The sequence below is a fragment of the Flavobacterium agrisoli genome (assembly GCF_016522065.1).
Lineage (GTDB): Bacteria > Bacteroidota > Bacteroidia > Flavobacteriales > Flavobacteriaceae > Flavobacterium > Flavobacterium agrisoli.
The window spans coordinates 1-115,343 of record NZ_JAEHFV010000005.1; the positions used below are offsets into that span (position 1 = coordinate 1).

At 35.9% G+C, this 115,343-nt stretch carries 87 protein-coding genes and 3 tRNA genes (1 of these 90 running past the window's edge); 41 read left to right on the plus strand and 49 right to left on the minus strand.

Annotation, left to right across the window (positions count from 1 at the left end; all coding sequences use genetic code 11):
- From I5M07_RS11790 to I5M07_RS11845, 12 genes are all read right to left on the minus strand, one after another.
- The coding region (locus tag I5M07_RS11790) for an Ig-like domain-containing protein (RefSeq protein WP_200106648.1) at window positions 1–3,497 on the minus strand (3,497 nt) is incomplete at its 3' end.
- A 373-nt stretch (window positions 3,498–3,870) separates the two neighbouring features.
- The gene (locus tag I5M07_RS11795) at window positions 3,871–20,889 is read right to left on the minus strand and encodes a gliding motility-associated C-terminal domain-containing protein (RefSeq protein WP_200106649.1); all 17,019 of its coding nucleotides are present in this window, start codon (window positions 20,887–20,889) and stop codon (window positions 3,871–3,873) included.
- Between the two features lie 217 nt (window positions 20,890–21,106).
- Window positions 21,107–22,036, minus strand: a complete 930-nt coding sequence (queG, locus tag I5M07_RS11800; protein ID WP_200106650.1) for a tRNA epoxyqueuosine(34) reductase QueG — start codon at window positions 22,034–22,036, stop codon at window positions 21,107–21,109.
- Between the two features lie 9 nt (window positions 22,037–22,045).
- Window positions 22,046–23,074 (minus strand): Holliday junction branch migration DNA helicase RuvB, encoded by a 1,029-nt coding sequence (gene ruvB / locus I5M07_RS11805; protein WP_200106651.1) that lies wholly within the window; start codon window positions 23,072–23,074, stop codon window positions 22,046–22,048.
- A gap of 74 nt (window positions 23,075–23,148) precedes the next feature.
- On the minus strand, window positions 23,149–24,945 hold the full coding sequence (locus tag I5M07_RS11810; protein ID WP_200106652.1) for a cytochrome c oxidase subunit I: 1,797 nt from the start codon (window positions 24,943–24,945) through the stop codon (window positions 23,149–23,151).
- A 28-nt stretch (window positions 24,946–24,973) separates the two neighbouring features.
- Window positions 24,974–26,146 (minus strand): cytochrome c oxidase subunit II, encoded by a 1,173-nt coding sequence (locus I5M07_RS11815; RefSeq protein ID WP_200106653.1) that lies wholly within the window; start codon window positions 26,144–26,146, stop codon window positions 24,974–24,976.
- Window positions 26,147–26,165: 19 nt separating this feature from the next.
- Window positions 26,166–27,524, minus strand: coding sequence for a quinol:cytochrome C oxidoreductase (locus tag I5M07_RS11820; RefSeq protein WP_200106654.1), 1,359 nt, complete (start codon window positions 27,522–27,524; stop codon window positions 26,166–26,168).
- Between the two features lie 27 nt (window positions 27,525–27,551).
- Window positions 27,552–28,097 carry a c-type cytochrome gene (locus I5M07_RS11825; RefSeq protein WP_200106655.1) on the minus strand — a complete coding sequence of 182 codons (546 nt, stop codon included), beginning with the start codon at window positions 28,095–28,097 and terminating at the stop codon, window positions 27,552–27,554.
- 8 nt (window positions 28,098–28,105) lie between these two features.
- Window positions 28,106–28,630 (minus strand): DUF3341 domain-containing protein, encoded by a 525-nt coding sequence (locus tag I5M07_RS11830; RefSeq protein ID WP_200106656.1) that lies wholly within the window; start codon window positions 28,628–28,630, stop codon window positions 28,106–28,108.
- Window positions 28,623–30,026 (minus strand): NrfD/PsrC family molybdoenzyme membrane anchor subunit, encoded by a 1,404-nt coding sequence (gene nrfD, locus I5M07_RS11835; RefSeq protein WP_200106657.1) that lies wholly within the window; start codon window positions 30,024–30,026, stop codon window positions 28,623–28,625. The genes I5M07_RS11830 and nrfD overlap by 8 nt, the downstream gene beginning before the upstream one ends.
- Before the next feature lie 32 nt (window positions 30,027–30,058).
- Window positions 30,059–33,109, minus strand: coding sequence for a TAT-variant-translocated molybdopterin oxidoreductase (locus tag I5M07_RS11840; RefSeq protein WP_200106658.1), 3,051 nt, complete (start codon window positions 33,107–33,109; stop codon window positions 30,059–30,061).
- A gap of 32 nt (window positions 33,110–33,141) precedes the next feature.
- A complete protein-coding gene (locus I5M07_RS11845; protein ID WP_200106659.1) occupies window positions 33,142–34,464 on the minus strand; it encodes a c-type cytochrome in 1,323 nt (440 codons plus the stop codon).
- Window positions 34,465–34,690: 226 nt separating this feature from the next.
- Here I5M07_RS11845 and I5M07_RS11850 point away from each other — a divergent pair, with 226 nt between their 5' ends.
- Window positions 34,691–35,083 carry an SPOR domain-containing protein gene (locus I5M07_RS11850; RefSeq protein WP_200106660.1) on the plus strand — a complete coding sequence of 131 codons (393 nt, stop codon included), beginning with the start codon at window positions 34,691–34,693 and terminating at the stop codon, window positions 35,081–35,083.
- Window positions 35,084–35,181: 98 nt separating this feature from the next.
- Here I5M07_RS11850 and infB read toward each other — a convergent pair whose 3' ends face one another.
- The 4 genes from infB to I5M07_RS11870 form a co-directional block, all read right to left on the minus strand.
- Window positions 35,182–38,025 carry a translation initiation factor IF-2 gene (infB, locus tag I5M07_RS11855; RefSeq protein ID WP_200106661.1) on the minus strand — a complete coding sequence of 948 codons (2,844 nt, stop codon included), beginning with the start codon at window positions 38,023–38,025 and terminating at the stop codon, window positions 35,182–35,184.
- A gap of 51 nt (window positions 38,026–38,076) precedes the next feature.
- Window positions 38,077–39,330, minus strand: coding sequence for a transcription termination factor NusA (nusA, locus tag I5M07_RS11860; protein ID WP_200106662.1), 1,254 nt, complete (start codon window positions 39,328–39,330; stop codon window positions 38,077–38,079).
- 14 nt (window positions 39,331–39,344) lie between these two features.
- Entirely contained in the window at window positions 39,345–39,809 is a 465-nt protein-coding gene (rimP, locus tag I5M07_RS11865) for a ribosome assembly cofactor RimP (RefSeq protein ID WP_200106663.1), read from the minus strand.
- A 220-nt stretch (window positions 39,810–40,029) separates the two neighbouring features.
- Window positions 40,030–40,100 (minus strand) — tRNA-Gln (locus tag I5M07_RS11870).
- 247 nt (window positions 40,101–40,347) lie between these two features.
- Here I5M07_RS11870 and I5M07_RS11875 point away from each other — a divergent pair.
- Both I5M07_RS11875 and I5M07_RS11880 read left to right on the plus strand, forming a co-directional pair.
- On the plus strand, window positions 40,348–43,623 hold the full coding sequence (locus tag I5M07_RS11875; protein WP_200106664.1) for a glycosyltransferase family 117 protein: 3,276 nt from the start codon (window positions 40,348–40,350) through the stop codon (window positions 43,621–43,623).
- A gap of 85 nt (window positions 43,624–43,708) precedes the next feature.
- A complete protein-coding gene (locus I5M07_RS11880) occupies window positions 43,709–44,344 on the plus strand; it encodes a polysaccharide deacetylase family protein (RefSeq protein ID WP_200106665.1) in 636 nt (211 codons plus the stop codon).
- Between the two features lie 13 nt (window positions 44,345–44,357).
- Here I5M07_RS11880 and I5M07_RS11885 read toward each other — a convergent pair whose 3' ends face one another.
- Complete coding sequence (locus I5M07_RS11885; protein ID WP_200106666.1) at window positions 44,358–44,654, minus strand: thioredoxin family protein; 297 nt, start codon at window positions 44,652–44,654, stop codon at window positions 44,358–44,360.
- A gap of 75 nt (window positions 44,655–44,729) precedes the next feature.
- Window positions 44,730–45,965 carry a metallophosphoesterase gene (locus I5M07_RS11890; protein WP_200106667.1) on the minus strand — a complete coding sequence of 412 codons (1,236 nt, stop codon included), beginning with the start codon at window positions 45,963–45,965 and terminating at the stop codon, window positions 44,730–44,732.
- A 195-nt stretch (window positions 45,966–46,160) separates the two neighbouring features.
- Between I5M07_RS11890 and polA the strand changes: the two genes are divergently transcribed.
- Window positions 46,161–48,992: a DNA polymerase I gene (gene polA, locus I5M07_RS11895; RefSeq protein WP_200106668.1), complete on the plus strand. Its 2,832-nt coding sequence runs from the start codon at window positions 46,161–46,163 to the stop codon at window positions 48,990–48,992.
- Window positions 48,993–49,010: 18 nt separating this feature from the next.
- Here polA and I5M07_RS11900 read toward each other — a convergent pair whose 3' ends face one another.
- Window positions 49,011–50,060: a LacI family DNA-binding transcriptional regulator gene (locus I5M07_RS11900; RefSeq protein WP_200106669.1), complete on the minus strand. Its 1,050-nt coding sequence runs from the start codon at window positions 50,058–50,060 to the stop codon at window positions 49,011–49,013.
- Window positions 50,061–50,407: 347 nt separating this feature from the next.
- On the opposite strand from I5M07_RS11900, the gene rplM reads away from it, so the two are divergent.
- The 6 genes from rplM (at window position 50,408) to I5M07_RS11930 (ending at window position 54,718) form a co-directional block, all read left to right on the plus strand.
- Entirely contained in the window at window positions 50,408–50,863 is a 456-nt protein-coding gene (gene rplM, locus I5M07_RS11905) for a 50S ribosomal protein L13 (RefSeq protein WP_200106670.1), read from the plus strand.
- On the plus strand, window positions 50,863–51,249 hold the full coding sequence (gene rpsI, locus I5M07_RS11910) for a 30S ribosomal protein S9 (RefSeq protein ID WP_200106671.1): 387 nt from the start codon (window positions 50,863–50,865) through the stop codon (window positions 51,247–51,249). Before rplM ends, rpsI begins: the two co-directional genes overlap by 1 nt.
- A gap of 253 nt (window positions 51,250–51,502) precedes the next feature.
- The gene (rpsB, locus tag I5M07_RS11915) at window positions 51,503–52,270 is read left to right on the plus strand and encodes a 30S ribosomal protein S2 (protein WP_200106672.1); all 768 of its coding nucleotides are present in this window, start codon (window positions 51,503–51,505) and stop codon (window positions 52,268–52,270) included.
- Window positions 52,271–52,390: 120 nt separating this feature from the next.
- Entirely contained in the window at window positions 52,391–53,215 is an 825-nt protein-coding gene (tsf, locus tag I5M07_RS11920) for a translation elongation factor Ts (protein ID WP_200106673.1), read from the plus strand.
- 147 nt (window positions 53,216–53,362) lie between these two features.
- A complete protein-coding gene (locus I5M07_RS11925) occupies window positions 53,363–54,022 on the plus strand; it encodes a queuosine precursor transporter (protein ID WP_200106674.1) in 660 nt (219 codons plus the stop codon).
- A gap of 6 nt (window positions 54,023–54,028) precedes the next feature.
- Complete coding sequence (locus tag I5M07_RS11930; protein WP_200106675.1) at window positions 54,029–54,718, plus strand: hypothetical protein; 690 nt, start codon at window positions 54,029–54,031, stop codon at window positions 54,716–54,718.
- On the opposite strand, the gene I5M07_RS11935 is transcribed toward I5M07_RS11930, so the two are convergent.
- The 4 genes from I5M07_RS11935 to I5M07_RS11950 form a co-directional block, all read right to left on the minus strand.
- A complete protein-coding gene (locus tag I5M07_RS11935) occupies window positions 54,719–55,318 on the minus strand; it encodes a SprT-like domain-containing protein (RefSeq protein ID WP_200106676.1) in 600 nt (199 codons plus the stop codon).
- A 14-nt stretch (window positions 55,319–55,332) separates the two neighbouring features.
- Window positions 55,333–56,010, minus strand: a complete 678-nt coding sequence (locus I5M07_RS11940; protein WP_200106677.1) for an SDR family NAD(P)-dependent oxidoreductase — start codon at window positions 56,008–56,010, stop codon at window positions 55,333–55,335.
- A 33-nt stretch (window positions 56,011–56,043) separates the two neighbouring features.
- On the minus strand, window positions 56,044–57,033 hold the full coding sequence (locus I5M07_RS11945) for a M20/M25/M40 family metallo-hydrolase (RefSeq protein WP_200106678.1): 990 nt from the start codon (window positions 57,031–57,033) through the stop codon (window positions 56,044–56,046).
- Window positions 57,034–57,196: 163 nt separating this feature from the next.
- Window positions 57,197–58,339 carry an acyl-CoA dehydrogenase family protein gene (locus tag I5M07_RS11950; protein WP_200106679.1) on the minus strand — a complete coding sequence of 381 codons (1,143 nt, stop codon included), beginning with the start codon at window positions 58,337–58,339 and terminating at the stop codon, window positions 57,197–57,199.
- Between the two features lie 178 nt (window positions 58,340–58,517).
- Between I5M07_RS11950 and I5M07_RS11955 the strand changes: the two genes are divergently transcribed.
- From I5M07_RS11955 to I5M07_RS12000, 10 genes are all read left to right on the plus strand, one after another.
- The gene (locus tag I5M07_RS11955; protein WP_200106680.1) at window positions 58,518–59,594 is read left to right on the plus strand and encodes an anhydro-N-acetylmuramic acid kinase; all 1,077 of its coding nucleotides are present in this window, start codon (window positions 58,518–58,520) and stop codon (window positions 59,592–59,594) included.
- Between the two features lie 76 nt (window positions 59,595–59,670).
- A complete protein-coding gene (locus I5M07_RS11960) occupies window positions 59,671–60,264 on the plus strand; it encodes a chalcone isomerase family protein (protein ID WP_200106681.1) in 594 nt (197 codons plus the stop codon).
- Between the two features lie 141 nt (window positions 60,265–60,405).
- Window positions 60,406–61,632: a Glu/Leu/Phe/Val dehydrogenase dimerization domain-containing protein gene (locus tag I5M07_RS11965; RefSeq protein WP_200106682.1), complete on the plus strand. Its 1,227-nt coding sequence runs from the start codon at window positions 60,406–60,408 to the stop codon at window positions 61,630–61,632.
- A 121-nt stretch (window positions 61,633–61,753) separates the two neighbouring features.
- On the plus strand, window positions 61,754–62,458 hold the full coding sequence (locus I5M07_RS11970) for a MotA/TolQ/ExbB proton channel family protein (RefSeq protein ID WP_200106683.1): 705 nt from the start codon (window positions 61,754–61,756) through the stop codon (window positions 62,456–62,458).
- Window positions 62,459–62,460: 2 nt separating this feature from the next.
- Entirely contained in the window at window positions 62,461–62,853 is a 393-nt protein-coding gene (locus tag I5M07_RS11975; protein ID WP_200106684.1) for an ExbD/TolR family protein, read from the plus strand.
- A 29-nt stretch (window positions 62,854–62,882) separates the two neighbouring features.
- The gene (locus I5M07_RS11980; protein ID WP_200106685.1) at window positions 62,883–63,680 is read left to right on the plus strand and encodes an energy transducer TonB; all 798 of its coding nucleotides are present in this window, start codon (window positions 62,883–62,885) and stop codon (window positions 63,678–63,680) included.
- A gap of 56 nt (window positions 63,681–63,736) precedes the next feature.
- A complete protein-coding gene (locus tag I5M07_RS11985; protein WP_200106686.1) occupies window positions 63,737–64,963 on the plus strand; it encodes a bifunctional folylpolyglutamate synthase/dihydrofolate synthase in 1,227 nt (408 codons plus the stop codon).
- Between the two features lie 100 nt (window positions 64,964–65,063).
- Window positions 65,064–65,867 carry a hypothetical protein gene (locus I5M07_RS11990; protein ID WP_200106687.1) on the plus strand — a complete coding sequence of 268 codons (804 nt, stop codon included), beginning with the start codon at window positions 65,064–65,066 and terminating at the stop codon, window positions 65,865–65,867.
- Between the two features lie 129 nt (window positions 65,868–65,996).
- A tRNA-Val gene (locus I5M07_RS11995) sits at window positions 65,997–66,074 on the plus strand.
- Between the two features lie 473 nt (window positions 66,075–66,547).
- Window positions 66,548–66,621: transfer RNA gene (locus I5M07_RS12000), tRNA-Asp, on the plus strand.
- 57 nt (window positions 66,622–66,678) lie between these two features.
- On the opposite strand, the gene I5M07_RS12005 is transcribed toward I5M07_RS12000, so the two are convergent.
- Entirely contained in the window at window positions 66,679–67,167 is a 489-nt protein-coding gene (locus I5M07_RS12005; protein WP_200106688.1) for a DUF456 domain-containing protein, read from the minus strand.
- Window positions 67,168–67,211: 44 nt separating this feature from the next.
- Here I5M07_RS12005 and I5M07_RS12010 point away from each other — a divergent pair, with 44 nt between their 5' ends.
- Window positions 67,212–67,595, plus strand: a complete 384-nt coding sequence (locus I5M07_RS12010; RefSeq protein WP_200106689.1) for a hypothetical protein — start codon at window positions 67,212–67,214, stop codon at window positions 67,593–67,595.
- A 37-nt stretch (window positions 67,596–67,632) separates the two neighbouring features.
- Window positions 67,633–68,109: a hypothetical protein gene (locus I5M07_RS12015; RefSeq protein WP_200106690.1), complete on the plus strand. Its 477-nt coding sequence runs from the start codon at window positions 67,633–67,635 to the stop codon at window positions 68,107–68,109.
- Window position 68,110: 1 nt separating this feature from the next.
- Here I5M07_RS12015 and I5M07_RS12020 read toward each other — a convergent pair whose 3' ends face one another.
- Window positions 68,111–69,223: a glycosyltransferase family 2 protein gene (locus tag I5M07_RS12020; RefSeq protein ID WP_200106691.1), complete on the minus strand. Its 1,113-nt coding sequence runs from the start codon at window positions 69,221–69,223 to the stop codon at window positions 68,111–68,113.
- On the minus strand, window positions 69,220–70,161 hold the full coding sequence (locus tag I5M07_RS12025) for a lysylphosphatidylglycerol synthase domain-containing protein (protein ID WP_200106692.1): 942 nt from the start codon (window positions 70,159–70,161) through the stop codon (window positions 69,220–69,222). Before I5M07_RS12025 ends, I5M07_RS12020 begins: the two co-directional genes overlap by 4 nt.
- Before the next feature lie 54 nt (window positions 70,162–70,215).
- On the opposite strand from I5M07_RS12025, the gene ruvC reads away from it, so the two are divergent.
- The 11 genes from ruvC (at window position 70,216) to I5M07_RS12080 (ending at window position 77,766) form a co-directional block, all read left to right on the plus strand.
- Window positions 70,216–70,767 (plus strand): crossover junction endodeoxyribonuclease RuvC, encoded by a 552-nt coding sequence (gene ruvC, locus I5M07_RS12030; protein WP_200106693.1) that lies wholly within the window; start codon window positions 70,216–70,218, stop codon window positions 70,765–70,767.
- An 85-nt stretch (window positions 70,768–70,852) separates the two neighbouring features.
- Window positions 70,853–71,980 carry a radical SAM family heme chaperone HemW gene (gene hemW, locus I5M07_RS12035; RefSeq protein ID WP_200106694.1) on the plus strand — a complete coding sequence of 376 codons (1,128 nt, stop codon included), beginning with the start codon at window positions 70,853–70,855 and terminating at the stop codon, window positions 71,978–71,980.
- Between the two features lie 51 nt (window positions 71,981–72,031).
- Window positions 72,032–72,268, plus strand: a complete 237-nt coding sequence (locus I5M07_RS12040) for a GIY-YIG nuclease family protein (protein ID WP_200106695.1) — start codon at window positions 72,032–72,034, stop codon at window positions 72,266–72,268.
- Window positions 72,269–72,394: 126 nt separating this feature from the next.
- Window positions 72,395–73,159 carry a cyclase family protein gene (locus I5M07_RS12045; protein ID WP_200106696.1) on the plus strand — a complete coding sequence of 255 codons (765 nt, stop codon included), beginning with the start codon at window positions 72,395–72,397 and terminating at the stop codon, window positions 73,157–73,159.
- A complete protein-coding gene (locus I5M07_RS12050) occupies window positions 73,150–74,226 on the plus strand; it encodes a DUF4421 family protein (protein ID WP_200106697.1) in 1,077 nt (358 codons plus the stop codon). Before I5M07_RS12045 ends, I5M07_RS12050 begins: the two co-directional genes overlap by 10 nt.
- 11 nt (window positions 74,227–74,237) lie before the next feature.
- On the plus strand, window positions 74,238–74,825 hold the full coding sequence (locus I5M07_RS12055; protein ID WP_200106698.1) for a hypothetical protein: 588 nt from the start codon (window positions 74,238–74,240) through the stop codon (window positions 74,823–74,825).
- 6 nt (window positions 74,826–74,831) lie between these two features.
- Window positions 74,832–75,197: an MmcQ/YjbR family DNA-binding protein gene (locus I5M07_RS12060; RefSeq protein ID WP_200106699.1), complete on the plus strand. Its 366-nt coding sequence runs from the start codon at window positions 74,832–74,834 to the stop codon at window positions 75,195–75,197.
- 75 nt (window positions 75,198–75,272) lie between these two features.
- Window positions 75,273–75,953: a PH domain-containing protein gene (locus tag I5M07_RS12065; RefSeq protein WP_200106700.1), complete on the plus strand. Its 681-nt coding sequence runs from the start codon at window positions 75,273–75,275 to the stop codon at window positions 75,951–75,953.
- Window positions 75,954–76,131: 178 nt separating this feature from the next.
- Window positions 76,132–76,836: a TIGR04255 family protein gene (locus I5M07_RS12070; RefSeq protein WP_200106701.1), complete on the plus strand. Its 705-nt coding sequence runs from the start codon at window positions 76,132–76,134 to the stop codon at window positions 76,834–76,836.
- A 1-nt stretch (window position 76,837) separates the two neighbouring features.
- The gene (locus I5M07_RS12075) at window positions 76,838–77,152 is read left to right on the plus strand and encodes a hypothetical protein (RefSeq protein ID WP_200106702.1); all 315 of its coding nucleotides are present in this window, start codon (window positions 76,838–76,840) and stop codon (window positions 77,150–77,152) included.
- Window positions 77,149–77,766 carry a hypothetical protein gene (locus I5M07_RS12080; protein ID WP_200106703.1) on the plus strand — a complete coding sequence of 206 codons (618 nt, stop codon included), beginning with the start codon at window positions 77,149–77,151 and terminating at the stop codon, window positions 77,764–77,766. Before I5M07_RS12075 ends, I5M07_RS12080 begins: the two co-directional genes overlap by 4 nt.
- Window positions 77,767–77,838: 72 nt before the next feature.
- Here I5M07_RS12080 and I5M07_RS12085 read toward each other — a convergent pair whose 3' ends face one another.
- Window positions 77,839–78,939, minus strand: coding sequence for a DUF4407 domain-containing protein (locus I5M07_RS12085; RefSeq protein WP_200106704.1), 1,101 nt, complete (start codon window positions 78,937–78,939; stop codon window positions 77,839–77,841).
- 257 nt (window positions 78,940–79,196) lie between these two features.
- Between I5M07_RS12085 and I5M07_RS12090 the strand changes: the two genes are divergently transcribed.
- Complete coding sequence (locus tag I5M07_RS12090; RefSeq protein WP_200106705.1) at window positions 79,197–82,007, plus strand: TonB-dependent receptor; 2,811 nt, start codon at window positions 79,197–79,199, stop codon at window positions 82,005–82,007.
- A gap of 71 nt (window positions 82,008–82,078) precedes the next feature.
- A complete protein-coding gene (locus tag I5M07_RS12095) occupies window positions 82,079–83,134 on the plus strand; it encodes a phytase (RefSeq protein ID WP_200106706.1) in 1,056 nt (351 codons plus the stop codon).
- Window positions 83,135–83,230: 96 nt separating this feature from the next.
- Here I5M07_RS12095 and pckA read toward each other — a convergent pair whose 3' ends face one another.
- Both pckA and I5M07_RS12105 read right to left on the minus strand, forming a co-directional pair.
- Window positions 83,231–84,832, minus strand: coding sequence for a phosphoenolpyruvate carboxykinase (ATP) (pckA, locus tag I5M07_RS12100; RefSeq protein WP_200106707.1), 1,602 nt, complete (start codon window positions 84,830–84,832; stop codon window positions 83,231–83,233).
- A gap of 81 nt (window positions 84,833–84,913) precedes the next feature.
- On the minus strand, window positions 84,914–85,300 hold the full coding sequence (locus I5M07_RS12105) for a DUF423 domain-containing protein (protein ID WP_200106708.1): 387 nt from the start codon (window positions 85,298–85,300) through the stop codon (window positions 84,914–84,916).
- A 127-nt stretch (window positions 85,301–85,427) separates the two neighbouring features.
- On the opposite strand from I5M07_RS12105, the gene I5M07_RS12110 reads away from it, so the two are divergent.
- Complete coding sequence (locus tag I5M07_RS12110; protein WP_200106709.1) at window positions 85,428–86,765, plus strand: saccharopine dehydrogenase family protein; 1,338 nt, start codon at window positions 85,428–85,430, stop codon at window positions 86,763–86,765.
- Window positions 86,766–86,905: 140 nt separating this feature from the next.
- On the opposite strand, the gene I5M07_RS12115 is transcribed toward I5M07_RS12110, so the two are convergent.
- The 7 genes from I5M07_RS12115 to I5M07_RS12145 all read right to left on the minus strand — a co-directional run bounded on the left by I5M07_RS12115 (window position 86,906) and on the right by I5M07_RS12145 (window position 94,397).
- A complete protein-coding gene (locus I5M07_RS12115) occupies window positions 86,906–89,212 on the minus strand; it encodes an FdhF/YdeP family oxidoreductase (protein ID WP_200106710.1) in 2,307 nt (768 codons plus the stop codon).
- 10 nt (window positions 89,213–89,222) lie between these two features.
- A complete protein-coding gene (gene fdhD, locus I5M07_RS12120; protein ID WP_200106711.1) occupies window positions 89,223–90,026 on the minus strand; it encodes a formate dehydrogenase accessory sulfurtransferase FdhD in 804 nt (267 codons plus the stop codon).
- A 134-nt stretch (window positions 90,027–90,160) separates the two neighbouring features.
- On the minus strand, window positions 90,161–91,117 hold the full coding sequence (locus I5M07_RS12125; protein ID WP_233622055.1) for a geranylgeranylglycerol-phosphate geranylgeranyltransferase: 957 nt from the start codon (window positions 91,115–91,117) through the stop codon (window positions 90,161–90,163).
- Window positions 91,118–91,168: 51 nt separating this feature from the next.
- Complete coding sequence (locus I5M07_RS12130) at window positions 91,169–91,762, minus strand: DUF502 domain-containing protein (protein ID WP_200106712.1); 594 nt, start codon at window positions 91,760–91,762, stop codon at window positions 91,169–91,171.
- A gap of 36 nt (window positions 91,763–91,798) precedes the next feature.
- Entirely contained in the window at window positions 91,799–92,737 is a 939-nt protein-coding gene (locus tag I5M07_RS12135; RefSeq protein ID WP_200106713.1) for a mevalonate kinase family protein, read from the minus strand.
- Window positions 92,738–93,041: 304 nt separating this feature from the next.
- A complete protein-coding gene (locus tag I5M07_RS12140) occupies window positions 93,042–93,266 on the minus strand; it encodes a hypothetical protein (protein ID WP_200106714.1) in 225 nt (74 codons plus the stop codon).
- Between the two features lie 30 nt (window positions 93,267–93,296).
- Entirely contained in the window at window positions 93,297–94,397 is a 1,101-nt protein-coding gene (locus I5M07_RS12145; protein WP_200106715.1) for a diphosphomevalonate/mevalonate 3,5-bisphosphate decarboxylase family protein, read from the minus strand.
- A gap of 108 nt (window positions 94,398–94,505) precedes the next feature.
- On the opposite strand from I5M07_RS12145, the gene I5M07_RS12150 reads away from it, so the two are divergent.
- Complete coding sequence (locus I5M07_RS12150) at window positions 94,506–94,979, plus strand: TspO/MBR family protein (RefSeq protein WP_200106716.1); 474 nt, start codon at window positions 94,506–94,508, stop codon at window positions 94,977–94,979.
- Between the two features lie 50 nt (window positions 94,980–95,029).
- Here I5M07_RS12150 and I5M07_RS12155 read toward each other — a convergent pair whose 3' ends face one another.
- Entirely contained in the window at window positions 95,030–95,575 is a 546-nt protein-coding gene (locus tag I5M07_RS12155; RefSeq protein ID WP_200106717.1) for a hypothetical protein, read from the minus strand.
- A 101-nt stretch (window positions 95,576–95,676) separates the two neighbouring features.
- Window positions 95,677–96,324, minus strand: a complete 648-nt coding sequence (locus tag I5M07_RS12160) for an HAD family hydrolase (RefSeq protein WP_200106718.1) — start codon at window positions 96,322–96,324, stop codon at window positions 95,677–95,679.
- A gap of 245 nt (window positions 96,325–96,569) precedes the next feature.
- Between I5M07_RS12160 and I5M07_RS12165 the strand changes: the two genes are divergently transcribed.
- The gene (locus tag I5M07_RS12165; protein WP_200106719.1) at window positions 96,570–98,603 is read left to right on the plus strand and encodes a M13 family metallopeptidase; all 2,034 of its coding nucleotides are present in this window, start codon (window positions 96,570–96,572) and stop codon (window positions 98,601–98,603) included.
- 94 nt (window positions 98,604–98,697) lie between these two features.
- Here I5M07_RS12165 and I5M07_RS12170 read toward each other — a convergent pair whose 3' ends face one another.
- The 5 genes from I5M07_RS12170 to I5M07_RS12190 form a co-directional block, all read right to left on the minus strand.
- The gene (locus tag I5M07_RS12170) at window positions 98,698–99,933 is read right to left on the minus strand and encodes a BaiN/RdsA family NAD(P)/FAD-dependent oxidoreductase (RefSeq protein WP_200106720.1); all 1,236 of its coding nucleotides are present in this window, start codon (window positions 99,931–99,933) and stop codon (window positions 98,698–98,700) included.
- On the minus strand, window positions 99,930–100,607 hold the full coding sequence (locus tag I5M07_RS12175) for a glycerophosphodiester phosphodiesterase (RefSeq protein WP_200106721.1): 678 nt from the start codon (window positions 100,605–100,607) through the stop codon (window positions 99,930–99,932). Before I5M07_RS12175 ends, I5M07_RS12170 begins: the two co-directional genes overlap by 4 nt.
- Before the next feature lie 105 nt (window positions 100,608–100,712).
- On the minus strand, window positions 100,713–102,515 hold the full coding sequence (locus I5M07_RS12180; RefSeq protein ID WP_200106722.1) for a glycoside hydrolase family 13 protein: 1,803 nt from the start codon (window positions 102,513–102,515) through the stop codon (window positions 100,713–100,715).
- Window positions 102,516–102,675: 160 nt separating this feature from the next.
- A complete protein-coding gene (locus I5M07_RS12185) occupies window positions 102,676–102,903 on the minus strand; it encodes a DUF6814 family protein (RefSeq protein WP_200106723.1) in 228 nt (75 codons plus the stop codon).
- An 11-nt stretch (window positions 102,904–102,914) separates the two neighbouring features.
- Complete coding sequence (locus tag I5M07_RS12190) at window positions 102,915–104,411, minus strand: MFS transporter (RefSeq protein ID WP_200106724.1); 1,497 nt, start codon at window positions 104,409–104,411, stop codon at window positions 102,915–102,917.
- A gap of 272 nt (window positions 104,412–104,683) precedes the next feature.
- Between I5M07_RS12190 and I5M07_RS12195 the strand changes: the two genes are divergently transcribed.
- The gene (locus tag I5M07_RS12195) at window positions 104,684–104,959 is read left to right on the plus strand and encodes a putative quinol monooxygenase (protein ID WP_200106725.1); all 276 of its coding nucleotides are present in this window, start codon (window positions 104,684–104,686) and stop codon (window positions 104,957–104,959) included.
- 35 nt (window positions 104,960–104,994) lie between these two features.
- Here the strand turns inward: I5M07_RS12195 and rpoN are convergent, their stop codons facing one another.
- The 4 genes from rpoN to I5M07_RS12215 all read right to left on the minus strand — a co-directional run bounded on the left by rpoN (window position 104,995) and on the right by I5M07_RS12215 (window position 111,562).
- Window positions 104,995–106,449, minus strand: a complete 1,455-nt coding sequence (gene rpoN / locus I5M07_RS12200; protein ID WP_200106726.1) for an RNA polymerase factor sigma-54 — start codon at window positions 106,447–106,449, stop codon at window positions 104,995–104,997.
- Window positions 106,450–106,535: 86 nt separating this feature from the next.
- The gene (gene asnS / locus I5M07_RS12205) at window positions 106,536–107,969 is read right to left on the minus strand and encodes an asparagine--tRNA ligase (RefSeq protein WP_200106727.1); all 1,434 of its coding nucleotides are present in this window, start codon (window positions 107,967–107,969) and stop codon (window positions 106,536–106,538) included.
- Between the two features lie 202 nt (window positions 107,970–108,171).
- Window positions 108,172–108,999 (minus strand): mechanosensitive ion channel family protein, encoded by an 828-nt coding sequence (locus I5M07_RS12210; RefSeq protein ID WP_200106728.1) that lies wholly within the window; start codon window positions 108,997–108,999, stop codon window positions 108,172–108,174.
- A 139-nt stretch (window positions 109,000–109,138) separates the two neighbouring features.
- Complete coding sequence (locus I5M07_RS12215; protein ID WP_200106729.1) at window positions 109,139–111,562, minus strand: efflux RND transporter permease subunit; 2,424 nt, start codon at window positions 111,560–111,562, stop codon at window positions 109,139–109,141.
- Between the two features lie 196 nt (window positions 111,563–111,758).
- Between I5M07_RS12215 and I5M07_RS12220 the strand changes: the two genes are divergently transcribed.
- On the plus strand, window positions 111,759–114,026 hold the full coding sequence (locus I5M07_RS12220) for a cation:proton antiporter (RefSeq protein WP_200106730.1): 2,268 nt from the start codon (window positions 111,759–111,761) through the stop codon (window positions 114,024–114,026).
- A 3-nt stretch (window positions 114,027–114,029) separates the two neighbouring features.
- Entirely contained in the window at window positions 114,030–114,359 is a 330-nt protein-coding gene (locus I5M07_RS12225) for a DMT family transporter (RefSeq protein ID WP_200106731.1), read from the plus strand.
- A gap of 79 nt (window positions 114,360–114,438) precedes the next feature.
- On the opposite strand, the gene frr is transcribed toward I5M07_RS12225, so the two are convergent.
- Window positions 114,439–115,002 carry a ribosome recycling factor gene (frr, locus tag I5M07_RS12230; protein ID WP_200106732.1) on the minus strand — a complete coding sequence of 188 codons (564 nt, stop codon included), beginning with the start codon at window positions 115,000–115,002 and terminating at the stop codon, window positions 114,439–114,441.
- Window positions 115,003–115,052: 50 nt separating this feature from the next.
- Window positions 115,053–115,343 carry the 3' end of a UMP kinase gene (gene pyrH, locus I5M07_RS12235; RefSeq protein WP_200106733.1) on the minus strand. The gene runs 417 nt beyond the window's last position, so only the last 291 of its 708 coding nucleotides appear in the window; the start codon falls outside the window, past its right edge; its stop codon occupies window positions 115,053–115,055.

Consider the following 115,343-nt stretch of genomic DNA (forward strand, 5'->3'; position numbering starts at 1 on the left):
GTTCCGATTGTCATCCCTGAGATAAGACCTGAAGAAGCAATGGTAATTCCTGAGGTAGCTGGAGCAAATGTATACGTTAAAGCTGCATCGTAATTTGAGATTGTACTACTTCCAGCAGCCGAACAAGTTGGAGCCACTGTTGCAAGAGTCGGTACAGCAGGTGTTATCAACATCGCAGCATTACCAAACGAAGCTGATGCCCCCGAAGTACAATTGCTGTTTGCAGAGGTAACCGCATAAGAAGTTCCGATTGTCATCCCTGAGATAAGACCTGAAGATGCTATGGTAATTCCTGAGGTAGCTGGAGCAAATGTATACGTTAAAGTTGCAACGTAATTTGAGATTGTACTACTTCCAGCAGCCGAACAAGTTGGAGCCACTGTTGCAATAGTAGGTACAGCAGGCGTTATCAACATCGCAGCATTACTAAATGAAGCTGATGCCCCCGAAGTACAATTGCTGTTTGCAGCGGTAACCGTATAAGAAGTTCCGATTGTCATCCCTGAGATAAGACCTGAAGAAGCAATGGTAATTCCTGAGGTAGCAGGATTGAATGTATACGTTAAAGTTGCATCGTAATTTGATATCGTAGCAGTTCCAGCAGCCGAACAAGTTGGTGCTGTTGTGACAATTGTTGGCACTAACGGACTAGTAGTTAAAACAACCTCGGATGAAGTAACATTCAAACATTCATAGTTACTTTGACTAATTCTCACTCGATATTTATATCCTGAAAAAGAAAGAGGTACATTAGACACTGTCAAAACAGCAGTCATTACTCCGCTATAATTATCTCCATTTGATAATGAATTCCAATTCGTACCTGAATCTGTACTTACATCCCATTGATAAATTTTGCCTGTGGCCTCAATATTGGTATTAACAGTAAAAACAGCATTACCATTTATAACGGCACATTGGTCCGCGGGTTGAGTAGTAATTATTACTGGAATTGCTAATGTAGTAACATTGCTATTCGTAGCTTGCCCTGAAGAACCGGCTTTAATAGGAACTCCATATGCATCAACACCTCCGGTAAGTTGATTTAAATTATTCAGATCGGTCGCTGTAAAATTTCCTGATCCTTCTATCGCATCTGGGCAACCATCATTATCCGAATCAGTGTCTATAATATCCGGAATTCCATCATTATCACTATCACATGCCAACTCGCTTCGTAGCAAAAGTACTTGTTTTCTATCAAAAGGAGAGGCTGAAGTTCCTGTAACTCCAAATGTAAACTCACCACTCTGAAACTGATTGAAATACAACTTTACCGAATAAGAAACATCTGTTTCTGTTGCATTAATTTCATTGAGTGATCTAGGTTGATAATTTGTAAATCCCGAAGGACCTCCATTTATAAATCCCGAATTAATAATATTTGAACCTATAATTATTCGATTAGGATTTAACGAAGTTTGAAATCCAGCAACATCTCCCAATCCTTTCCCATTTCCATTTCCATCAATATCAGACATACTGAACCAAGCATTGGTAACCGTTGCTGGATTACCTTCTGGGTTGCTAGTAGTGGAAGAATTATGATTAACTACACTGAGTTTATAAGTAAAATACGGATTTTCATTTGGAATCACTCTATTTAACTCCAAATCTCCTCCGGATGTTAAATGTAATTTTGCCGATGCAGAATTACTTGTCTTAGCATGTAAACCTGTTATTTTAACCACTACATCATAAACCACTCCTTTAAAAACAAAAGCATTTTGTTTTAATAAATAATCCCCGACTTTAATATCTGTTCCAGTTCCTTTTAACAATGTCAAGGAAGATAGCGAAACATTCACATTACATTCTACCTCATCTAAAATCCCATCATTATCGTCATCTAAATCAATATCGTCTGGAACTCCATCTTTATCCGTGTCGATACTAACTGGCGGTGTCGAATTTGATACATTAGAAACGGTAACTAACATTGAAGCTTGGCAACCTCCACTATTTGTATAGGTTATCGTGACTGTTCCAGCAGAAATACCAGTTACAACTCCTGAATTGGTCACACTCGCAACAGACGAATTGCTAGAACTCCATGGATTAGAACTTGCTGCCGTACCACTACCCGTTAAGGTTATTGAAGCGCCTCGTAAAACAGAAGTAGTTCCAGAAATCGTAGCGCCATTACTAATTGTTACTGCCGAGGCTGAAGGTGAATAAATATTAGTTCCTGAAACCGATTTTGCCCAAAGATAAACTGTCCCTACACTTGTATAATTTGTTATTGACGGACTAGTTGAAGTGGTTACTTGAGTGTTTCTTGTAGTAGGTGTTCCTGTCCACCATTCGTAACTTACACCTCCTAAAGATGGATTTAATGTTGTTAAATTGACACCCGAACAAGTTGTAGAAGCTGTAGGATTGGGTATAAGTGGACTTCCATCAAGATTAAAACAAGCTACTGCCGGTAGAGTCGTGGGCTCAGTATTATACTCATACGTAAGTCCTGATTGCCAAGTATAAGAACCATTGGGGTTATTAAACATTCCGTTCCAACTACTTGTAGCCATCGTTGCAGTATTACTAAAATTCAAATTAGGTCCAATTGTACCACCATTCATTCCATTTTGCCCACTTCCAGCCCATTTAAAATAACCTTTCTTATTATTATCCGTTGGCCCGATAAGTTTACCGTCAGATTGAATTTTCCCAGAAGTTTTTAAATCAAAAATACCCTCATTATAAATAGTTCCATTTGATAAATTCACACTCCCAATTGCGTCAACTCTACCGAAATTTTCAAAACGAGAATTCGCCCCACCAAAATCAAGTTGACTTGTCGTAAACGAACCTGTATTAATTACCTTACCTCCTGAATTTAAATTAAATTTACCTTCAAAAACACCACAGTTTACATATACCGATGTTGAAGAACTGTTGTAATTATTACTCACTTTTAACGTTCCAAAATTTTGAAATTGTGCCGCACCCGCAGAAACATTTAATTGCCTCTGAACAGTCATTAAATTATTATTTGTAAAAGTTACTGTTGCAGCAGAATTACCAAACTCTAATGATTGTTTTACAGTAAATGTCCCATCATTTACAAAATCAATTTGACTTCCATTAAGTTTTAGAGATTCAACCGTTAAACTTCCACCTGAGTGAATATTAATTTTCATTTTACCTTCCCACTTTACACTTCCAGTTGTAATATTTAAAGCTCCATAAATATCTATGGTAAAATTATCCGTAGATCCTGTTGTAAAATTATTTGAAGCAAAATTAAGCGTGGCTCCTGGTGACACACATAATGATCCATTGTTTCCTAAAGTTACATCATGACTAATGTTATTGGTACCAGTAAAACAAACTTTTTGATTTGCAAGAAAAGTGTAATTTCCGGAACTAGTATAATTATTTTGTGTAAAATTACAACTAGAACATTGTGCTTGTATATTTAAAACAAACACAAAAAAAAATACAATAATAAAAAAGCACTTCAAATTTTCAAGCACTTTAAAAGTAAAGTTTAACATAGGCAAAATGAATTTGGGACAACTAGTACGCTAGCAGAAAACACCACTAGCAGCGAAGCAAAAATGACTTTGGTGATTTTGAAAACCATTGAAGTGAATTAGTAGGTTTATATAAACTATATTTTTGTTTAGCAATCAGTATTTTGGGTACGCGAAAATAGATTTATTATCATTTCTTTAACAACAATGTCGACAAAATGCAGGTAAAGACGTTGAATAGCATTTTTAACATAAAAATCTCATTTATCGGCTTTAAAAGTGTTAAAAACACATTTTAAAAAACGAATTAGTTGAGCGTAGTACCAACTTTAGAGTATAAAAAAGGGCTGTCTCTACTAGTAGAAACAGCCCTCTTATAAAAGAATATTGTTTTTTAATTATTTCCCGAAATATACAAATATCCGGTTTCGTTTATAATTTGATTTTGATAGGTTTTATAACTGATAACGTAGAAATAAGTACCGTCTGGTAGTTTAGCATCTCGTTTCACTGTTGCGCGTCCATCCGAATAACCTTTAAATGAAACAGCACCATTATCATAGCCTACGCTATCGTAAACCAATACACCCCAACGATCGTAAATTTCGACCGTAGCATTCGGATAACATTCAATTCCTTCTATGAAGAAGAAGTCATTTTTACCATCCCCATTTGGAGAAATCGCATTATGAATCGTCACCTGACAAGAATTTAAAGGCACCACGGTTGGATCATTTCCTGCAAATTCGTCATCATCTGAAAGATCAGAAACCGTTACGCCATCTGGACTTAAAGCATTTACTATAGCTTGATTGGTTACACTTCCCGCTTCGATATCAGCTTGAGTAAGAGTATAGGTTGCTTTGAATGTCGTAGCATCAGTTTGTCCTGCTCGTAATGCAATTGGCCCACCGCTTATGGTAATGCCTGGTTTAGGATCGGTAACCACGATATTAACCAAGGCTATATTTCCGGTATTGGCTACAGTGAAAGTATACGAAATGGTTTCACCCACTTCGGCATAGCCATTGCCATTGTTATCGTCAAATGAACCATATTTAATTACCGCTATAGAAGGTTTTAAACTTAAATCAATTACGGTTGGATCATCATCCCCTGGTAAAGTTGGATCGGTACTATCAGATACGTCAAATACCGTTGTACCATCTGGTGCATCACCCACAGCAAGAGCCGAATTGATGACTTCGCCATTGGCTACATCACCTACTGTAATAGCATAACTAGCACTAGCGGTACCCGATTCTCCCGGAGCTAAAGCAGAAGGTGTTACCACTAAATTGCGACCTAACATAGGATCGTCGATTGCTACATTTTGAAGCACTACATTACCGGTATTAGTTACTACAAAAGAATAATTTATAATATCCCCAACACTTCCATCTCCCATTAAGACACCACCTTTTATTAAGGTCAATTCTTTTTGCTGCGGAATTGGCGTAACCGTAGGGTCGTCTTTACCTAATAATGTTGGATCATTACTATCGGATAAATCGGAAATTGGCGTACCAAATATCGGATTAGCGGTTACAGTTGCTTGATTTTCAACATAACCGGCATTGATATCGGCTTGCGTTAAGACGTAAGTAGCTGTAAACTGAGTGCTATTAGAAGCGCCTACAACCAAACTTGCTAAAGCAGCTCCTGATACGGTAACCTTTGGATCGCTAATCATAACATTGGTTAAATCGATAGCACCCGTATTTTGAACAACGAAGTTATATTGAATCAATTCACCAGCTTGTGCAAAACCATCTCCATTGGTATCAACAAAAGTACCTCGTTTGATCAACGTAATGTCGGGCTGAGTAACCGTAATTTTAACAACCGCTTCATCACAATTAGTTGGATTCAATCCTTCACAAATTTGATACGAAATGGTATAAATACCAGATGAAGTACCCGCTGGAACATGTACCAATCCACTAGTCACATCTAAAGTTGGCACGGCACCTCCACCAATTGGATCAGCTGATGACGTTACGCGAATAACAACCTCAGATAAAGTAGTTGGCGTTCCATCTAATGTGTCATTGGCTAATACATCCACAACAGCAGTTGCACCATCGTTACCGTTAATGTTCGTTGCCGAATCATCATTGGCTACCAATACTCCCGAACCAACCGTTATGACAGCAACTGATGTATCGCAATTCGTTGGATTTAATACTTCGCAAATTTGATAATTAATGCGATAAGTACCCGCTGGAGTACCCGCTGGTACGCTTACAATTCCGGTTGCAGTATCCAGAACCGGTTCAAACGCATTTACCGTAGCTGGTCGAGCAGTTAAAGATATCGTTACTTGTGATAATTGAACCGGACTTCCGTTTAAGGTATCGTTATCCAAAACCTGTAAAACATTCGGATTGCCTACAAATCCATCCACACCCAATGCCAAATCTGGATTAGCAACGATGCTCGTACTAATAACTTCTATCGTAATAGTCGCTGTATCGGTATTAGTTGGATTTAATTTTTCAGAAAGACTATAAGTAATAGTATAACTGCCTGCTGGCGTACCTGCTGGAACTGCAACCAATCCCGTTGCTTCATCCAATACCGGAACAAGCCCTCCGTTGATTGGAGTCGCTGGCGTTGTGATAGCAATAGTGACTTCAGCTAATTTAGCTACAGATCCGTTTAACGTATCGTTAGTCAATGCATTCACTACATTCGAAGCACCATCATATCCATTGATACCAGAAGCGGTGTCATCATTGGCGACAATAACAGGCGCCTCTACTTCTATCGTTATGGTAGCCGAATCGGTATTACTTGGATTCAAATTCTCAGTAATACTATATATTATAGTATAAGTGCCGGCCGAAGTGCCCGCTGGAACACTTACTATTCCATTGCTAATGTTCAATACTGGGATAGCTCCTCCATTGATACCTGTGGCCAGTGTAGTTACCGCAATAGTAATTTGAGAAGGCACCACTTGAACACCATTTAACGTATCGTTATTCAACGCATTCAACGCATTTGATGAGCCAATGTAACCATTTATACCCGTTACAGCATCGTCTTCGGCATTTATAGTAGCACTGTTAACTTCTACCGTAATGATAGCCGTATCGGTATTACTTGGATTTAATTTCTCAAAAATACGGTATTCAATTTCATAAGATCCCGCTGGCGTACCTGCTGGCACACTTACAATTCCGGTTGCAGCATCCAAGACAGGAACTAACGTTCCGCTTATTGGACTAGCCGGAACCACATCCGTAATAGTCACCAAAGATTTATCCAAAACAAACCCATTTAAGGTATCGTTATCCAAAGCATTGATCGCATTAGAAGAACCTAATAAACCATTGATTCCCGACACAGCGTCGTTTACTGCGTCGATAGCTGGAGTAGTAACATTAATCGTTACGATAGCGGTATCGGTATTCGTTAAATTCAAGTTTTCGGATAGCCTATAGGTTATTGTATATACGCCCTGTGTCGTTCCTGCCGGTACACTAACCATTCCGGTAAGTGGATCCAAAGTAGGTACTTTACCATTATTAATAGCAGTAGCCAAAGTAATAACCTCAATTTTAACTTCTGCCGGAATGACCGTAGCTCCATTTAACGTATCGTTTGTTAACACATTGAGCACAGCGGCCTCGCCCACAAAGCCATTAACCGCTGGGGTTACGACATCATCAACGGCATCTATACCACCTGAGATCACCTCTATAGTAATGGTAGCCTGGTCACAATGGGCTGGATTTAATCGCTCGCATATTTGATAGGTTATGGTATACGTACCTGCTGGTGTACCCGCCGGTACCGCTACATTCCCCGTCAACAAATTAAGCGTTGGCACCGGACCTCCATTAATTGGACTTGCTCCTGTAATTTGGGTCGGCACAATATCGGCTCTAGAAACTGAAGATCCATTTAACTCATCGTTATCAAAAGCATTCAGTACTGAGCTAACACCTTCGTAACCATTAATATTCAGAGCATTATCATCGTTTGCTACTATTGGTTGCAATACCACTTCGATTACAACCACAGCATCATCGCAAACTCCTGCATTTAAATTATCGCAAATTTCATATGTAATGGTGTAACTACCTTCCGGTGTACCAGCTGGAATACTAACCAATCCAGTTGTAGTATCCAATATAGGCACATTACCTCCATTAATTGGTGTTGCTTGATTTAGAACCGTTATGCTTACCTCAGACAAACTTGCTCCTTGACCATTATATTGATCGTTATCTAGAACATTTAGTACACCATCATTATCAACACTACCATCAATACCCGTAATGGAATCGTCGGTAGCTAATAGTACCGGTGCAACAACGGTCACCGTGATGGTACTGGTATCACAATTAGCTGGATTCAATGCCTCACAAATTTGATATGCTATTGTGTAAGTTCCTGCAGAAGTACCCGCTGGCACACTTACAATTCCGGTTACAGTATCCAATGTTGGAACTGCACCGCTACCAATTGCTGTGGCAGGAGTAACAACTGTTATCACAATTTCGCCATTATTTACCAAAGCTCCATTTAAAAGGTCGTTGTCTAATGCATTTACTACATTATCAGCTCCAACATATCCATTAATTCCCAATGCCAAATCTGGATTAGCAACGATGTTCGCACTAATAACTTCTATCGTAATAGTCGCTGTATCGGTATTAGTTGGATTTAATTTTTCAGAAAGACTATAAGTAATAGTATAACTGCCTGCTGGAGTACCCGCTGGAACGGCAACCAATCCCGTTGCTTCATCCAATACCGGAACAAGCCCTCCGTTGATAGGAGTCGCTGGCGTTGTGATGGCAATAGTGACTTCTGCTAATTTGGCTGCAGATCCGTTTAACGTATCGTTAGTCAAAGCATTCACTACATTCGCAGCACCATCATATCCGTTGATGCTAGAAGCGGTGTCATCATTGGCGACAATAACAGGCGCCTCTACTTCTATCGTTATGGTAGCCAAATCGGTATTACCTGGATTCAGATTCTCTGTAATACGATATTCGATTGTATAAGTACCTGCAGCAGTGCCCGCTGGAACACTTACTATTCCATTGCTAATGTTCAATACTGGGATAGCTCCTCCATTGATACCTGTGGCCGGTGTAGTTACCGCAATAGTAATTTGAGAAGGCAGCACTTGAACACCATTTAACATATCGTTAGTCAAGGCATTCAAGGCATTTGATGAGCCGGTGTAACCATTTATACCCGTTACTGCATCGTCTTCGGCATTGATCGTAGCACTGTTAACTTCTACCGTAATGATAGCCGTATCGGTATTACTTGGATTTAATTTCTCAAAAATACGGTATTCAATTTCATAAGATCCCGCTGGCGTACCTGCTGGCACACTTACAATTCCGGTTGCAGCATCCAAGACCGGAACTAATGTTCCGCTTATTGGCGTAGCTGGTACCACATCGGTAATAGTCACCAAAGATTTATCCAAAACAACCCCGTTTAAGGTATCGTTATCCAAAGCATTGATCGCATTAGAAGAACCTAATAAACCATTGATTCCCGACACAGCGTCGTCTACTGCCTCGATAGCCGGAGAAACTACCGTGATGGTAATGACGGCCGTATCTCGATTCAAAGGATTCAGATTCTCATAAATACGGTAGCCAATAGTATAGATACCTGCTGTTGTTCCAGGCGGAACATCGACTTGACCTGTAGTAGGATTTAATAATGGCACTTGACCGTTGTTAATCGGACTTGCCAAAGAAGTGACCTCTAGGGTTACCTCGGACGGTACTACCGTGACACCATTTAACAAATCATTATCCAATGCATTTAATACATCGGTTTGACCTGCAAAACCATTAATACCTGTTACAGAATCATCAATAGCATCAATTGTTGCTGGAATTACAGTAATAGTAATAACTGCTTGATCACAATGAGTTGGATTTAGGCGATCACATATTTGGTATACTATTTTATATTCACCAACTGCAGTACCGGCTGGCACATCAACATTACCCGTTAACAAACTTAGGACAGGAACTGGCGCTCCATTAATCGAACTTGCTCCTGAAACTAATGTCGGTACAATATCAGCTCTATTGACAGCAACTCCATTCAATAAATCATTGTCAAATGCATTCACCACATTAGTAGCACCTACATATCCTACAATATCCAAAGCTTCATCATCATTAGCGACAATCGTTGGCGTGATAACAGTAATAGAAATTACAGCACGGTCACAACTTGACGGATTTAAAGCATCACAAATTTGATAGGTAATTTGATAGGCGCCTGCCGGCGTTCCTACGGGTACACTTACTAATCCCGTTGCGGTATCTAATGTTGGCACTGGACCTCCGTTTATTGCAGTGGCTGGTGTAACAACCGCAGGAATGATTAAATTCACATCGGTAAGCACATTACCATTATAGGTATCATTAGATGTGAAAGCATTTACAATATTTGAAGCTCCTTCAAATCCATTTATATTGGTAATCAAATCATCATTGGCAACAAGAGTTGGTTTATCAACCGTAATCAAAATCTCTGCATCATCACAATTAGTTGGATTCAATTTATCACAAATTTGATATTGAATAATATAAGTTCCTGCCGAAGTTCCCAATGGAACATCAACTAAACCGGTTAAATTATGTAAAATTGGAACTATTCCATTGGTTGACGATGAAGGTACTATGGTAGACAAAGTACTGATAGTTACATCCACTAATCGAGCTGCCGCATTATTCAATCTGTCATTTTGCAAGGCATTCACGACATTGTTTGCACCTTCAAATCCGTTGATTGGATTTCGAGAAAAATCGTCATTAGCAATAATACTTGGAGCACTTACATTCACCACTATATCCGCTTCATCACAATTGGTTGGATTTAAATTTTCGCAAATGCTATAATGAATCATGTACACTCCTGCCGAAGTTCCAACTGGTACGGTTACTATTCCCGTAGTTTCATCTATTACAGGAATTGGATTACCAGAAATATAATCGGTTGGAGTAGTTGTATTTATAGAGGTCAATGTAATTTGACTTATTACAATATCCAATCCATTCAATCGATCGTTGGTTAACGCACTCATCACATTGGCTTGGCCGGTGTATCCATTGATGGTTGGCGTAGTATCATCTACCGCTAAAATAGTTGGGGCAATAACATCAACACTAATAGTAGCCTCATCCACATTGGTTGGATTCAAGTTTTCTGAAATACTATAAACAATAGTATAGGTACCAGCAGCTGTACCGGCTGGAACAGTTACTATACCTGTGGTAGTATTCAATACTGGGATAGCTCCTCCATTTATACCTGTGGCCGGTGTAGTTACCGCAATAGTAATTTGAGAAGGTACCACCTGAACACCATTTAACGTATCGTTAGTCAAGGCATTCAACGCATTTGCCAAGCCAATGTAACCATTCACGCCCGTTACAGCATCGTTTTCGGCATTGATCGTAGCACTGTTAACTTCTACCGTAATGATAGCCGTATCGGTATTACTTGGATTTAATTTCTCAAAAATACGGTATTCAATTTCATAAGTTCCCGCTGGCGTACCTGCTGGCACACTTACAATTCCGGTTGCAGCATCCAAGACCGGAACTAATGTTCCGCTTATTGGCGTAGCTGGTACCACATCGGTAATAGTCACCAAAGATTTATCCAAAACAACCCCGTTTAAGGTATCGTTATCCAAAGCATTGATCGCATTAGAAGAACCTAATAAACCATTGATTCCCGACACAGCGTCGTTTACTGCGTCGATAGCTGGAGAAACTACCGTGATGGTAATGACGGCCGTATCTCGATTCAAAGGATTCAGATTCTCGTAAATACGGTAGCCAATAGTATAGGTGCCTGCTGTTGTTCCAGCCGGAACATCGACTTGACCTGTAATAGGATTTAATAATGGCACTTGACCGTTGTTAATCGGACTTGCCAAGGAAGTGACCTCTAGCGTTACCTCGGACGGTAGTACCGTGACACCATTTAACAAATCATTATCCAATGCATTTAATACATCGGTTTGACCTGCAAAACCATTAATACCTGTTACGGAATCATCAATAGCATCAATTGAAGGTGCTAAAACACGAACTTCAATGGTAGCTTGATCACAATTATTTGGATTTAACGCATCACATATTTCATATACAATTTTATAAATTCCAGCTGGGGTTCCAGCTGGTACATTTACTAAGCCAGTAGTAATATCCAATGTTGGTATTCTATTAACACCATTAATAGGAGCTGCTCCTGTTATAACGCTGGCAGTAATGGTACTCAACGTTATATTGGTCCCTCCCAAACTGTCGTTGGTAGCCGCATTGATTACACCGTTGGCGCCTGTATAACCATTAACATTGGTAACCAAATCATCAACTGCATCGATAATTGGTGCCATTACATTGATGGTAATAATTGCATCATCACAGTTTGATGGATGTTTATCATCGCCCGGATTTAGGTTATCACACAATTGATATTTTATGGTATACGTTCCTGCTGGTGTTCCCGATGGTACCGTTACAAATCCATTATTCACATTTAATACCGGAACGGGCTTGCCCACAACTATTTCTGTCGCCGGAGTTATAACAGATGGTGTTACCAACCCCGTTAAATTCACATTTATTATGGCACCGTTAAAATAATCGGCTCCCGAAGTATTTGTGTACGCATTAATAACATTAGTTTGCCCCACAAATCCATCAATGTTGTTTACAGCATCATCATTCGCTTCAATTGGTGGTGCATCTACAACAATCGCAATACTAGCATCAGAGCAATTTGTAGGATTTAAAGCCTCACAAATATGATAGGTAATATAATAAGTATCCGCAGGGGTGCCAGCTGGTACGCTAACATTTCCTGTACTCGGACTAAAAATAGGCACTTTAGCGCCATTATATAATGGAGTAGCACCATTTTCTTGTGTTACAATAATAGTACGCAATAGCAAATCGTTTGCCGTTATCAACCTTCCGTTAATACTATCATTTGATACAATAGCGTTGCCTGCCAAAGTTGCACCATTAAAACCGTTAATATTTTCGATTCGATCATCATCGGCATCAATAACAGTTGTTCCTACCTGCACTAAGATATCAGCACTATCACAGTTTGTAGTTGATCCCGTTTCACATATTTTATAATTTATAGTATAAAGTCCTTTTACAGTACCAGCTGGCACACTAACATTACCTGTTGCGATGTCTAATACGGGTACTATACCATTTGTACTTTCTGGTTTAGGTTGTGCCGGATTATTTACCGATATCACCACGTTAGAAGTTGTTGCCTGAATTGTAGTGGCTAATCTATCGTTTGTAAGTGCATTAATCACGGATGGATTATCAATAAAACCATTCACCACATAGGGTACTATATCAATTCTAGCATCAATTCCTGCTGTAGTAACGGAAATGGTTTCAGTAGTGGTGGAACAATTCGTCAAGTTTCCATTTTCACAAATAGTGTAGGTGAGCGTATAATCCCCTGGAGGTGTCCCTGCTGCAACGGTTATAGTATTATCAGAATTAAGTATTAAATAACTCGATTGAGAATCGACAGTAAGTTGTACATTTGAAGAAGTAACAATTACATCATTTAAGGTATCACTGTCCAATATTGCATTAGGAGTGGTACTCTCAACATCACCCGATAGGGCAGCAAAATTCTCTGGCACAGCACAAATTCTGTTGTTTATTTCAAATGGAACAGCTACAGACTCACAGTTGGTGGCATTTTGTCTTCTTACGTAAACTTCATGCGAGGAACCAGGATCCAAATTAGTGAAGATATTACTTACTTGATAACTGCCATTATCTAATTTATATTCATATCCAGTTCCCAAATCGGGTTCGGTGATCGCAATAGTCCCTGTAAGAATAGAACAAGACGGCTGTGTAATAACCCAATTGGAGACAACAGGGGTGTCGTTCACAGTTAAAGTAACAGTATTAGATTCCGTATCACAACCAGCTGTACTTTGCGAAACCAACACTCTAAAATAACGATTACCAGTGGTATCGTAAGCTGGTGTTGTATAAGTGGCTGTTGTACCTCCTGTACCCTCCGTAACGTTGGCATAAGGACCACTTAATGCTGATGCGGTTTGCCATTGATAGGAAACAGATCCTAATACGCTACTCGTTGCAGCAGCAGTAAAGGTGTGTCCAGTGTTTAGGCAAGTTTCGGCATCTTCTGGTTGTGTCGTAAAGACCGGTTTTGGAACCACCTCTACTAGAACATCGGGTGAATAGACTTCGTCACAACCTGTATTAAAACCGGAAGAAGAAACACGCACTCGAAAATGGGTATCTGCATACAATACCGCTGTTGTATAATTTGGCGAATTGGCTCCGACACCTCCAACTACACCTGCCCAAGTACCTTCATTTCCAGTTGCAGACTGCTCCCACTGATAATTTAATGCAGCAGCAGTATTTATCGCCGTTACACTCAAATCAAAAGTACCTCCTTCACAAATAACTCCTCCATTTGGATTATCTAACACAACTGAAGTATCAGGTACCACAACTGCTTTTACAACATTGGAAGGTGTTCCGCAAGTAGGATTGGTAGAATTCATTAAACAACGGAAAAAAGTTGTCTCAATTAATCCATCAGATATATATAATTTAGAAGTAGCACCTTGACCCGAAGTAACGTTAGTCCATGTACCTGTTTCATTAGGAGAGCTTTGCCATTGGTACGTAATTGTACCTGTTCCGCCTCCTCCTGAAGTTGCATCTACCGACATTTGAACGCGACCTCCAGCACAAACTGGATTTGGATCGGTTGGTTGTTTGAGTACTCGTGTAACAAATACAGTTACTGCATTTGACGTAATCACATTACAACCCGTAGCAGCATTAGTAACTTGCACACGGTAATAGGCATTGTCCGACAATACAGGTGTAGTATAAGTAGCGCTAGTTGCACCAACAATATTGGCATAAGTATCTCCTAAACTAGGTGCCGATTGCCATTGGTATTGGTAGTCTCCAACACCCTCCGCAGCAGTTACCGATAGTGTAGCCGTTTGCGTGATACAAATACTTTGATCTGCTGGTTGAACACTAATTGTAGGGTCACCATTAACCGTAATTTGTGCTACAGCAGATGTAGCATTGGTACAACCAGCACCAGTTGCGCTAGCAATAACCCTATACAAAGTAGTACTCGTTAAACTCGGAGTAGTGTAACTACTTGAAGTGGCGCCTACAATATCATTAAAACCAGCACCCGTATTTACTTGCCACTGGTAACTAAAAGTTCCTGTACCGATTGAAGCATTCGCAGTTAAGGTAACAGAACCACCAGCACAGATAGTTTGACTTTGTGGATCAAGAGTAAAACTTGGATCAGCAACAACCGTAGCGGTTACAGCATTTGATGTAATAGAACAGTTAGTGGCGCTAGAAGTAATAACACAGCGGAACTGCGTATTTTGCGTTAAAGGCAAAGAGGTGAAATCAGCAGTAAGCGCGCTCGGATTTAAAGTAGAATTCACATCAACCCAAGAATTTCCATCAGGACTACTTTGCCATTGATAAGAAAAAGTAGTGGTTCCTCCATTAGCAGAAGCTGTAACACTAATAGCAACTGTTCCTCCTACACAAACAACTGCCGGAGCAGTTGGTTGAGCTGTAATCGTTACTACATTTACAATAGCTGGATCAGAAAACACTTCACATCCCTCTTCCGACTGACGAATTCGTACTCGATATTGAGCATTTGCACTTAATGGATCTGTGGTGTAAGTTGCTGAATTGGCTCCGCTGATATTGTCATAGCTACTACCGTTATAAATTTGCCATTGATACAAATACGGACTTCCTGAAATACCTCCAGAGGCAGTTACACTCATAGTATGGGTATCTCCAGTACAAATAGTAACTCCTTCAGGATTTGTAACGGTTGGATCGGGTAACACTACAACTTGCGCAATGTCCGATATCACATCTTGACATCCGCCTGAAGGATTGGATAAAATAACTCTAAAAAAACTATCAGAAGACAATCCCGGAGTTGTGTAAGAGGCCGAATTGGCTCCTGTGATATCAGTAAAATCACTTTCATTTCCTGTTGAACTAGATTGCCATTGATAATTAGCATAAGAATTTGCCTCAACAGATAAAGTAAATTCACCACCATTACATACAGTTCCACCTTGAGGTTGTGTTGTAAAATTCAAATCCGGTGCCACAATTCCTTCTACAGTATTAGAGATGATTTCACAAGTATTTCCACCTCCATAATCAACTGTAACTACTACTCTATAATAATAAGTTGTTGGTAAAGTAGATGGTGTTAAAACATCAGAAGTAAAACTAGTTGTAGTAGAAGTGGAATTAGTTTCATTAACCCAATTAGTTTGATCGGTGCTACTTTGCCATTGATACGAAAGAGAACCAGAACCTCCATTTAATGAAACAACAACATTCATGCCTTCTAATTGTCCTCCTGTACATATCGGATTTGGATTAGTTGGTTGTGTAGTTATTGAAGCCACATATACAGTTGCTGGATCTGAAAAGACTTCACAACCAGAACCTGATTGCGTTATTTGCACTCTGTAATAGGTGGTTTGATTTAAATTAGGAGTCGTATAGGAACTCGAAGTTGCTCCACTGATATTATTATAAGAACCTCCATCTGTAGAACTTTGCCATTGGTAATTTATTGCTCCTGCTACTGAATCGCCCGATGCAGAAACCGTCATAGTATGATTCTGCCCGGCACAAAGATTCGCTCCTATAGGTTGTGTCGTAACAATTGGATCAGCTACAATGGTAAGTTGTGCAGCGTTTGAAGTTACTTGTGCACAAGTACTGTTTACAACAACATTATAATAATAAGTCCCCACACCCAAACCTGAATCTGTAGTATAACTATTAGTAGTCGCTCCAGGAATTGCATTAAAAGTGGTATTATCGGTAGAAATTTGCCATTGATAGGTATACGGTGTTATACTACCAGAAACATTCGCTGTAAAATTGTTTGTTCCACCTATACAAATATTCGCTGGATTTAAAGTTGCTACTACTAAATCAGGAGAACGAACAATATTAACTTCATCAAAATAATCGGTACAAACACCATTAGAAATAGTCCAACGTAAACGTGTTGTTCCTTCTGGCAAATTGGTTACAGTGGTATTGTATTGATTTGGATTGGTAATAGTGGGTGGATTTCCTGCATTGGTAACGATAGTCCACGTTCCAGTACCTACTGTCGGTTGATTTGCAGCAAGTGTAACTTGATTTAAATTACAAATAGTTTGATCAGGCCCTGCTTCTGCCAAAGTGGGAAGTGCTAAAATTTCAACATTTACACTATCAGAACTAGTAGCACAAATTCCGTTGCTTATCGTCCATTGAAAAACATAGTTTCCTGAAATTGTTCCGAAAACATTCGTATTTGGAGCATTTGGATTTTCAAAAGTTACTGTTGATGGCCCTGAAAGTTGTGTCCAAGTTCCAGTTCCAACTGTTGCCGCCGTAGCATTTAAAGTTACTGGTTGAAATTGACACTCAGAAATCGGATCGCCAGCTTCAGCAGTTGTTGGTAATCCATCTACATTTAAGTCCATCGTATCTGTTAAAATACAAGAATCTTGAGTAGAAGCCCATTGTAAAACATAGGCTCCAGAACCATTAGGAGTGAATGTACTTGTTGGACTATTCACGTTAGAAAAAGTTCCAGTACCACCGCTTACAATTGACCAAGTACCCAAACCTACTGTTAAATTATTTCCTGCCAATGTAACTGCGACTGATTGACAAGCTACTTGATCTGGACCCGCATTTGGCTGGGTTATATCATTGGTTACCGTAACTTCAACCAAATCTTCCGAAACATTACAAACTGTTCCATTTGAAATAGTCCATTGAAACACATACGTTCCAACAGTCAATCCTGATACCACGGCATCTGGAGAAATTATTGAACTAAAAACTGCCGTATTAGGACCTGTTACTTGAGACCAATTACCAACGCCAAAAAAAGGATTATTCGCAGCTAATTGCGCAGTGGTACCACATACCGTATTTTGGTCGGGACCAGCATTAGCTACTGTTGGTGGTTCAGCATTATTAATTCGTACTTGATCAGAGTTACTACAAGCGCCATCACTCACGGTCCATGTAAAAACATACAATCCAGATGCAGCATTCTCATATCGTGCATTAGGATCTGTATCATTTGGTGTAAAGGTACCCGAGGTATCCCCTGTTAAAACAGTCCATTTTCCAGTTCCTAAAGTTGGTGCTGTGGCAGACAACTGAATAACACCTATATTACACAATTCCTGATCAATTCCCGCATTGGCAATCGAAGCTTGTCCACTTATGGTGACGTTTACATCATCTGAAGAACCATTACACCCACCAGCGGCTGTAATAGTATACCTAAAAATATAATCACCCGTGGCTAAATTTGTCACAGTAGCCCCATTGCCTCCTGTTGCAGTAATAGTTGGTATTGTTGGACCGGAAACATAACTCCAAGTTCCAGTGGTTCCAATAGTTCCCTCTAAATATAGCGGTCCAGTAAGACAAGTAACGATATCATCACCAGCATCAGCACCTTCTTTCACAACTAAGCTTATTTGATCGGAAGTAGAAGGGCAATTTATCCCATTAAACACGGTCCATTCCAAAACATAGGTTCCGGTTATTAAACCCGAAATAGTAGTATTTGCAGCATGTAAATCGGAAAAGGACGGTGAATTGGGCCCACTTATCATTCCCCAAGTTCCGGTACCCGCCGTGGGCGGTGTAGCAGCTAAACTCGTATTATTAGTGTCGCATAATTCCTGATCAGCACCAGCATCAGCTGCTGAAGGTGGCTCACTTACATTGATTTGCACTGTATCTGCCGACTCACCGCACGCATTATTCGAAATAGTCCAGCTAAACGTCCATTGTCCAGCGGTTAAGTTGGTAACAGTTGTAGATGGCGAACTAGGATCGGTAATAATTGGGCCATCTCCACCGCTAACTAATAACCAAGATCCTGTTTCATTTGCAGCAGGTGTATTTCCTATAAGCGTAACAGAAGTCCCACAAATGGATTGATTTGGTCCTGCATTCGCTGTTGTGACAGCAGGACCAACAGTAATCGTTACATCATCTTCTGTTATAGCACAACCACCATTATCGATGGTCCAACGAAACACATACGTTCCGTTTACCAAACCAGTAACAGAACTGGTATTGGAATTTGGGTTTGTTATGGTAGCTGTGGGACCCGAAATTTGAGACCACGTTCCTGTATCAGGACTTGGGTCATTAGCTGCTAATTGTACAGAAGCTGTTCCATCTACCAAACATTGATCTGGACCTGCATCAGCGCTCACTGGTCCCTCGGTAGTATTGGTAGTAATAACAACATCATCAGAAGCAGATTGCCCACAAGAATTACTTATAGTCCAAGTAAAAGTATAAACCGTATCAGGTTGCAAACCAGTAACAACCGCATTAGGATCATTAACATCTCTGATGGTAACACCCGCAGTAGGAGTAACTGTCCAGGTACCGGTTTCATTAGCTAAAGTTGGATTCCCCTCCAATTGAAGTGAAGAACCATAACAAACCGTTTTATCTGTGCCAGCAGCAGCAGCGGTAGGAACATCCGTTGACACGATCACAGAAGCAATACTTTGCGTAACATCGCAAGCCGCTCCTCCAGAAATCGTCCAACGAAATTGATATTCCCCGCTAATTAACCCTGTGACAGCGGTTTCTGGATTATTTACATTTGCAATAATTGCTGTATTTGGTCCTGAAACTTGAGACCAAGTACCTATACCTTTTAAAACAACATTACCTGCCAAAGAACCTTCCGTAACATTACAAGCCAATACTTGCTGAGAACCACCGTTAGACCCAGGAGGTGTTATAGAAACTTCTACCACAATATCATCATAAACCGTTGTACAACTCGCTCCTGGTTCAGGTGATTTTATAATACGTATTACATAAGTTCCAAAAACATCCAAATCATCTACAACTAAATTTGAACCATTAAAAGAAACTGGAGCAGATGGGTAAGGATAATAATGTTCGTTCACCACTTGCTGACTATCAGTAGAGGTCGACACGGTATAATCAGGGCCACTTATTACTTGCCAGGTAGTACTTCCTTTTCCTGTGGATGTCACCGGAATGGTTACTGAAGTAACATCACAAGCTAAAATTTGATCGGGACCTCCTGAAATTGAAATCGCTTCTTGAATCTCGATTTCGTAATCACCCGTATCAATACAATTGGTAATATTATTAGAAATAGCATACTGAAAATGATACGTACCCGGTACAGTCAATCCAGTCACATCTGTTCTTGGCGTATTGGGACTAACTATGGTCGGAGTAATTGGTCCACTGGTAAAAGTCCATTGTACAGCTTCATTCACATACAAAGGTACCGTCCCTTGTAAAACAATAGTGCTTCTCCCGTCACAATAAATTTGAGAATCTCCCGAAACATTGGTTAAATCTGCAGTTGCAGGAGGAACTACAATAGTTACTTCATCTTGCCCTTGAACACAAGGCCCCTCTACAGTCCATCGCAACACGTAAGTACCTTCTACTAAACCGCGAACAGTAGTATCATTATCATTAATATTATCAAAAGAAGGATTATTTGGTCCCGAAACCACCGTCCAAGTTCCTTTCTGATCAGAATTTCCTCCAAAACTAGCATTTAATTGATACGATTGGGTTGCAGAATAACAATTTGATAATGTAACATCATCTCCTGCCGTAACAGGTGTTTCTCCTCCTAATGTCGTAACTATTATTTCATCATAACTTTCGCAAGCACCATTTTCTATCGTCCATCGAATAGTAGTTGAGCCCGCATTTGTACCTGAAATAGTAATAGTTGTAGCTGCTGAATTTACGTCAGCAATACTAACACCCGCATTATTAGCTCCTTCTATAGACCAAACTCCAGTTTCTCCAGAGCCTGTGTTCGCAGCATTCCCTGTTATAGGATAAGTACCCGCGCAATAGTTTAAGTCTTCACTTGCAATTGCTGTGGTTAATTCACTTATTGTATAAGAAACATCATCATAGATGGTGCTCCCATCTTGACAAGTAGCAGACAAACGAAAAACATAGGTATTACCTCCTGAAACTCCAACAACTGAACTTATAAGATTGTTTGGAGTCACTATTTGTACAGTAGGCCCGCTAATTTGAGTCCAAAAAGGATTACTTATAAAATCAAATTCTGAGTTAGCCGTACCACCTAGTAAAATTTCGTCATTAGGACAAAGAACCCTATCAACATTAGCATTAACAGTACAGTTTTGAGAATAACTTACGGAAGCAATTAAGAAAAAAAGAAATAAAATACATTTTCTATAAAAAGTAGAAGAAGCGTAATTTAGTTTCATAAATTTAAATTTGTTAATTAAACTTATAATTTAGATTCACTTTTCAATCTAAAACATGCAGGAAAGTAAATAAAATTATCAATTAGGGCTTATGTGAAATTTATCTTAAAATCACAATTACCAAATTTAATAATTTTTAGAAGATATTTGAAAGTAATTCTGTACAAATTACATCTAACAGAAAAAAACTTACTTTATTTAGATTAAAGAAAGCAATTTAATCTTCAAGAAAGCTGATATTTCGTACAATGCCCGAATATTTGGCACGCTTTAAAGGCGAATCTTTAAAAACCACTTTAAAGGTTTCTTCGGTAAGCTCCAACCAATCAGATTTAGAAAAAGTTAACAATTCATGATTAGCTGAAAATAAGGGCTCCTGATGCGGTTTTGAGAAACGGTTCCAAGGACATACATCCTGACAAACATCACAACCAAAAACCCAATCATCAAACTTTCCTTTCATCTCAGCCGGAATTTGGCCTTTAAGTTCAATAGTAAAATAAGAGATACATTTGCTCCCATCAACAGTATAAGGAGCAACAATAGCCTGCGTAGGACAAGCGTCTATACAAGCAGTACAGGTACCACAATGATCGGTAACCGCGTGGTCATAATCCAATTCCAAGTCTAGAATCAATTCGGCTATAAAATAAAAAGAACCTACTTTTTGAGTAAGCAAATTACTGTTTTTACCTATCCAACCCAGTCCGCTTTTTGCAGCCCAAGCTTTATCCAAAACCGGAGCCGAATCTACAAAAGCACGTCCCGAAACGGCACCAATATGCTCACGAATAGAAAACAACAATTCATTTAATTTCTCTTTAATTACAAAATGATAATCGGTACTGTAAGCATATTTAGAGACTTTAAACGAATTCCCATTTTGAAATTCTTGCGGATAATAATTCAACAATAAGGAAACGACACTTTTAGCATCATCAACCAACAAGGTGGGATCAAGTCTTTTATCAAAATGATGCTCCATATACTGCATTGAACCATTATAATTCTTTTGCAACCAACTTTCCAATCGGGGAGCTTCCTCCTCTAAAAAACCTGCTTTGGAAATTCCGCACGACAAAAAGCCCAAACGTTTTGCTTCCGATTTTATAAAAGAAGTATATTGGCTCTTCGAATTCAGTATCATGTAAAATAGTTAAAGTTCAAAAAGTCCTCCTTGTAAATTTGGATTTACTTTACCCAGATGTTTATAGGTTTTTTCAGTTACTTCCCGTCCACGAGGAGTGCGCATAAGGAAACCTTCTTGTATTAAGAACGGCTCGTAAACTTCTTCAATAGTTTCGGCACTTTCAGAAACGGCAGTTGCTAAAGTTGAAATTCCAACTGGCCCACCTTTAAATTTAGAAATGATGGCAGTAAGAATTTTATTATCCATTTCATCCAAACCATTAGCATCTACATTCAAAGCATTTAAACCATATTGTGCTATCTCTAAATCGATAGTTCCATTTCCCTTTATTTGCGCAAAATCACGTACTCTTCTTAATAAAGCATTAGCGATACGGGGAGTTCCCCTGCTACGGCGGGCAATTTCTATTGCCGCATTTATTTGGATGGGAACTTTTAAAATTACAGCACTACGTTCAATAATCGTGGCTAATAACTCTGTGGAATAATATTGCAAGCGACTAGAAATACCAAAACGAGCACGCATAGGCGAAGTAAGCAAACCAGATCGGGTAGTCGCACCTATTAAAGTAAACGGATTTAAATTGATTTGAACCGTACGGGCATTAGGACCAGATTCAATCATAATATCAATCTTGAAATCTTCCATAGCCGAATACAGATATTCTTCGACTATGGGACTTAAACGATGTATTTCATCTATAAAAAGCACATCTCTTTCTTCTAAATTGGTCAACAAACCTGCTAAATCGCCAGGCTTATCGAGTACAGGACCAGACGTGATTTTAATACCAACTTCCAACTCATTGGCTAAAATATTGGCTAAAGTAGTTTTACCTAATCCAGGTGGGCCATGAAACAACGTATGATCTAAGGCCTCATTACGTTGATTGGCAGCGGCAACAAATATTTTTAAATTTTCCAAAACATGATCTTGACCAGCAAAATCATCAAAAGAAAGGGGTCTTAACTTCTTTTCAAGATCAAATTCTTCCGAATTATAGCGATTCGTTGTTGGATCTAAGTGTTCATTCATAAAACAAAGATAACGAAACAAAAAACACAACAAAAAAAAACCGCTATTTATAAGATAGCGGTTTTGATAATATTTTAATGATGAAGCACTTCTTCACCTTCTTTCATAGGAACGGTTTGAGGTACAAAATCAACATCGTGATTAGGATTACTATAATCGTATGCCCAACGGTGTACCTCTGGAATTTCTCCTGGCCAGTTACCATGAATATGTTCAACTGGAGTAGTCCATTCTAAAGTAGTAGACTTCCAAGGGTTTTGTTCTGCTTTTTTACCGTAGAAAATGCTGCTAAAGAAGTTATACAAAAACACCAACTGAAAGGCCCCTCCAACCAAAGCAAAAGTAGTAATCAAAACATTCACATTTTGCAAATCATCAAATAATGGAAAGTTGGTATTGGTATAATAACGTCTAGGTAAACCCGCTAATCCGATGAAGTGCATTGGAAAGAATACACCATAAGCACAAACTGCAGTAACCCAAAAGTGAATATAACCTAAATTTTTATTCAACATTCTGCCATACATCTTAGGGAACCAATGGTAAATACCCGCAAACATTCCGTAAAGAGCCGAAATACCCATTACCAAGTGAAAGTGTGCAATTACAAAATAAGTATCATGAACGTTAATATCCAAAGTACTATCTCCTAAAATGATTCCAGTTAATCCTCCAGTAATGAAAGTCGAAACCATACCAATAGAGAACAACATAGCCGGATTGAATTGCAAATTACCTTTCCATAAAGTAGTAATCCAGTTAAATGCTTTTACAGCCGACGGAATTGCAATCAATAAGGTAGTGAAGGTAAATACCGAACCTAAAAACGGATTCATTCCCGAAATAAACATATGGTGACCCCATACAATCGTAGAAAGGAAAGCGATAGCCAAAACAGACATAATCATCGCACGGTATCCAAAAATAGGTTTACGAGAATTGGTAGCCATTACTTCAGAAACAATACCCATTGCAGGTAAAATAACGATATATACTTCTGGGTGTCCTAAAAACCAAAACAAGTGCTCAAATAATACTGGCGAACCACCTTGATAATGCAACACCTCTCCTGCAATATAGATGTCAGATAAGAAAAACGAAGTACCAAAACTTCTATCAAAAATCAATAACAAAGCAGCCGATAATAAAACAGGGAATGAAATCACTCCAATAATAGCAGTTACAAAAAACGTCCAAATAGTCAAAGGTAGACGAGTCATAGACATTCCTTTTGTTCTTAAATTAAGAACCGTAACAATATAATTTAAGGATCCCATTAAAGAAGAGGCAATAAAGATAGCCATAGAAACCAACCATAAGGTCATACCAGCCCCTGATCCAGGAATAGCTTGTGGCAAGGCACTTAATGGTGGATATATAGTCCAACCAGCTGAAGCAGGTCCTGACTCTACAAAAAGAGAAGACAACATAATTACAGCAGACAAGAAGAACAACCAGTACGAAATCATGTTCATAAAACCTGATGCCATATCTCGTGCACCAATTTGCAACGGAATCAACAAGTTACTAAAAGTACCACTCAAACCAGCGGTCAAGACAAAAAAGACCATTATCGTTCCGTGAATGGTTACCAATGCCAAATAAACATCATTTGCCATTACACCATCAGGCGCAAATTTATCTCCTAATAAAACATTAAAAATTTTAAAAGACTCTTCCGGCCATGCCAATTGCATTCTAAAAAGCAACGACATTGTAATTCCGATCACCCCCATAATAATACCTGTAATAAGGTATTGTTTGGCAATCATTTTATGATCAATACTAAAAATATATTTAGTAATGAAAGTCTCTTTATGGTGGTGTTCGTGTTCTTGATCGTGTCCATGATCGTGACCTACTGCTGACATATATCTATACTTTAAATTTTCTTAATATTTATTTCATAGCAACTTTAGCCGCTTCTTTCACTGCAGTGGTATCTACCGTTGCTGAATCGCTAGTTCCTGCAGCACCCGCTGCTTCTGGGGCTGCCGGTGTAGCAGCTGCAGCTTTAATATCTTGTGCTAAAGAAGTTTTTTCGCTTAACCATTTTTTATAATCCTCTGGGGTATCAACCACCACTTTCATTTGCATGTTGTAATGTGAAGCTCCACAAATTTTATTACACAACAACAAATAATCAAAAGTATAAGGATCCAAAGCTGTTTGACCTTTAGCTACCAATTCAGTACTTTTCTTAGAACGAATTTCATTGATTTTAGCCACTTTCTCAACCATATAAGGTAATTCTCTATACTCAGATGTGGTATAAGTCGGTGTGAAAGCAAACTCAGTAACCATTCCCGGCACACAGTTCATTTGAGCTCTAAAGTGAGGAAAGTAAGCTGAGTGCAATACATCTTGAGAACGCATTTTGAAATGCACTTTTTTACCTTTAGGTATATGCAATTCAGACACTACAATATCATCTTGTGAATACGGATCAGACATATCTACTCCTAACGTATTTACACCTTCAATCAATCTAACATTTGCTTTACCTAAAACATTATCAGCACCAGCATATCGAGCAGTCCATTTAAATTGCTGTGCATAAATTTCAATTTCAATAACATCTTCATCTTTATCAACAAACATAATGTTATTCCATGCATACAATCCATAAAGAATCAAACAAGCTAATACTACAGAAGGTATGATACTCCAAATCGCTTCTAATTTATTACTATCGGCAAAGAATAACGCTTTTTTATTTTGATCTCCTTTGTATTTAAAAGAAAAATAATGCAACAATCCTTGTGTAATTACTTGAACTGTAAAAATCAATATCCAGGTAATATTCATCAAATGATCTACTTGACCACCGTGTTCTGAAGCCGGAGTATGTAAAACTAAATTACCCCATTTCAATAAACCATAAATAGTGAAGATATAAATAAAGGCTAAAAAACCAAACAATAAATACCCTTGAATATTATTATCCTTATCAGTAGCTACTTGAGAATCATCAACACGTGACCCCACTTGTGTAAGATCAAATATCTTGGTCAATTGCCATAAAGCGACTGCTAATAAAACTAAAACTATAATTACCAACAAACTTGTCATCTGTTTTTATCTTTAAATATTAATAATGAAAATGTTTACTTTCTTCAATAAACGGATTTCTTTTGGCTAATAGTGGCGATTTAGTTAAAGCAGTAAACACAACCAAAATAAACAATCCAAAGAAGAAGAAAATAGATCCTATCTCAGCAGCTCCAATAAACCATCTATCGCCTACAGAACCAGGCATTATCATATTAAAGAAATCCAAATAATGACCTACTAAAATAACAGTACCTGCCATAACAATCACCCAGCTAATTCTCTTAAAATCAGTATTGATTAAAATTAACAGTGGGAAAACAAAATTCATCACTACAGCTCCGAAAAAAGTAATATTATATTCTTGTATACGAGTGACAAAATACGTTACCTCCTCAGGAATATCGGCATACCAAATTAACATAAACTGAGAGAACCATAAGTACGTCCAGAAAATACTAATACCGAACATAAATTTAGCCAAATCGTGTATGTGACTAGTATTCACAAATTCCAAAAACCCTTTTGATTTCAAATAAATAGTAACCAAAGCAATAGTCGTAATACCACTTACAAAGAAGCTAGCAAAAACATACCATCCAAATAAAGTACTAAACCAGTGAGGATCAAAAGACATAATCCAATCCCAAGACATAATAGACTCAGAAACGATAAAGAAAACTAAGAATCCTGCGGATGCTTTGAAGTTCTTTTTGTAATACAAATCATCATTTGCCTCATCTTGAGCTAAGCAATTTTTGCGTGAAATATAATTATACAAATTCCAACCAGCCAAGAAAATAGCAGCACGAAGAATCCAAAATGGAAAATTCAAATAACCTGACTTACCAGCAATTATAGCGTCGTAATTGGCATGATTAGGATCTGTAACACCTTCAGCTAACCAAGCAAAAATGTGATTAAAATGCAAACCGCTTAACAACAACATAATGAAAAACAAAACAGATGCAACTGGTAAGAAAGAGGTAATACCATGCATTACTCTAAACAATACAGGTGACCATCCGGCTGAAGCTACTTGTTGAATTGCGTAAAAAGCCAACACACCCATCGTTAACAACAAAAAGAAAATACTGGCAACATAAACAGCTGACCAAGGTTTATTTTGTAATTGATGTAACACATGCTCTAAATGTTCGGTATGTGCATCCTGATGAGCATCAGCTACATGTTTATCTTTAGAAGAATGGGCATCGTGAGCATTTGCTGTTACAGCATGTTCAACAGCATGTCCGCCATGATGAGATTCTTCTGCTAAAAGTGATTCAACTTCATGAATATCTTTAGGGGCAGTTAAAAAACCATAACCAATTCCTAATACGCCTAAGACCATTAAGATGATTGAAAATGTTTTTAATTTACTTGAAAATGTATACATATCTATTGTGATCTGTTTGTTCAACAATTATAATTGACTTTTTAGTTTAAGAACATAGTCAGCAACTAACCAACGTTCGTGAGCGCTTAATTGATTAGCATGTGAACCCATTGCATTCAAACCATACGTTTCAACATGAAAAACACTACCCTCAGTAATATCCCTATCTTTGTAGCTAGGTACACCCAAAAACTTTTCTCTTTCTACCAATTTACCTTTTCCATTACCACTTGCTCCGTGGCAAGAAATACAATAAATTTCAAAAAGTTCTTTTCCTTTATCAGAACTACGTTCTAAAGAATCCAAAGGCGATTTTAGATTAACTTTTGCTAATTCATATCCTTCTGGTGTATTAGGATACTCATAAGGCTGAAAACCCCTATTGATAGTTCCTTCAACTGGCAATTGCCCTTCTTTTCCTCCTTTAAAAACAGCAGCCTCTGAATACGTTTCATATCCAGTTGATTCGTACATATTAGGAAAATATTGATAGTTAGGCTCATTTTTATTATGACATGAGGAACTCAAAATTGCCATGCCAACTAATAGCGCTATTGTATATACTCTTTTCATAGTTGCAATTAATTCTTTTCTATTACTTTAACTTCAACTGCACCTGTTTTTTGAAAAAAAGAAATTAATTCCTCTTCATTATCATTAACAGCTACCTCCATTAAAAAATGGTCATCTGTAGTTCTTACATCTGGATTTTCAGCTTCTTTAAATGGCCAAATTCTACTTCTCATGTAAAAAGTAATCACCATTAAGTGAGCAGCAAAAAAGACAGTCATCTCAAACATAATCGGAACGAATGCCGGCATATTTTGAATAAAACTAAAACTTGGCTTTCCACCAATATCTTGTGGCCAATCATGAATCATAATATAACTCATCATGAAAGTAGCAAATGAAATCCCAACACAACCATACAAGAAAGCACAAATAGCTAATCTTGAAGGCGCTAATCCCATAGCTTTATCCAATCCATGCACAGGAAATGGAGTAAAAACTTCCTCAATATGATGATGTGCTGCTCTAGTTGATTTAACAGCATCCATCAAAATATCATCGTCATTATAAATGGCGTATATTACTTTATTATTCATGATGTGAATGTTTATTTTCTTTTCTTTCTCTAATATAATTATCTCCAGTTGCTTTTAAGATTGTTTTTACTTCCGCTTGTGCAATCACTGGGAATGTTCTTGAATACAATAAAAACAATACAAAGAAGAAACCAATTGTACCAATGAAAATACCAATATCTACAAACGTTGGCGAGAACATTGTCCATGATGAAGGCAAGTAGTCTCTATGCAACGACGTTACAATAATTACAAAACGCTCAAACCACATTCCGATATTTACCACAATCGAAATAATAAAAGAGAACATGATACTGGTTCTTAATTTTTTGAACCACATAAATTGAGGTGAAAACACATTACAAGTCATCATCGACCAGTATGCCCACCAGTAAGGCCCTGTTGCTCTATTCAAGAAAGCATATTGCTCATATTCTACTCCTGAATACCAAGCTACAAACAACTCAGTAATATAAGCTACCCCAACAATAGATCCAGTAATCATGATGATAATATTCATCAATTCGATATGTTGCAAAGTAATATAAGCTTCAAGGTTAGATACTTTTCTCATTACAATTAACAAGGTGTTTACCATTGCAAATCCCGAGAAAACCGCTCCTGCAACGAAATAAGGAGGGAAAATCGTGGTATGCCATCCCGGAATTACCGAAGTAGCAAAGTCCATCGATACAATGGTGTGAACCGAAAGTACAAGTGGTGTTGCCAAACCAGCTAAAACCAAAGATACTTCTTCAAAACGTTGCCAATCTTTTGCTCTACCACTCCATCCAAAACTCAAAATAGAATAGATTCTTTTGTTAAATGGCGTTATAGCACGATCCCTAAGCATAGCAAAGTCAGGCAATAAACCAGTCCACCAGAAAACAAGCGAAACAGAAAGATAAGTGGAAATAGCAAATACATCCCAAAGTAAAGGCGAGTTAAAGTTAACCCATAAAGAGCCAAATTGATTCGGAATTGGCAATACCCAGTAAGCCATCCAAGGACGCCCCATGTGAATAATAGGAAACAAACCTGCTTGTACTACCGAGAAAATAGTCATAGCTTCTGCAGATCGGTTAATTGCCATTCTCCATCGTTGACGGAACAATAACAATACTGCGGAAATTAAGGTTCCTGCGTGACCAATACCAACCCACCAAACGAAGTTAGTAATATCCCATGCCCAACCAACTGTTTTATTTAATCCCCATGTTCCAATACCTGTAGATACGGTGTAGATAATACAACCTATACCCCAAAGAAAGGCAGTTAATGCGATTGAAAATACAATCCACCATTGTTTATTTGCAGGCCCTTCAACAGGTGCTGCCACATCTACAGTTACATCATGATATGATTTATCACCTATAACTAAAGGTTTTCTAATGGGTGCTTCGTAGTGAGACGACATAATCCTTTATATGTTTCTTAATTAATAATTTACTAAATATTTCTAACTTTAACGTGGTAGAAAACGTTAGGTTTTGTTCCAACATGCTCCAATAAGTGGTACATTCTTTCACTTTCTGCTAATTGAGCCACATCACTTTCTTTATTGTTAACATCGCCAAATACCATCGCTCCAGAAGAACAAGCTGCCGAACAAGCGGTTTGGAATTCATCCGACTTAACAGTTCTACCTTCACGCTTAGCGGTTAAAATAGTCAATTGAGTCATTTGAATACACATTGAACATTTTTCCATAACACCACGAGAACGAACATTTACATCTGGATTCAATACCATCCTACCTAAATCGTCATTCATGTGATAATCAAACTCACTGTTTTTATTATACAAGAACCAGTTAAAACGACGAACTTTATAAGGACAGTTATTCGCACAATAACGCGTTCCAACACATCTGTTATAAGCCATGTGGTTTTGACCTTGGCGACCATGAGAGGTAGCAGCTACTGGGCAAACTGTTTCACAAGGTGCGTGATTACAATGTTGACACATTACAGGTTGGAAAGCAACTTGTGGATTATCAGCAGCATTTTCCATTTCATTAAAAGTAGATAAGGAACTAGACAATCCTGCAATGTTTTCTTTTCTTTCTACATCTTCTGCAAAGGTAGCATCAGCAGAATAATACCTGTCAATACGCAACCAGTGCATATCGCGACTTCTTCTTACTTCTGACTTACCAACTACTGGTACGTTATTTTCAGCGTGACAAGCAATAACACATGCCCCACAACCTGTACAAGCATTTAAGTCAATAGACAAATTAAAGTGATGACCTGTCGAACGATCAAATGAATCCCATAAATCAACTGAGGTAGCCTCAACTTCTTTATGATCCAACGAAACCATCGGTTGTTCGTTCCAATGCTCTGCGTCTTTTGTATTGAATACTTCTAATGTAGTTTCTTTAATAATATCACCACGACCCATTAAGGTTTTTTGTCCCTGAACACAAGCAAATTCATGCTCTCCTCCAGCTGCCTCAACAACAACCGATTGAACATTATTAAAGTTTTTATATAAAGCGTAAGCATTAACACCTACCGCCATTTCTTCTTTAAGAGCCGCTTTACGCCCGTAACCAACCGCCATACCAACAGTACCAACTGCTTGACCAGGCTGTACAATTACTGGAACATTTTCTAATTTTATACCATTTACAGTTACCGTAGCATAACTTCCGTTCAAACCACCATTGGCAACAATTTCGTTAGTTAAACCAATCTTTTTAGCATCTGCATTAGAAACAGTAACATAATTATCCCAAGAAACTCTTGTTAAAGGATCTGGAAATTCTTGCAACCAAGGATTATTAGCTTGCTGTCCATCTCCCATACCAGTTTTAGTATACAACACCAATTCCATGCCTGAAACTGGTTTAGAAGCAGCAACAGCGTTTGCAGCAGCAGTATAATCAACAGCTCCAGCACTTAACGCAGTAGAACCCGCAACAAACAAGCCATCATGAAGCACTTTGTTCCAACTAGCAAGACCAATTACCGATGCAGCATTTGATTTCACATAATCATAGTAAGAACCAGCAGTACCATTCAAAGACATTAAAACTTCTTCAAATTGCTTCGTATTGAAAATAGGACGTATAGTAGGTTGCATCAAACTATAAGTTCCTTTTGTAATTTCAACATCTCCCCAAGCTTCTAAATAATGAGGAACTGGAGCAGCAATAGTTGACAAAGAAGCCGTTTCGTCTTCTCTAATAGCAAAAGAAACAGAAGTTGTGACTTTTTTCAATCCAGAAACAAATGCTTCCGAATCAGCTAATGTATAAACAGGATTCACACCGTTCATTAACAAAGTATGCACACCACCCGCTTTCATATCAGCTAGCAATTGCGCTACTACAGCATTTGATCCTTTACGAATTTGTCTAGTACCCGCAGTAGAAAAAGCTTCACTTGATAAAGCATTGTTAATTGCTAAAACCAACAATTGCGCATTTTTATCATCAAGACCAGAAACCAAAACACCTTTGGAACCAGCCGCTTTTAATTGTTGAGCCGCTTTAACCACTTCCGATTTAACAGCCGCATCTAATTTCACATCAACAGACGCACCAACAACTATATTATAAATTTGAACTAAAGCTTGTTTTTGAGCAAACGTAGTTAAAGAAATACGCTTGTCAGCAGCAGCTCCAGATAAAGTCATATTAGATTCAAATTGGAAATGACGAGACATTTTTCCATTTCTAGGAATTCTTCCTTGAGCATATCCTGCATCGTATCCTCCTCCTTGCCAATCCCCAAGAAAATCAGCACCAACACTCACAATTAAAGAAGATTTTGAAAAATCATAATCAACCAAAGCACGCTCACCGTAAACAGATTCAAAAGCATCTAATGCTTCAGAAGAAGAAACAGCATCATACGTTACATGCTTAAAATTTGGATTTTTACTAGCAAAATCAGCAATTAATTTTGCAGTTGATGGACTAGCAATTGTCGAAGTCAACAAAACAACTTGTCCATTTTTTGTTTTAGCATCAGCCAAACTTGCTTTTATTTTAGCATCAACCTCAGACCAAGAAGCATCTTTACCCGAAATTTTAGGCTCTTTCAAGCGTAAACTATCATACAAAGACAAAACAGAAGCATGAACCCTAGCATTAGCCGAAAAACGAGCTCCCTCAATGGTATTATTTTCAATTTTAATCGGACGCCCTTCTCTTGTTTTAACCAAGATATTAGCAAAATCAAAACCATCAAAAACAGTAGTAGCATAATAATCAGCTACTCCTGGTATAATTTGCTCCGGTTGAAGCACATAAGGAATTGATTTATTTACAGGCCCTTCGCAAGCTGCCAAAGTAACCGCAGCAGTACTAAAACCAACGTACTTTAAAAAGTCACGACGTGATGTTGAAGAAGAAGCCAAAGCTTCGTTACCCAAAAACTCATCCGTAGGAATTTCTTCAACAAATTCGTTATTTCTAAGCGCCTCAACAATAGAACTATTCTCGTCTAGCTCTTCAACACTTTTCCAGTATTTTTTGTTTGATGACATTGTATATATATATTAAAAACTTAATAATTCGATTAATAGTGGCATTTACCACACTCCAAACCACCCATTTGCGCAGCGGTCAATTTTTCAACACCGTATTTCTTAGAAAGCTCAGCATGTATTTTTTCATAATAAGCATTACCTTCCATTTTAACATCTGTTTTTCTATGACAATCAATACACCATCCCATAGTTAATGGAGCAAATTGTTTTTGAATCTCAAACGTTTCAACTGGTCCGTGACATTTCTGACACTCAATACCAGCAACTGTTACGTGTTGTGAGTGATTAAAGTAAACAAAATCAGGTAAATTATGAATACGAACCCATTTAACTGGTTGCGTTTTTCCTGTATAGGATTGCGAATTTTTATCCCAACCTACCGCAGTATATAATTTTTGAATTTGCTCATCATAAAAAGCTTTACTGTATTCCGGAGTTGCAGTAGTCTCAGCAACTTCTGAAATGTTTTTATGACAGTTCATACAAACATTCAAAGAAGGAATACCTGAGTTCTTACTTACTCTTGCTGCAGAGTGACAATACTTACAGTTAATCTCGTTATCTCCTGCGTGAATTCTGTGTGAGAAATGAATTGGCTGAATTGGCTCATAATTTTGATCAATACCCACTTGCATCAAAAATCCATAAACAAAATAACCACTAGCCAACAATAAAAAGATCGCACTAACCAAAACCAAAAACTGATTTTTAACAAACGCCTTCCATATTGGCAACTTAGCTTCTTTAGCAGCAACCTCAATCCCATTAGCACTTGCTACTTTACGCAACACATTGTTAACTAGAAACAACATTACCACCAACATCACCATAACCAAAGCCAAAGCTCCCAAAATTACAGTATTTGAAATACCTGAATCTTGTGAAGCACCTGCTACCGCAACCTGACCACCAGGCGCTGCCGCCGGCTCCGCTTTCGGCTCAGAAGTATAAGCTATGATATTATCAATATCCCCAGTTGACAACTGAGGAAAATGAGTCATCGGAACTTTATTATATTCTTCAAAAATCTTAACTGCAGCAGCATCACCTGAAGCAATTAATTCAGAACTATTATGAACCCACTTGTACAACCAAGCCGCATCATGCCTTTCTATAACACCACGTAAAGCAGGTCCTGTAGATTTAGCATCCAACTTATGACAAGCTGCACAATTAGCATTAAAAAGTTCTTTACCCTTAGCTGCATCACCACCGCTTTGAGCCGCAGGAGCCTCTTCTGCCGCAGGCGCAGCAGCTTCTTGAGCAATTGAAGTCAACGAAAAAACTACCGTCAAAGACAAACTAAACAGTAATTTTCTTAAAATCGAATTATGGTTACCCACCTTTTTCATATAGTACAATAATTATCTACTAATTTTAGCGTTATTTTTAATATATTTCGTTCAAGACAAAGCACAAAACAACACCCTCTTTTAAAACTTGCACAAAAATACAATTTAAGAACTATTCTCAAAACCTTAAAATAGTCTTAAATATCAATTTATATCAATTCTAAATAAATTCACAACACCTACTTACATTACATAAATAGTACATTTGTATAAAAAACGACACGTTATGAGAAATTTAAGTCCTACCAGTAAAACATTTTTAACTATCGGTCTAAGTATTTTTACCTACATGATGCAGGCACAAGAAAAAAACACCACTCTCCAACAAGATCCTAAATTTGAACAAATATTAACAGAAAAACGTAAATTAAATACCACAAACACGAACAACAACAGCTATTGGATTCAAATTTATAGTGGTAAGAGCGAGGAGGCAAAAAAGGCTCTAAACGACTTCAAAACCGAATTTAGCAACATCGATGCTACCATCGTCTTTAACACACCTAATTACAAAGTTTTAGTGGGGAATTTCGAAAACAGAATTGAAGGCGAAAAGAATTTAATCGATATCAAAAAAAGATTCGGAAACGTTTTTTTGATCAAACCACAAGGAATTTAATTTCGCAAAAAAAAGTTAAAAAAAGAAACAATTTCAAACAAAAAAAATCCCGATTGCTCGGGATTTTTTTATCTACATTCAATTAAAATAGATCTATATTATTTCAATTTTTTCTTGATAGCAACTTCGTGATACGATTCGATAACATCACGTTCTTCAATATCGTTGTATCCTTTAATTTGAATACCACAATCATATCCTTTAGAAACTTCTTTTACATCGTCTTTAAAACGCTTTAAAGCAACCAATTCTCCTTCGTGAACCACTACTCCATCACGAATAATTCTAATCTTACCGTTTCTAGTAATTTTACCATCCGTAACCATACATCCTGCAATAGTTCCTACTTTAGAGATTTTAAACAACTCTCTAATCTCAGCAGTACCTAATACCTCTTCTTTCATCTCTGGAGCCAACATTCCTTCCATCGCATCTTTCAAGTCATCGATAGCAGCATAAATAATAGAATAATAACGGATATCGATTTCTTCCTTATCTGCCAATTGTCTAGCATTTCCTGCAGGACGAACGTTAAATCCGATAATAATAGCATCTGAAGCCGAAGCCAACATTACATCGGTCTCGGTAATCGCTCCAACTCCTTTATGAATGATATTGATTTGAATTTCTTCTGTCGACAATTTAGAGAACGAATCTGATAAGGCTTCAACAGAACCATCCACGTCTCCTTTAAGAATCACATTTAATTCTTTAAATTGACCCAAAGCAATACGACGTCCAATTTCATCAAGTGTAATATGACGTTGTGTTCGTACCGACTGCTCACGCATCAATTGAGAACGTTTAGAAGCAATTTGCTTGGCTTCTTTTTCATCATCAAACACATTAAATTTATCTCCAGCCGTTGCCGCTCCATCCAATCCCAATACAGACACTGGTGTTGAAGGACCCGCCTCTTTTAACACATTACCTCTTTCATCATGCATGGCTTTAATTTTACCATGATGTTTACCAGCCAACATATAATCGCCAATTTTCAAAGTACCATGTTGGACCATAATAGTCGAAACATATCCTTTTCCTTTATCCAAATAAGCCTCAACAACAGCTCCTTGTGCTAATTTGTTCGGATTGGATTTTAAATCTAAAATTTCTGCTTCTAATAATACTTTTTCTAAAAGATCTTTTACACCAAGACCTGTTTTGGCCGAAATATCATGCGATTGGATTTTACCACCCCATTCTTCAACCAATAAATTCATACCAGCTAATCTTTCTTTAATTTTCTCAGGATTAGCATTTGGCTTATCTACTTTATTAATAGCAAAAATAATAGGAACACCCGCTGCTTGAGCATGACTAATAGCTTCTTTTGTTTGAGGCATGATGTCATCATCAGCCGCAATTACAATAATAACAATATCCGTCAATTGCGCTCCACGTGCACGCATAGCCGTAAAAGCTTCGTGACCTGGCGTATCCAAAAAAGCTATTTTTTGACCGTTTTCAAGCGTTACCCCATAAGCACCGATATGCTGTGTAATTCCTCCTGACTCGCCCGCAATAACATTTTCTTTACGAATATAATCCAATAAAGAGGTTTTTCCGTGGTCAACGTGTCCCATAACTGTAACAATTGGTGCACGCAATTGAAGATCTTCTTCTTTATCCTCAACCACCTCAATGGCTTCTTCAATATCAACCGTAATGAATTCCACATCATAACCAAATTCATCCGCTACAATCGTTAAGGTCTCCGCATCCAAACGTTGATTTTGGGTAACCATGATTCCAAGAGACATACACGTTCCAATCACTTTCGTAATAGGCACATCCATCATGATCGCAATCTCCCCTACCGTTACGAATTCAGTAACTTTAATAGTCTTACTACCTTCTTCTAATGCTCTTTGTTCATCATCCGATTTCTGACGATGTGTTTCACGTTTATCACGTCTATATTTGGCCGCTTTAGATTTACCACCTTTACCTTGTAGTTTTTCTAAAGTTTCACGAATTTGATTTTTAACTTCCTCTTCTGTAGGCTCTACTTTGGCCACAATAGCAGGACGATTTCCTTTTACAAAACCAGGACGTTGCCCTTTATTATGTGCGCCTCCAGCATTAGGAACCACTTTATTAGGATTTGGAGTTCCGGGAGGTCGTTGCGGACCACCTGCACCTGGAGCACCTGGTTTAGTTGGAATCCTTTTTCTTTTATTTTTATTTACATTATTACCAGCTCCTGGAGTACCTGGTTTATTGGCTGTATTTTTTGGATCTTCTTTTTTCTTTTTCGGTTTATTAAATTGCGACAAATCGATAGTTTGTCCAGTCAACTTAGTACCTGAAAGTTTTTGATATTGCGTCGTAATGGTTTCCTCAACTGGCGTTCCATCTGAATTAACGCTGTCTATTTTTTCAACTTTAATTGCATTTCCAGACTCTTTTTCTTTTTTCACCGGAGTTTCTTCGGAAGGTTTTTCCGTTTCTACTTTTGGTGTTAATGGTTTGGATTCTGTTTTGGCAACTGGAGCAACAAAGGATTCTTTAGCTTCTTCTTTTTTAGAATGATGATCTTCTGATGGAGTATTGGAAACAATTGCTGGTTTTTTAAGATTTAAATCGATTTTACCTACCTGAACAGGTCCCGAAACAACAGCTTTTGCTTTGATAATTTCTTGCTGTCTCAAACGCTCTTCATCTTGCTTGCGCTTTTCTTCGATTTCTTTTTCGCGCTCTAAACGCAACGCTTCTTTTTCTTTTCTTTTTTCTTCTCCAACCTCTTTAGAGGCCTCTTTATTCCCTTTATCGCCCGCAAATTGATTTTGGAGAATATTAAATTCTTGATTAGAAATTTTTGCATTTGGATTAGCATCAATTGCAATGCCCTTATCTTTTAGATAATCTACTGCTCTTTCTAATGAAATATTTAATTCCCTTAAAACCTTGTTAATTCGTATTACTCTCTCTTCAGACATAAAATCTTTTTATTATTAGCTAATTTTGTTGTGTTCTATGAATTCAATAGTTTAGCTATCAAACTCTTCTTTTAGTATACGCATCACATCTAAAATAGTTTCCTCCTCCAAATCGGTACGTCTTACTAAATCATCTACATCATGTTTTAAGATACTCTTAGCAGTATCCAAACCTATTTTTGCAAATTCATCTATAATCCATTCTTCAATTTCATCCGAGAATTCTGTCAATTCAACATCATCTTCATCAGAAGTTGTACCCGCTATATCACCTTCTCTAATCACATCGAGTTCATAACCTGTTAACAAACCTGCTAATTTAATATTATGTCCTCCGCGACCAATTGCTTTTGAAACTTCTTCCAATTTCAAAAAGACTTCAGCTCTTTTTGCTTCTTCATTTATTTTAATAGAAGAAACTTTAGCGGGGCTAAGCGCTCTCGTTATATACAATTGGATATTACTCGTGTAATTAATAACGTCAATATTTTCGTTACCCAATTCCCTAACAATTCCATGAATACGCGATCCTTTCATTCCCACACAAGCACCTACCGGATCAATACGATCATCGTAAGAATCAACAGCTACTTTTGCTTTTTCACCTGGAATACGCACTACATTTTTCACATTAATCAAACCATCAAAAACCTCTGGAATCTCTTGTTCAAATAATTTCTCCAAAAACTTCTCCGAAGTTCTAGACATAATAATCTGAGGCTTATTCCCTTTTAATTCTACACTTTCGATAATCCCTCGTACGTTATCTCCTTTTCGGAAGAAATCTGATGGAATTTGTTTTTCTTTTGGCAACACAATCTCGTTTCCTTCATCATCAACCAAAATCACAACTCTCGGTCGCACATGATGCACTTCGGCTGTGTAGATATCTCCAATTAAATCTTTAAATTGTTTATATAAATTGGTATTATCGTGCTCGTGAATTTTAGAAATTAAGTTTTGACGCAAAGCCAAAATAGCTCTTCTTCCCAAATCAATTAATTTAACCTCTTCCGAAACCTCTTCTCCAATTTCAAAATCAGCTTCAATTTTTCGAGCTTCTGTTAGCGTAATCTCCTCATTCTCGAAATCCAAATCTTCATCAGCAACAATAACACGTCTTCTCCAAATTTCCATATCCCCTTTATCAGGGTTTATAATAATATCAAAATTATCATCTGAACCGTATTTTTTCTTTAATGCATTTCTAAATACATCTTCTAAGATTGCCATAAGCGTTACACGATCAATAAGTTTATCATCTTTAAACTCTGAAAATGAATCGATTAATGCTAAATTTTCCATGCGAATTCTATTAATTAAAATGTTACTGTAACAATAGCCTCCTTAATATCTACATAAGGGATCTTTTGTTCTTTTACAACTGTTTCTTTTCCTTTTCCAACTTTTTTTGGCTCTCTTGCTTCCCAAGACAAAATTATAAAATCTTCATTAGCCTCAACTAATTCAGCTTCAATTTTTTCAGTTTGAGTAGTTACAATTAAAGTTCTGCCAACATTTTTTTTATATTGGCGAATCATTTGAAGCGGAGAACCCACACCAACCGAAGCCACCTCTAATGAAAAATCCTGTGCTTCTCTATCCAAATTAGATTCGATAGCGCGACTTACATCAATGCAATCTTGCAAAGTAACACCGGTATCACCATCTAAATCAACCAACACTTTAAAAGCGTCTGTAACTTTCAAATCGACCAAAAAAATACTAGGCTTTTCTAAAAGCGCTTCGTCTATAAGTCCTTTTACTGTTTCTTTGAATGTCATATTTTTATAAAAAGAGGGGACTTAAAGCCCCCTCATTATTTAGTTTTTAATAAATAATTGTGCAAATATAGTTATTTTATCTCAAAAAAACACATTCTAAGACTTTTAAACCGATCCACAACCTTACCTCTTATAAATAAAACCCATAAAAGAGCCGATTCACACCCACTATTCCAAAACAATAGAATACAAAAAAACCTCTCAAATGAGAGGCTTTTTGTTGGCCTACTAGGACTCGAACCTAGAAAGACGGCACCAAAAACCGTAGTGTTACCATTACACCATAGGCCAGTATCAGCGGTTAAGCGAGTGCAAATTTATAGCTTTTTTTAGTTTGCACAAATTTTTTGAAAAGATTTTTTCCATTTTTTGAATCTTTTTTCAACTTCAAATTCTAACCATTTCAAAATCAACTCAAAACCCACCACGCAAAACCCCTAATAGTTTTTAGCCGTTTTTTTTAGCAATGTCCTTTTCTTTACACAAAAAAACATTTTCTTTGTATTTATTTATAACAAATACCTTTTAACCTCAAAACATGATACAATTCAATTTCAATAAATGGAATACTATTATTGGTTGGTTTACTTTTTCAATCGCTTTAATCACATATACTTTAACTGTTGAGCCTACCATGAGCTTTTGGGATTGCGGCGAATACATTGCCACAGCAGCAAAACTCGAAGTAGGACACCCTCCTGGAGCACCTTTGTTTCAAATGATGGGTGCCTTTTTTGCAATGTTCGGATTAGATGCACAACACATTGCTTTTATGGTGAATATGATGTCCGTTTTTTCGAGCGCGTTTACCATCTTGTTTTTGTTCTGGTCTTCCGCAATGATTTTGAAGAAAATTGTATCACAAACTACCGAAATCAATCAAAACAACGCCATCGCCATTTTAGGCAGCTCTTTTATTGGAGCTTTAACTTTTGCTTTTTCGGATAGTTTTTGGTTTAACGCAGTGGAAGCCGAAGTATACGCCATGGCCACGTTACTTATTTCTTTATTGTTGTGGCTTGGTTTGCGATGGGAACAAGATATGCATACCGCTAGAGGAAACAAATGGCTGCTTATCATTTCTTTGATTGTGGGACTATCATTTGGGGTACACTTTATGGCTTTACTGACTATTCCTGCAATTGGTTTTATCTATTTCTTTAAAAATTACCAAACTGTCACCGTCAAGAATTTCATCATAGCCAACGTAGTCGTAGTCGCTATTTTATTGTTCATATTCAAATTATTATTACCACTTACTATGGCTTCTTTTGGGAAAACAGAAGTTTTTATGGTAAATGAAATGGGACTTCCTTTTAACTCAGGAACCATTATTGTAGCGCTTATTTTGATCGCTTTTTTCTATTTTGGATTGAAATACACAAAAGAAAAAGGATTGGTTTTTTACAACACCATTGTACTGTGTATCTTATTTATTTTAATTGGATTTTCAACTTGGTTAATGCTGCCAATTCGTGCGAATGCCAATACCGTAATCAACGAAAACAAACCATCAGATGCTGCCGAAGTTCTAGCGTATTACAACAGAGAACAATATGGTGTTAACCCGCTGTTTTACGGACCTCAATATACAGAGACTTTTGCTGGATTAGACCCAAACAGCCCGTACAGGGATGCAAAACCCAACTACGAACGCGATTACAAAACCGGAAAATACATTATTACAAATAACTATAAAAATGCCGAGCAAAATACCGATGATGCTCAAAAAACATTTTTACCAAGAATGTGGAGCACCGACCACATCGAAAACTACATCAATTTTACCAATCCGCCTGCATTTCGACTTAATCCAAATTACGATTACGAAGCTGACTTGCAACGCTACGGCATTGATCCTTCACAACTTTCGGAAGACGAATACAAACGAGCCATTGCGCAATTGCGTAACGAAGTTGAAAAAACAATATCCGAGTTTCGTACGGCTTATGCACAGAAACAAATTGACAACGACGGTTACGTTAAATTCCTTAAAAGCTACCAGGATTACTTAATCATAGAAAAACCAACCACCGCCGATAATTTCAGCTTTATGTTCGAATACCAATTCGGGTACATGTATTGGAGGTATTTGATGTGGAATTTTGTGGGAAGACAAAACGACGAACAAGGAAAATACGATAATTTAGATGGTAATTGGATAAGTGGTATCAAATTTATGGACACCTTACACTTGGGACCACAAGACAACCTACCAAGTGATGTTAAAAACAACAAAGGTAGAAACACTTACTTTTTCCTTCCTTTTATCTTAGGACTAATTGGCTTAATGTACCACGCTACGAAAGACCGTAAAAGTTTTTACGTTTTGCTAACCTTGTTTTTATTCACAGGTCTCGCTTTAAAAATTTACCTAAACGAACGCCCTTTTGAACCTAGAGAACGAGATTATGCCTTAGTGGGCTCATTTTATGTATTTGCTATTTGGGTTGGATTTGGCGTATATTCATTATACGAAAGCATTCAAAAATACCTAGCTCCTAAAATCGCGGCTCCAGTAGTGATTAGCGTTTGTTTGGTAGCCGCACCTCTATTAATAGCCTCACAAAACTGGGACGATCACGATCGCTCCAACCGTTACACTGCTGTGGCATTGGCTAAAAATTATCTAAATTCATGCGATAAAAATGCCATTCTGTTTACCATTGGCGATAACGACACTTTCCCGCTTTGGTACGCACAAGAAATTGAAGGGATTCGAACCGATGTTAAAATTGTCAACACCAGTTTATTCATGACCGATTGGTATATCGATCAAATGAAAACAAAAACATACGAATCGAATGCACTACCTATTTCGTTTGAACACGAACAATATGTGGGTGACAAATTAAATTATGTAGCACACATTCCTAAAATTGATAGCCGTTGGGAACTAAAAGCCTTTATCGATTTTATTAAAAACCCGAAATCAACTGTTGAAATGCAAAATGGTCAAACCATTCATTTTTACCCAACAAATAAAATCCGAATTCCGGTTGATAAAAACACCATCATTCAAAACAAGGTGGTAAATCCGAAATACAACGACTCAATCGTGCCTTATATCGATATCGACATCAAAGGAGGCGCTATTTACAAAAACCGCTTGATGATGCTCGATTTACTAGCCAATAACAATTGGAAACGCCCAATTTATTTTAGTGGTGGTGCATTTGACCCCGAAGATTACCTTTGGATGAAAGATTACTTACAATTAGAAGGAATGGTATACAAATTGGTACCAGTTAAAACCCCATTTAAAAAAGACAACGGCCCGATGGATATGGGACAAATTGATTCGGAAAAAATGTACAACATCGTGAAGAAATGGGATTGGGGTAACGGCGATAGCGATAAAATTTACCACGATCCAGAAACCAGAAGAAACAGTATTACCTACCGCTCTAATTTATCACGATTGATGAATCAACTTATTTTAGAAGGACAAAAAGACAAAGCCGAAAAAGTAATTGATTTGGCCTTAACCAAAATGCCTTTAGATAAATTTGGCTATTACTCCTTAGTAGAACCTTTTGCGGATGGCCTTTATAAAATCGGAAAAACACAAAAAGCACAAAAACTCTTAGGCGACTTGATTGTCAAATACCAAGAAAACCTAAATTACTATAGCTATTTGGATACTTCCGATCAAACCAGCCTTGCAATATCTATCATCACCGACATTGAACGCTACAGAAGTTTACTAGAGGTAATGAAAAAGAATGGTGACAATGCATTCTATCAAAAAAACCGCAAAACGTTCAACACTTACGTCAATGTTTTCGAACGTTTTGGCAGAGAAAAAGAATAACTAAAAAACAACTATAAAAAAATGCAGCACTATTGAAAAATACTGCTGCATTTTTTAATTTTATAACCATCATAATTCACAAAACATGGGCTTCTACTGGATTAAAACCAATCGTTTTATAAAGTTTCTTTTTAAACAATACCATTGGGACATTCCAAACAACCAAAAAGAAATTTTCCTCACTTTTGATGACGGCCCCACGCCCGCCATCACCGAATGGGTGCTAGACGTTTTAAAAACCCACAACATTCAAGCTACTTTTTTTTGCATCGGAAAAAACATTCATTCAAATCCTTCGCTCTTTACAAGAATCAAAGAAGAACAACACGCCATAGGCAATCATACCTTTAACCATACCAACGGCTGGAAAACCACCACCGATTTATATCTAAATAACATTTCTATTTGCCAATCTATATTGAAAAAAAACAATATCAAAAGCAAATTATTTCGTCCTCCATATGGAAAAATCACACGCAGTCAAGCAAGCATTTTACAGAAAAAGGGATACAAAATAATTATGTGGGATGTTTTGAGCGCCGACTTTGACCAAACGATAAGTCCAAAAAAATGCTTAGAGAATGTAATCAAAAATGTAAAAACAGGAAGTATTATTGTTTTTCATGATAGCATAAAAGCCTCCACGAATCTAAAGTATGCTTTACCAAAAGCAATTGAATTTTTAAAAGAACAACAATATTCTTTTAAAACTATTCAATAAAATTTATCTTTATTTAAAATTGATCTTGCACAATACCAATCAAAGTATTGGCATCTAACTCACCCGATTGTCTCCAAATCATTTGACCTTCTTTATAAATCATTAAAGTAGGCAATCCTTTTATTCGGAGGGCATCGGCTAGTTCTTGATTTTTATCAACATCAATTTTAATCACCTTTGCTCTATCACCTAAAGCGGCGGCAACATCTTTTATTACAGGATGCATGGAAACAGAAGATTCATTCCACTCAGTATAAAAATCAATTAATACTGGTACTTGTGCATTTATAAGCTCTCCAAATTTTGACATATAAGCAACAATTTTTGTTATTTAAAAACCCATGAACTAACAAATATATAATACAAATGTAGCATTTTTAAGTAATTACCCTACATTTGAGCCCTTTTTTAGTTCAATTACAGTTATTTCCGGCATAATACCCACTCGACCCGGATAGGCATGATACCCAAACCCTCTATTTACATAAACATAACGACCTTTGTTTTCGTACAAACCCGCCCATTGTTTATAAATGTATTCGGCAACACTCCATTTAAAAACACCGGGAATTTCAATTCCAAATTGCATTCCATGTGTATGTCCCGAAAAAGTTAAGTGAAAATTTTTAGGATGCTCTTTAATTTCATATTCCCAATGACTAGGATCATGACTCATTAGTATTTTAAAATCATTCTGATTTACACCTAACGCGGCTTTATTTAAATCGCCTGCTTGCTTAAAGTTTTTACCCCAGTTTTCAACTCCTACTAAAGCTAATTTTTGTCCATCCTTTTCAATGAATCGATGTTCATTTAATAACAAATCAAAACCTATTTGACCGTATAAATTTTTAATTCCTTTAAAATTATCATCTTTTGCTTTTTGCGAAGGCCATGTAACATATTCGCCATAATCATGATTACCTAAAACCGCAAATTTACCGTATTTATATTTCTTTATACGGTTAAAAGTGTTCAACCAAGGATGCATTTCGGTAGCATGTGTATTAACAATATCACCCGTAAACAAGATCATATCGGTTTCCTGATCGTTTATTAAATCAATAGCATAATTTATTTTTTCGTGATTATCAAAACTCCCACTGTGCACATCAGAAATTTGTGTAATTTTAAATCCGTCAAAAGCATCGGGCAAATCTGGAAAAAAAACAGTTTGTTTGATTACTTTAAAATTATACTTCCCTTCAAAAATACCATACAATAAAGACAAAAAAGGCACAGCAGCCAACCCTAAAGCTAGTTGACTAACAAATTTCCTTCGTTCGGGCATTAACTCGTTTTTGGGTAAATTATACATTAAATAATTCACTAAACTTGCGCCCAATCTAAAAACATCTTCGCCTAACAAAATCACCGTTATCACAATTTTTGGCAAATACACCAACAACATAAGCCCCATAACAAACATGGTATGTTGTGTTTGACCAACAGCGCGATCAAATTGCATGAACGAATACACAATATAAACCAACAAAAACAAGCTAATTAGTGCATAACTTATCAAAAGCCATTTGGGTTTAAAAAGAGTTCTTACCGCTTGGTAAGCATAAATTTCGACTACTAAAAAGAGAGCCACAATAATCAAAAGGCGTAATCCCATCAAAAAAATTTTTAACAAAGTAACAAAGTTTACGGTTGCTGAACGTTTTTATTATAAAAAATTTAACTCGAAAGCAGTAAGCTTCTTTTTTTCGAAAAAATCACATCTTAATTTGATACATCAAAGATGCAAAAACTAAATCCAGATTCGTTTTTACCATTCAAATGTGTATTTTTACAAGCTAATACAAAAGTTATGTCAGCTCAAAAACGCCTATTTTTACTCGATGCCTATGCCTTAATTTTTAGAGGATATTATGCCTTTATCAAAAACCCGAGAATCAACTCAAAAGGAATGGATACATCGGCCATAATGGGATTTATGAATTCACTTTTAGATGTAATTCGAAGAGAAAAACCAGATCATTTGGCAGTTGCTTTTGATAAAGGTGGCAGTGATTTCCGGAACCAAATGTTCCCCGAATACAAAGCCCATCGCGATGAAACTCCCGATGCAATTAAAATTGCCGTGCCGTATATACAAGAATTACTTCGCGCCATGCACATTCCTATTATTGAACTTGCGGGTTGCGAAGCGGATGATTTAATTGGAACTATTGCCAAACAGGCCGAAAAACAAAATTACCAAGTTTTTATGGTAACTCCCGATAAAGATTTTGCACAATTGGTATCGGAAAATATTTTTATGTACAAACCCGCTCGAATGGGCAACGGAATCGAAATTTGGGGCATTCCGGAAGTATTGGAAAAATTTGAAATTGAACGACCAGAACAAGTCATTGACTTTTTAGGAATGATGGGCGACTCGGCCGATAACATTCCGGGTTTGCCGGGAGTTGGCGAAAAAACAGCCAAAAAGTTTTTAGCAGAATACGGTTCCATCGAAAATCTTTTGGCTAATACCCATCAATTAAAAGGCGCTATGAAAGCTAAAATTGAAGCCAACGCCGAATTGGGTTTGTTATCAAAAAAATTAGCCACTATTCTTTTAGATTGCGACGTAACTTTTCACGAAGAAGACTACGAATTATCTCGTCCGGATTTTGAAAAAACTGCTGCAATTTTTAATGAGTTGGAATTTAGAAGAATGGCCGAACAATTTGACTCCTTATTCAATCCACAAACAAATAGCAATACAAGTTCGGAAGTTAAATCGACTAAAAAAAGTAGCGCGGCTAACGAAGATCAATTTGATTTATTCGGAAATGGCGAAACGGCCGGAAGCACTGAAGAAGCTAGAGCTTCCTTTTTTACTAATTTAGAAAACACACCACATTCTTACCAAATTATTCAAGGTGAATTGGGTTTAAAATTACTCCTCCAAAATTTACAAAACCAAAAGCAAGTTTGTTTTGATACCGAAACAACCGGAATAGACACGTTACATGCCGAATTGGTTGGCATTGCCTTTTCATACGAAAAAGGAAAAGGCTTTTATGTACCTTTCCCAGAAAGCCGAGAAGAAACTCAAACATTACTTGATAAATTTATACCTTTTTTTGAAAACGAAAACATCGAAAAAATTGGTCAAAATATCAAATATGATTTAAAAATACTTTCCAATTACGGAATCCAAATCAAAGGAAAATTATTTGATACGATGATTGCTCATTACCTGATAAACCCAGATATGCGTCATAATATGGATATTTTGGCCGAAACTTATTTAAAATACAGCCCAAAACCTATTGAAGAATTAATTGGAAAGAAAGGAAAAAATCAAAAATCGATGCGCGATGTGGCTTTTGAAGAAATAAAGGAATACGCAGTTGAAGATGCTGATATTACAATGCAATTAGCGCAACTGTTTACCGAAGAATTAGATCAAACCGAAACCAAAAAATTATTTGAAGACATCGAAATTCCGTTGTTACGCGTTTTGGCCGCTATGGAAACCGAAGGTATTCGTTTGGATATTGATTTCTTAAAAAACATGTCGACTGATATGCAAAAAGAAATTGATATTTTCGAACAAAAAATATACGAAACTGCTGGCGAAAAATTCAATTTAGCTTCACCCAAACAATTAGGCGACATTTTATTCGATAAATTAAAAATTGGAGGAGCTAAACAAAAGAAAACCAAAACCGGACAATACGCCACAGGAGAAGAAGTTTTATCTTATCTAGCTAATGAGCATCAAATTGTAAAAGATATTTTAGAGTGGCGCCAATTAATTAAACTACAAAACACGTATGTAGACGCATTACCTTTACAAGTGGATAAAAAAACCGGACGTATTCATACGGATTACATGCAAACTGTAGCTGCAACGGGTCGATTAAGCTCCAATAATCCGAATTTGCAAAACATTCCGATTCGTACGGAAAGAGGTCGCCAAATACGAAAAGCATTTGTGGCTCGAGATGAAAATTACAGTTTACTTTCTGCCGATTATTCCCAAATAGAATTGCGAATTATTGCCGCTTTGAGTGGAGAAGAAAACATGATTAAGGCTTTTCAAAACAACGAAGACATTCACAAATCAACCGCTGCAAAAGTTTTTAATGTTGCGCTAGACGAAGTAACACGTGAACAACGTAGTCATGCCAAAACAGTAAATTTTGGTATTATTTATGGCGTTTCGGCGTTTGGACTTTCCAATCAAACCAATTTGTCTCGTTCAGAAAGTGCCGCATTGATTGAAGCTTATTACAAAACCTACCCTCGATTGAAATCGTACATCAGCGAACAAATTGAAATTGCTCGCGAAAAAGGATACGTACAAACCGTTTTAGGAAGAAGACGTTATTTAAAAGACATTAATTCGCCCAATGCCGTGGTTAGAAGCGCGGCGGAACGAAATGCAGTAAATGCACCAATACAAGGTTCAGCGGCAGATATCATCAAAATTGCGATGATAAACATTCATACTAAATTGACTTCTGAAAATTGGAAATCAAAAATGTTGCTGCAAGTTCATGACGAGTTGGTATTTGATGTGCACCAAGATGAACTCGAAAAAATACAACCAATGATTAAACACGAAATGGAAAATGCTTTTAAAATGGATGTTCCGCTTGATGTTGAATTAGGAATTGGTAAAGATTGGTTGGCAGCACACTAGCCTCAATAAAAAACTCCATTACTTAGATGGAGTTTTTTTATTCTTTTTAGCGGTAGATTCGCGTTCTTTTAAAACGGTTTTAATTACAATCGTTTCGTATGGCGCTTCTTCTCCTTCGGGTTCTTCTAAACGCTCAATGAGTTTTTTGGTTGCAACTTCTCCAATCTCTGGCCCGTGTTGACTTACCGTAGTCAAACTAGGTGTTAACCTTCGCGAAGCTAAAATTCCATCAGCAAAACCTATAATGGCTAAATCTTCGGGAATACGAAACCTTCTTTTTAATCCTGTTTTTAAGGCCACCACCGAGTCGTTTTCATCTAAAGCAAAAACAGCATCAATAATATTGTTATCAAAAACAGCATCTACTTTACTTTTTACATCCTCTTCCGAATCGGTACGAATAATTATCTTTTCATTAACTGGAATGTTATTCGCTTCTAGGGCTTTTAAATAACCTTCGGCACGCAGTCTCCCAATACTTAAATTATCAACGGAGGAAAGCAACGCAATATTTTTACAACCCAAATTAATCAAGTATTGCGTTGAATTAAAAGCAGAGTCAAAATCATCGACTACCACTTTATCACATTCTACACCATCGGCAATACGGTCAAACATTACAATTGGCGTACCGTCATTAATAATTTCGGTAAAATGGCGGTAATCTTGTTTGGTTTGAGCTTCTTCGGAAACCGAAACGATAAAACCGTCTATGGTTCCGTTGCTCAACATTTCGAGAGTGTGAATTTCTTTTTCTAACGATTCATTCGAAATACACGTTATAATATTATAACCTTTCTCGTCGGCCACTTTTTCGATTCCGCTAAATACTTTTGCAAAAAAGGAATTTAGGATATTAGGCAAAATAACCCCAATAGTTTTGGTTTTTCGGTTTTTTAAATTCAAACCAATTACATTTGGTTTGTAATTTTTAAGCTTGGCGTATTCTTTTATTTTTACTTTAGTTTGCTCACTAATTTCGGGACTATCATTAAGGGCTTTAGAAACAGTAGAAACAGAAACATTAAGTTCTTTAGCAATTTGCTTTAAAGTTGCTTTAGCTTTCATAAATGGTTATTGTTGAATTAATTTACTCTAAAAGAACAACTTAAAATTATCGTATAAATATCTCACAATAAAATAAATATAAAAAACAATTCTTTTAAAAAAAGACGTTGGTTGAAAAAAGTGTAAGATACAATATTTTTCAATTGCAAAGGTACTATAAATAATGAAAGGGAGATTCGGTTGAAAATTGAAAATAAGCCACGACTGTAAAAATCAAAAACAGAACGATTATAATTGACTGAAAACCAACAAAAAAATAATCCCACATTGGTATTTGTATTTAAAATAATTAATTGTACTTTTGCATCCCCTTTATTGGGGATGGAATGTTTAATTAAAATAAAATTATGGACGCATTAAGCTACAAGACAGTTTCAGCCAACAAAGCCACTATTACTAAAGAGTGGATTGTTGTGGATGCTGAAGGTCACAACTTAGGACGTCTTGCTTCGAAAGTCGCGATGATCTTAAGAGGTAAGTACAAACCAAGTTACACACCGCACGTGGACTGTGGAGATAACGTTATTGTTATCAACTCAGAAAAAATCAACCTTACAGGTACAAAATTGAATGACAAAATTTACATGCGTCATACAGGTTACCCAGGAGGACAAAGAACTTTATCTGCAAAAGTATTGCAAGCTAAAAACCCTGCAGCTTTAGTAGAAAAAGCAGTAAAAGGAATGTTGCCTAAAAACAAATTAGGAGCAGAACTTTTCAGAAATTTAAATGTTGTTGTAGGAGCTGAGCACACTCACGGAGCTCAAAAACCTAGAACTGTTAACCTAAACGATCTTAAGTAATGGGAGTTATTCACAAAATCGGTAGAAGAAAAACCGCTGTTGCACGTGTTTATGTTTCTGAAGGAACAGGAAAAATCACGGTAAACAAAAAAGAATTTGCAACTTATTTCCCAACAGCTACTTTACAATACAAAGTATTGCAACCTTTGTCTATGACAGAAAACGCAGACAACTTTGATGTAAAAGTAAATGTTTACGGAGGTGGTACAACTGGACAAGCAGAAGCTGTAAGAATGGCATTAGCACGTGTTATGTGTGAAGTAAATGCAGAAAACAGAGCTATCTTGAAACCAGAAGGTTTATTAACAAGAGACCCAAGAATGGTTGAACGTAAGAAATTCGGTCAGAAGAAAGCTCGTAAGAGATTCCAATTCTCTAAACGTTAATACTGAACTTGTTTCAGTATCTGTTAAAAGATACCTTGAAATTATTAAAAAGATGCTGAAAAAATTTCAGCATAAATTAAAAAAACACAGTTATTGTTGCTCTCCTATCGAGGTAGGATATAGTTTAGCATCTAAATGGGTTGAGTCTTAAAGTCGAAAGTCTTAAAGTCAAATGTTTGAAGCCTAAAGCGTATAGCTTAGTGCCTAAAGCCAAAACACATTGCTAATCAACAGAACGTAAACTAGTACAAAAATGGCAAACAAAGTAGAAGTTAAAGAATTACTAGAAGCAGGTGTTCACTTCGGACACATGACTAGAAAATGGGATCCAAACATGGCTCCTTACATTTATATGGAGCGTAATGGAATTCACATTATCAACCTATATAAAACAGCAGCTAAAATTGAAGAAGCTAACGAAGCTTTGAAAAAAATCGCTGCATCAGGTAGAAAAATTTTATTCGTAGCTACCAAAAAACAAGCAAAAGACATCGTTGCAGATAAAGCAAAAGCAGCTAACATGCCTTACATCACTGAAAGATGGCCAGGTGGAATGTTAACTAACTTTGTAACTATCCGTAAAGCTGTTAAAAAAATGTCTTCTATCGATAAAATGAAGAAAGATGGTACTTTCAACACTTTATCTAAAAAAGAACGTTTACAAGTAGATCGTCTTCGTGCTAAATTAGAGAAAAACTTAGGTTCTATTGCTGATATGTCTAGACTACCTGCAGCTTTGTTCGTAGTAGATATTAAAGCAGAACACATCGCAATAAAAGAAGCTCAAAAATTAAACATTCCAGTTTTCGCAATGGTTGATACTAACTCTGACCCACGTGAAGTAGAGTATGTAATCCCTGCAAATGATGATGCTTCTAAATCAATTGACAAAATTTTATCTTTAGTTACTGGTGCAATCGTTGAAGGACTTTCTGATAGAACTTCAGAAAAAGAAGCTGAAGCTGTTGTAGCTCAAGAAGCTGCTCCTGAAACAGAGGCTGCCCCTGCAACCGAAGAATAATAAAAACTAAAATAATTTAAAGATTGAAAGATTTAAAGATTACTTAAAGTGTCCATTTCTAAATAACACTATTTTTAATTTTTAAATTCTTCAATCTTTTAATCTTTAAATAAAAACAATATGGCAACAATTACTGCTGCAGACGTAAATAAATTAAGAACAATCACTGGTGCAGGAATGATGGACTGCAAAAAAGCCTTGGTTGAAGCAGAAGGAGATTTTGATTTAGCTATCGAAAACCTGCGTAAAAAAGGTCAAAAAGTAGCGGCAAACCGTTCTGATAGAGAATCTACAGAAGGGGCTGTTATCGCTGCTGTAAACGCTGATAATACTGCTGGAGTTGTAGTTTCATTAAACTGTGAAACTGACTTCGTAGGTAAAAACGAATCATTCGTAAAATTAGCACAAGATTTAGCTACTTTAGCTTTAAATTTTGACTCTAAAGACGCTTTCTTAGCTGCTGATTTTAACGGAATTACTGTTGCTGACAAGTTAATCGAGCAAACAGGTGTTATTGGAGAAAAAATCGAAATTGGTGCTTTTGAGCGTTTAGAAGGAACTTTTGTGGGTTCTTACATTCACGCTGGTAACAAAATCGCTACTTTGGTTGCTTTATCTGCGAATGTTCCAGGTGCAGAAGAAGCATCTCGTAATGTTGCGATGCAAGCTGCTGCTATGAACCCAATTGCACTTGATGCTGATGGTGTTGATGCTGCAATCATTGAAAAAGAAATCGAAATTGCTAAAGACCAATTACGTGCTGAAGGTAAACCAGAAGCGATGTTAGAAAACATTTCTAAAGGAAAAATTCAACGTTTTTACAAAGACAACACTTTAGTAAACCAAGATTACATTAAAGATGGTTCTATGAGCGTTGCTGCTTATGTAAAATCTGTAGATGGTGGATTAACTGTTACTGGTTTCAGAAGAGCTGCTTTAGGATAGTCGCTGACACCTTTTGTTAATCAACAAAAAATACAAAACTCACTTTGTTTAAACACTTAGTGAGTTTTTTTTTGAAACAATTTAAATTAAAACCCATTGCATCAACAAAACAAATAAAACTGTATTTTTGACAGATAATTACAAGGTATGTTATCAACTAAAAAAGAACTCGTTTTTATTATTTTAGCGGGCGTTTTCATCACCAATGCTGTCGTAGCAGAATTAATAGGAGGAAAACTAATTCAGATTGGTCCATTTGTAATGAGTATTGGTATTTTACCTTGGCCAATTGTGTTTTTAACCACCGACTTAATAAATGAGTATTTTGGTCAAAAAGGAGTAAAAAAACTTTCTTTTATAACAGCAGGATTAATTGCGTATGCCTTTATAATTTTATTTTTAGCGCTCACGATTCCAGCCGCTAAAGGAATTAGTCCGGTAAACGACGAACAATTTCAAGCTGTATTTGGTCAAAGCATGTGGATAATAGTAGGAAGCATTATCGCTTTTATGGTTTCGCAATTGATTGATATTTCGGTTTTTTGGTTTTTCAAAAATAGAACAGGAGATAAAATGATTTGGTTAAGAACAACAGGCTCTACCGTAATTTCTCAACTTTTCGATTCGTTTATCGTATTGGGAATTGCATTTTGGTTACCTGGAAAAATTAATTTCGATACTTTTATTTCTTCTGCCTTAATTGGTTATGTTTTTAAATTAACTATTGCTATTGCACTTACTCCTTTAATCTATTTGGGGCATTCGCTTATAAAAAAATACCTTAAACAAGACGAGAACACAATTTAAACACAAATGAAAACGGTATACCTTTCTCTACTTTTAGCACTTTTCGTCGTAAGTTGTGGACGTAACGAGGCTCGTAAAAAACAGTCTTCCGAAAAGGATTCCAACTTAAAAAACACCGTAACTTCACCCGTCAAAACAGAAGTTCCGGAAGAAGATATAATTGCCGATATTGATTCTGTAATAGATGATACACTAAATGAAAAAAATGAATTTAGAGAAAATACACTTCTAATTCCTAAAAAGAAACAACACAAAAAACAGCTCACCAAAGAAGTTAAAAAACAAAAACCACTTAAACAAGTAGCAACAAAACCGACTATACAGCACGATAAAGTTTATGGCAATTTTAAAGAATTGTTAGCCAATACTCCCAACGGAACTACTTTAACAAAAGATGATTTTAAAAAATACCCAAATATTCCATCTGATGCTGTTAGTTTGATTAAAAGTGTAACCAAAATAAACGACAATGAACTTGCTATCCGATGGCATTCTACTTGGTTAGTAGAGAAAGTTTCAAACGCAAAATTTAATGATGGAAATTTAAAATTTCAATTCAAAGGAAACAAAATGCATACTTCAGGCGACGCAATTGGAATCAAATACAACCAAAAAACTTATAACGAATTAATTATTGTGGGCAACTCAGCTTACATTCCGTCTGTAAAAGGTTATCACTGGCAAATTGGTCGTTAATTAAGAAGAAAGTACTTCTACTTCGGCATTCGGATTAAAAAGATAGGTTCTACCCGAACTAATTTCTATGCACTCAAACCTTTTGGTTCGAACGGCAATTTTCTTAAAAACCTTACCATTTTTAATTCGAAAAACACTTCCGTACGGAATTTCAAAAATATAATACCTGTCGTTTGGCGCATCAAATTGTTTAAGCGCCAAAGATAAAGTGGTATCTGTATCACTGCTCGCACTTGGATTTCTGAAATGACGAGCTAATAAAGGCAACAAATGATTCGGAAAAAATTCAGGTCGAATATACGGAATCATCAATTGTTGAAATGTATATTTCCATTCGTTACCATGAGGCTTAATAAGTCGACCATACTTTTCAAATGCAACCAAATGCGCAATTTCATGAATTAAAGTAATCAAAAAGCGGTACTTGTTTAAACTCCCATTTACCGTAATTTCGTGTTTACCCGAGTGCCCTTTACGATAATCTCCATGACGTGTTTGTCGTTCATTGACAATTTTCAAATGCACTCGGTTTGCAACAATCAACTCAAAAACTGGTGCAACGGCAAGCTCAGGCAAATATTTAGCTAAGGTTTCGTTCAAATGTATTATCTAATTTAAGGATTGGTGGTAGAAACTTCTAAGACTTTCCCATTGAAATAAACGTTGCCATTTAAGGTAAAATCAAAAATATAATTCGCCATTTTAGCAGCAGAAATAGGTGCTACATATCCAGGGAAAGCTTCTTGCAACATTTCGGTTTGAACAGCACCAAGTGCCAAAACATTAAACGAAATACCTTGCTCTTTATATTCCTCTGCCAACAATTCCGACAACGTTATTACAGCACCTTTACTCGAACTGTACGCAGCCAAACCTGGAAATTTCAAACTTCCACGAACCCCACCTATTGAACTCACCGTAACTACATGACTTCCTTTGCTCATAAAAGGCAAACAAATGCGTGTTAAATTCGCAACCGCAAAAACATTCACTTTATAAACTTGTTCAAAATCCAATGAAGTTAAATTTTCGAAAGGCTTGCAAATCAAAAAACCGGCATTATGAATCAAAGCATCTACTATTTTCCAAGATGAATTTAAAAAAGCGGTTACGTTTTCCAATTCCGATTCGTTAGACAAATCGACCGAAAGACAAGTTATTTGTTCATGCTCCAATAAAACAGTTGGGATGTTGCGCGAAATAGCCAATACTTGGTGTCCGGCATTTGCAAATTGCAAGGCTAGTTCATAACCAATACCTCTGCTAGTCCCCGTAATTATGATATTTTTCATGCTGTAAAAATAAGTAAATCTATAAAAGCAAACTTATTTTGCATTCATTTTAATTTCTTTCTTAGCAGAATTGGTCATCAGGGTGATTACCGATAAAAATTCTTGAATCAAATTTGTCATGTGAGTCGTATCCATCAATTGGAACTCATCTTTTACATGATGGTAATAATCAAAATTTTCAAAATCGAAAGTACTTATCGATTGGCAAGGCACATTAAATTCTTTGAAAAAAGGAAAATTATCCGAGCGTTTAAACAATTGAAATTCGCCTGCTTTTGGCAAAAAACCAACCGTGTTTTTCCCTGAATATTCATTTATTTTTTTTGCCATATTCGAAAGTTCGAAACCCGTTAGGTAAGCTAAAAAATCTCTTTTCATCGGAATTCCAATCATTTCCACATTTAATTGCGTATACAAATTAAAGTTTTGTTGATGTAATTTTTCAGAAAGGTGTTTAGAACCCAACAATCCTTTTTCTTCTCCGGCAAAAAAGACAACCAAAACACTACGTTTATTAGATTTGGTTTGACTAAAATACTTCACCATTTGCGCCACAGCAGTAACACCAGAAGCATCGTCATTCGCACCATTGTTTATTTTATCTTCGTTGGGAGTGTTTTTATTAATTCCGATATGATCATAATGCGCACTTAAAATGATAAATTCTTTTTTGAGGACAGGATCAGTTCCTTCGATAAAACCGACCACATTATAAGCAGGCATTTTAAAAGTTGAAAGCGTGTCTTGATACGTTTTAAAATAAGGCTTTATTTGATTGGCTTTCAAAAAATCTATTAAAAAATCAGCCGCTTTAACCATTCCTGCTTCGCCCGTTTCTCTACCTTCCATTTCATCCGAAGACAATTCTTTTAAAAAAGAAGTAACCTCCTCAGAATTCACCTTATAACTAATCGTTATGGGTTTCGCTATTTCAGTTTTATCCTCTGAAGTTGTTTTCGAAGTATTCGTTACCGTTTTACAGGAAACTAACAAAAAAGGCAGAAAAAAGTAAATGTATTTCATAACAAGGATTTAAAAGTGTTAAGATTTTGCAAGTTACATTTTTTAATTAGGCTACACCTAATACAATTTCACATTTGAGCTAAAATTATTTTCTTCCAAAAACCAATATAAAAAGGGCTAAATGCAAAATACTTAGCCCTTTAATTCTATAAAAATTCAAAATCTATTCGTGAATAATTGCGCGAGAAATTACAATTTTTTGAATCTCGGATGTTCCTTCGTAAATCTGTGTGATTTTTGCATCTCGCATCAAACGTTCCACATGGTATTCTTGTACATATCCATTCCCACCATGAATTTGAACCGCTTCTATAGTAGTATCCATTGCCACTTGCGATGCGTATAATTTTGCCATTGCACCACTTGTGTCATAATTTTGATATTGATCTTTATCGAAAGCAGCTTTTAAACACAAAAAGCGCGCAGCCTCAATAGCAACATGCATATCGGCAAGTTTAAATGCAATGGCTTGATGGTTGCAAATTTCGGTTCCAAAAGCTTTTCTCACTTTCGAATATTGCAACGCCAAATCATATGCGCCCGCTGCAATTCCTAATGCTTGCGAAGCAATTCCAATTCGGCCACCCGCTAAGGTTTTCATTGCAAATTTAAACCCAAATCCATCCGGGCCTAACCTATTTTCTTTCGGAACTTTTACATCATTAAAAAGTAACGAATGCGTATCAGAACTACGAATACCCATTTTATGCTCTTTAGGACCAACTGTAAAACCAGGCATATCTTTAGTCATTATCAAAACATTGATGCCTTTGTGTTTGAGCTCAGCATGCGTTTGCACTACAACCAAATAAACCGAGGCAGTTCCTCCATTAGTAATCCAATTTTTGGTACCGTTTACCAAAAAATAATCACCCATATCTATACCAGTAGTTTTTTGCGAAGTAGCATCACTACCTGCTTCTGGTTCGCTTAAACAAAAAGCACCATGAATTTCGCCACTAGCCAATGGTTTTAAATATTTTTCTTTTTGTTCTTCGGTACCATATTCCTGCAATCCCCAACAAACGAGCGAATTGTTTACCGACATAATTACAGCTGCCGAAGCATCTACTTTAGAAATTTCGGCCATAGCCAAAACATACGAAATGGTATCCAAACCACTTCCACCGTATTTTGGGTCGACCATCATTCCCATGAAACCGAGCTCTCCCATTTTTTTGACTTGTTCAGTCGGAAAAACCTGATTTACATCACGTTCAATCACACCTGGCAACAATTCATTTTGAGCAAATTCACGAGCAGCTGCTTGAATCATCAGATGCTCTTCGGTAAGGTTAAAATCCATACTTTTTTAAAAATTAAATTCTCCATCCGAAAATTAAAAAACACCCTTAAATTTGTATCTTTTAAAACTGAAAAATAATGAAACATTTATAAAACTTGTCTGGTTTTAGCTAAAATTTGTACTCAAATATAGCTTTAAAAAACGAGCATATCAATTATCAATTGCATTTTTAAAAACAATGAAAGAAAACTACTATAACGTTATCGGAGTTATGTCGGGAACTTCTTTAGACGGAGTTGATTTGGCTCATATTGAATTTCGAATTACTACTTCTGGAAAATGGGAATTTGAAATTTTAGAAACTGAAACCATCCCTTACGAGAACTCTTGGATCCAACAATTGAAAGAAGCTGTTCATTATACACCATTACAACTAGCCTCTTTAAACGAGAATTACACCCAATTGCTAGCAAAAATTATAGTTAGTTTTATTGAAAAACACCAATTAAAAAACATAGATGCAGTATGTTCACATGGCCACACGGTGCAACACCAACCGCAAAATCAATATACTTTACAAATAGGTAATTTACCTCAAATAGCCACTTTAACTAAACAAAAAGTTGTATGCGACTTTAGGGTTCAAGATGTACTCTTGGGCGGACAAGGCGCACCTCTAGTTCCTATTGGTGACCGCCTTTTATTTAGCGATTATGACTATTGTATTAATTTAGGTGGTTTTTCAAATATCTCGTTAGAAAGTCAGGGAAACCGAATTGCTTTTGACATTAGCGCTGTAAATACTGTTTTGAATTATTACGCCAACCAACTCGGATTGAATTATGACAATAAAGGCGAAATTTCAAAAAGCGGACAATTAAATAAAACGTTATTTGAACAATTGAACACTTTACCTTATTACCAACAATCGTTTCCAAAATCATTAGGAATTGAATATGTAAACGAAACTTTATTACCCATATTAGAAAGTTATCCTATTCCGACAGCTGATAAAATGCATACGTTTACCCAACACATTGCCTACCAAACCAAAAAAGCATTGCCCGATTTAACTAAAAAAATATTGATAACAGGCGGAGGTGCCTACAACACTTTTTTAATAGACTCCTTGAAATTACTTTTACCCGAAAGTCAAATTGTGATTCCGAATTCTAAAATAATTGAATTTAAAGAAGCTTTAATTTTTGCTTTGCTGGGTGTTTTACGACTTCGCAACGAAATAAATTGCTTAAAAAGTGTAACCGGAGCTTCTAAAGACCATAGTTCTGGAACTATTTTTGGGCAGAAAAGTTAATTTTTAGAATTTAGAAATATTCCATTTTCAGAACTCTTTTTTAGTCTTACTTTTGCAAAAAAAATTAAAAAAGATCATGACCTGTTCCAAATTTATTTCAGCACTTACTTTATTATTTATCTTTCAAATCAACACATTAACTGCACAAAAAAACTTTACTGTTGGCGGTGTATCAGTACCGAGAACACTTGAATTCAAAAACAAAGAAATTCAATTAAATGGTGTAGGACAACGATCAAAAATGTTTACCGAACTGTATGTGCAAGCACTTTATCTTTCGCAACTTTCGCAAGATGCTAAATTTATTCTAGAGAGCAACACCGAAATGGCAATTCGGATCCAAGTAACCTCTTCAATGGTAACCTCAAAAAAACTATCCAAAGCTCTTGAAAAAGGATTAGAAAAATCGGTAGGTGTGGAAGGAATTACCAAACTAAATAAACAAATTGCCCAATTGGAAGCTTTGTTAACTAAGGAAGAAACAAATGAAGGCGATGCTTTCAATTTGATGTATTCGCCTGTAGACTCGGCTATTTCCATTTATAAAAATGGTAATTATGAAGGAAAAATTGAAGGTTTTGAATTTAAGAAAGCGTTTTTCGGAATTTGGCTTTCTGAAAATCCAGTGGATAAAACTTTAAAAGAAGATTTATTAGGGATTTATAAATAATCGATTGCGTTCTAAATAACTCAAACCGTTGACAAGCTTGGTTACGTCAACGGTTTTTTTATGCCTTGAAGTTTCTTCAAAATAAACATATCGCATTATTTCGTTTATTATATTTGTCAAAACTAAACATATCGCACCCAAATGAAAGATTTACTGAAAAAATTTGAAAATAAAACACCTGAAATCATTTTTAACTGGAAAGATTCCGAAACCGAAGCAGAAGGTTGGACTGTAATTAATTCGCTACGAGGCGGTGCAGCCGGAGGAGGAACTCGAATGCGAAAAGGTTTGGACATGAATGAAGTGGTCTCTTTGGCCAAAACCATGGAAGTGAAATTTTCGGTTTCAGGACCTGCCATTGGCGGCGCAAAATCTGGCATTAACTTCGACCCAAATGATCCTCGAAAAAAAGGCGTTTTACAACGTTGGTACAAAGCTGTTTCGCCCTTGTTAAAAAGTTATTACGGCACTGGTGGCGATTTGAATGTAGATGAAATTCACGAAGTAATTCCGATGACGGAAGAATGCGGGGTTTGGCATCCACAAGAAGGCGTATTTAACGGTCATTTTAAACCTAGCGAAGCCGATAAAATTAACCGAATTGGACAACTTCGACAAGGTGTAATCAAAGTCATTGAAAACCCCAATTTTTCGCCTGATGTAACTCGAAAATACACTATTGCCGATATGATTACGGGATATGGGGTAGCAGAAGCAGTACGCCATTTTTACGCTATTTATGGTGGCGATGTAAAAGGCAAAAAAGCGATTGTACAAGGTTTTGGAAATGTGGGTGCTGCGGCAGCTTTTTACTTATCCGAAATGGGAGCCAACATAATTGGAATTATCGACCGTGATGGTGGATTAATCAAGGAAGAAGGCTTTTCTTTCGAAGAAATAAAAACACTCTTTTTAACCAAAGATGGTAATCAATTGGTTACTCCAAATATGATTCCGTTTGAAGAAATCAATGCTAAAATCTGGACAATTGGCGCCGAAATTTTCACCCCTTGCGCAGCCTCTCGATTGGTCACACAACATCAAATAGAAAAACTTATTGCGAATGGATTAGAAGTTATTTCATGTGGTGCAAATGTTCCTTTTGCCGACAAAGAAATTTTCTTCGGTGCTATTATGGAAGAAGTCGATCAAAAAATTAGTTTGATTCCGGATTTTATTTCCAACTGTGGAATGGCGCGTGTTTTTGCTTATTTTATGGAGAAAAAAGTGCAAATGACCGACGAAGCTATTTTTCATGATACTTCCGAAACCATTAAAAAAGCAATTGCCAAGACCCATTCGTTAAATCCATCCAAAACCAACATTAGTGCTAAAGCATTCGAAACCGCTCTTAAACAATTGATTTAAAATCTATTTGAATATTGAAACGCTAATTTCAAGGAACCGCGTTTCGTAGTTTCCTAAATTTGACCAAAAACTAACAATTTTTGTAATATATTAGCGTTTCAATTACAAAGACAATTTTAATATGAGTATATTGCTTCAAACAGATAGCTTATCTGTTGCACAAGAAACTATGGCCGAAGCTGTGCCGGTCGAAAAAACCTTATCAATTATTGAACTTTTAACCAGCGGTGGTTTAGCAGGTCAGCTTATCATGCTATCGTTGTTTATAATGTTTTTTGTAGCGCTTTATTTGTATTTTGAACGCCTAATGGCCATCAAAAAAGCGTCGCAGATGGATCACAATTTCATGAATCAAATTCGCGAAAACATTCGCAACGGACGTATTGACAATGCCAAAATGTTGTGCGCCCACTCTACCTCGCCCGTTGCCCGTTTGATTGAAAAAGGAATTTCAAGAATTGGCAAACCGCTCGACGATATTAATACTGCTATTGAAAACGCTGGAAAATTAGAAATTTACAAATTAGAAAAAAACGTAAGTATGTTGGCCACTATTTCGGGAGCTGGACCTATGACCGGATTTTTAGGAACCGTATTAGGTATGATTTTAGCATTCCACAAAATGGCTAGTTCAGGCGGTCAAATTGAAGTTGGCGCATTATCAGAAGGTATTTACACCGCAATGACCACCACCGTTGTGGGACTTGTAGTTGGAATTATTGCTTACGTAGGCTACAACCATCTGGTGGTTAAAACCGATAAAGTGGTACACATGATGGAAGCCAATGCCGTTGATTTTCTTGATTTATTAAACGACCCTTCGTAATTATGAATATTAGAGGAAGAAATAAAGTTAGTCCCGAATTCAATATGTCGTCTATGACCGATATTGTATTTTTGTTATTGATTTTTTTCATGCTTACTTCGACCATGGTTACTACTAATGCCTTAGATTTAGTTTTACCTAAAGCAAAAGGCAAAACCGACAGCAACAAAAACATTGCAGTGAGTATTGACAAAGATTTGCAATTTTATATTGACAAAGAAAAAATTCCAGAAGCAGAATTAGAACCTAAACTACTAGCTGTTTTTGGAGCCGATAAAACCAAAGCCATTATTTTAAGAGCAGAAGAAGGTGTGCCAATCGAAAAAGCTGTATACGTGTTAGATATTGCCAATCGCAATCAAATAAAAGTAGTTTTAGCTGTTAGACCCAAATAATTTCTTGCAAAACGCATGAACTTTTCAGTATGAAATATTTAGAAACAGAAGAAGAAAAAAAATCGTTTATCATTACAAGCGTTTTGTTTGTAATCATGTTTTTGCTGTTTTTCTTTTTGGGTTTAACCTATATGGATCCTCCTCCAGAAAACGGAATCGCTATAAATTTTGGCACCACCGATGTGGGCTCAGGAAACATTCAACCTACCGAAGCCATTCAATCGGCTCCGCAACCAACCAATTCACAACCTTCAACTGCCAGTGACGACGAAGTGCTTTCTCAAGATATCGAAGAAGCCGTTGTTATGAAAGAGGTAAAAAAAATCAAACCAACCAAAACGCCAACTAAAGAAGAAACAAAACCCAAACCTACCGAAAGCCCAAAACCTTCAAAAAGTACTACCGATGCCCTTTCAAGTATTTTAAACGGTCCAAAATCAGACGGAAAAGCGACTGGCGGCGAAGGAAACGACAATCAAGCCGGAGACAAAGGTAATCCAAATGGAGATCCGTATGCCAACAGTTATTATGGTTCGGGCGGCGGAAGTGGCGGCGGACGAGGATGGGGTTTAAACGGCCGCAAACTGAGTGCTACCGGAAAAGAAGTACAAAAATGCAACGAATTCGGAACAGTTGTAGTTCAAATTACGGTTAACCGAAGCGGAAATGTCATTGCAGCCAAATACACCAAAGGAACCACAAACACCAACCCTTGTTTAATAGAACCAGCCCTTGCTACAGCCAGAAAATACAAATGGCAAGCCGACTCTAATGCGCCCGAAACGCAAATCGGTTTTATTACAGTTAATTTTAAATTAGGCGAATAAAGAATTTATAAATAGTAAAAACTCAAGTATCTTTGGGTTTTTATTATTTACAACCCATGAATTATCAAGAAACTACCGACTGGATGTTTAACCAACTTCCGATGTACCAAACACAGGGAGCATTTGCGTATAAAGAAGATTTAACAAACATTAAAATCCTATCGGATTATCTTGAAAATCCCGAAAAAAATTTAAAATGTTTACATGTAGCCGGCACCAATGGTAAAGGCTCTACATCCCACATGTTGGCTTCCGTTTTACAGGAAGCAGGTTACAAAGTAGGCTTATACACTTCTCCACATTTAAAAGACTTTAGAGAACGTATAAAAATAAACGGAGAAGACATTAGCGAAAATTTTGTTTGCCGATTTATTGAAAAACACAAAGCCTTTTTTGAAAAAGAATCCTTAAGTTTTTTCGAAATGTCGGTGGGATTGGCTTTTAGTTATTTTGCTAACGAAAAAGTCGACATTGCCATAATCGAAGTAGGTATGGGAGGCCGACTCGATGCCACAAACATCATTACTCCGCTACTTTCTATCATTACCAATATCGATTTTGATCACATGGCTTTTTTAGGCAACACTTTAGAAGCTATAGCAAAAGAAAAAGCAGGTATTATAAAACCAAACATCCCCGTAATCATTGGCGAACATACTCCCGAAACCAAAGCTGTTTTTTTAGCTAAAGCCAAAGAAAATAACTCGGATATTTATTTTGCCTCAGATATGATCCAGAACACATATGATTCGGACTTAGTAGGCGATTACCAAGAACACAATAAAAAAACGGTGCAACTTGCCATACAAATTTTAAATTCAGAAACTGAATTTATCATCTCAGATGAAAACGTACAAAACGGACTTTTAAATGTGGTCAAAAACACGCATTTAAAAGGAAGATGGCAACAACTAGGAACAACTCCTTTAATAATTTGCGATACCGCACACAATCAGAACGGATTGTCCATTGTAATGAAGCAAATTCAGAAACAAAATTTTGACCGTTTACATATTGTATTAGGGGTAGTGAATGACAAAGATTTAAACAAAATGCTCCCTTTATTTCCAATAAAAGCAACTTATTATTTTTGCCAACCCGACAATTTTAGAGCACTTGACCCAAAAATACTACAGGAAAAAGCACAAACATTTAATTTGATTGGCAAAACATACTCATCGGTAAAAGAAGCGTATACAGCAGCAAAAAACGCAGCAAACCCTTCCGATTTTATATATGTGGGAGGCAGTACGTTTGTAGTGGCCGAAATTCCAGGTTTATAACACCTTTTAATTTGTAAGATTAAACAAACATTTTTTACGTTTATTTATTTGATATAAAATAAAATAGCGCTACTTTTATGGTTAAATAAATTGTACAGCCATGAAAAAAACTTTTACAATTCTCTTGACTTTATTCATAAGTCTTTCATTTTCAAACTTCACAGCAAATGCGCAAGAAACAAATGCTGAATCGGTTTATATTGTAATTACAAAACGTCATTTTAATGTTGAGGCTACCAATAAAGAAGAATGGCAAGATCGAGAGTTAGAATATTTTAAGAAAGTAACCAGCCAGAATGAATATGTTTTGCACACAGAAGTATTAAAACATTTATTTACCGAAGACAATACCGAAATATTATTTGTAACGGTTTATAAAGATTGGGCCGACCTTGAAAAATCAGGGGATAGAATTACCGAATTAGAAAATGCTGCTTGGCCCGATGAAAAAGAAAGAAATGCTTTTTTTGAAAAATTAGACGGTTACTATACTGATGTTCATTCAGATGAAATCTACAAATCATATAGCGAAATAAAAAACTTCAAAGTTAAATCTATCGACCCGATGATTGTATATATGAAAAACTCAAAACTCAAACTTAGCGGTAAAGAAGGAAAAGGTTTTTTAGAGTTTAATGAAAAAGTGACACAAAGAAATCCTATTATTAAAGGATATTACACCTTTGCTCACCACTGGGGCTCAGACAGCACCGATTTCATCGAAACGTATTTCTATACTTCTTTATGCGATTTAGAAAAATCCAACAAAGAAATGGATGAGTTAGTAAAAGTTTCTTGGCCAAATGAAAAGGACAGAATGGCCTTTTTAGACGATTATAACAACTATTTTACAGGAAAACACCAAGATTTCATTTACACCAACGTTCCTGTTTTATCAAAATAAAAAACAAAACACTCACAATCAAACACATGAAAAATATTTTAGATTTTTACTCAAAAATATTTTGCATATCAATAAAACCGTCTTATATTTGCACTCGCAATCACAAAATGATAGCAACCTAGTAAAATAGGGCGATTAGCTCAGCTGGTTCAGAGCACCTCGTTTACACCGAGGGGGTCGGGGGTTCGAACCCCTCATCGCCCACCAAGAAACTCCTTAAGAAATTAAGGAGTTTTTTTATGCACAATATTTTAAGTCGAATCATAAAAGTTGGGGAGCAATTAAGGGGATCAAGAATAAAACGGATCAAGAACAAAAGTTGGGGATTAGGCAAATAATTTAGTAAGTCTAAAAAGGAAGAAATCTACTTTTCTAACTCCTCTAAATTGATTTCTGAATGCTTTTAAAAGTTGGGGATTGAGCAAAAAGATTGGATAATCTGAATAAGAAGAAATCGGTAGTTGTTCCAAATGAAGAACTCTGGATCTATCCTAAAACTTGCATTTATCAAGTCATTTTGTTTGTCTTTTAAACAATTTGCTACTAAAAGTCAAAAACAAACAGCCGTATCTTATTCTAGATTAATACTTTAAAAATTTAACTTTTTTTATTCAATTAAAATTGGCGCAAATGCTTGCAAAATCAAAGTTCTGTTGTATTTTTGCCGCACAATAAAGCGAGGTTTGGTAGTTCAGTTGGTTAGAATACATGCCTGTCACGCATGGGGTCGCGGGTTCGAGTCCCGTCCAGACCGCTTCATAAAAAAAGCCTTTCAGATTCTGAAAGGCTTTTTTATTATTCTACATCCTTGCTAGATATTTTGCATTACGAGATATAAAAACCAGCATAAAAAGACAAAAGCCAACATAAAACTCATAAAGGTGGAGGCTAAAAAGCCCGTAAACGAACCCACCGCCGCTCGAAAAGCACGCTTATGTTCTTTTGAATTATACAGCAATTCGCCCACAAATGCTCCTACAAAAGGACCGATTATAAACCCAAAAGGTATTGGCGCTAAAATCCCAACAATCAAGCCTATGTTTGTACCCCAAACGCCGTATGAACTGCCACCGAATTTTTTTGTGCCTTGTGCCGGAATCACATAATTTAAAATACTAACCAAGACCACAATCAAAAAAGTACCGCCCAAAAACCAATAATTCATTGGCGTTATGCCGGAGCAATACAAGAATAAAAGTCCCAACCAGCTAATAGAAATTCCAGGTAAAATAGGTAAAACACTACCTAAAACCCCCACAATCATACAAATCAACCCCAGAATAAGCAATAAAGTAACCATGATTTATTTTTTGTAAATTTGAAAAAAAGCAACACAATTGTTTTATGAAGGCAACGGTTTTAAAATTTGGTTTAAGCATCATTTTGTTTTGCAGCTGTTATATGGTAACAGCGCAGCAATCAAAATTACCGCTAGACGATCAATTATTACAACAAGAAATTTACAAAGAAAATAAAAAGAAAGTCCAAAATTATTCGTTGAAAGAATTTGACGCTTTGTTTATGGAGTTTTTTCAACGCAAGCTGGACACGCAAGTTTTGCTAACTAAAGAAGAATTTTATACCTACACTGTCAAAATTGCTACTTTTTCGGACCGATTGGCTAGTTTATATCCCGAACAACAACAAACCGCCGAGGAAAATAAAAAAAAGTGGATGTCAGAAAACTACCAAGATTATTTGGTTTTCAAATCAACTCAAAAAAAATAATCGTAATTTTACGGCATAATTCTACAATGCAAATCACTTGAAGCAGTTTTACTTTTTTATACTTCTTATTTTCACAGCCTCTTGCCAATATTTTGACAAGCAAGTGCCTGATGAAAAAGAATTATTACAAAAAGAGTTAAAATCCATTAATTGGAAGGAAGTCGACGAATACCCATCGGTGACCAATTGCGATCAAATTAGTGACAAAAAATTGCGACAACAATGTTTTTTTGAAACGATGGCGCAACTTATTCAAGAAAAACTCAATATCGATACCCTCTCGATTTTATACCCCGAATTAGACACGATTGAAGTTAAAGTGACCGTTTTTCCGAATGCTACAATGCAATTTGAACCCCAATTCCCCAAAGATTCGGTTGCTTACGACACGATAAAAATAGATAGTATTTTGCACAGCCGATTGCTTGATTTTCCTAAAGTCAATCCAGCCATAAAAAGAGGAATTCCGGTAAAAACCCAATTTATTTTGCCAGTTATTATTAAAAGCGAATAACCTAATATTTAGCTTTTCTTCCTTTCCATTCAAAAGTTCCAAACAAACTATAAGTGGCCACCGTGACACTAAAAAAGGGATACACCAAACTGCCTAACAGCCAATAGGGCATTTTTTTTCGACCTAAAAACCGGTTGGTTGCAAAGAGCAACATAAAGTCGATTATCATTTTGATTATCCAAAATATTTCAATTTCGATGAAGGAAAGGAGTTGGAAAGCACCAAAAACCAATGTCGCAATTGCCGTTACATTGGTTAAAAAAACCAAAATACCCAGAACTTTCCCGAAAACATTCGGGTATTTTGCGGTTTTGGCTGCCCATCGCACGCGTTGTTGAAAAAGCGATTTCCAAGAATTTTCGGGCGCTGTTTTAACCACGGCTTGAATGGATTTTAAATAACCTACTTTTTCTGGAAAAATTTGCAACGCTTTTTGTAATAGAAAAACATCATCGCCGCTGGCAAATTGTTCGTAACCTTCAAAACCATTCAAATCTTCAAAAAAAGATTTAGTATAAGCAAAATTGGCTCCATTGCACATAAATCCTTGATGTAACCCAAAACTACCAATTGTGGCGCCTTGCAAACTCATTAAATCCAATTGCTGAAACTGACTCAAAAACGATTTTTTTTCGGTATACGTTACTGCACCGGCTATCATTTGTACTTCGTTCTTTTGAATGAATTGATCCAAAATTAACAACCAATTTTTAGGCACTTGGCAATCGGCATCAGTTGTGATAATCCATTCGTTTTTTGCGTTTTTAATGGCGGTGTTTATAGCATCTTTTTTGGGCGATTTCGATTTTCGCTGGTTGGATAAAATGGAAATTGCAAACGAATATTCCGGTTCAATTTCGAATTTCTCATCCGAATCATCGTCAATCAAAAGTACTTCGAATAATACATTTGGATAATTGAGTTTGGCAATAGTTTGCAATAAAACAGGCAAATTGTGCTTTTCATTCCGAAACGGCACTACTATACTAAAAGCGGTTTGTGGAGTTGGATATTGTTCCAGATAAAATCGGGGCACTTTGTAAAAACCGATGGTAAGTATTATTATAACAAGTCCATAAATTCCTAAAACACTAAAAACGAGAATCAAAATCATGCTTTTACAGTTTTAAAATTCAACACAAAATAACTCCCAATTACTACCGGAATGACCACATTTAAAAACCACATTAGGGTACTAATAAAAATGACAATCCATTCGTTAACGCCTAATAAACCAAAGAAAAATAACGAAACACTTCCTTTTACAGCAAAATCTAAAAACTGAAAAGTGGGCAACGACGATGCTAAAAAATAGACTGAAGTGATAGCTGCCATTAAAGTTAAATAAGGCAAATCCACATCAAATGCAACAAATAAAAAATAGTACTGGTGTGAGAAAACCAAATAGCGACAAATGCCTAAAACAATATTTTTGCGATGAATTGATTTTGGTATTTCATTGATTTTATGTAACAGTTTTTCAATGGAATACCCTTTTATAGTTATTCTTTTTACACTAAATAAAATCACAATTAAAATGAGTACTCCTAAAAACAACAAACCAATATTTTTTGTTGTCATCACCGGATGCAATACATTAAAGTACAACAATCCAAAAATCCCGAAGAGGATGGTTAAAACCATCTGAATTCCGTTGCAAATTAAATTTAAAAAGACAATTTTTTTAGTTTCCTTTTTTTCAAAATAAAATGCCTTTCCGGCGTATTCACCTATTCCGTTGGGTGTAAAAAGTCCGGCAGTTAAAGCGGCAAGCACTTGTTTGGTAGCTTCAAAAAGTGAAATTTTCCGAACCACTTGCGCCAAATTTTGCCATTTTAAAATTTCTAAAAAACGATTGACAACACTAAAATAGAGGATAAATAGAATTCCAAAAACGGACTGATTTTTATTGAAAATTAGCAAAAACTTATCCCATTCCAGTTTTTCATTTGAAACCAATTGCTGGTAAATAAAATAAAAAGCGCCACCAACTATGAAAAGTTTAATTACAAGAACAAGGAAATGCTTAGCTTTGTCGGGTATTGAAATCATTGTTGCAAAGAAACAAAACTTTGAACTTTGAACTTTAAATTTTAAGTAAATCTTTTGGTAAACGAGCGCATCATATTAGGTATTGACCCCGGAACCACAATTATGGGTTTTGGATTGATTAAAGTCATCAATAAAAAAATGGAGTTTTTGCAATTGAATGAATTGCAATTATCCAAATACGACAATCATTATCAAAAGCTAAAAATCATTTTTGAGCGTACCATTGAATTGATTGAAACGCATCATCCGGATGAAATTGCCATTGAAGCGCCTTTTTTTGGAAAGAATGTACAATCCATGTTAAAGTTAGGAAGAGCACAAGGAGTGGCAATGGCGGCGGGACTTTCGCGCGGAATTCCAATTACAGAATACGAACCAAAAAAAATAAAAATGGCGATTACCGGAAACGGAAATGCCAGCAAAGAGCAAGTTGCCAAAATGCTCCAACAACTTTTAGGTTTAAAAGAGTTACCTAAAAACCTGGATTCGACCGATGGTTTGGCAGCAGCGGTTTGTCATTTTTTTAATTCTGGAAAAGTCATAGCCGGAAAAAGTTATTCGGGTTGGGATGCTTTTGTGAAACAAAATGAAGATAAAATTAGATAATTTGAAAATGAGCCAATTTGAAAATGTAATTTAGCTTGGCGATTTATTTCCAAATTTTCAAATTAATTAATTTTCAAATTATAAAATGTCTGGCATCTACATCCATATTCCCTTTTGCAAACAGGCTTGCCATTATTGCGACTTTCATTTTTCGACTTCAATGAAAAAGAAAGACGAAATGGTTTTGGCTTTAGCCAAAGAAATTGCCATGCGAAAAAACGAATTCATCAACGAAACTGTTGAAACCATTTATTTTGGCGGCGGAACGCCTTCGGTATTGACAAATGACGAAATCAACTTTTTACTTTCAGAAGTTTACAAAAATTACAAAGTTGTCGAACATCCTGAAATTACTTTGGAAGCGAATCCTGATGATTTGTCTTCAGACCGAATTTCAGAACTGTCTAACACTTTAATAAATAGATTGAGTATCGGAATTCAGTCTTTTTTTGAAGATGATTTGCAACTGATGAATCGAGCACATAATGCAGATGAAGCCAAAAAATGTTTGGAAACGGCAACAAAATATTTTGATAATGTCTCGATCGATTTGATTTATGGTATTCCCGGGATGAGCAATGAGAAATGGCAACAAAATATTCAAACGGCTTTAGATTTTGGGATTCCGCACATTTCGAGTTACGCTTTGACTGTGGAGCCCAAAACGGCTTTAAAAAAACTCATTCAAACCGGAAAAATTGCTCAGCCTAAAGACGAAGTTGCCGAAGCGCATTTTATGATTTTGGTTGATACGCTTCAGAAAAATGGGTTTATTCATTACGAATTATCCAATTTTGGAAAATCTGATTATTTTTCAAAGAACAATTCGGCGTATTGGTTGGGTAAAAAATACATGGGTATTGGTCCTTCGGCACACAGTTATAACGGCATTTCACGAAGTTGGAATGTGGCAAATAATAGCTTGTATTTAAAAACTATTGAAAAAAAGGAATTGCCAAGCGAAGTAGAAGTATTAACTGTTGAAGACCGTTACAATGAATATATCATGACCGGATTAAGAACCATTTGGGGCGTTTCTTTGGAAAGAATTGCATCCGAATTTGGTGTAACTTATCTGGAATACCTTCAAAAACAAGCCCAAAAATTCTTAGAGGATGAATTACTTTTCATCGAAAACAACATTCTAAAACCTACTTTGAAAGGAAAATTTTTGACAGATGGAATTGCTAGTGATTTGTTTATCCTGAATTAATTTCAGGATCTTTTTATTAACTTCGGATTCAATTCGTTAAAAATCTAAACTATGTCAAATGGGTTCGTGTATATCTTGACTAATAAAAATCGAACTGTTTTGTATGTTGGTGCAACAAAAGATTTAAAACAACGCATTGAGCAACATGGTAACGGTAAAGGTGCTGTTTTTACCAAAAATTATAATGCGACAATTTTAATTTATTTTGAAGAGTTTGATTGCTATTCAGAGGCTTTTAAAAGAGAGAAACAACTAAAAAATTGGCATCGCAATTGGAAATTGAATTGAATTAAAATAAAAAATCCAGAATTAAAAGATTTATATTTGAGTATATAAATGTATCTCATACTAGTTCTTTTAAACAATCTTTAAGAAGAAACCTAATGTTGAAATGCGGAAATAAATTCAGCATAAATGAAAGCAAAAATCAATAACTTCGAAATCGACTTATCAAAACCCATTGACATTTCGATTCCTTTAACCAATACTGATGAAAACCCAATTGCGTGGTATCTTGAAAAACCTACTATTGAACCAGTAGTTTTTGGGGATTGGATTGGAAAAGTTTCAGAAGGAAAATCAGCTACGAATTTTAATAATATCTTTTTCAATCCGCATGGTCACGGCACGCACACGGAATGTTTAGGACATATTACACATGATTTTTATAGTGTCAATCAAGCGTTACAAACCTTTTTTTTTACAGCTGAATTGATTTCAATTCAACCCGAAATTCAAGGTGAAGATTTGGTTATTACTAAAAATCAAATTGAAAATGCGTTGAGTAGCAAAACACCCGAAGCATTAGTTATAAGAACATTGCCGAATCAATTGGCAAAAAAGTCTAGAAAATATTCCCATACCAATCCGCCGTATTTGTTAGAAGAAACTGCAATTTTTATTCGAGAACTCGGAATCCAACATTTATTGATAGATTTACCGAGTGTAGATCGGGAACATGATGAAGGGAAATTGCTCGCACACAAAGCGTTTTGGAATGTGAAAAATACTCAAAAAGTCAATGATGATGCCCGTTTTAAAGCTACTATTACCGAAATGATTTTTGTTCCTTCAGAAATTCCCGACGGAACGTATTTGCTCAATTTACAAATTGCCACTTTCGAAAACGATGCCAGTCCGAGCAAGCCTATTTTGTATGAAATAAAACAATGCATTTAAAGAACGGTATCATGGGATTTGAAGAAAATAGGAAATTCAATTTAAAGCGTTTTCAGCTTAAAAAAACAGTCTTTTTCTGGTTTTTTATTTTCTGTCATTTTATTTTTCATGGCCAACAAAAAGAAAAAGACACTACTCATTTTGTGTTTTATCCCGACAAAATCATGGTGAGGGCCAATCTAAATACCCAAACCGATGCCCATATTTTAAACAACAAATCGGGCGATAATTTGTATTTGCAAACCAACAACAGCTACAAACTTTTTTTAGCAGTTGATTATAAATTTATCGGTTTTACATATGGTTTTTATCCCAAATTTATTGGAGGAAATAAAGATGAAAACACAAAAGGTAAATCTAAATTTTCGGAATATAATTTTCGTTTTTTTCTTGGACAATGGCTTCAAACTGTGGAATACAGTAAGATTAAAGGGTATTATGTCGAAAATTCTACTGATTTTTTTCCAGGACTCGACCCCGACCATCAAGGCTATATTGTCTTTCCGGATTTCAAAACCCAACGATATGGCATGTCAACATCCTATATTTTCAACAAAAATTTTTCGCTAAAAAGTATTACTTCTTTTACCGAATGGCAAAAGAAAAGCGCCGGAAGTTTTATCCCGACAATATTATATGCCTACAAAAAACTTTCTTTTAGTACCGATATACTCGAAAGTTCTCAAAATGAATACGATATTGCTATTGGACAGGGTTATTTTTATAATTTTATAATCAAAAACAGGTTTTATGTAGCGCCCAATCTGACTGTTTTAGGAGGAATAAAATTCACCAATTCAAAATCAAACGAAGAAAATGTGATCACAACCGAGAAAAAGAATTATTGGGCTACAGCTTTAAAAGGAGGCTTGAAAATAGGATACAATTCAGAAAAAATACTCTGCGGATTGAGCTTTAATTTTGATGCCACTTCATATAAAGAAAACAAAACCGAAACAATTTCCAATGACAACTTCTACGGCCTTTTGTATTTTGGCTACCGATTTGATGCTCCGAAATTCATAGCCAAACCTGTTGAAAATATCGAAAATAAAATCAACTTTTAAACAGAATCATAATGAAAAAAACAGTGCTATTTTTAAGCCTTTCTTTGGCTTTTTTGATTTCATGCAACGACAAAAAACAAACAACCGAATCGATTGAAAAAACTGAACAAACCCTAACAGACACGACAGCAGTTCAAAAAACAGTGACCGTAAAAACTGACTCGACCGAGCAAAAATTAATTGCTTTTTTAAAAGACGATTATCTTAAAAACGATTATGATATTTTGATGGAACAAGATCATTCATTTCAATATGAAACAGTCGATTTAAATGGTGATGCTATTCCAGAAACTTTCATCCGATTTTCATCGCCTTATTTTTGTGGAAGTGGGGGTTGCACTTTTTTATTGTTAGATGCTGATATGAAATTGATTAATTCGTTTTCTGTTTCAGATGGGCCATTTTATATAACGAAAGAAATTCAAAACGGTTGGCCGGTTTTAAATATAACTTCGGGGAATGCATTGCGTATAGTGGTTTTTAATGGTAAAAAGTATCCGTCAAACCCTTCGGTTTTACCTAAAGTAACAACGGCTCCAACTGATGCTCAGGTAATTTTTGACAAACCATTTGCCGAAAGCAAAACTGTAAATTTTTAAAAAAACATGAACTTAGAAACCTATTACGAATACTGCTTGTCTAAAAAAGGAGTCACAGAACATTTCCCTTTTGACCAAAATACATTAGTTTTTAAAGTAGGCGAAAAGATGTTTGCGCTTTCGTCTTTGTCGCAATGGGAAAACGGAAATCCATCAGTGAATTTAAAATGCGATCCAGAACGTTCGGCCGAATTGCGAGCAGCGTTTGAGGCTGTTGAACCGGGATACCACATGAGTAAAGTGCATTGGAATACCGTTAGTATCAATAAAGATGTACCTGATATTTTAGTCAAAGAACTTGTGGACCATTCGTATAATTTAATTTTTAAAAGTTTGCCTAAGAAAATTCAAAGCGAAATCAATGAAATTTAAAATTAGGCATTACATTTGTTTATAAAAGCAAAAAAGAAACCTCTGTTACTGGGGAACTTAGCAAACTGAAAAAACATGAAAGAACAATTTAAAAAATTCTTAAACGAAGAACAAGATCCAAAAGCTATTGAAAAAATCACTTCAAAATTGAATGATTTATTGATGCGAAATGAGGAAATTGGCTATATAGCAGTTCAAAAAAAGCCAGCATTAACGGTTTTTCCAGATAGTATTGTAGTAACCAATAAACGTATTATTATTTGCAAACCAAAAAACTTAGGTTTGTCTATGGATTTTACAGATTATACTTGGGATGATATTTCTGGAAGTTTTGTAAAAGAAAATATTTTAGGTTCTGAATTTACGTTTTCAACAAAAACAGATTTGTCTATCACAATAGATTATATTCCTAAAATTCAAGCTAGAAAAATATACACTTTTGCAAAAGAACAATTGGATAACCTTAAAAATCCAACCACTGGAATTACACCAATAGAAGAACCCACAGTGGTGGATGCGTTTGTTGAAGAAATTGAAGAAGTAGAAACAGAAGAAGTTACTAATTTTGCCGAAATTATTCCCAATACACCTGTCCCAATGGAACCTATAACGCCATTGGAAGAAATCAAAACAACAGAATTGTCTCAAGATGAATTGTTTGAAAAATTACAGAAATACAAAAAATTACTTGACAACGGTCTCATTTTACAAGGTGAATACGATGCCTTGAAAAAAGAGATTTTGAGTAAAATGTAGTGTTTTTAGAAAATAGAAGTAATATATATCATTGCTTTAAAATTAACATTTGTTAAAATCGAGATATTTTACTTTTGTAATTGAATCGCTAGTTTGGCAATCAAAACAAATGAATTTTATATTTAATAGATATCTTAATAAAAAGAATTAGATTTGTAATATGAAAAATGACATTCTTATGACATTACCAAAATCAATAAATCCATGTCCTATCGTGGATGCTTTATTTGAGATAAGATTTACTACTAAAATTCATCCTAGTGCAGTTTTTGGTATTGTTTATAATGCTCTTCAGCAAGACTTTCCTAAAGTTGAAAATTTGCCAGTTCTACAGTTGCCTGAGGCAGTTAGAACTACTGACCCAAATTTGAAATTTAAACCACATTACAGAATTTCAAATAATAAATTTGTTACGCAAATTGGCCCAGAAGTTATAACTATAAGCTCTTTTCCTAAATATCTTGGATGGACTCAATTTTCTAATCAAATACTAAGTATTCTTGATAGAATTGAAGAAGTAGGAATTGTTGATTCTGTTGAGAGAATAGGAATCAGATATATTAACTTCTTTGAAAATAATATTTTTAAAGATATTGATTTGAAAATTTGTATAGGCCAGAATGATATTGCATATAAAAACACTATTATAAGGACAGAAATAGAACAGGTTTCTTTCAAAAGTTCATTACAAGTAGCAAACAATGTAAATCTTAATAATAGAGTTGGTTCAATTATTGACATTGACACCTTTACAGAATCAAACTTAAATGATTTTTTTAAACAGAAATCTGAATTGATTTCTAAGGGACATTCTTTAGAAAAAGAACTTTTTTTTAGTTTGTTAAAAGTTGATTTTCTCAAAACTTTAAATCCAATTTATTAACATGTTGACAAAAACAAATACATCTTTATCAAATCTTGTTATTTTAGCAACTTTAAGTTCAAGCGTTGTTAATTTTAGTTATGAAATGGAAAGCTCCTTGACTCCTCAACTTGACACTAAAATTGAACATCATGTAAATATTGCGGATTGGAGAGATAACGCATTTAATTCATCCTTTGATTACAGTTTACATAATGAAAATGATGAAAAAATAAACACTATCATCTCATTCACTAAAAATTTATTGGAAAACTCAACAGATATTGAAAGTGAATTTGTAGATATTGTAAATGATAATTTCTGGGAACTGATATGAAATTAGATGACTTTAAACTGTACTTACCCAAGTTTTTATCTGCCGAATCTGACAAAGAACTTTTTGATAGTTTAAGGGGGTTTCCTAATAATATTGATTCAAGAATTTATACAAACTATTTAACGAATTCCGATATTATTTATCAAGGAGATGGAATTGAGGAGATGCTTTGTGTCAATCTACCTGATGCCACAATAAAACCAGTTCCAAGTATGATTTTATCAAATACATGTGATGTAGACTTAACAAATGTTAGAAATTTTCCATCACAATTAGTTTATGCGCCCATATTTAATTTGGAAAAATATCAAAACAGTTTATATAAAAACTCTGAAAAAGCAAAAGAACAAATTGATTCCCATATTCAATCAGTTAAAGATCAAAAAATCACACAAATATTTTATTTACCTAAAGTTCAAGGAAAAATGGATGATTCGATTGTTTTCTTTGATAAAGTTTGTAATTTTCCAAATAAATTAGTTCCAAGAGAGAATTTAAAAGATAGAAAATTATTTACATTAAGTGATTATGGTGCTTATCTCTTTCTTCTGAAATTATCAATTCATTTTACTAGAATTCAAGATAAAGTGGAACGAAAAAGTCTTAGAATTTAGTGTTAATTTTAGCTTCAAGAGTAAAAGAACTTTTCTTGCTCAAGCTTTTTTCTTATTGATATTTGAATGTCTTTATAGTGTCCCTTTTTGCTTTTCTACAAATCCATTAGATTGAAGTTCAAATAATTCCTCCGCATTTTTACGTTGAATATCATACAAGCGTTTGTCCTCCGCGATGTCTTCATATACTTTGTCATGCATTGTAGCATTTGTTTTTACTAATAATTCGCGTTGGTATTTGTTCTGTTCTAAAGTAGCTTTTAGTGCCGTTTCTAACTCTTCTTGCTTAAAATCGTATTCACCTTTTGGAGCTAATAGTTTAGCAATTATCGGAGAAGTTTCTATCGCCAAGAATAAAAGCATAATGAAAAAAGATGGCAACCAAGGCAATTGATTTAAAGCATTAATACGCGCCATTAATCCATCAAAACCCTCAATGATTGGTTTGGCTGTATTGATTTTAGTTTCTAAATCCGTTTGAAGTGTTTGGGCTTGTTTTTCCAATTCAATAATTTTAGCGTCATTAGTTGTTTTTAAATTCGCCAATTCTTTTAAAGCCGCATCGTGTTTGTCACGTTTTTCTTTGTAAACAGGTCCTTTTCCTAATTTTTTGGTTCCTGCCGTTCCTTCCGCTTCGGTAATATAAGTGTTATATAAATTGTTGACTTCTTTTTCTTTGTTCGTGATTTCCGATTTAAGAGCGGCAATTTGAGCTTTATTTTTATCTAAATCGGTTTTGAAATAAGTGCCAATTTGTTTCTTGTTGGCCAATTCCATAGCGTTTTTTTCTTTTAATAAAACGGTATTAATTTCTTTTTCAAAGATTTTAATCTCTAATGGTTTTGAAATCACAATAGCAATAATAATGGCTAATATAATTCGTGGAGTAGCTTGTAAAAATTCTTGACCAAAACGATCCCTTTTTTTGATGGTAGAAACAATAAACCGGTCCAGATTAAATATTAGTAATCCCCAAATGAAACCAAAAAATACCGCTGGAATTACGGCATCAAAAACAGTAAATAAAGCATAAGCACTGGCAATAAATGCCATAACTGCAGTAAAAAATACCGTTGCGCCAATACCCGCGTATTTTGATTTTTCGCCTTGTGAACAGTCAGCAAGTAAATTGGGATCTGCGCCCGAGCACAGAATAAAGAATGATTGTAACATGATTGATGATTTTTGATTGATTGATTACCTGCAAATTTAAGTCCATTTTTTCGATTGAAACCTAACAAGTTGATTTCTTTTGCTTTATAATTAATTAAAATTCAATTTTTCCAATTCATTTTTCCGCTTTGTTATGAATTTGTAAAATTTTCCGCAAGAAACAGCAGACACTTAACGATATGTTAATTTTTAGATGCCATTGTTTTAATGCATCACTTCTAGCTTTGCACCTCGAATTAAATAACCTATAAACTAAAATGAAAAAGATTTATTTAGTATTGTTACTTTTATTATTAACCGCAATGAGTTATGCTCAAAAAAGCATCGTATCCGGAAAAGTTTTGGATATCGACGACAAATTGCCGTTACCAGGAGCCATGATTCAAATTTCGGGTCAAAACAAATACACCATTTCCGACTACAATGGTAGTTTCGAATTGTTAAATGTAACCGAAGGATCCTATGAAATTCATGTAAAATACATGGGATATACCACGGCTACAAAATTAATAGTAATTTCTAAAGGAGGAAATACTGTCGTTAATTTTGAAATGAAAGCCATTGGTACTCAACTTAATGAAGTAGTTATTGGAGATGCTTTAAAAGGACAAGCCAAAGCCTTGAACCAACAAAAAAACAACAGCAATATTACCAATATTGTTTCTTCAGACCAAGTGGGACGTTTTCCAGATGCCAACGTTGGAGATGCTTTAAAACGTGTGCCGGGAATTACCATGCAAAACGACCAAGGAGAAGCCAGAAACATCATTATTAGAGGTTTGGCTCCATCATTAAACTCGGTTACTTTAAATGGTGATCGTATTCCTTCAGCCGAAGGAGACAACCGAAACGTACAAATGGATTTGATTCCGTCGGATATGATTTCGAGTATGGAAGTGAACAAAACCCTAACACCCGATATGGATGCCGATGCTATTGGAGGTTCGGTAAATTTAGTGACTCGCGCCACCCCAAATGGGCAACGTATTTCGGCTACTTTGGCCGGAGGCTATATGCCAATTAGAGAAAAAGGCGTTTACACAGCTGGATTGGTTTTTGCCGATCGTTATCTTAATGATAAATTAGGAATGGTGGTAAGCGGTTCTTATAACAATAAAGATTACGGCTCAGACGATGTTGAAAACGTTTGGGTAAAAGACGAATTTGGAAACGAATACGTATCAGAGTCTCAAATTAGAGTATATGATGTGCAACGTATCCGTAGAAGTGGCGCTATTTCTTTGGATTATAAATTCAACGACAACAACACCATTTTTGCTAATGCCATTTATAACTGGAGAGACGACCGCGAAAACCGTTTTAGAACCACTTATGACGATATTGAACCTATTTATAATGGTGAAACAATTACTGGTTTTGAAGGAAGAGCCAGACGTCAAACCAAAGGTGGAATTGACAACAACCGAAACAAAAGCCGTCGTTTAGAAGACCAACGAGTGCAAAACTACGCTCTTCGTGGAGAGCATTTGTTAAGTTCTAATTTAGACATGGATTGGTCGGTAAATTACTCAACTGCAAGCGAATACCGCCCTAATGAGCGTTATATCGAATACCGTCAAAAAGGATTGGATTTGACTCAAGATTTATCGGATATCAAATTTCCGTTGGTTACCAGTTCAGGCGAATCTTTAGATCAATTAGAATTTGATTCGCTTACCGAAAACACCGACGATACCAGTGAAGACGAATTAGGTGCAAAAATCAATTTCCGAATTCCATTTTCAATTATCCCTTCTGAAAAAGGGCGTATCAGAACTGGTTTGCGTATGCGTTTGAAAGAGAAAGAACGTAATAATGTTTTCTATTCTTACGAATCAACAAGCGACGATATGGAAACTCTTGCCGATGTACCAACTCACTATTTTAACGGCGAAGGATTTAATCCAGGAACTAAATATGTAGCCGGAAGTTTGGTTGATAAAAATTACCTTGGCGGATTAGACCTCAACAATGCGGGTTTATTTGATAAAGAAGCCGATCCATCAGAATATTTAACAGCAAATTATACAGCCAAAGAACAAATTTTTGCAGCATACGTGCGTTGGGATCAAGATTTTAATGATAAATTATCGATGATTGTAGGAGCTCGTGCAGAGAATACCCATATTGACTATGTAGGAAACCGCGTTTTGGATGAAGAAGAATTGGAAAATAAAATCAACACGACCAACAGTTATTTGAATGTTTTACCTAGCCTTTCGTTTAAATACGATGCTACAAAAAGTTTGGTTTTAAGAGCCGCTTTTACAACTGCTTTAGCGCGACCAAACTATTACGACTTGGCGCCTTATGTGAACAATATTGCGTCTGATAAAGAAATCTCTGCTGGTAATCCTGATCTAAAAGCAACTTATTCTTTTAACTACGACTTTATGGCCGAAAATTATTTTGAATCGGTTGGTTTGGTTTCGGCGGGAGCTTTTTACAAAAACTTAAATGATTTCATTTACAAATACAGCAGTAAAACGTATTCAAATTCTGATTTCGCAACCGATTTTCCAGATCAAACCAATCCAATTCCAGCTGGTGAACAATGGAAATTTGTACAATCTCGAAATGGAGATAACGTAGATGTTTACGGATTTGAAGTAGCTTTTCAACGTCAGTTTGATTTCTTTAGCAGTAAATTTTTAAGAGGTTTTGGTGTGTATTTAAACTATACTTTTACACAATCTAAAGCCAAAGGTATTGCCGATGAAGACGGAAACGAGCGTAACGATGTAAGTTTACCAGGAACTACGCCACACATGTTTAATGGTTCGTTATTTTGGGAAAACAAACGTTTTTCAGCTAGAGTTTCTACCAATTTCACCTCTGATTATTTAGATGTTTTGGGTGCCGAAGCATATGAAGATTCGTATTACGACAAGCAGTTTTTTGTAGATGCCAATGCTTCGTACAAAATCACGCCTTACATGCGTATTTTTGCCGAAGCAAACAACTTGACCAATCAACCATTGCGTTATTACCAAGGTGTTAGTCAACATACCCAACAAGCCGAATATTATCAAGCGCGTTACAATTTAGGTGTAAAGTTTGATTTTTAAATAAATTTGAATTCGTATTTTGATAACAGGATTTTTTAAGTCCTGTTATCTTTTTTAAGTAAATAAACAAAATGAAAAATAAATTTTTAATTGCCGTAGTGGCGCTAATTACCTTTTCATCGTGTAGCGATAAATTGGCTCCTGTACGCAAAGATGCCCTTAAACCCACCATTGTTACTCAAAAATTACCACACGACACCGATGATCCTGCTATTTGGATTAACCCAACTGATGCCAGCAAAAGCATTGTAGTCGGAACCGATAAAGATACCGATGGTGGTTTGTATGCTTTTGATTTACAAGGAAAAATTATCACCAAATCAGAGGTTTTACAGCGACCAAACAATGTGGATATTGCCTATGGATTGCTTTTAAACGGCAAAAAGGTCGATGTAGCAGTAGTTACGGAACGCGAACGCAATATGCTTCGAATTTTTAGTTTACCCGATTTACAACCGCTTGATAATGGCGGAATTCCGGTATTTGATGGAGAGGCTGCACGCGACCCAATGGGAATTGCTTTGTACACCCGCGCCAGCGATAAGGCTATTTTTGCTGTAGTGGGTAGAAAAAACGGTCCTTCTGGTAGTTATTTGTGGCAATACGAATTGGTTGACAATGGTCAAGGAATCGTAACCGGAAAAGTGGTACGTAAATTTGGTAATTACAGCGGTAAAAAAGAAATTGAAGCCATAGCCGTAGACAACGAATTGGGTTATGTTTACTATTGCGATGAACAATTTGGCGTGAGAAAATATTATGCCGATCCAGCAAAAAATGACAATACCGAGTTGGCTCTTTTTGGTCAAAAGGATTTTAAAAGTGATCACGAAGGAATTGCCATTTACAAAAAACAAGATGGTAAAGGGTACTTACTGATTTCCAATCAGCAAGCGAATACGTTTAATGTGTATGCGCGTGAGGGTGAAAATGGAAATCCAAATGAGCATATTCGTTTAGCAGAAATTCCAACTTCGACTATTGAATGCGATGGGGCAGATGCGACTGCGGTAAATTTAGGAGGTTCGTTTCAAAATGGATTATTTGTAGCCATGAGCAATGGCATGACTTTTCAGTATTACAATTGGGATACCATTCAAAAAATAATCGATTCTCAAAAAAAATAAAGCAAGATCCTTACTTTGTCCCAAATCAAATTAAATCAAAAAAGCTACTCGCCTAATGGAATGGAGTAGCTTTTTGATTTTTACGAATTAGTAATTTTATAATAAAGGTGCTCCACCCATAATTTCTGGATTGGCAAATTCTTCGAATTTAGCAAAATTAGCTTTGAATTTTTGAGCCAATTCAACCGCTTTTTGATCGTATAATTCCTTGTTTTCCCAAGTATCTCTTGGATTTAAAATTTCGGCTGGTACGTTCGGACAGGTTTGTGGTTTTGCAATTCCAAACACACTATGATTTTCATAAGTCACCTGATCCAGTTCGCCATTTAAGGCTGCTGTAATCATGGCTCGTGTGTATTTTAATTTCATTCGACTACCGGTTCCATAAGGTCCGCCAGTCCAACCCGTGTTAATCAACCATACTTTTACGTTGGCTTCTTTCATTTTCTTACTCAACATTTCAGCATATCGCGTTGGATGCAATGGCATAAAAGGAGCACCAAAACAAGCCGAAAAATTAGGTTGTGGCTCATTAATTCCGGCTTCGGTACCCGCTACTTTTGCAGTGTAGCCCGAAATAAAATGATAGGCTGCCTGACCTGGAGTCAATTTAGCAATTGGAGGTAAAATTCCGAACGAATCGGCCGTTAAGAAAAAGATATTTTTTGGATTATGCCCGATAGAATTGGGTTGAATGTTATCAATAAAATCAATCGGGTAACTAACGCGCGTATTTGGAGTAATCGAAATATCGGTGTAATCCACTTCGTTACTATTTTCTTTGAAAACTACATTTTCTAACAAAGCTCCTTTTTTGATGGCTTTGTAAATATCCGGCTCGTTTTCTTCCGAAAGATTGATCACTTTAGCATAACAACCGCCTTCAAAGTTAAAAACCGTGTTATCATTTGTCCATCCGTGTTCATCGTCGCCGATTAATTTTCGATTTGGATCGGCTGATAAAGTGGTTTTTCCAGTTCCCGATAATCCAAAGAAAATAGCGGTATCACCTGCTTCCCCTACATTGGCACTGCAGTGCATTGGAAGCGTTTTTTGAAAAACTGGTAAAATAAAATTCAATGCCGAGAAAATTCCTTTTTTCATCTCTCCGGTATAACCTGTACCACCAATCAAAGCAATTTTTTTAGTAAAATCTAAAATGGCAAAATTACTTTGACGCGTTCCGTCAACTGCTGGATCTGCCATAAAATGAGGCACACAAAGAACGGTCCAATCAAACGAAAAATTTTCTAATTCACCTTCATCGGGTCTCAAAAACATGTTGTAGCAAAACAAATTAGACCAAGCGGTTTCGGTAACAACGCGTACATTTAAGCGGTGATTAGGATCGGCACATACATACGAATCCCGAACAAAAACTTCTTTCCCATCTAAATAGGTACAAACTTTTTGATATAATTTTTCGAAAGCATCAGCATCGAACGGGATGTTGATATTACCCCACCAAACTTCGTTTTCGGTAATAGCATCTTTCACAATGTAACGATCTTGAGGAGAACGTCCCGTAAAAGTACCGGTATTAATGGCTAAAGCGCCTGTATCATTTAATTTACCTTGACCGCTTTCTAAGGTAATTTTTTCTAATTCATCTGGAGTAAGTTGGTAATGAACTTTTGCATTTTTGATTCCCATTTCGTCTAACGAAATCGATTTCGATACCATTGTATGATTGCCCATAAAATTTCTTAATTGCGTTTTTAATTCTAGAGACTACAAAGGTACAGATTTAATGCAATCTGTGTTTTAAAAATTCGATTTTTATGATTTTTTGTTAAAAAAACCAGCAAATAAGACTATCCACGAAATAATTAACAATAAACCACCAATTGGCGTTACGAATCCGATAATTTTAAAATCAAAGGAAGTAATTGAATTCGTGGCTAATAAATAGATGGAACCCGAGAATAAAGCCACTCCCAAAACAACCAATAGGGTGATTATTTTGCGTTTTGATTCAGTAAGTTCGATTAGGTTAGCTACGAACAACAAAAACAAAGCATGATACATTTGGTAACGAACACCCGTTTCGAAAGTAGTTAATTGCGCTTCACTTAAAAATTGTTTTAATCCATGTGCTCCAAATGCACCCAAAGCAATAGCGGTTACTCCTAAAAAAGCCGCTATTAAAATCATTTTTCGTTTCATTGCCTCTAATTTTTGAACCAAATTTAAGTATCCCAAACTGCTTATAGAAATTTTTAAAGCTTTCTTTTCTCTAATATTTAAATTAAATTTAAAGAAAATAACTAGTCTCTAATCAAAAAACATCAGTATGCGAACCATTTTGTTATTCGGAGCCGGAAGATCATCAACTTTTTTGATACACTATTTGTTAGAAAAAGCGCAAGCAGAAAACCTACAATTGCTGATTGCCGATGAAAATGAACAAGCGGTACTAACTAAAATTGGAAGTCATGAGCGAGCTACTGTGTTACACGTAAACATTTTTGACACCCAAAAAAGAAGAGAACTCATTTCGAAAGCCAACATCGTCATTTCGATGCTACCGGCTCATTTACATATTGAAGTTGCTAAAGATTGTTTGTTCTATCATAAAAACCTAGTAACCGCTTCGTATATCAGCGATGAAATGAAAGCTTTGGATGAAGAAGTCACCGCAAAAGGTCTTGTTTTTATGAATGAAATAGGTCTTGATCCCGGAATTGATCACATGAGTGCTATGAAAACCATTGATGAAATAAGATCTAAAGGCGGTAAAATAGTGCTTTTTGAATCCTTTTGCGGCGGTTTAGTAGCACCTGAATCGGATTCTAATTTGTGGAATTATAAGTTTACTTGGGCGCCGCGTAATGTGGTTTTAGCTGGTCAAGGTGGTGCGGCAAAATTCATTCAAGAAGGCACCTATAAATATATTCCGTATTCGAGTTTATTTAAACGCACTGAATTTTTGGATGTAGAAGGATACGGTCGGTTTGAAGCCTATCCAAATCGCGATTCGTTAAAATACCAATCGGTTTATGGCTTAGACGAGGTTTTAACCTTATATCGAGGTACGATTCGAAAAGTCGGCTTTTCAAAAGCTTGGAATTTGTTTGTGCAACTTGGAATGACCGATGACAGTTATGTTGTAGAAAATTCTGAAAACATGAGCTACCGTGAATTTGTCAATTCTTTTTTGCCGTATCACCCAACAGATTCGGTGGAAATAAAACTCCGATTGCTCCTTAAAATTGATCCAGACGATATTATTTGGGACAAGCTAGTGGAGTTGGATTTATTTAATCCGCATAAACTAGTAGGTTTACCAAAGGCAACTCCCGCCCAAATTCTTCAAAAAATCCTAGAGCAAAGTTGGACACTAGCTCCCGGTGATAAAGACATGATCGTGATGTACCACAAATTTGGTTATGAACTGAATGGTGAAAAGAAACAAATCGATTCTAAAATGGTCTGCATTGGACAAGATCAAACTTATACGGCAATGGCAAAAACAGTGGGACTCCCTGTTGCCATGGCTACTTTATTGATTTTGAATGAAAAAATTACAACTCTGGGTGTTCAACTTCCGGTAAAAAAAGAGGTTTATGAACCAATTTTAAAAGAATTAGAGAAATACAATGTTGTTTTTACCGAAAAAGCAATGCCTTAATTACATTTCTTGTGAGGGAATTTTAGGAATTTTAATTACAGATTTATCCTTTTTGTACAAAAATATAGCAAAGTTATTAGTGATCAAAAAATGCATGTTAGCTAAAAACATTCTTGTAAACTACTCTCCTAATACTGACATTACATAGTTCCATTTTTATTTTTATGAACCGTAATGATGACGGCTTTTGAAGTTGGTGTATTGCTTAAACGTGCTTTACTTTGTATCGGAACTAAAACATTGGTTTCGGGAAAATAGGTTGCGGTGCATTTTGGTGGAATGTTATACGGAATAACAATAAATTGCTCGGCAGTTCGAGTTTCGCCTTCAAAATGACTCACTAAATCAACCAAATCGTTTTTTTGCAAACCCAATTCCTGAATGTCCAATTCATTCATTAAAATCACCCGGCGTTCGTTTAAAATGCCTCGGTAACGATCGTCTAACCCATAAATGGTCGTATTGTATTGGTCGTGGGTACGTATCGTCATCATCAGCAACTGGTCTTTTTTCAATTGAATATCGGAAGGCTGGTTAAGGGTAAAATTTGCTTTTCCAGTATGCGAAACACTAAAATCATGTGCTCGTGCCGAGTTGGGCAAATAAAAGCCGCCTCCTTGGCGTACTCGTTCGTTAAAGTTTTCAAATCCCGGAATGGTAGCTTCGATTGCATCACGAATCAAATCGTAATTGCTGGCTAATTTTTCCCAATTGATAGGCGTGTTTTGTAAAGTTGCTTTGGCAATGCCGGCTACAATTGCGGTTTCACTTTTCAAATAGGGCGATAAAGGTGCTAAAGAACCTTCCGATTTTGAGACGACTCCCATAGAATTTTCAACAGTTACAAATTGTGTTCCGCTACTTTGGTAGTCTTTTTCCGTGCGCCCTAAACAAGGCAAGATTAAAGCTTCCTTTCCGTGAATCAAATGACTTCGATTTAATTTAGTCGAAATATGAACCGTTAAGTCGCAATTGCGAAGCGCTTCGGCGGTGTATTCGGTGTCGGGTGTAGCGGAGATGAAATTGCCTCCCATTCCCAAGAAAAAACGAGCCTTTTTTTGATGCATTGCTTCTATTGAATCGACTACATCATGTCCGTATTCGCGTGGCGTTTGAATGCCAAAATGTTTGTCGAGGGCATCTAAAAATGCTTTTCCAGGTTTTTCCCAAATTCCCATCGTTCGGTCGCCCTGCACATTCGAATGGCCTCGAACCGGACAAGTTCCAGCTCCTTCTTTACCAATGCTGCCTTTCAATAGTAATAAATTTACCACTTCACGAATGTTATCCACACCATTTTTATGTTGGGTTAAACCCATTGCCCAACAAATAATTATTTTTTTATTTGCCGCAATCATTTCGGCTGCTTCAAAAATTTCTTCGGTAGTGAGTCCCGTTTGAAGCACTAATTCATCGAAATTTTGCTGTTCTAAATCGGCTATAAAAGCCTCAAAACCCAAAGTGTGTTCTTTTATAAAAGCATGGTCAAAAATGGTTCCCGGGTTCTTTTTTTCTTTTTGATTTAAAATTATTAAGATGGCTTTTAGCAAAGCCACATCGCCATTAATGCGGACTTGCAAAAAAAGGTCGGATAAATCGATTCCTTTTCCCAACCATTTTAGTGGACTTTGTGGGTCGATGTAGTTTTTTAATCCTACTTCGGGCAACGGATTTATACTGATTATTTTGCCGCCTTTTTCTTTGGTTTTGTGAAGCGCCGTTAACATTCTCGGATGATTGGTTCCAGGATTTTGCCCCATTACAATAACCAAATCAGCGTATTCAAAATCGTCTAAAGTGACAGATCCTTTTCCTATTCCTAGCGTTTCAGACAAAGCTGTTCCGCTAGATTCATGACACATATTAGAACAGTCGGGTAAATTGTTTGTGCCATAGCTGCGCACAAATAATTGGTACAAATAAGCCGCTTCGTTACTCGTTCGACCCGAAGTGTAAAAAATAGCTTCGTTGGGCGAAGCCAATTTATTGAGTTTTTTTGCGATTATAGAAAAAGCATCCTCCCAGCTAATTCCGGTATAATGTGAAGCACCTTCGGGCAAATACATAGGATGTGTTATACGACCCTTTTTCCCTAACTCATAATCAGAAAGCGCACCGAGTTCGGCAATACTATGCGTAGCAAAAAATAGCGGACTTACCCTGCACTTGGTTGCTTCTTCGGCTACGGCTTTGGCTCCGTTTTCGCAATATTCAGCTAAAAAATGACGCTTTTCATCTGGATCGGGCCAGGCACAACCAGGACAATCAAAACCGTCTTTTTGGTTGAGTTTGCCTAATAATTTCATTCCCTTAAAAAAACCAACTTCTTCCACAATATGTGTCATCGCCGATATGATTGCTTTAGTCCCCACGGCCGATTTTGGCAGAACGGTTTCTTTGATTCCGGTAAATTGAACAGGTGGTTGCGCTATGGTTTTCTTTTTCATAATCGTTTTTTTAAAAGGTACTACTAACGGTTGTATTCGGGTTGGCGTAAACAGTTGCTTTTTCCTCTCTTGAAAAGCCAATCAAGCAAATACCAAATTCTTTCGCATAATCAACTGCTAAACTCGAACAGGCTGATACCGCAACTACAGTAGCAATTTTGGCAAAAAAAGCTTTAGTTATAATTTCGTAGGAAACTCGGCCGCTAACCAACATAAAAGTAGCCGAATGAAGTTTGTTCTGTAGAATCAAATCACCGATGCATTTGTCGACTGCATTGTGTCGGCCAATATCTTCTTGTAGGGTCAGTAATTCGTAATTAGAATTAAACAAAGCTGCAGCATGTGAGCCTCCAGTTTGATTGAAAACATCCTGATGCCTCTGCATAATCCGAAACATTTCGGGTAATTTTTCTAAATCAATGGCGTTTTTTGATTGTAATTTTTGCTTGGGTTGTATTAAATCGCTCAACGATTGTTTGCCGCAGATACCACAAGATGAAACGGATAAAAGGGAACGTTTATTGAGATAACCCACACCTAAATCGGCTATCGGAATTTGAACATTTATTTTGGCAAATTCATTTTCTGAATTTTCAAGTATGTCTATTTTAGGTATTTCAGTACCACGATAAATATCTTCAGCAAAAAGCAAACCCAAAATTAATGGAATATCTTTCCCCGGCGTTCGCATCACTACGGTAAAAGGATTGCCGTTAATATTGATTTCAAGCGGTGCTTCTACTACCAAATAATCCTGAATTAAAGTAGTCGCATCGGCCGTTTTTTTTATGCCTTCGTAGTAAATGGTTTGCATGATTTTTTGAATCTGTACCCGTAAAGTTAAGAAAATAGCCCGAAACCGTAAGCGATTTTGTGTTATTACTTAGCGAGGAACTGTTGTAAGTGCCTTTTTTGAATACAATTCAGAATTTCCTGTTGTAGCAATCCTCAATAACAGCTCAACAAGACTTTCTTTCCGTGCCACAGTACACTTGGGTTGATAAGAATGATGCAAAAAACGCCCGACACTATTAAAAATTTCAAAAGATTGTGCAGCATCAAAAAACGGCTCTTTTTTTCGGCTTTCCACAGGATGAGCAAAAAAAACAACAAAACCAGAAACGAGAAATAAAAATAGAGGTCCATATAACCCACATCATACATTTCAATTAAAATATAAACCGGAATAATGGTAGCCAATGTTAACAGGCTAATAAGTGTTTTTGAAGTGGTAATGCCGTAAACAATAGGAATGGTTTGGTAATTATTAGCCAAGTCGCCCTTGATATTTTCCAAATCTTTTACCATTTCCCGAATTAAAATCAGTAAAAACAAAAAGCCCGCATGTGCAAAAATAACCACAAAATGACCTTTTTGATTTTCTAATTCTTCAAAAGGAACTCGGTAATAATAATATAAAAGCAAGGCGAAAAACGGAAAAATGGCCAAAATAGCAGCCATAAAATTACCTACAAATGGATGTTTTTTTACCTTATGCGAGTACAGCCAAACTAAAAAAATATAGACTGAAAAAAACAAACAAGCGCGCCAAGACACCACAAGTCCCATCAAAGCGGCTATGAAATTTAGCGAAAAATAAACACGCAATTTGGTTGTTTGACTTACCAAACGATCCAACATGGTTTTATGCGGACGGTTAATAAGGTCTTTTTTAGCATCGTAAAAGTTGTTGATAATGTAACCCGAAGCAATTGTAATCGCCGAGGCAAAAACCATCAAAAACAAGTTAAAGTCGAGTAGAATATCGAGTGCACGTTCTTCTGGATTTAAAATAAAAATAGCCGAAAGGTATTGCGCAATGATGATAATTGGAATGTTGTATCCGCGAATTACAGAAAATAAACTTATAATTTTTAGAATTAAAAGTTTGTATTTTCTGTTCATAATATAGGTTTAATTTAAGTTAAAAAATGCAATTTAAGATATTGCATGCAATTATTTTAAAACGTCTTTGAGTAATTTATCCGTTTCAAATCCCAATTTACGTATACTTGCCATTGCTTCTTTTTGGGTAATAGAAAGTTCTTTAACGCGTTCTTTTTCCATAAAAAATAACGAACCCGACCAAGGGCTTGGTGCATTAGGAATAAAAATGGTGCAATGTGTTTCGTTGATGTTTTCTATTAAAAAACCCATTTGGCAAGCATCATCAAACTGGGCTAAAATAACTTTTAAATCTTCTTTCGCTTCAATTCCCATAATATTTTCGTTCATGTTTTTCATAAACGAATAACCAGGAACTAAGTTCAAAATTCGATTTTCGAGTTTATCAATGAATTTTTGGGCGTAATAGGTTCGGCCAATAATGCCAGCTACCAAACAAATAAACAGGATAATTACAATGGCAATGATTTCTTGAAGCGCAATTCCGAAAATTAACGTTTTGGGTAAAGAATGAATGATGGGTCCCGTGACTTTATGGATGATGGCGTACGCTTTTTCAAGAATGACAATCAATAAAATTACGGGAACTAAAAACAAAATTCCGCCAATAAAAGTGGCTTTTAAAATAGAAGTAATATTTTTCATGCCTTTGCTTTTTTGTTTATTGGATAAAATAGGTGTCTAGAATTGATAAACCACTTCCAGCTTATAGTCTTTTAAAGAAGCTTTGGCTTTTTCTAAATTTTCGGTGAATCCCAAAATATAACCGCCACCGCCAGAACCACATAATTTTAAATAATAATCGTTACTGTCTATTCCGTGTTGCCAAATTCCGTGAAATTGTTCCGGAATCATGGGTTTAAAGTGATTTAAAACAACTTTGGATAACTTTTTCGTATTGGTAAACAAGGATTTCATATCGCCATGTAAAAAGTTATCTACACAAGCATCGGTATATTTAACAAATTGATTTTTTAACATCGCGCGGAAACCTTTATCTTTTAAATTTTCCATGAAAATATTAACCATCGGAGCGGTTTCGCCCACAATACCCGAATCCAATAAAAACACGGCGCCTTTGCCTTCAAAACTTTGCGTCGGAATACCGGTTGCTTCGATATTATCTTTCGAATTAATTAAAATCGGAATACTCAAATAACTGTTTAACGGATCTAAACCAGAGCTTTTTCCGTGGAAAAAACTTTCCATAGCCGAGAATATTCCCTTTAATTGTAATAATTTTTCACGAGTTAAATTCTCTAAAACCGTAATTTTGTGCAGCGCATATTTGTCGTAAATAGCGGCTACCAATGCGCCACTGCTCCCCACACCATATCCTTGTGGAATACTAGAGTCAAAATACATTCCGTTTTCGATGTCACTTTTTAAGCTTTCGATATCAAAAGAAACCAATTCCGGCTGCTCGCTCTCAAGATTTTCCAAATAAACAGCATAGCGCTTTAAACTAGCATTAGAGGCAAGGGCTTCGGCAGAAGGATTTTCTTCTTTCTTTAAAGCACCATTGTAAAAATTGTAAGGAATAGAAAGTCCTTTAGAGTCACGAATGATTCCGTATTCTCCAAAGAGTAATATTTTTGAGTAAAATAAAGGTCCTTTCATATAATTTAGTTAATGTCTTTTTTTATTTTATTCGGGTTTTGTCTTGTATCGAAAACGCTGATAATAGTTATTTCTTTTGAATTGAAAGTATAATAAAAAGTAGTCCGTCTTGTTAGGACACATTTTCTAATCATTTTATTATTCTCGCTGCAAGGAAAACTTTCAGGATGTAAAAGAATCGCTAAAATTGATTGATCAAATTTTTTCAAAAAATCAAATTTTCTTTTTGTTGACCATTTTGTGTCAATGTAATTCAGAATGTTTTCAAAAGATTTTTCGGCTCTTAGAGTAAATTTGATTTTTCTCAACGTAAACCGTGTCTTTTTAAAATTGATTCGTAACTTACAACTTCTCCTCTTTCAAATTCTTGTATGCTTAGTTCAATATCCTCTTTCTGCTCATCAGTAAGGTCATTCCACCAATCTTTTTGTTCTTTTTTAAAAATTTTGCGAATAGATTTTATAATAGCTGGATTTTCTGTTTCCGCTAACATTTTAATTAATTCTAATTTTTCAACTTGAATATCCATGATCAAAAATTTAACTAAAGATACGGAAAATTATAATGCAACAGCACCCATTCCAATTTCGTCGCAAATGTACTGCGCATTTTGGCAAAAGTCAACTAATTCGTTCTGAATAAAATGTAGTACTTTTTCTTTGATATTTTCGGGATAAAGTACGTGAACGTTGGCACCCGCATCAAGTGTGAAACAAACCGGAATTTGGTTTTCGGCTCTAAATTTCCAAATTGCATTGATAATTTGCAAAGTATTGGGTTTCATTAAAATAAAATACGGCATGGAAGTCATCATCATGGCGTGCAATGTAAGTGCTTCGCTTTCGACAATTTTAATGAATTCGTCTAAATTTCCTTTTTCGAAAATAGAAATTAATTTATCCAGATTTTCATGTGCTTGTTCAAAACGGCGTTCGGCAAAAGGATGGTTGTGCATCAAATTGTGACCAACAGTGCTCGAAACTTGTTTTTCGCCTTTATCGACCAATAAAATGGTGTCTTGATAATTTTTAAAATTGTCGTGAATAGTGTATGGAAATGGAACTCCAAACAAATCAGAACTTCCTTCAATATTGGCTTGATTGCCCCACACTACCATATTTCCTTTAATACTTCGGCAAGCGCTACCAGAGCCTAAACGCGCTAAAAACGAAGCTTTTTGATAAAAATAATCGTCTGACATCGCTGGGTTTAGTTGTTTTTCCAGACTCATAAAATTCATAGCCAAAGCTGCCATTCCCGAAGCCGAAGAAGCAATTCCAGAACTATGTGGAAACGTGTTTTTTGTATCAATCGTAAAATGATAGTCTTTCAAAAAAGGCAAATAGGCTTCAATTCGCTCTAAAAATTTTTGAATTTTGGGTTTGAAATCTTCTTTGGATTGCCCTTCAAAAAGCAAATCGAAAGAAAATCCAGTGGTTACTATCGAAGCAGCTCTTTTCTCAAAACTCAGTTTGGTTATCGTTTTACAATTATTCAAAGTAAAACTTACCGAAGGATTAGCGGGAATTTGATGACCAAGATCATCTCTTTTTCCCCAATATTTTACTAAGGCAATGTTGCTGGGTGCGCTCCATTCAAATTGACCATTTTCGATAGTATGCGTATATTTTTCAGGAATAAAATCAGTAGTTGTAAACATGAATTGTAAAATTTGGGCAAAGATACTTTTTTTGCCATTACCGATTGCAATTTATCAAGTGCTGCTTGTTTTTGTTTATTTTTGAATCTATATTAAAATTTTTAGTTAATGAAAATAATAAAATTCGCTTTTCCGATTTTACTTTGTTTAGCGGTTGGATATGTTTCCGGTGATGTTACCCGTGAGAGTATTGCTACTTGGTATGTGTCACTAAACAAACCTTTTTTTAATCCGCCGAACTGGATTTTCGCTCCTGTATGGACAATTTTATATGTGTTAATGGGAATTGCAGCGGGTTTGATTTGGAACGAATGGAAAGAAAATAAAGAAGTGGTAAAAAAAGCCTTGGTATTTTTTACGCTTCAGTTGGCTTTGAATGCACTTTGGTCGTACTTGTTTTTCGGATTACACAATCCGTTATTGGCTTTACTCGAAATTATTATTTTAGAATTGATGATTTATGAAACTTATATTCAGTTTAAAAGCATACACAAAACAGCCGGTTACTTATTGATTCCGTATTTGGCTTGGGTTGCATTTGCTACTGTTTTAACCGCTAGTATTTGGTGGTTGAATTCTTAAAAAAAAACAAAACCCAACTTACTTTTTGCAGGTTGGGTTTTTATTGTTTGCTATTTTGTATAAAATGATGCTATTGCTGCTATTCCGTTCTCTTTGCGATAAATTTTATTTTGGTTTAGCATTTTTTTGATTGTATCCATGGATAATTTGTATTTACTGTTTTTTATCATGTACATTTTAAACTCATCGTTATTTTTATATTCGGGGTATTTTTTATAAAATGCAAGTGAAGCATAAGCATAATCAAGTCTGACTTTTGAGCGTTTTTCATAATCTCTGTAACCCAATGCTTCTTTAAATTTTGCTATTTCTTCTTGGGATTTAATTTTTCTAGATAATATCGCTTTTTTGGTTTGCTCCTCCGCATCAGCAGCGACTACATCTGTACCCGAATAGGTAAGAGCAATTATCTCCGAATCGTGTCGGGCTTTGTCTAAGGCTATAAAGAGTGGATCGGTTTTTACTTTGTCATAAGCGGAGTTGTTGACATCCGTTACGGTTTCATACGAGTCTTTAGAGCAAGACACCATAAAAATACTAATAGCTACCATGAAATAGGGCAACAGAAATTTTGTGTGCTTTTGTTTTGGTTTCATAACGATGTGTTTTTGATTAACTTACAGAACGTTAATTAGTTAGTTCTTATTGTAAATTTATAAAAATATTTAGTAAGATTTTTTTTAAACAAAAAAAACAGTTAAATTATTGAAGTTAATTCTTGTGGTTTAATAATAACCACTTGAGCACCGCTTAGTTTTAATTCTTCATCTGTTCTGTAACCCCACAAAACGCCAACGGGAAACATCTTGGCATTTACTGCTGTTTGCATGTCGATATCTGAATCGCCAACAAAAAGGATTTCTTCGGGTTTTAAATCCCAGTTTTTAGCTATTTCTAGGGCTTCAAAAGGATTTGGTTTTTTAGTGGCTTCTGTTTTTAAACCCACCGCCATATCAAATTGATGAGGGAAAATTTCAGCAACTATTTTTTTGGTTAACGCATCGGCTTTGTTTGATAGAACGGCTAATTTTAGATTTTTAGCTTTTAATTGCTGAAGCATTTCTATAATTCCGCTGTACGGTTTGGTTTTAATTGAACAGCGTTCACTATAAACCGAAATCATTTTTTGGAAGCAACTTTCAATTTGCTCTTCTGAATTGGTTGTTGCCGGCAAGGCTTTGCTCACTAAATTATGCAAGCCACTTCCAATAAAATACTGATAGGTTTCGTAACTGTGTGTAGGGTAATTGTAATCAAGGAGTACTTTGTTCATCGCATCGGAAATGTCTTCCAATGAATTGACTAAGGTGCCGTCTAAATCGAAAATTATAGCTTTGTAGGGCATTTTGTGTGTTTTATGGTTTTAATATAAAATCTCTATTTCCTCTCTTTTTTAACTTTGGAAACAGTGTAATGGTAAAAATGCAATTACGTTCAATTTTGTCTTTAAAAAAAACATTTTAATATTCCTTTTAAATAAACCGGTCAATTTAGAGAGTAATTGTTGTTAACTAATTGTTGTTAAATCTGTTGTGTTTTTTGATGAGATATTCTTTTTTTGGTAAATTTAGAGGATAAAACTTTAAAGTTATGAAAATCAACTTAATTCACTTTAAATGTTCGCTTTTGTTGGTTCCTTTATTTTTTATGGAATCATGCGATAAAAAGGAACCTCTAACTTCTGGCGTTATTTTGAAAAATATGGATACGTTGGTGAAGCCAGGAGATAATTTTGATGCCTATGTCAATGGAAATTGGACTAAAACACACAAAATTCCTGCAGACAAAGATGCGATTGGAATTGATCAAATTATAAATGATAAAGCGCAGGAAGATGTAAAAGAAATTATTGAAAATTCTTCTAAAGGAAATTTTACCAACGGTTCTGATGAACAAAAAATTGGAGATTTTTATCAAGCTTTTATGAATATTAAGGTAAGAGACCAAAAGGGAATCACACCTTTGCTTCCTGAATTCAAAAAGATAGACGCAATTTCTAATTATTCTGATCTTGCTTCCTATTTTGGGACTGCTAATCGATCAGGAAACATGATTCCTTTTCAGTTAGGAGTTGTCGAAGACTTTAAAAATCCTACTAAATACATGCTTTACACTTGGCAAGATGGACTAGGTTTGCCCGACAGAGAATATTATTTTCTTGAAGATCCAAAATCCAAAGAAATCCGTTCAAAATATGAAATGCATGTTGCTAAAATGCTGGTGTTGGGTGGTGTTGAAAACTCCACTAAATTGGCTTCGCAAATTATGGCTTTGGAAACTTTAATGGCTTCTAATCATATGAAAAAGGAACAAACACGTGATGTTGAGAAACTTTATAACAAGTATGCCATAAAAGATTTAAATAAACTGATGCCTGATTTTGACTGGAGTTCTATGTTTAAAAGTGCTGGAATTCTAAGTCAGAAAAACGTAACGGTTACACAAGTTGAATATATTAAGTCTTTAAATTCGATTATAAAAATAACTCCGCTAGAAACATGGAAAGCGTATTTGAAATGGAGTACTGTTCATGGTGCAGCTCAATCATTAAATAGCGCTGTACAAGATGAAAATTTTGCGTTTTATGGTAAGGTTATGTTTGGAATTGAAAAACAGAAACCATTATGGAGAAGGGGAGTTCAACTGGTTAACCATAACCTGGGAGAAATCGTGGGAAAAGTCTACGTTGAAAAATACTTTTCGCCAGAATCTAAAAAACGAGTAACGGTTATGGTTAAAAACCTCCTTAAAGCTTACGAGGAAAGTATTAAAACACTAGACTGGATGAGTCCTGATACCAAAAAACAAGCTTTGGAAAAAGTTTCTAAGTTTACTATAAAAGTTGGATATCCGGATAAATGGAGGGATTATTCAAGCCTAAAAGTGATTAAGGGGGATCTTTATGGAAATGTAAAAAGAGCTACTGAATTTGAATACAACAGACAAATTAAAAAACTTGAAAAACCTGTTGATCGCACCGAATGGAGAATGACACCTCAAACGGTGAATGCGTATTATAATCCTATAAAGAATGAAATTGTTTTCCCAGCTGCCATCTTACAACCGCCATATTTTGATTTAACAGTTGAAGATGCAGTTAATTATGGAGGAATCGGAGCGGTAATAGGACACGAGATCGGTCATGGTTTTGATGATCAAGGAAGTACTTTTGATGGAGATGGTTTAATGCGAAATTGGTGGACATCAAGAGATTCAACCGCTTTTAAACAAAGAACAAAAGCCTTGGTTGCACAATACAATGAATTCAAAGTTTTTCCTGATTTAAATGTGAACGGAGAATTTACCCAAGGCGAAAATATAGGTGATTTAGGAGGTTTATCTATTGCGCTTAAAGCCTATCAGATGAGCTTGAATGGAAAACCCTCGCCTGTTTTAGATGGTTTTACAGGAGAACAACGCATTTTTATAGGTTATGCACAAAGTTGGCTTGATAAAATAAGAGAAGCCTCTTTACGTACTTATGCCGCAAGTGACCCTCATTCTCCATCAAAATTCAGAGTAAATGGTGTTGTTAGAAACATCCCTGAATTTTATAAAGCTTTTAATGTAAAACCCACAGATTCGTTATATTTAGCGCCTGAAAAACGAGTTAAAATTTGGTAATCAAGAAAATATTATAAACTAATAAGGATACTTTCTGTCATTTTGTACAGAAGTATCCTTATTTATATAGTAAAGAGTTAGTCTTTTGGAAATACTACATAGCATTCGCCACAATAAACCCACTCGTCCAGGCATTCTGAAAATTAAATCCACCAGTTATGGCATCGATATTTACAATTTCGCCAGCAAAATAAAGGTTTTGGTGAATTTTACTCTCCATGGTTTTGAAGTTGATTTCCTTTAAATCGATTCCGCCAGCCGTTACGAATTCTTCTTTAAAAGTACTTTTTCCGTTGACTTTAAATTCGGATTTGGTAAGTTGCGATGCGAGATTTTGCAATTGGGTTTTAGATAAATCAGCCCATTTTGTTTGCTTCGCCTGTTCGCTATCGCTCGAGCCTGCCTCAATTCCCGATGCTAAAACCAAACTTTCCCACAAACGATTGGTGATTTCAAAAGGCGATTTTTTGGAAATGGATTTTTTAGCGTGTTCTATTTTTAATTCTTTCAAAAGTTTTTCAACATCTTCCAAATCGAAATCATTCAGCCAATTCACAAAAATCGTAAACTGATAATTTTTATCGTGTAAAATTCGAGCGCCCCAAGCGGATAATTTTAAAATGGCCGGACCGCTCATGCCCCAATGCGTAATTAATAAAGGCCCTGTCGATTCGAGTTTGGTTTCTTTTACCTTAACAGTGACTTGCGCCGAAACGCCTGGTAGTTCTTTAATTCGGGAATCTTTAATGTTAAAAGTAAACAACGAAGGAACCGGACTCACAATCGCATGACCGTGGGTTTGCAACATTTCCCAAATTTTAGGATTGCTTCCCGTTGCCATTACTAATTTTTCGGCAGTGAAATTATCACTTTGTGTATCTATTTTCCAATGGTTTTCTTTTTTAAAAATAGATTGAACACTTTGACCTGTCAGTACTTTTATACCCAATTTTTCGGTTGCTTTCAGAAAACAATCAATTATGGTTTGTGACGAATTTGAAACCGGAAACATTCTGCCATCTTCTTCAATTTTTAATTCCACGCCGTGTTTTTCGAACCATTCTATGGTATCTCCAGAACAAAACTGATGAAAGGGTCCGCGCAATTCTTTCTCGCCACGAGGGTAAAATTTTACCAATTCATTGGGTTCAAAACAAGCGTGTGTCACGTTGCATCGTCCGCCTCCCGAAACACGGACTTTAGAAAGCACTTCTTTTCCTCTTTCTAAAATAGCAATTTTGAGTTTCGGATTTTTCTCCGCAACATTAATCGCTGTAAAAAAACCCGCAGCGCCACCACCTACAATAATTATATCGAAATTTTTAATCATATTCGGTCAGGATAATCGGTTATAATTCCGTTTACTTGATACCTTTTCAAGCGATCAATGTCGGCCGTTTCGTTAACCGTCCAAGGGAAAACTAAAAAACCTTTATCTTGAATTTTCTTGGTATTTTCTGCATCTAACAAGTGATAATGAGGGTGAATAGCTTTTGCCTGAATGGTTTCGGCGAAAGTCAATGCAAGATCCAGATTGTTTTCGGTCAAAACGCCAATGGGGATTTTTGGATTTAACAACGAAATTTCTCGTAACGCATTCCAATCAAAACTTGAAACAATAAAATGTTGGTACGTCCATTTTTTTACTAAAACAGCAGCTTCAATTAGCGCCACAACCCGGCTACAACTCCCAGTATTTTTCAATTCAATATTAAGGAAGCATTTTGTATCTACTACATCCAACACTTCTTGTAAAGTCGGAATTTGATGTTTTTCAGCAATCGAGAACGAATACAATTCGGCTAGTTTAAAGGCGCTTACCAATCCTTTTCCATTGGTCATTCGGTCAAGCGTGTCATCGTGAAAAACGATTACTTCGCCATCGGCCGTGAGCTGAACGTCGAGTTCGATTCCGTCTACTTGCATGTCAAGTGCTTTAAGAAAAGCCGCTTTAGTGTTTTCAGGTTCATAGCCTTTGGCACCGCGATGTGCAATTTTGAGCATTTGTTTGAGTTTTGAATTGCAAAGGTCGCAAAGTTTTACGCAAACGAAAGATAGATTTTTGAAAAAATAGACTTTTAGTACAATTCTGCTTTTCAAAAAACACATTTAGGCTAATTCTAAAATCAAACTCGATTTGGGTTCTAGCAGAATTTGGTGGGTTATGTCGATTAATTGATTGCTTAAAATGTCTCTTCCGAGGCTGTAGTGCTGGATGTTCTCGGCAAAACGTTGGGTCGTAATGGATTGAAGTTCATCTTGGTTATTGAGCAAGACCATGACCGTTTGCGTTGCAGTATATCTAAAATAAACATACAAATTGTTTTCTGGAATGTAATGGGTCATTTTTCCGGAATGAATGGCATTGTTGGTTTTTCTCCAATTGAATAATTGTGAAGTGAAATCAAAGTATTGGTTTTGTTGTTCGGTTCTGCCTGATGCGATAAAAGCATTCTGAGGGTCATTGGGCCAGCCACCGGGAAAATCCTTCCTGATATCAGCATCGCCATTGTTTTTGTCTCCATCCATGCCAATTTCAGAACCATAATACAATTGCGGAATACCTCTAACCGTGGCCAAAAGTGTCATAGTCAATTTGTATTTTCGAATATCATTTCCAAAAAGCTGATTCAATCTTTGGGTGTCGTGATTTTCGCCAAAAATTAAAATATTATTGGAGTTGGGATACAAAAAGTCATTCGAAAAGTGATCGTACAATCTCATCACGCCGGTATCGCCATTAGAATAACCTTCATTAAAAGCTTTTGAAATGGCTTCCATCAAAGGAAAATCCATAACGGTAGGCAAATTAGAATTGTACTGTCGTAAAGCACCGATTTGGCTGTCTTTTTGCCAGTAAGCAATTTGAGCGGTTTGCGGCATCCAAATTTCGCCTACGATATTAAAATTAGGATATTCAGCAGTAATCGCTTTTGTCCAATTGGCCATGGCTTGGGGTTCAGAATAGTTATAGGTATCTACTCGAAAGCCGTCTAAATCGGCAAATTCTATCCACCAAATGGCGTTTTGTTTGATGTAATTTAAAACCAATGGATTCTCCAGATTCAGGTCGGGCATCGAGGGAACGAACCATCCTTTTAAGCAAATTTCTAAATCTTTTTGAGAAGCATGAATGTCGTTAATTACCGAGCGTTTGTGATGCGTTTCGGTGTACTCTTTAAATTGATGAATCCATTCGGGTGTGGGTAAATCTTGAATCATCCAATGGGTAATTCCCCAATGATTGGTTACATAATCCATGATTAATTTAAGATTGCGTTGGTGCATTTCCTGAGCCAAACGAAGATAATCAGCATTGCTGCCATAACGTGGATCAATTTTGTAAACATCCGACTGCGCATAGGTGTGATATGAAAAATCGGCATCGTTATCCTCGCAAAGTGGAGTGCTCCAAATAGCAGTGGCGCCCAAACTTTGGATATAATCCAGGTTTTTGATAATCCCTTCAATGTCGCCACCATGTCGGCCAGCTGGTAAATCACGGTTGTATTTTTCGGTTGTATTTTCGCTCGAATTGTTCTGATCGTTTCCATTTGCAAAACGGTCGGGCATGATGAGGTAAACTACATCAGCGGCATCAAATCCTTTTCGGTTGGCCGAATTTTCACGACGTTTTTTGAATTCATACTTTTGAATAAAAACGATTTCTTGTTCTTTTTTAAAATAAAAGGGAAGTATTGATTCCGTTAATTTATGGGTGTTAATCGTGATAAAAAGGTAATTCGGATTTTCAGTTTTTACAATTTTGGTAATGCAATCGAAGTTGGTGCTGACTTCAAATTCACTAATTTGTGGGCCATAAAACATAAGCTGCAGTTCCGGATTTTTCATTCCGAAAAACCAAAACGGAGGCTCGACTTTTGTTATTTGTGGGTTTACTAAAAAATCCATTCCATTTCGCACGAAAACCGTTAGGAGTTTTCATTATTTGTTACTTAAATGTACGAAATTTTAGAATGGCCCGGTTTTTATTTATAAGTTGTTTTTTCGTTAGAAGGTTCTGTTTCGATTTTCATTTTTACAAAAGCGAATACGTACATCAAATATTAGGTTACATTTTCTCCAAATCATATTCTCCTTTGATAGCAAAATAGCCAAAAATGCCCAAACCAGCAACGATTAAAGGAGTAAGTATAAATAAAATAATGATTCCGAAAACCAAATCTTCTTGATTATCTGAAAATAATTTAGGTAATCCGAATTCGAAAACACAAAAATAGGCTGCGGCAAAAGCCAATAGCAACCATATTATTCCTAAAGTTCTTTTTATAGTATTCATATTTTTAAGATTTAATCCATTGATTTTTTAGTGTTGTCTATGTAGATCATACCAATTACAAAGCAAATTCCAGCAATGATAATCGGATACCAAAGGCCATCCAGATAAAAATCGGCTTGCCCCTTAGCTTTCGAATTGCTCACTAAATATGTGGCTATAGCCGGGAGGAGTCCTCCAAAAATTCCATTTCCAACATGATAAGGTAACGACATTGAGGTGTATCGAATTTGAACCGGAAACATTTCGACTAAAAAGGCAGCAATTGGACCGTAAACCATGGTCACAAAAAGTACTTGAACAAAGACTAAAAAAACCAACAGCCATTTATCGGAAGAATTAACTGTGATTTCAGAACTCATATTGGCTTTTAAAGTTTTGTCATTTATTGAGGCAGCCGTCTTTTTAGTTACTATTGTACCATCTTCATAAATGTTTTTGGTAATGGTATGTAGTTCTTTTTTAGCTTCATTAATTTCGGTTGATCTTCCTACGGAAACGATATTTTTTTGTTCTAAATTTACCGTTTCGTACATTTTTTGATAAATAGGACGGTAAAGCAAAATAGCCAATAACATACCGCCCATCATGATGTATTTGCGTCCGATTTTATCGCTTAGCCAGCCAAAAACCACAAAAAATGGCGTACCTAATAGCAAGGCAATTCCGAGTAATTCATCTACTTGCGAGGAATTTACATTCATAACCGTTTTCATAAAACTCATGGCGTAAAATTGACCTGTGTACCAAACCACTCCTTGTCCCATGGTGGCGCCAAAAAGAGCTAAAAGCACAAATTTTAAATTATAACGATTTCCAAAACTTTCTTTTAACGGATTGGTGCTAATGGTTCCCTCTTTTTTTGCCTTAGAAAAAACCGGTGATTCGTGCATGTTTTTTCGGATGATATAGGAAACACCCACCATCACAATAGAGACCCAAAATGGAACACGCCATCCCCAAACATCAAAAGCTTCGTCTGAAAGAAGGCTTTTGGTTACTAAAATAACAATTAACGAAATGAGTAATCCCACAGTTGCGGTGGTTTGTATCCATGAGGTCCAATACCCACGTTGTCCAACAGGTGCGTGTTCGGCTACATAGGTGGCAGCACCTCCGTATTCGCCTCCCAAGGCTAAACCTTGCAGTAAACGTAAAATCAAAACAAGTAAGGGAGCAAAAAAGCCAATGGTTTCGTAACTCGGAATGCACCCAATCAAAAAAGTGGAACACCCCATTAACAGTAACGTGGCCATGAAGGTGTATTTTCGACCAATTAAATCGCCCAAACGACCAAAAAACAAAGCACCAAATGGGCGTACTACAAATCCCGCAGCAAAGGTGGCTAAAGTTGATAAAAAGGCAGCAGTAGGATTATCACTCGGGAAAAATTTAGTCGAAATAACTACTGCTAAACTTCCGAAAATATAAAAATCATACCACTCAATCATTGTTCCCATAGAGGAGGCCGAAATAACTTTCCAAATGCCTTTTGTATCGTTTTGGCTCATGTAAATACGAATTTTATAAAAATTAAATTTATAGCTTTTTGGCTAAAATAAAGTTTATTTTATTTTTTTAAACTAAAATTTTTAAGAATTTTTATTTTATCGGTTTTTCTTAATGCGCTTTTGTTAGTTTAGTGGCAATATGATTGAGATAGAAGGAGTCTTTTTTCTTCTTTTGCTAAATAATTTGAAGATAATGGGCGGGAAAATAATTTCATTTAAAAAATCGGTATCTTTAATCTAAAAATGATAAACAACACAAAAAATAAAAAAACATGATAACCATAACAGCTATAATTTCTGGAAAACCGGAAAAAAACGACATCCTACTACCCCTATTAAAACATTTGGTTACCCAAACCCGAAAAGAATCGACTTGTTTGCGTTATGATATGCATGCTACTGAAACTACCTACATTATTTGGGAAGAATGGGAAAACCAAGATGGTTTAGACTTACACAATCAAAAACCTTATTTACTTGATTTAATTCAAAAAAGCGACGAATTAACTTTCTCTATAAAGGTTTATAAAACGCAATTTTTATTCTAAAAAAAAGACCTCCGAATAGGTGGTCTTTTTTATTATTAAATCTTCTTGCGCATTCGGGCAACCGGAATATCCAATTGTTCCCTGTATTTGGCAATGGTTCGTCGGGCAATAGGATAGCCTTTTTCTTTTAAAATTTCGGCCAATTGATCATCTGGAAGTGGCTTGCTTTTATCTTCTTCTTCGATGGTATTTTGAAGGATCTTTTTGATCTCCAAAGTCGAGACATCTTCTCCTTGATCGTTTTTCATAGCTTCCGAAAAAAACTCCTTAATAAGCTTTGTACCATAAGGCGTTTCAACATATTTACTGTTTGCTACCCTAGAAATGGTTGAAATATCCAAACCGACTAAATCAGCAATATCTTTCAATATCATCGGTTTTAACTTGGTTTCGTCACCATCCAAGAAATATTCTTCTTGATAATGCATAATGGCATTCATGGTTACAAATAAAGTCTCCTGGCGCTGTCTTATGGCATCTATAAACCATTTGGCCGAATCTAATTTTTGTTTGATGAATTGTACCGCTTCTTTTTGATCGGTCGATTTATCTTTAGAATCTTTATAGGTTTGCATCATTTCTTGATAATCTTTAGAAACATGCAAAGTAGGCGCATTACGTCCGTTAAGAGAAAGTTCTAATTCACCATCTACAATTCGAATTGCAAAGTCCGGAACCACATTTTCGGTAATCTTATTATTACCTGCAAAAGAGCCTCCTGGCTTAGGATTCAAGCGTTCAATTTCATGAATCGTTTTCTTTAATTGATCTGCTGAAATAGTATATTTTTGCTGCAATTTATCGTAATGCTTTTTGGTAAAAGCATCAAATTGGTTTTCGATAATATCGATGGCTAAATCTACCGCTTCAGTAGGTGTTTTATGTTTCAATTGCAAAAGCAAACATTCTTGCAAATCGCGCGCACCCACACCAGCCGGTTCTAATTCGTGCACTATATGCAAAATACGCTCAACCGTTTCTTCATCGGTATAAATTCCTTGCGTAAAGGCCAAATCATCTACAATATCAGGTACACTTCGTCGGATATAGCCCATATCATCAATACTTCCCACTAAAAATTCGGCAATTTCGCGATCGGCGTCTTCTAAAATAAAAGTATTCAATTGGTTGATTAAATCCTGATGAAAACTAATGGGCGCCGCATAGGGCATTTCACGATCTTCGTCGTCGCTATAATTGTTTACTTGAGTTTTGTAATCGGGTGTATCGTCATCGCTCAGATAATCATCAATATTAATATCGTCGGCCTCAATTCGATCGGAGTCTTCATAATCATCAAATTCTTCGTTAGCATATTCATCTGCTTCGTAATTATCCTCTGCTCCTGCTTCGAGAGCCGGATTTTCATTCATTTCTTCTAACAAACGTTGTTCAAAAGCTTGCGTAGGCAATTGAATTAACTTCATCAACTGTATTTGTTGCGGAGATAATTTTTGAGATAATTTTAAATTTAGAAATTGCTTTAGCATAAAAAAAATGACTGAGTTACTACGTGACTAAATCGGTGAGTAACTTTTACTGATGAATTATAATTATTTTACTTAGATTCTTTTTCCTAAAATTCTGCATTGCCAGGTGTTCTCGGAAACGGAATTACATCGCGAATATTGGTCATTCCGGTTACAAACAACACCAAACGCTCAAATCCTAATCCAAAACCAGAGTGAACTGCACTTCCAAAACGACGAGTATCCAAATACCACCATAACTCCTCTTCATCAATACCCAAGGCTTTCATTTTTTCGACTAACACCTCATAACGTTCTTCTCGTTGAGAGCCTCCAACAATTTCACCAATTCCTGGAAACAAAATATCCATAGCACGAACTGTTTTACCATCTTCATTCAAACGCATGTAAAATGCTTTAATATTGGCTGGATAATCATATAAAATCACCGGACATTTAAAGTGTTTTTCAACCAAATAACGTTCGTGTTCGGATTGCAAATCAGCTCCCCATTCTTCGATAATAAACTGAAATTTTTTCTTTTTATTGGGGGTCGAATTTTTCAAAATATCAATGGCTTCGGTATACGAAACGCGCTTAAAGTTATTATCCAGCACAAAATTCAGTTTTTCTAACAAACTCATTTCGCTTCGTTCGGCTTGTGGCTTGGATTTTTCTTCGTCTAACAAACGTGTTTCTAAAAACTTCAAATCATCTTGACATTTATCTAAAGTATATTTGATAACATATTGAATGAAGTCTTCGGCCAAATCCATGTTATCATCCAAATCATTAAAAGCCACTTCGGGTTCGATCATCCAAAACTCGGCTAAATGGCGAGAAGTATTCGAATTTTCTGCTCTAAAAGTAGGCCCGAAAGTATAAATTTGACCCAAGGCCATGGCAAAAGTTTCCCCTTCTAATTGTCCGGAAACCGTCAAATTGGTTTCTTTTCCAAAAAAATCTTCTTTATAATTTACTTCCCCCTCTTCTGTTCTTGGCGGATTATCAAAGGGTAAAGCGGTAACTTTAAACATTTCGCCAGCACCTTCAGCATCCGAACCGGTAATAATTGGTGTATTTACATAGACAAATCCTTTTTCGTGAAAATAATTATGAACAGCATACGACAATACCGAACGCACACGCATGATGGCACCGAAAGCATTGGTGCGTACACGTAAATGAGCATTTTCACGTAAAAATTCTAATGAATGTTTTTTAGGTTGCATAGGGAATTTCTCTGCATCCGAATCGCCCAAAATTTCCAGCTTTGCAACTTGAATTTCATATTTCTGGCCAGCTCCTTTACTTTCTACTAAAGTTCCGATTACCGAAATAGCAGCTCCCGTTGTAATTCGTTTTAAAGTTTCTTCTGGTGTATTTTCAAAATCGACTACACACTGAATATTATGAATGGTTGACCCATCGTTTAAAGCAATAAATTGATTGTTTCTAAAAGTCCTAACCCATCCCTTTGCATTTACATCTTGAAGAGTCGTGGCACTCTTTAGCAAGTCTTTAACTTTTGTGTGTTTCATTTTTATAAAAATCGATTTAAAAGTAGTTATTCAATCCATGCAAATATAAAGCATTTCTTTGTAATTGCCCGTATTTTAGGACTTCGTTAAACGGTTTCGTATCAAGAGAAACCATTATTTAAGATACTATTTATTCCGTTTAATTCAAAAAAAATCCTGCAAGGTTGATGCAGGATTTAAATTATTCAAAATAATACTCTGATTAGGCATTCTTAACATGAACATCCATTTGTGGAAATGGAATATTCAAATTATAATCGGCAAATTTGGTATAGACCTTTTCGTTCATTTCAAAAAAGACATTCCAATAATCTGTTCCATTTACCCAAACACGAACCACAAAATTAACCGAACTTCCTGCTAATTCCGATAATCCCATAAAGACTTCTGGATCTTTTAAAATTCGGTTATCGGCAGCGATAAAATCAGAAATAGCACGTTTAAAATCTTCAATATTATCGCCATAAGCAATTCCGAAAGTCCAATCCACTCGTCGTAAATCCTCTGCCGAATAATTGATTAAAGCACCTGTTGATAAAGGTCCATTGGGAATAATCACTAATTTTTTATCGGGTGTATTCAACATAGTCGAAAAAATATTAATTTCTTTTACAGTTCCGGTAAAACCCTGCGCTTCGATAAAATCACCTAATTTAAAAGGTTTCAAAATCAAAATAATAACACCACCCGCAAAATTTTGTAAAGTACCCGACAAAGCCATACCAACAGCCAGACCAGCAGCACCAATAATGGCTACAAACGAGGTCATTTCGATACCAATCATGCCCATTACCGTAATAATAACTAAAGCTTTAAGGGTAATGTTTGCCAAACTTTTCAAGAACGGAACTAACGATTGGTCGATTTTAGATTTTTCTAATGATTTTCCAACTGCTTTGGTAATGATTTTGGTTAACCATAACCCAATCACAAGAACTACAATTCCGCCCAGTAATTTTGGTGCGTATTCAATTCCGAGATTTATCATTTTTTCGAAGTAATTATTAACTTGATTGAATTCTTTCTCCATAGTAAAAATTAAATGTTTAAGTGAATTTGATAAAACGAAACTTGTTTTGAAAACAAAAAAACAATCCTGTTTTCCTTTTTAAGTTCTCAAATTTACAAAATTTGAATTTGCTCGAAAAACTACTGATTTAGAAAATCGCTTATTTTATGTCCGAATTTTCAGATTCTTCATCAGAATCACTCAAATCAGCTAACACATCTATGGTCGGTTTTACAAATTCTTGCTGATTTGCTATTTTTTTATTAAAAGTTAAAACCAAACAAGGCAATAACATTAAATTAGACAGCATTCCAAAAGCCAACGTAATGGCTATCAAACCTCCAAGCGCCACAGTACCGCCAAAATCGGATAACATGAAAACCGAAAATCCAGCAAATAAAACGACCGAAGTATAAAACATACTCACACCAGCTTCTTTTAAAGTAGCATAAACAGAACGTTTTATCTTCCAATTATTTCGAACCAATTCTTGACGGTATTGCGCTAAAAAATGGATCGTATCATCTACCGAAATACCAAATGCAATACTAAAAACCAAAATAGTCGACGGTTTTAACGGAATTCCGAAAAAACCCATTAATCCGCCGGTAATAACCAAGGGTAATAAATTCGGAATTAAAGAAACAATTACCATTTTAAAGGAACGAAATAAGAAAATCATCAACAAGGATATCAATAAAATAGCGAATAAAATCGAAGTCACTAAATTATCCAACAAATATTTTGTCCCTTTTTCAAAAACCAATGCTTTACCCGTTAGCACCACTTTATAACGATCTGCCGGAAAAACCGAATCAATTTTTGATTGCAATTTATCTTCAATAACCCCCATGTTTCCAGTGCCAATATCTTTCATGAAAGTTGTAATACGCGCAATTTGCCCAGTGCTATCCACGTAACTTTTCATGATGTTTTGGTCGGTATTTTTGCTGGTATTTTTAGCATAACTCAAAATAAACGACTGTTCTTGCGAAGTGGGCAATGCATAAAAATCGGGATTACCATTGTAATAAGCCTGTTTGGAATATTTAACCAAATTCAAAATTGAAATTGGTTTCGACAATTCAGGAATAGCTTCGATTGTTTCTTGCAATTGATTCATTTTTTTGAGCGTCGAAAGTTTCATCACGCCTTTTTTTCTTTTGGTATCAATGGTGATTTCCAAAGGCATAATACCATCAAACTCTTTTTCAAAGAATACGATGTCATTAAAAAAATCGGTTTTTTGAGGCATATCTTCAATCAAACTTCCCGATGTTTTAATCTTTAAAGCACCAATTGTTCCAACAGCAAAAATCAAAATTGCCACGGCGTACACATAACGTCGGTTGTAACGAACGGTATGCTCAATCCAGTCCATAAAAACCTTAGTATAATTTCGACTCAAATGCTCCAAATGCTTTTCTTTAGGAATAGGCTGGTAACTGTAATAAATCGGAATAGTTATCAAACACAAGAAAAACAAGGCCACAATACTTACTGAGGCCACAATTCCAAACTCTTTTAGCAAAACACTATTAGTGATTACAAAAGTGGCAAATCCGGCAGCTGTTGTCAAATTTGTCATTAAAGTGGCTGTCCCAACTTTGGTAATCACGCGTTGTAAAGCTCGGGCTTTATTACCATGAGCTTGATATTCTTGTTGGTATTTATTAGTAAGAAAAATACAATTCGGAATTCCGATTACAATAACCAATGACGGCACTAACGCAGTTAAAACGGTAATTTCGTAATGAAAAAGTCCTAAGAACCCAAAAGTCCACATTACACCAACAATTACGATTATCATCGAAATCAAAGTAGCGCGGAAAGATCGGAAGAAGAAAAAGAATATAAAAGAAGTAACAAACAAGGAAGCTCCCACAAATAAACTAATTTCGTCGGTAATACTTTTAGCATTTAATGTGCGCACATAAGGCATTCCCGAAACACGTAAATTAATTCCGGTTTCTTTTTCGAAAGCTTCAATTTTCGGAATAAAATCGTTAATAATATAATCTTTCCTATGAGCGGTATTAACAATTTTTTTATCCAAATAAATAGCCGAACGGATGGAACCACTTTTTTTATTGAAAAGCAATCCTTCGTAAAAAGGCATTTTGGTAAACAATTCTTCTTTAAGACTTTTTAAGTAAGCGTCATTATTCACTTTTGTTTGATTAACAAAAGGAACTAATTCGAAGGTTTGTAAGGAATCGTTTTTTTGTATTTTTTTTAAATCCGTAATCGAAACTACCAAATCAACCTCTTTTTGCGCTTTAAACGATTTCATCAATTTATCCCAAGCGGCAAAATTTTTAGGGGTATAAAAAGCATCATCTTTTACCCCAACTACTATCAAATTACCTTCTTCGCCAAATTCTTTTAAAAATTGATTGTATTCGTTGTTTATGGGATGATCATCTGGCAATAAATTGGCTTCGGTGAAAGAAAACTGAATGTTTTTCCATTGCAATCCAAAAAAAACGGTAAGTAAAACAATACCACTAATAATGGCAATTCGATTTTTTAAAACCAATCGTGCAACAAACTCCCAAAAGCCAACCTTTAATTTCTTTTTCATAATTTTTAAAATGGTTGCAAAGGTAATAAAACAGCCTTAAAAGCTTAGGTATAAGGCCATTTTTTATAAAAACATTAAGTTGCTCTTGCTTCGTATTTATTTACAATAAAATAATTGCTCAAAATGTAAAACGCATCATTCCTTTTTTCATATTTGCATTGTATTTGAGCGGGTATTCACACAAAATAAAAGTGGAATGAAAAAATATAAAAACGGCTTGTTTTACTTAGCCATTACCGGAGGTTTTACCTTTTTAATGTTTTTAATAATTCACAAAGGAAAATCGCTCGAACGCGGGAATACTAATTGGGATAAAACGCTACCACACAGCTCGTGGGAAGATTTTATTATTTTAATCCAGCACAATTTTAACCATCCACTTGCCATTCTTTTAGCACAAATAATTACCATCATTATTACAGCACGATTGTTTGGATGGGTTTTTAAAAAAATTGGACAACCTACCGTAATTGGCGAAATTATTGCCGGAATTGCGTTAGGTCCTTCCCTACTTGGGCTCTATTTTCCAGAATTTTTTGCTGAATTATTTCCCCTTGCCTCTTTAGGAAATTTGGAATTTTTAAGTCAAATTGGATTGATTCTCTTCATGTTTGTCATCGGAATGGAGTTGGATTTGAATGTTTTAAAAAACAAAGCCAACGATGCCATCGTAATTAGTCACGCCAGCATTGTCATTCCGTTTACACTCGGAATTGGATTGGCTTATTTTGTTTTTAACGATTTTGCTCCCGACGGAGTGAAATTCATCTCCTTCAGTCTTTTTATGGGAATTGCCATGAGCATTACGGCTTTTCCAGTTTTGGCACGCATTGGCCAAGAACGTGGCATACACAAAACCAAGCTCGGCGCAATTGTAATTACCTGCGCCGCAGCCGATGATATTACGGCTTGGTGTTTGTTAGCAGTCGTAATAGCAATTGTAAAAGCAGGGACTTTTGTGAGTGCATTATACGTTATCTTCTTGGCATTTTTGTACGTTTTAGTCATGCTATTTATGGTAAAACCGTTTTTAAAACGAATTGGCGATTTATACGGATCTAAGGATTCAATAGAAAAACCCGTAGTGGCTATTTTTGTACTCACCTTGATAATTTCTTCGTATTGTACCGAAGTTATCGGAATTCATGCTTTATTTGGCGCCTTTATGACGGGCGCTATCATGCCCAACATACCCAAATTCAGAACCATTTTTATCGAAAAAGTTGAAGATGTTGCGGTGATTTTATTATTACCCTTATTTTTTGTGTTTACAGGCTTAAAAACACAAATCGGATTGATAAACGACTCTTATTTAGGACTCGTTACGGTTATGATTATTCTTGTTGCCGTGATAGGTAAATTTTTCGGAAGTGCCTTCGCCGCTAAATTTGTCGGACAATCCTGGAAAGACAGTTTAACCATTGGCGCCTTAATGAACACACGTGGTTTAATGGAATTGGTGGTTTTGAATATTGGTTTAGAGTTAAAAGTCCTAACGCCAGAAGTTTTCACTATGATGGTGATTATGGCTTTGGTAACCACTTTTATGACAGGTCCTGCGCTTGATGGAATCAATTTCCTTTTCCGAAAAACCTCAAAAGTGGAAGAAATAGAAGTTGTACCCAATCAATACCGCATTTTAATTTCATTTGGAAATAACGAAAAAGGAAAATCTTTGCTTCGATTAGCACATAGTTTAGTCAAAAAACAGAAAAAAAATGCTACAATTGCGGCCATGCATTTGTCTTTAAGCGATGAAATGCATTCGTTCAACATTGATGATACCGAACGTACCAGCTTTATTCCTATTCTGGAAGAATCAAAATTATTACACCAACCTATCGAAACCATTTTTAAAGCCTCTATTGATTTGGAATCGGATATAGCCGAAACTGCGAATCAAGGTGATTACGACTTGCTCTTAATCGGACTTGGAAAATCTATTTTTGAAGGCACTATTTTAGGAAAAATGATTGGATTTACTACCCGAATCATCAATCCGGATCGGTTATTAGATAAATTTACAGGGAAAGAAGGGCTTTTTAAAAACTCTCCTTTTGACGAACGCACCCGTTGGATTATTTCGAAAACCAAAATGCCTCTAGGTATTTTAGTCGATAAAGATTTACAGCAAGTACATCAGGTTTTTATTCCTATTTTCACTCCAGAAGACACATTTTTATTGGATTACGCCCAAAAATTAATTTTCAATAACAATTCAAACATCGTAATTTTGGATGTAAACGGAAATGCAGATTCAAATTTTTTAATTCAAAGCACTATTCATTCGTTACAAACCAAACACCCGAAAAACATCATTTTAAGTAACGAAAGAATAATCAAAAAAGACTTTTTAATCCAACAAGATTTGATGATTATTAGCTTGGAAAGCTGGAAAAACCTTTTAGATTCGAGAAGCATTTGGCTAAGCAACGTGCCTTCTGTTTTAATTATAAAACCTTAAAAAATGAATTGGATTTTACTTGTCATTGCCGGATTATTTGAAGTCGGATTTGCCTCTTGCTTAGGCAAAGCGAAAGAATCAACGGGAATGATTGCCACGTACTGGATGATTGGATTTTTTGTTTGCTTGACCATCAGCATGGTGCTACTTTATAAAGCGACACAAACTTTACCTATTGGCACCGCTTATGCCGTTTGGACAGGCGTTGGAGCCGTTGGTACTGTTTTGGTGGGGATTTTCATTTTTAAAGAACCTGCTACTTTTTGGCGCATTTTCTTTTTAACTACTTTAATTGCCTCCATTATCGGACTCAAATTTGTGTCGAGTCATTAATACAACGCCACATTTCTCAACAAAAAAAATCCGTTTTGTAATGCTACAAAACGGATTTTTTTTAAGTGTAGAAACACACTTAAACCTTCATGATTTCTGCTTCTTTCAAAACCAAAAGCTCGTCAATTTTTTTAATATAAGTATTAGTTAGGTTTTGCACTTCTTCTTCAGCTCCTTTACAAACATCTTCAGAAGTTCCTTCTTTTTCTAATTTTTTAATATCGCTATTGGCATCTTTACGTGCATTTCGGATACTGATTTTAGCATCTTCTGCTTCCGCTTTAGCTTGTTTAGCCAAATCTTTACGACGTTCCTCTGTTAATGGCGGTACACTAATAATTACTACATCGCCATTATTCATTGGATTAAAACCTAAATTAGCGATCATAATAGCCTTTTCGATGGCTTGCAACATATTTTTTTCGAAAGGTTGCAACGTAATAGTTCGCGCATCGGGAATACTAATTTTAGAAACTTGATTTAACGGAGTTGAAGACCCGTAATAATCCACAAAAACACTTCCTAACATAGCAGGAGATGCTTTACCCGCGCGGATATTTAAAAAAGCTTTTTCTAAGTGCGAAACAGAATCAGCCATAGCTTCTTCGGTACTCTCTAATACAAAATCGATTTCTTCGTTCATACTTTTTACTTAATTTGTAGTTAACAAGCTCGTATTCAAACTTATTTTTATTAATTATCGACTACTGTTCCGACATTTTCACCTTGGCAAATTTTCAACAAATTACCTACTTTATTCATATCAAAAACCACTATCGGTAATTTATTTTCTTGACTCAATGTGAATGCCGTAGTATCCATTACATTTAAACCTTTCTTTAAAACATCTTCAAAAGAAATAGTTTCAAATTTGATAGCGTTACTGTTTTTTTCAGGATCACAATCGTACACACCGTCGACTCTAGTTCCTTTTAAAATTACATCAGCATTTATTTCGATACCTCTTAAAACAGCAGCTGTATC

Coding starts and splice junctions, on each gene's coding strand:
- I5M07_RS11795 (WP_200106649.1), bottom strand. CDS start 20,889: ATGAAACTAAATTACGCTTCTTCTACTTTTTATAGAAAATGTATTTTA.
- queG (WP_200106650.1), bottom strand. CDS start 22,036: ATGATACTGAATTCGAAGAGCCAATATACTTCTTTTATAAAATCGGAA.
- ruvB (WP_200106651.1), bottom strand. CDS start 23,074: ATGAATGAACACTTAGATCCAACAACGAATCGCTATAATTCGGAAGAA.
- I5M07_RS11810 (WP_200106652.1), bottom strand. CDS start 24,945: ATGTCAGCAGTAGGTCACGATCATGGACACGATCAAGAACACGAACAC.
- I5M07_RS11815 (WP_200106653.1), bottom strand. CDS start 26,146: ATGACAAGTTTGTTGGTAATTATAGTTTTAGTTTTATTAGCAGTCGCT.
- I5M07_RS11820 (WP_200106654.1), bottom strand. CDS start 27,524: ATGTATACATTTTCAAGTAAATTAAAAACATTTTCAATCATCTTAATG.
- I5M07_RS11825 (WP_200106655.1), bottom strand. CDS start 28,097: ATGAAAAGAGTATATACAATAGCGCTATTAGTTGGCATGGCAATTTTG.
- I5M07_RS11830 (WP_200106656.1), bottom strand. CDS start 28,630: ATGAATAATAAAGTAATATACGCCATTTATAATGACGATGATATTTTG.
- nrfD (WP_200106657.1), bottom strand. CDS start 30,026: ATGTCGTCTCACTACGAAGCACCCATTAGAAAACCTTTAGTTATAGGT.
- I5M07_RS11840 (WP_200106658.1), bottom strand. CDS start 33,109: ATGTCATCAAACAAAAAATACTGGAAAAGTGTTGAAGAGCTAGACGAG.
- I5M07_RS11845 (WP_200106659.1), bottom strand. CDS start 34,464: ATGAAAAAGGTGGGTAACCATAATTCGATTTTAAGAAAATTACTGTTT.
- I5M07_RS11850 (WP_200106660.1), top strand. CDS start 34,691: ATGAGAAATTTAAGTCCTACCAGTAAAACATTTTTAACTATCGGTCTA.
- infB (WP_200106661.1), bottom strand. CDS start 38,025: ATGTCTGAAGAGAGAGTAATACGAATTAACAAGGTTTTAAGGGAATTA.
- nusA (WP_200106662.1), bottom strand. CDS start 39,330: ATGGAAAATTTAGCATTAATCGATTCATTTTCAGAGTTTAAAGATGAT.
- rimP (WP_200106663.1), bottom strand. CDS start 39,809: ATGACATTCAAAGAAACAGTAAAAGGACTTATAGACGAAGCGCTTTTA.
- I5M07_RS11875 (WP_200106664.1), top strand. CDS start 40,348: ATGATACAATTCAATTTCAATAAATGGAATACTATTATTGGTTGGTTT.
- I5M07_RS11880 (WP_200106665.1), top strand. CDS start 43,709: ATGGGCTTCTACTGGATTAAAACCAATCGTTTTATAAAGTTTCTTTTT.
- I5M07_RS11885 (WP_200106666.1), bottom strand. CDS start 44,654: ATGTCAAAATTTGGAGAGCTTATAAATGCACAAGTACCAGTATTAATT.
- I5M07_RS11890 (WP_200106667.1), bottom strand. CDS start 45,965: ATGGGATTACGCCTTTTGATTATTGTGGCTCTCTTTTTAGTAGTCGAA.
- polA (WP_200106668.1), top strand. CDS start 46,161: ATGTCAGCTCAAAAACGCCTATTTTTACTCGATGCCTATGCCTTAATT.
- I5M07_RS11900 (WP_200106669.1), bottom strand. CDS start 50,060: ATGAAAGCTAAAGCAACTTTAAAGCAAATTGCTAAAGAACTTAATGTT.
- rplM (WP_200106670.1), top strand. CDS start 50,408: ATGGACGCATTAAGCTACAAGACAGTTTCAGCCAACAAAGCCACTATT.
- rpsI (WP_200106671.1), top strand. CDS start 50,863: ATGGGAGTTATTCACAAAATCGGTAGAAGAAAAACCGCTGTTGCACGT.
- rpsB (WP_200106672.1), top strand. CDS start 51,503: ATGGCAAACAAAGTAGAAGTTAAAGAATTACTAGAAGCAGGTGTTCAC.
- tsf (WP_200106673.1), top strand. CDS start 52,391: ATGGCAACAATTACTGCTGCAGACGTAAATAAATTAAGAACAATCACT.
- I5M07_RS11925 (WP_200106674.1), top strand. CDS start 53,363: ATGTTATCAACTAAAAAAGAACTCGTTTTTATTATTTTAGCGGGCGTT.
- I5M07_RS11930 (WP_200106675.1), top strand. CDS start 54,029: ATGAAAACGGTATACCTTTCTCTACTTTTAGCACTTTTCGTCGTAAGT.
- I5M07_RS11940 (WP_200106677.1), bottom strand. CDS start 56,010: ATGAAAAATATCATAATTACGGGGACTAGCAGAGGTATTGGTTATGAA.
- I5M07_RS11945 (WP_200106678.1), bottom strand. CDS start 57,033: ATGAAATACATTTACTTTTTTCTGCCTTTTTTGTTAGTTTCCTGTAAA.
- I5M07_RS11950 (WP_200106679.1), bottom strand. CDS start 58,339: ATGGATTTTAACCTTACCGAAGAGCATCTGATGATTCAAGCAGCTGCT.
- I5M07_RS11955 (WP_200106680.1), top strand. CDS start 58,518: ATGAAAGAAAACTACTATAACGTTATCGGAGTTATGTCGGGAACTTCT.
- I5M07_RS11960 (WP_200106681.1), top strand. CDS start 59,671: ATGACCTGTTCCAAATTTATTTCAGCACTTACTTTATTATTTATCTTT.
- I5M07_RS11965 (WP_200106682.1), top strand. CDS start 60,406: ATGAAAGATTTACTGAAAAAATTTGAAAATAAAACACCTGAAATCATT.
- I5M07_RS11970 (WP_200106683.1), top strand. CDS start 61,754: ATGAGTATATTGCTTCAAACAGATAGCTTATCTGTTGCACAAGAAACT.
- I5M07_RS11975 (WP_200106684.1), top strand. CDS start 62,461: ATGAATATTAGAGGAAGAAATAAAGTTAGTCCCGAATTCAATATGTCG.
- I5M07_RS11980 (WP_200106685.1), top strand. CDS start 62,883: ATGAAATATTTAGAAACAGAAGAAGAAAAAAAATCGTTTATCATTACA.
- I5M07_RS11985 (WP_200106686.1), top strand. CDS start 63,737: ATGAATTATCAAGAAACTACCGACTGGATGTTTAACCAACTTCCGATG.
- I5M07_RS11990 (WP_200106687.1), top strand. CDS start 65,064: ATGAAAAAAACTTTTACAATTCTCTTGACTTTATTCATAAGTCTTTCA.
- I5M07_RS12005 (WP_200106688.1), bottom strand. CDS start 67,167: ATGGTTACTTTATTGCTTATTCTGGGGTTGATTTGTATGATTGTGGGG.
- I5M07_RS12010 (WP_200106689.1), top strand. CDS start 67,212: ATGAAGGCAACGGTTTTAAAATTTGGTTTAAGCATCATTTTGTTTTGC.
- I5M07_RS12020 (WP_200106691.1), bottom strand. CDS start 69,223: ATGATTTTGATTCTCGTTTTTAGTGTTTTAGGAATTTATGGACTTGTT.
- I5M07_RS12025 (WP_200106692.1), bottom strand. CDS start 70,161: ATGATTTCAATACCCGACAAAGCTAAGCATTTCCTTGTTCTTGTAATT.
- hemW (WP_200106694.1), top strand. CDS start 70,853: ATGTCTGGCATCTACATCCATATTCCCTTTTGCAAACAGGCTTGCCAT.
- I5M07_RS12040 (WP_200106695.1), top strand. CDS start 72,032: ATGTCAAATGGGTTCGTGTATATCTTGACTAATAAAAATCGAACTGTT.
- I5M07_RS12045 (WP_200106696.1), top strand. CDS start 72,395: ATGAAAGCAAAAATCAATAACTTCGAAATCGACTTATCAAAACCCATT.
- I5M07_RS12050 (WP_200106697.1), top strand. CDS start 73,150: ATGCATTTAAAGAACGGTATCATGGGATTTGAAGAAAATAGGAAATTC.
- I5M07_RS12055 (WP_200106698.1), top strand. CDS start 74,238: ATGAAAAAAACAGTGCTATTTTTAAGCCTTTCTTTGGCTTTTTTGATT.
- I5M07_RS12060 (WP_200106699.1), top strand. CDS start 74,832: ATGAACTTAGAAACCTATTACGAATACTGCTTGTCTAAAAAAGGAGTC.
- I5M07_RS12065 (WP_200106700.1), top strand. CDS start 75,273: ATGAAAGAACAATTTAAAAAATTCTTAAACGAAGAACAAGATCCAAAA.
- I5M07_RS12070 (WP_200106701.1), top strand. CDS start 76,132: ATGACATTACCAAAATCAATAAATCCATGTCCTATCGTGGATGCTTTA.
- I5M07_RS12075 (WP_200106702.1), top strand. CDS start 76,838: ATGTTGACAAAAACAAATACATCTTTATCAAATCTTGTTATTTTAGCA.
- I5M07_RS12080 (WP_200106703.1), top strand. CDS start 77,149: ATGAAATTAGATGACTTTAAACTGTACTTACCCAAGTTTTTATCTGCC.
- I5M07_RS12085 (WP_200106704.1), bottom strand. CDS start 78,939: ATGTTACAATCATTCTTTATTCTGTGCTCGGGCGCAGATCCCAATTTA.
- I5M07_RS12090 (WP_200106705.1), top strand. CDS start 79,197: ATGAAAAAGATTTATTTAGTATTGTTACTTTTATTATTAACCGCAATG.
- I5M07_RS12095 (WP_200106706.1), top strand. CDS start 82,079: ATGAAAAATAAATTTTTAATTGCCGTAGTGGCGCTAATTACCTTTTCA.
- pckA (WP_200106707.1), bottom strand. CDS start 84,832: ATGGGCAATCATACAATGGTATCGAAATCGATTTCGTTAGACGAAATG.
- I5M07_RS12105 (WP_200106708.1), bottom strand. CDS start 85,300: ATGAAACGAAAAATGATTTTAATAGCGGCTTTTTTAGGAGTAACCGCT.
- I5M07_RS12110 (WP_200106709.1), top strand. CDS start 85,428: ATGCGAACCATTTTGTTATTCGGAGCCGGAAGATCATCAACTTTTTTG.
- I5M07_RS12115 (WP_200106710.1), bottom strand. CDS start 89,212: ATGAAAAAGAAAACCATAGCGCAACCACCTGTTCAATTTACCGGAATC.
- fdhD (WP_200106711.1), bottom strand. CDS start 90,026: ATGCAAACCATTTACTACGAAGGCATAAAAAAAACGGCCGATGCGACT.
- I5M07_RS12125 (WP_233622055.1), bottom strand. CDS start 91,117: ATGAACAGAAAATACAAACTTTTAATTCTAAAAATTATAAGTTTATTT.
- I5M07_RS12130 (WP_200106712.1), bottom strand. CDS start 91,762: ATGAAAAATATTACTTCTATTTTAAAAGCCACTTTTATTGGCGGAATT.
- I5M07_RS12135 (WP_200106713.1), bottom strand. CDS start 92,737: ATGAAAGGACCTTTATTTTACTCAAAAATATTACTCTTTGGAGAATAC.
- I5M07_RS12140 (WP_200106714.1), bottom strand. CDS start 93,266: ATGGATATTCAAGTTGAAAAATTAGAATTAATTAAAATGTTAGCGGAA.
- I5M07_RS12145 (WP_200106715.1), bottom strand. CDS start 94,397: ATGTTTACAACTACTGATTTTATTCCTGAAAAATATACGCATACTATC.
- I5M07_RS12150 (WP_200106716.1), top strand. CDS start 94,506: ATGAAAATAATAAAATTCGCTTTTCCGATTTTACTTTGTTTAGCGGTT.
- I5M07_RS12155 (WP_200106717.1), bottom strand. CDS start 95,575: ATGAAACCAAAACAAAAGCACACAAAATTTCTGTTGCCCTATTTCATG.
- I5M07_RS12160 (WP_200106718.1), bottom strand. CDS start 96,324: ATGCCCTACAAAGCTATAATTTTCGATTTAGACGGCACCTTAGTCAAT.
- I5M07_RS12165 (WP_200106719.1), top strand. CDS start 96,570: ATGAAAATCAACTTAATTCACTTTAAATGTTCGCTTTTGTTGGTTCCT.
- I5M07_RS12170 (WP_200106720.1), bottom strand. CDS start 99,933: ATGATTAAAAATTTCGATATAATTATTGTAGGTGGTGGCGCTGCGGGT.
- I5M07_RS12175 (WP_200106721.1), bottom strand. CDS start 100,607: ATGCTCAAAATTGCACATCGCGGTGCCAAAGGCTATGAACCTGAAAAC.
- I5M07_RS12180 (WP_200106722.1), bottom strand. CDS start 102,515: ATGGATTTTTTAGTAAACCCACAAATAACAAAAGTCGAGCCTCCGTTT.
- I5M07_RS12185 (WP_200106723.1), bottom strand. CDS start 102,903: ATGAATACTATAAAAAGAACTTTAGGAATAATATGGTTGCTATTGGCT.
- I5M07_RS12190 (WP_200106724.1), bottom strand. CDS start 104,411: ATGAGCCAAAACGATACAAAAGGCATTTGGAAAGTTATTTCGGCCTCC.
- I5M07_RS12195 (WP_200106725.1), top strand. CDS start 104,684: ATGATAACCATAACAGCTATAATTTCTGGAAAACCGGAAAAAAACGAC.
- rpoN (WP_200106726.1), bottom strand. CDS start 106,449: ATGCTAAAGCAATTTCTAAATTTAAAATTATCTCAAAAATTATCTCCG.
- asnS (WP_200106727.1), bottom strand. CDS start 107,969: ATGAAACACACAAAAGTTAAAGACTTGCTAAAGAGTGCCACGACTCTT.
- I5M07_RS12210 (WP_200106728.1), bottom strand. CDS start 108,999: ATGGAGAAAGAATTCAATCAAGTTAATAATTACTTCGAAAAAATGATA.
- I5M07_RS12215 (WP_200106729.1), bottom strand. CDS start 111,562: ATGAAAAAGAAATTAAAGGTTGGCTTTTGGGAGTTTGTTGCACGATTG.
- I5M07_RS12220 (WP_200106730.1), top strand. CDS start 111,759: ATGAAAAAATATAAAAACGGCTTGTTTTACTTAGCCATTACCGGAGGT.
- I5M07_RS12225 (WP_200106731.1), top strand. CDS start 114,030: ATGAATTGGATTTTACTTGTCATTGCCGGATTATTTGAAGTCGGATTT.
- frr (WP_200106732.1), bottom strand. CDS start 115,002: ATGAACGAAGAAATCGATTTTGTATTAGAGAGTACCGAAGAAGCTATG.